Raw genomic sequence first — 112,857 nt, forward strand, 5'->3', positions numbered from 1 at the left:
AACACCCGCCCCTTGCGGCCTATGGCGCGATTCACCGCGTGCGCGAGCCGGATCGCCAGCGCGCGCAGGCCTCGCATCAGCACCTCCCGGTCCTTGGCCTCCGTCACGAGGTGCAGGTGATTCCTCTGGATCGAGTAGTGCGCGAGGTTCATGCCGAACCGCCCCGCCGATTTCACGAACGCGTGTTCGATCGCGCGCAGCTGCTTCTTGCTCCGCAGGTTCGGTAGCCCCTCCACCACCTTCATCGTGACGTGCACCGGAAACCGGCTGGCCAGGAGCGGTCGCGGGCGATGCGGCAGTCCGCTCCCGGGCCGTTTCTTGCGCCCCGCGCCCGTCCGCTTCCCACCCCACCCCGTCGCCTCCCGCATAGGCAACGGCAGCTGCTTCACAGAACCCGCCGGCCGACGCGTGCCCGAGAACCGCTCATCTCCCGAGGAGGATTTGCATTTGCGTGCCATTATGAATAGGGCTAATACTAGCAGCGCGCCGGTCTAACGTCAAGCGATGCCCTTGCACGAACACAACAACACCACGCTCACATCGGCCACCGTCCGGCGGCGAGGGCCTGTAGCACCTCCGTCGTGAGCGGCGCGTAGGTGCGGTGCTCCTTGTCCCACGCGTAGAGCGGATCTTCGACGCGGGCCGGGTCGAAGCCCTCCTGCTGCAGGCGCTGCTTGCGGTGCTTGAAGGTCTCCGTGAGGTCCAGCTCCTTGACGAGCCGCAAGAAGCGCGGCTGGGCGTAGGCGGGGAGCCGCTCCGAGAGCGCGGCGAAGAGGCCGCCGGGGTCGAACGGGCCGTCGAGGACGACCGCCGCCATGCCGGCCCGTCCCTCGGTCCCCGGCACGACGACGCCGTACACCGTGGCGTCCATCACGCCGGCCACGCCGCGCAAGGCCTCGGCGACCTCCTGCGTGGAGACGTTCTCCCCCTTCCAGCGGAAGGTGTCGCCGAGGCGATCCACGAAGTAGAGGCGATAGAGCCGGTCGCGGCGGAGCAGGTCCCCGGTGTCGTACCAGGCGTCGCCCGCGCGGAAGACGTCGCGCAGCACTTTGCGCTCGGTGGCGCCGCGGTCGGCGTAGCCGGCAAACTCGTTTCGCGGGCCGATGGCGCCGAGGAGCAGGCCCGGCTCCCCGGCGGGGCAGGGCTCGCAGAAGCCGCGTCGGTTCCGCAGGAGCTCAGCCCGCTCCACGTCGTAGCGTGCGAGGGCCATGCGTCCGGGGAGGAGCACGCCGCAGGAGCCCGAGGTGCCCAGGACGTTGGCCGTCTCGGCGTTTCCCTCGGTGGCGCCGTAGAACTCCACGACCTTCTCGATGCCGAAGCGGGAGCAGAAGGGGTCCCAGATGTCGGCGCGCAGCCCGTTGCCGACCATGCGCCGGACCGCGTGCGCGCGGTCGTGCGGACTCGGCGGGCTCTGGTAGAGGTAGCGGCAGATCTCGCCGATGTAGACGAAGAGCGTGGCCTGCGAGGCGGCGCAGTCGGCCCAGAACTGACGGGTCGAGAAGCGGCGCGCCAGCGCGAGGCGGGCCCGCTGCGTGACGGCCAGCGAGAGCCCCACCGCGTTGCCGCTCGCGTGATAGAGGGGCAGGCAATCGTAGATGCAGTCGGCCGAGGTGACGGGGACGAGGCCGCCGAGGAGCTTGCCGGCGCGGTAGAAGCGATGGTGCTTCACGACGGCCGCCTTGGGCAGGCCGGTGGTGCCGCTCGTGAAGATGTAGGCCATCACATGTCCGAGGCGTCGGCCGCGCGTCTCGTGGGGGTCGTGGTCCGGTTGGGTTTCGACCAACGAGGCCCAGTCGCGATAGGCGTGGGTGCCGGGCCGCTCCGCGTCGAGGGCGATACCGAGGGGGAGCGGGACCGCCGACCACGAGGTCGAGGTCTGGCCGAGTGCCTGAAGCTCCGAATCGCCGGCCACGAGGAGGCGCGCGCCGCTCGCCGTCAAGGTGTGCAAAAGATGAGGGCCTCCCGCGCGGGGATTGAGCAGCGCGGCCACCACCCCGAGCTTGGCCAGGCCGTAGAAGTGGTAGATGTACTCGGGTCGGTTTTCGAGCAGCAGCGCCACGACGTCTCCTGCGGCGAGACCGAGCGAGCGGTAGGCGTGGGCGTGCTGATTCACGCGGCGGTTCACCTCGCCCACGCTCAGCGTTCGGCCCTCGAACCAGAGGAAGGGGTCCGCGGGTCGCTCGGCGGCCCACGTCTCGAGCGCCAGCGGCACGGTCTGGTCGGAGTCGGGGCTCCAGGTGAGGTGCGTCCAGAGGCCGTCGAGGGTGGCCCGCACGCGCTGGGCGATTAGACGTGGCATGGTCCGTGAAGAATACCCGGGTGTGGGGGAAACGGCGCGCCCGCGCCGTCGTACTGGGAGGCGGGCGAGGTACGGGAGCGCGACGCATGAAGCTCGGAACGTTGAAGCAGGGCGGCCGGGACGGGACCCTGGTGGTCGTGGATCGCTCGCTCCAGCGCGCGGTGGCCGTGCCGGAGATCGCGCCCACCTTGCAGGCGGCTCTCGACGACTGGGAGCGCACGGCCCCGCGGCTCGAGGCGGTGGCGGTGCGCCTGCCGGAGCTGCCGGGGGTCTTCGCGCTGGAGCTCGACGCGCTCGCGGCCCCGGTGCCGCGAGCCTACCAGTGGGTGGACGGCAGCGCGTACGTCACGCACGTCGAGCTGGTGCGCAAGGCGCGCGGGGCCGAGCTGCCGCCCGATCTCTGGACCGACCCGCTGATGTACCAGGGCTGCTCCGACGGCTTTCTCGGCGCGCGGGACCCCATCTCGCTCGCTGACGAGGCCTGGGGGATCGACTTCGAGTCCGAGGTGGCGGTGATCACCGACGACGTCCCGATGGGCGTCTCGGCCGCCGCGGCGGCGTCGCACCTGCGCCTGGTCGTGCTCGTCAACGACGTGAGCCTGCGTCAGCTCATCCCGGCCGAGCTGGCCAAGGGCTTCGGCTTCCTCCAGAGCAAGCCCACGAGCGCTTTCTCGCCCGTGGCGGTCACTCCGGACGAGCTCGGCGCGGCGTGGGACGGGGCGAAGGTGCATCTGCCGCTCCGCACCTTCCTGAACGGCGAGCTCTTCGGCGCTCCCGAGGCGGGGGAGGACATGACCTTCGATTTCCCGAGGCTGGTGAGCCACGCCGCGCGCACGCGGCGCCTCGCGGCGGGGACCATCGTGGGGTCGGGGACGGTGGCCAATCGGGACCCGAGCCGCGGGTCGTCGTGCGTGGCCGAGCGGCGCATGCGAGAGACGCTTGCGCACGGCAGCCCCCGGACCCCCTTTCTGCGCTTCGGAGATCGCGTGCGGATCGAGATGCTCGACGGGGCGGGGCGATCGATCTTCGGGGCGATCGATCAGATCGTGGAGCGCTACGCCGGCGCCGAGGCCGCCTAACGGTCCAGGGCGCCCCGCACGGCCGAGGCGAGCTCGGCCGGCCCGAAAGGCTTGGGGAGCAAGTCGACCCCTTCGGCGAGGACCCCGTGATGCGTCAGGATCGCGTCCGGGTAGCCCGAGGCGAAGAGCACCCGCAGCTCGGGGCAGCGCACGGAGAGCTGCGACGCGAGCTCGCGTCCTCCGAGGCCGGGCATGACCACGTCGGTCAGGAGCAGGTGGATGTGCCCGGGGTGGTTCGCTGCCACGACCAGCGCCTCGGCCCCGCTCCCGGCCTGCAGGACCTGGTAGCCCAGTCGGACCAGGGTGCGCGTGGCGACGCTCCGCACGACCGGGTCGTCTTCGACGACGAGGACGGTCTCGTCGCCGCGGGCCGACGGCTGGGGAGGGGCGGGCGCGTCGTCACGCAGCTCGGGCGCTCGCTCGGCGCGCGGAAGACAGGCGTGGAAGGTGGTGCCTCCTCCCGGGGTGCTGGTAGCGCTGATGGTCCCGCCGTGCTGGGTCACGATGCCGTAAACGGTCGCGAGTCCGAGGCCGGTGCCGGCCCCCACGGGCTTGGTGGTGAAGAAGGGCTCGAAGATGCGCGCCCGGACTTCGTCCGTCATCCCCTCGCCCGAGTCGCTGACCGTGAGACGCACGTGCGGCACATCGGGGGCGACGGGCGGCACCTCGGCCGCTCCAGCTGCTCCATCGGCGGTGGACGGCACGTTGCGCGTGCCGATGCGCAGGCGCCCGCCGAGGGGCATCGCGTCGCGACCGTTCATCACCAGGTTGAGGAGCACCTGCTCCAGCCCCGCGGGATCGATGCGGACGGGCCAGAGCTCGGGGGACAGCTCGAGCTCCAGCTCGACGCCTTCGCCGAGCAAACGCCGCACGAGGGGCTCGAACTCGCGAATCGTGCGGTTGAGGTCCGTGTCGCGGGGGGAGATCGGTTGCCTTCGGGCGAAAGCCAGGAGCTGTCGCGTCAGGCTCGCGGCCCGCTTCGCCGCGTCGAGCGCGTCGTCGAGGGCCGGCGCCTGGGGCAGGGGGGCCTGCGGGCCGCCGCGGGCCAGCTCGATGCCGCCGATCACGACCGTCAGGAGGTTGTTGAAGTCGTGGGCCACACCACCTGCCAGCCGGCCGATGGCCTCGAGTCGCCGCGCCTCGTCGAGCTGCTGGCCGAGGCGCACCTGGGCGGTGATGTCCGTCGCGCCTCCGACCAGCCGGACCGGGCGCCCCTCGGCGTCGCGGCGCAGGACGGCCTGGCAGTGGATCCAGCGTACCGAGCCGTCGGGGCGCACCACGCGGCAGCGGAGGTCGTCGTAGGAACCGGTGGCGAGCGCTTGCTCGACGAGGAGCTGGGCCTTCTGTCGGTCGTCGGGGTGCACGGCGCGGAAGAAATCGGCGGCGGTGATGGGACGTCCGCGGGAAATCCCGTGGAGGTCGTAGAGCCGGTCGTCCCAATGGACCACGTCCGGCTCGATCTCCCAGCTCCAGACCCCCATCTCCGAGGCCTCGAGCACCATGCGCTGGATGGATTCGCTCTCGCGCACCGCCAGCTCGGCCAGCTTCCGGTCGGTCACGTCGGTGGCGATGATGGTGAACCCGACCAGCTCGCGGTCGCTCCGGATGGGCGCGGCCCGGCAAAGGTAGTAGTGCATCGTGCCGTGCGGGCCGATGCCCTCCGTCTCCCAGCTGCCGGGCCGGCCGGTGGCGGCGATGCGCTCGAGCACGGCGCGCACCGTGTCGGCGAAGCCGGGCTCGACGAAGTTGTAGATGCTGCTCCCGATGACCTGGGAGTGTTCGAGGCCTGGATAGAGGCGATTGACCCACAGGATCTCGTGGGCGCGGCTGACCACGAGGATGAAGTCGGGGGCGGCCTCGAGGACGGAGCGCAGAAACGCGCCCTCGCTGTGCCCTCCGAATAGGCGCTCCATGATGCCGAAGAATACCCGGGAACGTGCCCGTGGCCAGCGGCCCCTTGACCTTGGGTGGGCAGGAAGGCTAGAGCGCGTCTTTCCGCAGAAAGGATTCCCGTGAAGCTCTACACCTACTTTCGTAGCTCGGCGGCCTATCGCGTACGCCTGGGCCTGGCGCTCAAGGGCCTCGAGGTCCAGCTCGAACCCGTGCATCTTCTGCGCAACGGCGGCGAGCAACACAAGGTGGCCTACCGGGCCGTGAACCCGCTCGGGCTGATTCCGGCCCTCTCGGACGGGCCCCACCTCTTCACCGAATCCCTGGCCATCCTCGAATACCTGGACGAGACCCATCCCGAGCCGCCGCTTCTGCCGGCGGACGCGGCCGGTCGAGCGCGGGTGCGGGGTCTGGCCCTGACCGTGGCGTGCGACATCCACCCGCTGAACAACCTGCGGGTCCTCAAGTACCTGAAGGACGAGCTCGGCGCGAGCCAGGAGCAGCGCGACGCCTGGTATCACCACTGGGTGGCCGTGGGTTTCGAGGCCCTCGAGGCGGAGCTCGCGCGTAGTTCTGCCACGGGGCGTTTCTGCCACGGGGACGCGCCCACCCTGGCCGACGTGTGCCTCGTACCGCAGGTCTACAACGCGCGCCGCTTCGGCTGCCCGCTCGAGCCGTACCCCACGATCGGGCGCATCGACGAGCTGTGCCGCGCGCTGCCCGCCTTCCAGCAGGCCGCGCCCGAGGCCCAGCCCGACGCGGAGTAGGCCTACTCCACGCCGTGGGTCAGGCGCTTGAGCAGCGGCGTGAGCACTGCGAGCAAGAGCCCGATGCCGACCCCGGCCCACGTGATCTGTGTGAAGACGTGCGCGTACACGCCGAGGCTCTGCGCGGGGGAGAGGGCGGCGCCCGTTCCCGCGCCCCCCGCGCCGGCGGTGAGGCGCGCGATCCCGGCCCCGAGGTGCTCGGCGAAGGAGAAGGAGAGGAACCAGGCCCCCATCACGGTCCCCACGGCGCGCTCGGGGGCCAGCTTGGTCATGGCCGAGAGGCCGACGGGAGAGATGCAGAGCTCGCCGGTGGTGTGCACGAGATAGGTCAGGATGAGCCAGACCACCGCCGACCGCCCGTCGGGGCCGGCCAGCCGCGCGCCGACGACGAGGCATGCGAAGCCGAGGCCCACCTGGACGATCCCGAGGGAGAACTTCATCGGGATGGAGGGGTTTCGCCCCACGTGCTGAAGCCTCCGCCAGAGGCCGGCGAAGAGCGGGGCGAGAGCCACGATGAAGAGGGAGTTCACCGCGTTGAACTGCGAGGTCTTGAGCTCGTAGCCGAGGACCACGCGGTCCACGTTGCGCTCGGTGAAGAGGGTCAGCGAGCTGCCGGCCTGCTCGAAGAAGGACCAGAAGGCCACGTCGAAGGCGATGAGCACGATCACCAGCAGGAGCTGGTCGCGCTGCACGCGGTCGCTCGAGAAGGCCATGCGGAGGAGGGCGGTCAGCACGACCGCGCCGACGCCGTAGAGGACCCACCCCACGTAGTGGTTGTGCTTCAGCCCGAGGGCGACCACGGGGACTGTCGCCAGCACGCCGAGGAGCACGAGGTGCAGACGGCCCACGCCGAGCGCCACGCTGCGGGTCAGGCGCTCGGTGTCCGGGGGGAGCCCGTGCCCCTCGAGCTTGCGGCGCCCGAGGAGAAACCAGGCCAGGCCGCAGAGCATGCCTACCCCCGCCAGGCCGAAGCCGTAGTGCCACCCGAAGGTCTCGCCCAGGGTGCCGCACAGGATCGGCGCCAGGAACGCGCCGAGGTTTATCCCCATGTAGAAGATGGTGAAGCCTCCGTCGCGCCGCTCGTCCCCCGGCTCGTAGAGCGCGCCCACCAGGCTGGAGATGCTCGGCTTGAAGAAGCCGTTGCCGAGGCAGATCAGCGCCAGCGCGGCGAAGAAGGTCAGCTCCGAGGGAAAGGTGAGGACGAAGTGGCCGACGGCCATGAGCAGGCCGCCGAGCACGATGGCCAGCCGGTAGCCGAGCAGCCGGTCCGCGAGCAGGCCGCCCACGACCGGGAAGGCGTAGACGAGCGCGCCGTAGGCGCCGAAGACCGCGTACGCCGCCTCGTCGCTGTAGCCCATCTGCTTGGTGAGGTAGAGCGTGAGGAGGGCGCGCATGCCGTAGAAGCTGAAGCGCTCCCACATCTCGGCGAAGAAGAGGACGTAGAGCCCTGGGGGATGCCGGGTGGGGGCGTCGTCGGGAGGCTTCACGGTGGCGTGACGTTACCCCGAAGCGGCGCGCGAGGTGCGATCAAAGGGCAGAGTCGCTGCGGGTCACTCCGGGACGTTGGACTTGCGTGGCGCCGGGGGGGGCAGCAGCGGCGGCGTCAGCGACCAGTCGAGCGGCGGGCGCCAGCCCTGCTGGTCGCCGTACTTGCTGTAGAAGAGCCAGCTCTCGACGGTGTTCTCGACCGTGAGGCTCAGGTTGCCCTTCACCGCGACGGGCTTGGCCGCCTCCTTCCGGGTCACGGTGCGGCGCACTTCGTAGCGCCCCATGCCGCCGTTGCCGTTTCGCCCCTGCGCGTTGAACGAGAGGGGACCGACCTTCACCTCGCGGTCGGGAGCCGTCGTGCCGACCAGGCGCACGACGGTGCGCATCTCCGGGGTAGCGCCGTCCACGATCTGACTGAAGGACTGCACGACGAAGGTCGTGTCGGGCGTGTCGTTGCGGAACTGGAAGTCCTGGGTCGGGGACCACACCTCGGCGTCCACGCCGGGGAAGAGGTTGCTCCAGTAGAAGATGCCGTGGGTCCACTGCTCGAGGATCGGCAGCCCCGAGAGGAGCGACGCGCGGTAGACGGTGGTGGCCATGCCGCAGACGCCACCGGCGTAGACCCAGCGGCTGGTCGTGGACCACCCGTCGTTGAACAGGGCGCAGGAGCCGCTCGCGCAGACCTGGCTCGGGGGACAGGACTCGTGGCTCGTGCAGGCCCGGCCGTAGCGGGGGCGGTTCAGGCCGCTCGCCTCGTTGAACGAGAAGGTCTGTCCGGGGGCGAGGACCTTGCCGTCCAGCTCGCGCGCGGCGATGGCCACGGTGGATTCCTTCAGCGGGTACACCTTGTCGCGCGCCACGGCCCACACATACTCGGCCCAGACGTGCGAGGCCTTCTGCAGCTTGGCCTGCTCGCGCCCCCTCGGCCGGCACGCGGTGTCGACGGCCAGGAAGGCCGCGGCGGCGAAGCCCCTGGTCCCGTCGGGGTTCTCGACCGGGAGCCAGTCGGAGCGCGTCGCCCCGTTCGGTCCGACGTAGCTGCCCCCTTCGACGGCCTTGCCCGTCAGCCGCACCGCGGCTCCCGTGCGAAACTCCATCCGCAGCTCCCCGTCCACCTTCGGCTCGGAGCGCACGCGGAGGGTCGCGTCGTCGACGTTCCGCACGTAGGCGAGCTGCGCGAGGCCGGCGTCGCAGGCGAGCGGCTCACCCGGGGTCGGCGGCTTCTCCGCCACGCGGCAGCCGCGGTACTCGATCCACGCCGCGGCGGCCCAGCCCGGCTCTCCCCGGAACCAGACGTGGAGCCATTCGGTCGACGGCCCGGCGTTGGAGTTGTAGGTCCCGCCGGTCGGGCGGTAGCCGTCGATGAGCAGCTCCGAGCCGCGCGTGAGGTAGGTCTTTCGCGCCGCTTCGGTGCTCGGCTCGGCGCGGAAGCCGATGGTGTTCGTCGTGACGCCGTAGAGCTGCTCGCCCGCCGAACAGGGGGGCGGAGCGTCGGCCTTGCCGTCCTGAAACACGGTCGACCAGGGAGGGGCGTCCGGGCCCGCACACCCGGCGAAGGGAGCGAGCGCGAGCGCAACGAACAGGGGACGCAACCGGCGGCGCGTCGATGCACGGACCATACAGGGCTCCACGGCTGGGGAGTGGGACGTCTCTGGGACGCACCCCTGAGCAAGTGGCGGGCCCCGGCGTGCCGGTGCGTATCCCCGCCGGATCGCAGGGCCAGGGCACTGCTCAGGGGGGCGTGGGGTCTTCGAAAATCGTCGAGGGTGGTGGCGCCATGCGCCACGTGCCAGCGGTGCGGCCGCCACGGTCGCAGGACCAGGGATCAGATCGATTTCAGCTTCCCGGTGACGCGCTTGTTGCGGTCGGCGCCGTGGAGGCCGCATTCCTTCTGCTCGGGGGTCTCCCACCACCAGCGCCCGGCGCGAACGTCCTCGCCCGGCGCGACGGAGCGCGTGCACGGGGCACAGCCGATGGACGGAAAATTCCGGTCGTGGAGCGCGTTGTACGGTACGTGGTGGGCCTTGATGAAGTCCCAGACCTGATCCTGGGTCCAGTCGGCGATCGGGTTGACCTTCCAGATCCCCGTCGGGAGCGTCAGGTCCTGCTCGAGCTTGGCGAGCCTGCCGCGGGTGACGGCCTGCTCGCGCCGGAGGCCGGTGATCCAGGCGTCGAGCGGGCCCAGCGCGCGCCGCAGCGGCTCCACCTTGCGGATGCGGCAGCACTCCTTGCGCGCCTCGAGGCTCTGGCGGAAGGAGTAGAGCCCCTTGGTCCGCTCGAGCGTCTCCACCTCCGCCTGGTCGGGAAAGTAGATATCGATCGTCACGCCGTAGCGCGCGCGGATCCGCTCCATCACGTCGTAGGTCTCCTCGTGGAGGCGCCCGGTGTCGAGGGTGAAGATACGTACGTCCTGCCGGAGCTGGGCCAGCAGGTGGATCACCACCACGTCCTCGGCGCCGAAGCTCGAGGCGAAGCCGATGCGCGGGTGAAAGCGCTCGAGCGCCCACTTCAGCACCTCCTCGGCGCGGAGTTGGTCGATCTCGAGCGCCAGCTCGGCCAGGTCGTCGGCAACATCCAGGGTCATCTGTTCTCGTGTCCTCTCTGCGTGGTCTCGCGGTTCGTTCAACGGGTTCACCTTCATGGTCGCTAGCGCTTCGTCGTAGCTCCTCCGGACCACCTCCTAGGGCGGTCCCGCGCCGGCCAGGGCCCGCTGCCCGACGAGCCGGGGGAGCGCGGCGATGGCCTCCGCGAGCACCGCGTGCGTCTCGCGGGACAGGGCCTGCACCGCCTCGCGATCCGGGTGCCGGTGGCGAAGGAGGTCCGCCGTTGCGCTCTGCAGCGCGTTCCAGGCCTCGGAGAGCAGGCCGCGGTCGATGAGGTGCGCGCGGAGCTCGCACTCCGTCTCGTAGTCGGACTCGGGGCGGCGCCCCACCGCCTCGAGGAGCGTGCGCGCGAGGCTGTAGTGGGTTCGCCCCAGCGTGACCAGGCTGTCGGCGAGCTGGTCCCTCGCGAGGAGGCGCTCGGCCTGCGCGAGCTCGGCGCGCACGGCGTCGAGGAGGTTCGCGCTCGCGTCGAAGCCCCCGCTGGCACACTCGCCGGCGCCGAGGTCCTGCGTGCCGAATGGGGTCGCCTGTCCCCAGTCGAACTCGGCCCGCTCCCCCGCCGCGCGGAGGTCGGCAAACGGACGGAGCAGGTCGTCGAGGGTCCGCTCCGGCAGGCGCTCGGCGAACTCCGCGAAGGTCTCGTCGGGGCGCCGCTGCTGGAGGAAGAAGCGCAGCAGGGCCCCCACGGCCGGCGGAACGCGCTTCGCCGGGATGCGTAGCGAGCGACGCGCGAGGCGGGCGCGAGCACCGTCCGCGCGGCCGCCGAGGAGGAGCTGGTAGACCGGGAGCTGACGCTCGCCGAGCCGTCCGACGGCGCCGTGGAGCCCGATGCTGGCCACGTGGTGCTGCGAGCAGGCGTTCGGGCAGCCGCTCACCTTGATCGACACGCCGCGAAGCGACGCGAGGCCGCCCTCCCGGGCGAAGGCCTCGAGCTCCTCGCGAAGCGCGCGCGCCAGGCCCTTCGACGAAGTCAGGCCCAGGTTGCAGGTGTCGGCCCCCGGGCAGGCGGTCACGTCCAGCGCCGTCCCCGCGGCCGGCTCGCCGAGTCCGAGGCGAGTGAGGGCCTGATAGAGCGGGACGAGCTCCACGCGCGCGACGTGCGGGAGGACGAGGTTCTGGTCGATGGAGAGGCGCGCCTCGTCGGCGCTGAAGCGCGTCACGAGCTCGGCGATCGCCCGCAGCGTGGTGGCGGACAGGTCGCCCAGGGGGACCTGCACGGTGACGAGGGCGCGTTCCGGGTCGCGATGGGCGCGCACGGCCAGCCGCTGCCACGAGGGGAAGGGAGGGTCCTGACCCTCCGTCTCGGCGGGCTCCGGCGCCCAGTCCGCGCGAGGGGGCGGCAGGGTGACGAGCCCGTCCAGGTGTCGCCGCACGAGAGGAGCGCTCTCGCGAGGCACGTGGTCGAGGAGCTCGGCGTCCGCCAGCTCGGCGCGCGTGAGGGTCGCGCGGGCGTGGGCGACCGCTTCGCGGAAGGCCTCGATGCCGAGCTTGGCCACCACGAACTTCAGGCGGGAGCGGTTGCGGTTCCGGCGGTTGCCGTGCGCGGCGTAGACGCGGAGGACCGCCGCCACCGTCGGGAGGAGCTCCTCCACGGGGACGAAGTCCGTCAGTACCTGGGCCAGATAGGGGGCCGGGCCGAGGCCACCGCCCACCAGCACCTGAAAGCCGGGGCGGACCCCTCCATCGCGCTCGACGATCCGGCCGAGCAGGCCCAGGTCGTGGATCGGCGTCGCGGCGCAGTCCTCCGGGCAGCCCGAGAAGGCGAGCTTGAACTTGCGCGCGAGCTGCTGGTTCGCCGGGCGACGCAAGAGGAACTCGGCCGTGGCGACCGCGTAGGGCTCCACCGGGAAGGGCTCGTCGGCGAGCAGCCCCGAGAGCGGGCAGGCCGTGACGTTGCGGACCGAGTTGAAGCAGGCCTCGCGGGTGGTGATCCCCGCGGCGGCGAGCTCGCGCAGCAAGGCGGGCGCCCTGTCGAGCGGCACGTCGTAGAGCTGGACGTCCTGGCGGGTCGTCAGGTGCGCGGTGCCGTTGCCGTGCGCTTCGGCGGCGTCGGCCACCGCGCGGAGCTGGGCGCCGGTGACTCGCCCCGCTGGCAGCTTCAGCCGCACCATGTGTCGGCCCGGCTGCCTTTGCCCGTATACGCCGTAGATGAGCCGCAGGGCGCGAAAACGCTCTTCGGGGAGCTCCCCGCGCCGAAATAGCTCGAGCTCCGCCTCGAAGGCGTCGAGCTCTGCGGTGGCCGCGTCGACGCCGCGCCCCGCGGCTGCGACGGGATCGGGAATCGCCTGTCCCTCGTCTCGGTCCATCACGCCCTCCTCTCCTCGCGCGGGACCTGGTCCTCGGCGCGTCGCTGCGTTGTTTCTCCGAGCTGGCTCGCGAGCGCCACCGTGGGGCCCACGACGACGAGCGTCGGTCCGCCGCGCCGTCCGTCTCCCAGCCGCACGAGCTCGTCCACGGTGCCGAGGTGTGCCCGCGCCGACGGGAGCGACCCGCTCTCCAGCACAGCCGCCGGCGTGTCCGCCGCGAGCCCCGCCGCGAGCAGCGCTCGCCTCAGGCCCTCGAGCTCCGCGCCGGCCATGAAGACGACCAGGGTCTCGGCGTGCGCCGCGAGCCCGGCGAGCCGCGCCCGAGGTCGCGCGCTCTCGAGCTCGTGCGCCGTGACGAAGACCGCCGAGCTGGAGAGTCCCCGGTGCGTGAGCGGGATCCCCGCCAGCGAGGGGACCGCCAGGCCCGACGACACGCCGGGTACCACCTCGCACGCGATGCCGTGTCGCGCGAGCGCCAGCGCCTCTTCGCCACCGCGTCCGAAGACGAAGGGGTCGCCCCCCTTGAGCCGGACCACGCGACGACCGCGCCGCGCCTCCGCGACGAGCTGCGCCTCGATCGCCTCCTGCCCCACGGGGCACTGCCCTCGACGCTTTCCCACGTCCACGAGGCGCGTGCCGGGTGCGCAGAGCCGGAGCACCGCGGCCGAGACGAGCGCGTCGTGCAGCACGACCTCGGCCTGCTGCAGCCGCTCCACGGCGCGGAGGGTGAGAAGGTCCGGCGCTCCGGGGCCCGCGCCGACCAGGGAGACGCTGCCCGGCCCCGACCCCCGGCGACCGACGCCTCCACCCCGCCGAGACCTCTCGGTGCGGCGAAGGGCCGCCTCGAGCTCGACGAGGTGAGACGCCGCGTCGCCGGGAACCGGGGCGCTTCGGGCCACCTCCACCAGACCACGCAGAAGGCGTTCTCCCAGCGCCGCGGCGCCGGAATCGCCGCGACTCTGCCGGATGATCCATTCGTGCAGCCGAGCGGCGGCCGCCTCGAGGGAGAGCTCGCCCCCCCGCGGCGGGTGCAGGTCGCGCACCGGACCAGCTGCTCGTTTCACGTTGGCTGCGCTCATCGCCTCACTCCCACCGACTTCCGATCGCCAAAAAAAAGCCCGCGCCCTCGTCGTCGAGGGGCGGGCCGCGTTCTCGGGAACCTTCGAGGGCTGTCAGTCGCTAGGTACGATCCTGCTCCTTCGCGCGCTGACCGCTTCCGGTCCCCGGCGGACCCGCGCCGGGACACGGACAGCTACACCGGCAGACCTCCCCCGGACGCGCATCCGCGACGGGCGCGCCGAGCTGCCGGGTGTCGTGGGTCGAGCTGTTCACGCGTTCTCCGTCATCCGTTGCCGCGCCCCTTCGGGCGAAAAAAAAGCCCCTCACGCTGTCGTGGGGGGCCTCAGGGATTGCTCTTCGGTACCGGGCTTCGCGGGAGGCGCTGCTCGCCGTTACGCTGGGCGCCGGGCCGAGGGCAAAAGGCCCCCTCCCGGACAGCGACAGCTACAGTTGCGACGCATTTCGAAGCTCACCCTTTCACCATGATCGACGGGCCGCAGATCTGTCAAGACGGGCATGCGCGAAAAAGTGCGCGCGCGCTCGAAGCTCGCTACGCTGACGTGGGGCGATGAAACCGCAGGTGCGACAGATGGCGCACCTGGCCCGATGGAGGATGCGATGAACGTAGCGCGAGCCTTAATTCTGGGAATCGTCCTCGGTGCCGGGGTCGTCGGGGCCGGGTGCGGCAGCTCCGTCGGCGTGACGGGCCGCGAGGTGGGCGGCACGTGCAGCCCCGCCGAGCCGTGCGATACGGGCTCCATCTGTCTGCTCGAAGGAGATTTCCCCGGCGGCATGTGCTCGATCTATTGCGCTGCAGGCGACCAGGCCTGCCCCGCGGGGAGCGTGTGCGTGAACAAGTCCGGCGGTCTCTGCTTGCCCGCCTGCGCCTCCCCCGCCGACTGCCGGGGCGGCTACACCTGCAAGGGCAAGAAGCGCATGTTCGCCGGAGGCGAGGCGCTGGTCTGTATCAAGGACTGAGGCGAGCGCGCTTCCCGGTCTATCGCACGCGGGCCCCTTCCTCCCTCTTGGTTGACAGCGACACCTGGCGACGCATAGTAGCGGCGTCCACCCCATTAGAATGCGGGGTCGGGCAAGGCTCCGGCGATGGCGCGGAGCGGGAGGCGCCGCGTGAAGACCAGGATGAAGGCGACCGAGGGTAGGTACCGCGAAGGTAAGTGCCGCGCGAGGCACGCCCTGCACGGCTGGGCGGTGACCGTGATGGGCTCGCTTCTCGCCGCGGGGTGCGCTCCGAGCGCGAGCTCCCCGGCTCCGACGACGCCGACGACAACGCCGACGAGGCCGGCCGCGGCGGCGCCCGCCTCCCCGAAGGCCCGCGCCGGCTCGACTCCGCGACCGCAGCCGGCCACCAGCGCCCTGGCCCCCTTCGTCGGCGTGGACCTGCCGAACGCCGCCTGCGCGCAGCGGGACCGCGAGCTGGCCGAGGCCTACGCCCCCTATCCGGACGCCTTCGTCAACCGCGGCCTCGAGCTCTCGCCCGACGGCAAGCACCTCCTCTTTCTGTCGAACCGCGACGGCGGAAGCCTCCAGCTCCAGCTCGGCGCCGTGAAGGCCCCCGCGAAGGAGCCGGAGGGCGTCGCCGTGGAGGCCGATGCGGTGGGGGACGCGCGTTTCACCCCCGACGGCAAGCACCTCCTCTTCATCCGGGACCGCCGGCGCGACGAGAACTACGGGCTCTACCGGGCGAGCGGGGATGGTTCGCAGGTGGGGACCATCGCCACGAACCGGGCGCGCTTCCACCACCTGCCGCTCGTGAGCCCGGACAGCCAGACCGTCTACTACTTCACGGGCGAGCAGCGCACGGGACGCTTCGACCTCGTCTCTCAGCCCGTCGCGGGCGGGATCGAGCGGCGCCTCTTTCGCGGGCAGGGCTTTCACTTCCTCACCGACCTCAGCCCCGACGGCAAGCGCCTCCTCGTCACGAAGCTCAAGAGCCTCTCCGAGTCTGCGTTGCTGCTGATCGAGGTCGACAGCGGCAAGGTCACGCAGGTGGCCCCCTCCCCCGGGGTGAAGGCCCACGCGCGGCACGGGGTCTTCTCCGCCGACGGGAAGAGCATCTACCTCGTCACCGACGCGGGAACGCCCCGCCTCGGGCTGCGCAAGGTGGACGCCGCGACCTTCGCCCAGCAGGCCTCCTTCGTGGACCCCTTGGGCGAGGTCGCCGACGTGGAGGTCGCGCGCAAGGGGGACGGCCTCGCCGTGGTGCTGCACGCCGGCAGTCACCAGACCCTGCGGCTCCTCGATCCCGCGACCCTCGCGCCGCGGCGGCCGGTGAAGGTCCCCCTGGGGACGGTTGACCTCGGCCGCTTCACCGCCGACGGCAAGGGGCTCGTGGTGAACCTCTCTACGCCCTCGGCACCGGGGGACGTCTTTCTCTTGGAGGTGCGAAGCGGTCGACTCCGGCCCCTGCGCCGGGACGTGCGCCCGGGGCTCAAGGCGCTCCCCAAGGTGAAGGCCACCGTCGAGCGCGTGGCCTCCTTCGACAAGACCTCCGTGCCGATGAACGTCTACCTGCCACCGCGTCTCCCCGCCGGGCGCAAGCTCCCGGTGGTGGTGCTGGTGCACGGCGGACCCGCCTCGGCCTCCTCGATCCGCTGGAACCCCTGGGTGGCCTTCCTCGTCGGGCAGGGCCTCGCCGTGGTGGAGCCGAACGTGCGCGGCTCCACCGGCTTCGGCAAGGCCTACGAGCAGGCCGACAACGGCCGCAAGCGCATGGACGCGGTGAAGGACCTCGCGGCGGTCAACGCCTGGGTGCGCGAGCAGCCCTGGGCCGACGCGGAGCGTCTCGTGGTCGCCGGCGGAAGCTACGGCGGCTACATGACGTACATGGCGCTCGGGCATCAGCCGGCGCTCTGGCGGGCCGGCGTGGGCCTGGTGGGCGTGGTGAACCTCCGCACCTTCCTGGCCACGACCACCGGCGCGATCCGGCTCGCGTTTCGCGAGGAGTTCGGCGAGCTGCCGCAGGACGGCGCCTTTCTCGACGCCGTCTCGCCGATCCAGGCCACCGCGCGCGTGAAGGCCCCGCTCTTCGTCTACCAGGGGCAGAACGACCCCCGCGTGCCGCGCTCGGAGCAGGACCAGCTGGTCCGCGCGCTCCGAACGCGCGCCGTCCCCGTCGAATACATGGTCGCGGCCGACGAGGGGCACTCGCTCGACCAGCGCGCGAACAAGCTCGAGTTCGTGGCGCGCTCGCTCCGCTTCCTCGAGCAGCACCTCGGGCTCCCCGAGGCGCCTTCCGGGTGCAAGACCCTGCTCGAGCAGCCGGCCCACGCCAAGGAGCTCCGCGAAGCCCTGAAGCGCGCGCTCCGCCGGCCCGCCAAACCCAAGACCGTCCCCTAGCGCCTCCCAGAGAAGACAGCCCCCATGATCGAAGCGCTCCAGCTCAGCAAGAACTACGGCGCGACGCGCGCCCTCAAGGGCGTGAGCTTCACCGTTCGCGCGCACGAGGTCGTCGGCCTGCTCGGCCCGAACGGCGCCGGCAAGACCACGCTCATGAAGCTCCTCACCGGGTATCTCCAGCCGAGCGACGGCACGGCGCGCGTCAACGGCGTGGACGTGGTCGAGGAGCCGCACGCGGTCCAGGCCGCCATCGGGTACTTGCCCGAGAACGTGCCCCTCTACCCCGACATGCTGGTGCAGGAGTACCTGCAGATGATCGCCGCGCTCCGCCAGGTCCCCGAGGAGCACGCGCCGCGCCTCCTCTCCGAGGCGGTGCGCGCCACCGGCATCGCCGAGTACCTCGCCCGCCCCATCGGGCAGCTCTCCAAAGGCTACCGGCAGCGCGTGGGCCTGGCGCAGGCCATCCTGCACCGCCCGCAGGTCCTGATCCTCGACGAGCCCACGACCGGCCTCGACCCGAACCAGATCGTCGAGATCCGGCACCTCATCCGGCAGCTCGCAGCGCACAGCACTGTGCTCCTCTCCACGCACATCCTCTCCGAGGTGGAGCTGACCTGCGAGCGCGCCCTGATCATCATGGACGGTGAGCTGCGCACCGATGCGCGCCTCTCCGAGCTCAGGGAGAGCCGCGCCGCGGTCGTGCGGCTCGTGGGCGCCCCCGACGACGCGCCGGCGGCCTTGCGCGGCCTTACGGGGGTCACGGAGGTGGCCGTGGACGAGGCGCCCGAGGGGGTCACGGCCTTCCGCGTGGTGGGCGAGGGACGCGAGCTCTGTCCGGCGATCTACGACCTGGCACGCGAACGCGGCTGGAGACTCGCGGAGCTGCGCCCCGACGCGCAGACGCTCGAGGCCGTCTTCCGGGGCCTCGCCGACCGGCGCGACGCGGCGACCCCCACCGTGGGAGCGGACCGATGAAACAGATCCTCGCGCTCGCCCGAAAGGAGCTCCGGGGCTACTTCCTCTCCCCCGTGGCGCTCATCTTCCTCGGGACCTTCCTCTTCGTGGTCCTCTTCTCCTTCTTCTGGGTGGACACCTTCTTCCGGCGGAACCTGGCCGACGTGCGGCCCCTCTTCCACTGGCTCCCGGTGCTGCTCATCTTCCTCGTCTCGGCCCTCACCATGCGCCTCTGGAGCGAGGAGCAGCGCATGGGGACGCTCGAGCTCCTGCTCACCCTGCCGGTGAGGACGCACCGCCTCGTGCTCGGGAAGTTCCTCGCCGGCCTCGGCCTCGTGGCGGTGGCGCTCGCCCTGACCGTCACCCTCCCCATCACGGTGGCCTTCCTCGGCCCGCTCGACTGGGGGCCGGTCATCGGCGGCTACCTCGCGGCGCTGCTGCTCGCCGCGGCGTACCTGGCCATCGGCCTCTGTATCTCCTCCACCACCGACAACCCGATCGTGGCGCTCATCGGGACGGTCCTCGCGTGCGGCGCCTTCTACCTGCTCGGGACCGAGTCGGTGGCCTCCTTCGCGGGGAATCGCGGGGCCGAGGTCCTGCGCGCCGTCGGCACCGGGAGCCGCTTCGAGAGCATCCAGCGCGGGGTGATCGACCTGCGGGACCTCCTCTACTACGCGAGCCTCACGGGGGGCTTTCTCTTCCTCAACGTGGCGCTCCTCGAGGCCAAACGCTGGAGCGACGGGGAGCGGAGCCGCGTCCGTCGCCGGGCCACGCGCCTCGCGGTGCTGCTGCTCGCGGCGAACCTCGTGCTCCTGAACGTGCTGGCCTCGGGGGTCCGGGCCGCGCGGCTCGACCTCACGGAGCGCAAGGAGTACAGCATCTCGCCCGTCACGGCGAAGCTCCTGCACGAGCTGGACGCGCCGCTCCTCATTCGCGGCTACTTCTCCTCGAAGACCCACCCCTTGCTCGCGCCGCTCGTGCCGCGCATCCGCGACCTGATCAAGGAGTACGGCGCCGTGGGCGGCAGCCTGGTGCGCGCGGAGTTCCTCGACCCGCGGCAGGACGGCGCGACCGAGCGGGAGGCCAACGAGGACTACGGCATCAAGAGCGTGCCGCTCCCCTTCGCCGACCGCTACGAGTCGGCGCTCGTGAACTCCTACTTCAGCGTGCTGGTGAAGTACGGCGACAAGTACGAGAAGCTCGACTTCGACGACCTGATCGAGCTGAAGGTCACCGGCTACCGCGACATGGAGGTGCGGCTGCGGAACCTGGAGTACGACCTGACGCGCGCGGTGAAGAAGGTCGTGCACGGCTTCCAGCCGCTCGAGACGCTCTTCTCGCGCCTCGGGGCGCCGGTCACGCTCTCGGCCTACGTGACGCCGAAGAGCCTGCCGGAGAGCCTGAAGGACTTCCCCAAGCGGCTCGAGCGCGTGGCGGCCGAGCTTGCGCGGCGCGCCGGCGGCAGGTTCAAGCTCGCGCTCGTGGACCCGAGCGGGCCCGGTCGCGCGGAGCTGCGGGAGGAGCTCCAGCGCAAGTACGGCTTCAAGCCGCTCTCGGCCTCGCTCCTCGCCGAGGAGACCTTCTACCTGCACCTGCTGCTCACCGCGGGGGACAAGCACGAGCGGGTCTACCCGGCCATGGAGATGACCGAGGCCGACCTGCGAAACGAGGTGCAGGCGGCCCTCAAGCGCCTCGCCCCCGGCTTCCTGAAGACGGTGGGGCTCGTGGTGCCGTCGGAGGCCGAGCCGCCGGCGGGAAACCCGATGGCGCGCCGGCCCCCGCCGATGCGGCGCTTCGAGCTGCTGAAGGCCAAGCTGGGCGAGACCTACACCGTCAAGGAGCTGGAGCTGAAGAGCGGGCGCGTGCCGGGGGAGGTGGACACGCTGCTCGTGGTCGGCGCGCAGGACCTCGACGAGAAGTCGCGCTTCGCGCTCGACCAGTACCTCATGCGCGGGGGCGCGCTCATCGTGTGCGCGGGGCGCTTCGCCATGGACGCGAGCCCGCAAGGGGGCCTCGGGGTCAAGGGCGTCAAGACCGGCCTCGAGGAGCTCCTCGCCGGCTGGGGGGTCACGCTCCGCGAGGAGCTGGTGCTCGACCCGCAGAACGAGGCCTTCCCCGTGCCGGTGGACCGCGACGTGGGGGGCTACACGGTGCGCGAGCTGCAGCTCCTGCCGTACCCCTTCTTCGTGGACGTGCGGCAGAAGGGGATGGCCGAGGACCACCCGACGGTCGGGCGCCTCCCGTCGGTGACGCTGCAGTGGGTCTCGCCGCTCGAGGTGAAGGACCCCGCCGGCGCGAAGAGCGTGACGCTCCTGCGCTCGAGCGGCGGCTCGTGGACGCAGAAGCACGCCGGGATCCAGCCCGACTTCGCGAAGCACCCGGAGAAGGGGTTCGGGCCCGGCGAGGGCGGCACGAAGGCCCACGTGCTGGCCGCGCTCCTGACGGGGCGCTTCGAGAGCGGCTTCAAGGACAAACGGTCACCGCTCGAGGCGGCGCCGAAGGGCGGAGCCAAGGACCAGGGCGCGACGGGCGGCGAGGCGACGGGGCGGGTGCTCAAGAGCTCCCCCGAGGGCGCGCGGCTGGCGGTCGTGGGGAGCGGCGAGTTCCTGAACGACGCGGTGCTCGAGATCTCGCGGCAGACCGGCTCGGACCGCTTCACCTCGAACCTGCAGCTCGCGCAGAACCTGGTGGACTGGTCGGTGGCCGACGTGGACCTGCTCACGATCCGCTCGCGCGGGGCCTACGCGCGCACGCTCGCGCCGATGGACGACGCGGCCCGCTCGCGCTGGGAGCTCGGCAACTACCTGGCGGTGGTGGCGCTCCTCGGGCTGCTGGTGGCCTTCACGCTCCATCGGCGGCGGAGCGTCAAGCCGCTGCCCCTGGTCCCGGCCGACGGAGGTGCGCGATGACGCGGCTCAATCGTTTTCTCGTCGCGGCGCTGGTGCTCCAGGGTGGGGCGCTCGCGCTCGTGCGGCTCGTGGGGCGCGGGGGCGCGGCCGAACCCGCGGTGAAGCTCTTCGAGAAGCTGGACCCGAAGCAGGTCGCCTCGGTGCGCATCACCGACGCCGACAAGAAGGTCGTGGAGCTCCGGCGGCAGGGGGCTGAGTGGGTGCTCGCGAGCGCCGGCGACTACCCCGTGCGTCCCGGGAAGGTGGCCGAGTTTCTGGGCAAGCTGCCGGGCCTGCTCGCCGGGGCCCCCGTGGCGTCGAGCGAGGCGCACCACCGGGCCCTCGAGGTGGCGAAGGACACCTTCCAGCGCGAGGTCGCGCTCACCGGCGGGGGCGCCCCCGTGCGCTTCTACCTCGGGAGCTCGCCGGCGGTGCGGCGCGTGCACCTGCGGCGCGCGGGGGAGGACGCGGTCTACGCGGTGCGGGACCTCTCGGCGTGGGACGCGAGCGCGGTGGCCGCCGACTGGGTGGACGCGGACTACTTCAAGGTGGAGCGGGACAAGCTCGTCTCCGTCACGCTGCGGAATGCGCACGGGACGCTGACGCTGCGCCGCGAAGGGGCGCCCGGGGGAGAGGCCGAGGAAGGCGCCGCGGCCGCCAGCCGGTGGACCCTCGACGGCCTCGAGGAGGGGGCGCGCGTCAAGAGCTCCGAGGTGGACGCGCTCCTTGGGGCGCTCGCGCAGGTCACGCTCCAGGAGCCGGTGGGCAAGCACGTCCTGCCGGCCTACGGCCTCACGCCCCCGAAGGGCGAGGCGCTCCTCGTGGTGCGAGAGGGCGGGCGCGAGAAGACCCATCGCCTGCAGGTGGGAGCCAAGGAGGGCGAGGGCCACTACGCGAAGAGCGCGTCCTCTTCGTTCGTGGTCAAGGTCGGTACCTGGACCGCCGACGCCGTGCTGCAGAAGAAGGCGCAGGACTTCCAGACCAAGGAGCCGGAGAAGACTCCCGACAAGGGTCCCCCCGGAGGCGGGGCTCCCGCGATGCCGGAGCCCGACGACGAGCCGTAGGCGAGGCGCGTCGCAGCCCCCCCTATGTTTCTTGGCTTGATCTCCGCAAGAGCGTATTAGTCAAGTCACGTCACATCACGCTCCACGAAGCCCACGGGAACGGGAGGCCGGCGCGTTCGACGCTCGGCCTCGAGAGGAGGTCTCCATGCGAAAAGCGGTCTCTTCCGTCCAGCTCGTCAGCGCACTCGCCTTGCTCGCCGCGGGAGGGCTCTCCCTCTCGTCCTGCATCCTGGGGGGGAACGCCTGCGACGACGCCAAGGCGCACCTCTGCGCCAAGCTCCCCGAGATGGGCTGCTCGACGATGTACATGGACAACGCCGTGGCGAGCCTCAGGCAGAGCTGCGGGACCAGCGAGGCCCAGCGGTACATCGGGTACGCCGAGGGCGCGTGCCGCTCGAAGACGTTGGTCTGTGGGCAAGAGGGGCCCCGTCTCGACAGCGGCACCCCGCCCGGGGGCTGCGGCCCGTACGGCAAGGTCGTGGAGTACGCGGGTACGGCGGAGGCCGACGGCCGCTCCGCGCGCCTGAAGCTGACCTTCACCAACGCGAGAGTGGACGGCGAGCTGACCGCCGATCCGGTGTGCTCCGGGAGCGTGCGGCTCACCCGCACCCAGCTCTCCTTCACCGCCGCCACGCTCACGGGAAGCTGGGAGTCACCGACGGGGATGATCACCGGCCTCTGGCAGGGGGGCGACTACGACTGCGACGGCAAGCTGATGTCCGGCTATCCCACCTCGGGGTCCGTCACCATCACGATCTCGGGCGGCATGGTGTACCTGCAGCGCGTCGCGGGGGCCGGCAAGTACGCCTTCTCCGCGAAGAACGTCCTCTACGCCCCCGTGCCCTGCAAGGACGCCGGTGTTCCGGTGGGCGGCTGCACCATCGGTTCGGTCTCCCCCGCCACGGCGGACCAGTACGAGACGGTCACCATCTCGGGCTCGGGCTTCGGAAGCACGGCCGGGTCGGTCAGCTTCGGCGGCATCGCGGCCCAGCCGATCAACGCGTGGAGCGACACGAGCATCAGCGTGGCGGTCCCGGCGACGGTGAGCTACGGCCCGGTGGTGCTGAGCGTGACCACCTCCGCGGGCAAGACCTGCTCCCGCGCGAACTACGTGATCGAGTCGAAGGGCTGCGTCGCGGCGGGGACGCGGGTCCGGCTGGCCAGCGGCGAGACGAAGCCCATCGAGGAGCTCGACCGCCACGAGGAGCTCTTCGCCGGCGACGGGACCCGCTCCGGGGTGCGCACGGCGGTGATCCAGAAGACCCTCGTGCACCGCGAGCAGAGCTACTCCCTGCACCGCATCCGCCTCTCCAAGCGGCGTTCGCTCCTCGTGACGGGCAACCACCCGGTCCTGACCCGGCGCCGCGGGTGGGTGCCGGTCGACGAGCTGCGCGCGGGCGACTGGATCTACGTGCTCGGCGCTCGCTCGAGGCGTCTGACCGAGACGCGCATCCTTTCGATCGTGCGCGACGAGTCGCAGACCGACGTGGTCTACAACCTGAAGACCTCCGCCGGGAGCTACATCGCCAACGACATCCTGGTGCACAACAAGTGCCTGGCCGCGGGCTCGCCCATCGATACCCCCCGCGGGCCGGTGCCCATCGAGCGCCTGGCCGTCGGCCAGCTCGTCTACGGAAACCGCGACGGTCAGCGCGTCGTGACGCGCGTGACGCACCTCTACGCCAAGGCCACCGTCCTGCCGCGCCTGCCGGGCAAGCGGCTCACCCCTCGCGTGACGGCCACGCTGAACCACTGGGTGCGCGAGGGAGCGGCCTTCGTGCGCGTCCGCGAGACCGCGCATCCCCTGCGGAGCGTCACCGGGACGGTCTACGACCTCGAGACCGAGGCGGGGAACTACTACGCCGACGGCCTCCTCATGCGAGCGAGCGAGTAGCGCGCCGGGGAGGGCAGGGTTCTTCGTGCGGGGTCAGGCGCCCGGCACCGCGCTCGTGGGAATCAGTCCCCGTAGCCTCCACCCGGTCTTCAGGAGCCAGGTTCGCGGCTCCAGCACCGGCGGGTCTCCGTCGGGCGGAACCGGCACGAAATCCTTCCAGCCGGTGAAGTAGCGCGCAGAGCTGCACGCGTCCAGGTCGCGTCGCGGGACCCACTTGCCTCGCGCGACGCTGTGTTTTCGAGAATTCTGCAAAACGTACGCGAGCGCCGCCTTCACCTCGCTCGGCGTCTTCAGGATGTGCTGGTGGTAGCGGTCCCGAAAGACCCGCCCCTTGCGGCCTATGGCGCGATTCACCGCGTGCGCGAGCCGGATCGCCAGCGCGCGCAGGCCTCGCATCAGCACCTCCCGGTCCTTGGCCTCCGTCACGAGGTGCAGGTGATTCTTCTGGATCGAGTAGTGCGCCAGGTTCATCCCGAACCGCCCCGCCGACTTCACGAACGCGTCTTCGATCGCCCGTAGCTGCTTCTTGCTCCGCAGGTTCGGTAGCCCCTCCACCACCTTCATCGTGACGTGCACCGGAAACCGGCTCGCCAGGAGCGGTCGCGGCCGATGCGGCAGTCCGCTCCCCGGCCGTTTCTTTCTCCCCGCGCCCATCCGTTTCCCACCCCACCCCGTCGCCTCCCGCATAGGCAACGGAAGCTGTTTCGCAGGACCCGCCGGCCGACGCGTGCCCGAAGGACGGCCTTTTCCTGAGGAGGATTTGCACGTTTGTGCCAACATGAATAAGGCCAATACTAGCAGAACGCCGGTCTGACGTCAAGGGATGTCCTTGCACGAACAAACACAAGACAATGGAAGAACCAAGAACAAGTAGGCGCTCGCCGGCGCACCGATTCACCCCCACCGCCCGTGTGCGCTCACAGCCGCCGGCCGCCGCGCCCACCCCTCGTCGACAGCCATTCTCCCCGGCGCACCGATACGTCACCGCCGCTCGCATGCGCCCACCGCCGCTCGCCGCCGCGCCCACCCCTGGCGCCGGCGCCGGCGATCCGGTCCCCCTAGCGATTTCTTCGGCCTACCGCGGCGCTGCCCCGAGCCCGGCGCGCAGCACGTTCAGCAGGGACACGCAGTCGCGCATCCGCTCTGGCCTGATGTCCGTCCCGTTGTCGCCGCCCTCGAGAAACTGGGGAGAGACGACGAAGACGCGCACCTTGGCGTGCGTCAGGCTGCGCTGTAAGCGCGGGTCCCGCAGCAGCTTCTTGGTCAGGCGAAGCTGCGGCTCGGGGAGGAGGAGATCCATGTCCAGCGAGACGACATCCGGCAGGTGGTGGGCGATCTTTCGCAGCGCGGAACGCCACGACGCCCAGCGCTCCTGGCGCGCGCGGGAGTTCGCGTCGCCGCGCAGCGCGCCGAGGGGTAGCGTGTAGGCCGCACCACGGTTCGCGCTGCCGATCGGCCGCTTGCGGTAGTCGGAGGCCGGCGCCACGGCGGTCCCGTACACGACAGACCCTTGCTTGAGGAGGACCCGTCCATCGGGGCGCAGCAGGTTCCACAGGCCTCCCCACCAGGTGGCCGCCTGGTAGTCGCCCGCCCACGGGCGCCAGGCGAAGTCCGAGTGGCGGTCGAGGTGAAGCAGGCGTTCGGGCAGCTCTCCCGTCGTGTGATAGTGGTAGAGGAAGAGGTCCAGCATGTGGTGGTCCCGCAGGAAGTAGTCCACCTGGCCGGTCTTCGGGTGACGCATCACGAGCGCGACGCCCCCGAGAAGCGTCTCCAGGTCGGCGGTCGTGAGCCGGGGCGCGAAGGGGCGTTCCTCGAAGAGGGTCTGCTTCGCGCTGTACGGCTGCTCGCCCCGCCCGTGGAGCGACGGTCCGTCCCAGCGCAGAAAGTGCTCGTCGAAGCGGGCGGCCGCCTTCGGGCCCAGCACGGCCGTGGCGACGTCGTGGATGTCGGTGCGCGCGCCGATGGCCGGCACCACGGCCCTGGGCTGAGGCTTCAGCCGGTAGCGGCGCGTACGCGCTGGCCCCTCGGGCCGGTCCCAGCCTTCCGCGGCTGCACTCCCGGCCCAGCTTGTGGCCAGCGCGAGGGTCGCGGTCAGCGCGAGCGCGTGGAGGTGCAGGAGTCTAGTACCGGTCCTCGCCATCGCCACGTCGCCGCGCCGGCCGGGCGCGTCCAACGCTAGCTGTATCAACCCGCGTGCCAGGACCGAGCCCGGCCGATGCGAGGACGGGTGTGTGCACCTCGCGGTGCCCCAGGCCCCGAGGCCCGGCTTTCAGGTGGAAGATCGGTTCCGGCGCGACCCGGCGAGGTCACGCGTGCGTGAGGTCCCGTCTGTGCGCGTGGCGCCGCGGGGAGGCAGCGCTGGGGTCAGACGTCCCGAGCGCGCGCGGAGTGACTACGGCGCGAGCGCGGGCGGAGCGACTACGGCGCGAGCGGCGCGCGTGCGGGGACGCGCGCAGGGATGCGCGCCACGCGCTTCACTTCACCGAAGGGGCGGCGCCCGAGGACGACCATCTCGAGCTCCACGCCGGCGAAGCCCTCCTCGTCGAGGAGAGAGCGCGCGTCGTGGCTCCAGCGCCGGTCGGCTCCCGAGAAGACCTCCACGCTCTGCTCCCACCAGGGATGCACGTGGGTGAACCGAATGCGGGTCACCTCTCCGGGGTGGGTCGCGGCGAGCGCGAGCACCCGGCCGAGCGCGGGAGCCTGCGCCTTCCCGTCGATCTCGTCGGCGTCGTGGGAGGTCACGCGCAGCGGGGTGCCGAGCGTCGCTCCGCGCGCGTCGACCGCTTCGAAGTGGCCGACCTCTTCGTGCGTGGCTTCCGCGGCGGCGAGGAGCGCGAGGTCGCCGATGCCGAGGGGAGCCGAGCCCACCCGCGTACCGCGGGGCCAGACGCCGGCCCAGCGGAGAAGCTTGGGCTCGGTGCGGAGGGCCCACCGCTGCACGCGGCCGAGCTGCGCCTTGAGCTCCGCCCAGGGCGTCCGCGCCTCGACCGACTGCGGGAAGAGGGTCGCGAGCGCTACTCCGAAGAGCAGCGCGCGCTGCGTGGCGTTCACGGGCGAGCCCCCGCGACCCCCCACGCCCCGTAGCCGAGCAGGAAGAGCGCCGGCGTGGTGGCCCCCTCCGTGGCGAGGTACACGCCGCCCGCCAGCGCGGCCCCGGTGAGGACCCAGTGCGCCGCTACGCCGCGGAGGTCCCCCATCGGCCAGCCGAGCACGGGCAATGCGGCGAGCCGCATGATCCCCGAGGCCGCGGCGCCCGCGGTCGCGATACCCGGCTGGACCATGCCCTCTTTGAAGAGGAGGAAGCTCCCCACCGTCAGCAGGCCCGTCCCGATGAAGTAGCCGGCGCCGGCCTTCACCGACGGCAAGACGCGCGAGAGTCGCCGGCCCGCGGCAGACCCCTCGTAGCGCTCCTTGAGGTGGGTCATCCGCTGCCCCATCCCCTGCCGCAGGGTCCCCGCGCGCTCGCGGAGCCCCTCGAGGGGGCCCGCCAGCGCAGGGGCGGGGGCGATGGCGAGCAGCAACGTGACGGCTACGGCGTGTGCGGTGGTCCGACGAAGGTCTCGCATGGGCTTTCCTTGGGCTGAGCTGCGCCGCCGCGCTGAGCAAGCCCTGTGCCCCGCGGCTCGCGCGAGCACCCCGCGGTGATCGTTCAGGTCCTTGCGCGCCGGGGTACGGCCGGGCCTCCAGGAGCCGGAGCAGGCCGGGGGCTCCTGGTCGGTTTCGAGAGCCCGTCGGCGCGACGCCGTCAGCCTCGACGCTTGACCCGCGCCGGGCTGGCCGGAGAGGATCCCCGCATGCGCTTCACCTCCCTGGCCAAGGTTCGCTTCTCCGAGGTCGATCGCGCGGGGATCGTCTACTTCCCGCGCTTTCTGAACTATTTCCACGTAGCCTTCGAGGACTTCTTCGACCAGTACCTGGGCACCCCCTACGCGGACGTCATCACCCAGGAGGGCTTCGCCTTTCCGGCGGTGCGCACGGAGGTGGATTTCAAGAAGCCGCTGCGCTTCGGCGAGCTCATGGAGATCGAGGTCGCGATCGAGGAGATCGGCCGCAAGAGTTGCCGCTTCCGCTACACGCTGCGGGTCAAGGGCGACGAGGAGGTGAGGGCCGTCGGCCGCGTCACCTCCGTCGCGGTCGAGATGGCCGGGTTCACCTCCATCCCCATCCCCGACAAGTACCGGCGGCTTTTCGAGGCCTACCTCGCGCAACAAGGGGAGTAGGGGGCTGCCCGGTGCGGGGGGACAGGTGTACCCAGACGCCGGCCGGTCGATCCGCCGATCCGCCGGCGCTCCTTTCCGCCCGTGGGATCGTGACCATCGCAAGTCCCCGGAAACCTGACGCGCGGTAGGAGGCGCGCGCGGGCACGGCTCCTGCAAACGCTCGTGGGCATGACAAAAGGGCTGCCGTACCGCAGGTCGACGCCTTGGACGGCCCTCGTCCCCGCATGGGGCGCAGCCCTGGGCCTGAGCCTCGGTCTCAGCCTGGGACCGGCGCCCGCCCAGGCGATCCCGCGGCGGCAGTCGGTCGCTCCGCAGGGCTACCGTCCGGAGGTCTGGGAGCGGGCCACGCCCAAACAGCGCCTGAAGGTGCAGTACACCCTGCTGAAACAGGAACAGCGCCGGCTCACGCAGGCCGACCAGCGCTTCAGAGCGACCACGCTCAAGCAGGCCCGGGTCCGTCAGCTCGCCGAGACGGTGGGCAACCTGTCCCTCGCCCGGGAAGTGGACTTCTCGGGGGCCAGCCCGGAAGCGGGTCCCTGGGCAGGCGGCCTGCCTTTCCTCACGGGCGTGGCGCCGGGCGCGATGCGCCCCAAGATCCTGCTCAATGGGGTGGCGCACCATATCCAGGTGGCGGCGCAGGTCCTCTCTGACCTGGCGAGCGCTCCGCAGCGCACCGCCCGCGGGGAGTCCTACTTCGGCCTCTTCAACGGCACGCCGCTCGTCGCGCGCCCCGGCGACTCGGTGCGTACGATCCTCCGGCGCTACTGGCGCAGCCAGGACCGGGAGCCGAGCTTCGGGGGGAGCGAGCGGCTCTCCCACGTCTACAGCCAACTCCACACGGTCAAGATGGAGTTCGAGCGGCTCGTGCGCCCCTCGCTCCTCAGCTCGAAGCGCATGGGATCTCTCGCCGAGGTTCGGGCGCAGCTCGAGCCGCGGGCGCGCAAGGCGGGCTACCGGGATTGGCGTTACTACGGCTTCAACGAGCTGCGCGGGGGCGCGGAGATCAAGGCGTTCGTCGCGGTGCTGCATCGCGCCCACGGGGACGCGATGCTGCGGAGCCTGGCCTCCTTCGTGGGGCACGCGAACTTCGACGGCACGGACGCGCTCTGGCGCGCCGCCATCGCCGCCCGGCCCGGAGGCGAGAAGATCCTCGCCCGGGACCGGCTGGAACGTACCTTGGACAACGTGCGCTGGACGGCCAAGCGGGTCGTCGACACGGCGCGGTTTCGCCTCCAAAGGTGGTTCGGATACTGAGGGTCCGTTGCGCTCGGGACGGCGTGGCGTTCGTGACGCGGATCTCCGGGCTGGCACGTCGCGTGCTCCGTAGCCGGCCTCGGAGCGCGGAAGTCTCCGAGAAGTCGCCCTCACGTGCGTAGCTCGTCTCTCGTAATCGTCGTCTGGCTGGTCGCCGCGCCGCTCGCGCCGGCACACGGGTTTCCCGTCGTCGAGCGGGGGCCGCGCCCCGGGGTTCTCGGCCGCGTGACCGAGGGCTTGCGGCGCTTCGCGGACCGGCTCTTCGCGCGCGACGGGTATCTCCGGCTGAACGATGCGTCGGCTCGCCGCCCGGTGCGCCGCGAGCTCAGGCGACGCCTCGACGCGCTGGAGCAGGCGCGTCCCGAGGCGCGTCAGAACCCCGTCCTCTCCGCGCGATGGAAGGACCTCCGGCGCGTGGATGCGCTCCTTTTGGCCTTCGATGCGCTCGGGATGGACAAGCGCGTGACCGGAGGCACCGTGCGCGACACCCTTGGCGCGCGCCAGCGCCTCGCCGCCGGGACGTCGCAGGCGGGGCCGCGCCTCGACGACCTGGACCTCGGCCTCGACGTGAGCTCCGCGGTGGAGCGCACGCGTGCGGCGATGCGGCAGCGTCCGCCCCTCTTCGCGAGGCGCCGCTCCCCCGAGCAGATCGACCGGCTGGCCGTCGAGCGCGTGGTGGCCGAGGTGATCCGGACCGTGCGCGCGCACTTCCCGGAGGTGCGCGCGAGGGGCCGCATCACGCGCAAGCCCTCCTACCGGCCGGGAGTGGTCCACGTACAGTTCGAGACCCGCGGCGCCGACGGGCGGGCGATGCAGCTCGACTGCTCGCTCTACACCCAGCGAGGAGCCTACCGGCGCCCGCACCAATACATCTCCGTGGCCAAGCTGAAGCTGGCCGTCCCGCCCGGTGCGCGGCTGACCGATCTCCTGCACGAGCTCACCGACTTCGAGGCGGCGCGACGCATGCCCGAGCTGAAGGACCCCGCCGAGGGGACGCGAGACCTGATGGCCAACGTCCTGGCGGTGCGGCGCGAGCGAACGCAGAGTCCGCGGCTCACGACACCCGACCTGATGCACGGGGCGCTCCACGCCCTCTACCTGCTCAATCGGCGGGAGATGGAGATCGACCCGGAGTCGGTGCAGGCCATCCGGGAGCTCACGCCGCGCGGGGTGCGCGGCTTCTTCCAGGGCGGGACGGCGGATCAGCAGCGACGCCGCGCGCTCTACGTCTTCAGCCCCTTCCGGGTGGGCGAGGGGCGGCGCAGCTTCCGTGTCGTGGCGGAGATCGGCGCCGAGCTCGAGCTCTGGCCCAAGGTCTTTCGCGGCCTCGCGGTGGTGGTGCGCGATGGCGCGCGGTGGGAGCGTACCCTCGCGCGACTCGAGTTCGCGCACGCTCACGCCGAGCGCGTGCGTCTCGCGCAAGGCCAGGGGAGCGTGGGCTGGGCGCGCGTCTTCGCGGTGGCGGCGCTCCTCAGCGACCTCTCACCGTCGGAGCTCGAGCACGCCATGGCGGGACTGCCCGGTCTGCTCGAGGAGGTGCCGCGGGGGTCGACGACGCTCGTGAGCCGTCGCCTGCTGCGCGAGGGGTATCGCTACTTCCACGCGGCGCAGCCCGGGGAGCTGGCCGCGCGCCCTATCTCGGAGCTCCCCGCGTGGGCCAGGCCCGCAGCGCCTCCGCGGCGTCTCTCCCTCCCGGCGCGACCGGCCTTTCTGAGTCGTCGTTAAGAGGTCCCTAGCGGTCGCGGCTCGGGGCGCGGTTCCGTCGCGCGCGCCGAGGCCCGACGAGCGCCAGCGCGAGGCCGAGGGCGAGCAGGCCGAGGAGCCCATCTCGCGTCGACCCTCCGGCGGCGCTGCACCCGCCCATTACTGCCGTCGGGTTGTCGTGATCCTCCGGTGCAGCCTCGGGCAGCATGGCCGTCGTCCCGGCGTCGGGGCTGTTCCAGACGGGAGCCGGCGCCGACGGCACACCCGCGTCCGCGCGGGGGGCCACGGGGGCTCGGGCGTCGTGTCGAACTCCCTGGTCGGCCGACGGAGGTCGGGGCGGCGACGGTGGCGGAGGCGGCGTGTTCACGCATGCGGGGGACCAGGAACCGCCGCCGCTCAGGTTCTCGCGACCGCCGAGCGGCTCGGGGACGACCGCGGTGCCGCCGTAGGGCCCTCCGGCGATCTTGGCGTCCCGATGCACGGCGAAGTGGACGTGCGGAGCGGTGCTGTTCCCCGTCGATCCCATGTTGCCGATCGTCTCGCCGATCACCACCTTCTGGCCGACGGCGACCCCGATCTTGCTCATGTGCGCGTAGAGCGTGACGTAGCGATGCCCGTCGCCGAAGTCGTGCTCGATGAGCACCATCAGGCCGTAGCTGGACCACCCGCCGGTGGCCCAGCTGGCGTACCGCACCACGCCCGTGGCGGCCGCCACGAGCGGCTTCCCGTCGCCGCCGCCCGCCTCGTCACGCTGGATGTCGAGGGCGTAGTAGTCGTTCGACGAGCTGCCGTTGACGGTTCCGGTGTGGCCGCCGCAGCCGTAGCTGCAGGTGACGCGCGTGCGGACGCCGCAGGGGAGGGGGGTCTGCAGCTCGACGCCGGGGGGAAGCCCCACCGCGCCGCTGTTCGGGGTGGTTCGCGCCGCCGCCTCGGGCCCGCTCAGCGAGGCGACCAGCGCGACGCTCGCGGCCACGAGAGCTCCCTGCGCGCGATGGAGGTGACGAGAACGCTGCGCCATCGAGGAAGTGAGATGCAACCCGGGTGCCACGGCTCACCGTCGGTATTTCGACCACTTGCACCGTGCTGGGGCCTGCTGGCGACGGGGCCGTGGGGGTCTCTAGCCCCGAGCACGCGGGGCGGCGGGGACACGCGGGGACGGAGTCGCCTTTTCGCCCCGGCCGGTCTACGCTACCGCTCGCGCAACGAGCGCTGTGACCTTTCCCCGCCGAGGAGGACTCCATGACCGCCGCCCGGGTTCGCGCGTCCCACATTCTCTTGATGTACAAGGGCTCGGCCCGCTCCAGCGCCACGCGCTCGAAGGGCGAGGCCCTGCAGCAGATCACCTCGCTCAAGCAGCAGCTCGACGGCGGGGCCGAGTTCGGCGACCTGGCCCGCGCGAACTCGGACTGCCCCTCCTCCGACGAGGGCGGCGACCTCGGGGCCTTCAGCCGCGGGATGATGGTGCCTCCGTTCGAGGAGGCCGCCTTCGGCCTGGATGTCGGCGGAGTGAGCGGCGTGGTCGAGACCGACTTCGGCTACCACATCATCAAGCGCACCGCCTGACGGCCTGCGCGCCGACCCTACCGAAGCGTCACGTTGCCGAGGGGATAACTGCCGTCGCTGCGACGCCCCTCGATCGCGACGGCGAGCGGCGCGTAGTACCCGGCCGGGTCTCGAACGAGCAGCGCGACCTCGTAGTTCCCCGCCGGGAGGGCTCCGGCGGGCCACATCACTGTCGTGGTGTACGCGACGGGCGTGTCGACCCCGGCGGCGTTCGTCGTCGGCAGGAGCTTCTCGAGGTCCACGCCGAGCGGGAGGTCCCAGGCCACGGTGGTGCTCCCGGCGGGACGGAAGAGCAGCTCGACCTGCCAGCGCGTGTACGCGGGCGTGACGTTCACGTTGGACCACTCCGTCCGCACCTCGAAGGACTTCCCGGGCTGGAGCGCCGCGGGCAGGGTCAGCTTGCGGAGCACGAACCGGTAGCCTTCGGCCTTCAGGGCGCTCTGCAGCTCGGCCTGCTCCTTCGCCGAGTACGCGGTGTACGGTTCCGTGTCTCCCGAGACGATGGCCAGGTGATAGTCCTTCACCTGGGTCAGGCCATGCGCGAAGTAGCCGCGCCCCGCCGGGGCTCCGCACCACGCCGCGATCCCCGGAGCCGAGGTCCAGCGGCCCTGGATGGACGGTCGGTTCTTCCAGATGTCGTCGAGGCCGCTCTCCCCGGCGCAGTCGTTGCGCCACCCGATGCGCGGCGAGAGCGCCATGGCGTAGTCCAGCGCCTGCTTGTCTCCCGCGGACATGATGATGCGCGGTCCGGTGAAGGCGGCCACGGCGGCGTCGACGATGGCGTACTTGTTGGCCGTCGTCATCGTCGGGCCGGGCAGCGAGAAGAGGAACCAGCTCCCCCAGTTGCCGTAGAAGCCGGGCTCGATCCATCCGAGCCGTGCGTCGGTGTTGTAGCGGGCAGCCAGGGCCTGAATGAGCGCGAGCGCTCGCGCGAGGAAGTCCGGGTCGTTCCAGTCGGGAACGTACTGTCCGGCCCCGGTGGTCGTCCCGCCCGGCATGCGCGCCATCAGGTAGGCCGGCACGGCGGAGCTCGTGGCGCAGGTAGTGCACGCGGCCATCACGCGCAGACCGAGCTTCCCCTTACGGGCGGCGACCCGCTGCAGCGCGGACTCGATGGCGCTGAAGTCGTAGGCGTTCTCGGTCGGCTCGAGGCTGCGCCAGGTGACGCGCGCGTAGCTGTCGAGCACCGGCCAGCCCGACGGCAAGAGCGACGCGTCCTCGTACCAGGCCAGGGCCCCGCGAAATGGGTTGGCCAGCTCCGGGGCGGAGACCGGGATGACCCGTGGGTTGAACGTCACGAGCAGCCCGAGCGCGCCGCCGTCCCTCGCATCCGGGCGCGGACCGCCGCCGTCACGCCCGCCGTCGAGGACGCCGTCCGTCATCGCGCCGTCGCGTAGCGCGCCCCCCTCGGGCTGGCCGTCCAGCTCCGTGTGGCCGCCATCGGTCGCAGCGGGCACGGCGCGGTAGCCGAACAGGCCGTGACAGCCGGCCACCATCCCTGTCGCGACGAGGCAGGTCGCGAGCGCAGCGGGTCGAGCCCCCATCAGGACTTCGTTTGCTCCCCGGACAGTCGCGCGGCAGCCTCGCGCCGCTCCGCCTCTTCCAGGCGCGCTCGGATCCGTTCGAGCTCGGCTCGGGCGGCCCGTCCGCCGAGGGCGTAGCCCACGATCAATCCGACAGTAATCGCGAGAGGGATGTAGATGAAGTGTGCGGCCGTCATGCGAGCGCTCAGCCCTCCGTGCCGTCGTGCGGCAGGCTTCCGCGGTGCGACCGGATGAAGGCGAATGGGGTCTGAAAGACGAAGTTCGAGACGCGCGAGGTGTACACGTCCGCGTGCCGCTCGAGCTGCCGGGCCATGTAGCTCTTGTCGTTGCCGGCGCGCATCAGCAGCCCCCAGCGGTGGTTGCTCAGGTCCCCGGCGCGGATCGCGAGCGGCGCGATCTGGTCGTCGAGGGCTTCGACCTCGGCGCGCAGCGACTGGATCTCGGCGTGGAGCGCCTCGGGAGTGATGGTCGGCGGCGGTCCGTAGTGCCCCTGCGCGCGCTGCAAGAGGAGGCGCAGGTGACAGAGCAAGCCCTCGCGCTGTTCCTTCTCGGCCATCAGGGCGGTTAGCTGCCCTTCGTGGTCGCGGAAGTGCTCCATGGCCCGCACCTCCTGCTCGAGCTCGCGCACGACGAGCGCGGTGCGCCAGCGGAGCACGTTCTTGCTGATCTGCACGTCCACGAAGATGTGGTCGCCCACGTAGAGGATCTGGTCCCCCGAGAGGCCGAGGTACTCCTCGACCTGCGTGGCGTCGCCGCCGAGAAAGATCCCGCGGTCGGTCAGGCCCGGCATCGCAGGCCGGAGGAGTCCATCCTCGCTCACCACCTCGAACAGCGGCATGCGGCTCGAGAAGAAGGCCGGCTTGCGCGCCGAGACGATCAGCACGTCGAAGAGATCGCGCCAGGTCATCCCCCCGGGGAGGAAGCGGTCGAAGCAGTACCGCATCACCGCGCGCGTGTACTCCCACTCCGAGTTGGTGATGAGCAGGAGCTTCTTGCCCGCGTGCCGTTGATCGAGCAGGGCGAGCGGGGTGTCCGAGTCGAGCTGGATGAAGGTCTCCGGCTCGGCGAGGATGTCGGCCTTGAGCTGTCCCTCCATGTGCGCGAGGTCGAGCGACTTGCGGACGCGCTTGTAGAGGTCCGCGTAGCCCAGCACGCCGCTGATGTGCCCCTGGGCGATCTTCCCCTGGTCGAGCAGGTCCACCAGCTGCGCGTACATGCACGCTTCGGAGAGCGAGAAGAGCGTGTTCAGGAAGACCCATCGCGGCTCGGACAGATCCACGATGATGCGCGAGTAGACTTGGCGCTGCTCGTCGAAGTCGAGCGGCTGCGTGCCGTGGTAGGCCCGCTTGACGTAGCCGAAGCGGTTGGCCTTGAGCAGGTTGCCGTGCTCGATGTCCAGGATCAGCCCACGCTGGATGAGAGTCGGGTCGAACTCGAGGTCGCCGACGGGCCACCCGTAGGCCACGAGCTTGCGTCGCAGGTGCTCGTAGGCCCGTCGCTCCCACGCCTCGACGTGGTAGTCGATGAGCGTGTAGTCCATGTCGTAGCCGATGGCCTTGATCGACCGGAGGTTCAGGGTGCGGTTGCAGAAGACTCCGCGCTCCCTCGGGACGTGGGATAGCGCGCTCAGGTCTCGCGTCATGGCTGGTCCTCGAACGGGTGCCGCCGCTCGCTCAGCGCGGGGACATGCGGTGCAGGAAACGGTCGAGCTGGTCGCCGAGCGTGGGTCCTTCGAGGTCCGCCAGCTCGTAGCGCACGCGCACCGCAGGCTTGCGCAGCTTGAGCAGGCGGCCGAGGTCGATGGGGGTGGCGTAGAGCACGGCGTCGCAGTCGGCACCGTTGATGGTCTGCTCGAGGTCCTTGAGCTGCTCGTCCGAGTAGCCGACGGCCGGCACCGTGAGGCCGAGGTGCGGGTAGCTCTTGTAGGCCGCCAGGATCGACCCCACCGCGCTGCCGCGCGGCTCCATGATGCGCGCGCCCACCTTCTGCGCGGCGACGGTGGCCGCGCCGAAAGGCATCTCGCCGTGTGTCACCGTGGGCCCGTCCTCCACCACCAGCACGCGCTTGCCCCGGACCGCCTCCTCGTCGAAGACCAAGCGACTCTCGGCCTGCACGACGACCGCCTTCGGGTTGCGCGTCGCGATGTTGCCGAGCACCGTGGCGCGGTCCTCGGGCCGGGCCACCGTCGCCTTGTTCAGCAGCACGAGGTGCGCGCCGATGAGGTTCGTCTCCCCGGGGTGATAGGTCAGCTCGTGTCCGGGGCGCAGCGGGTCCACCACGGCGATCCATAGATCGGGGCGGAAGAAGGGCGTGTCGTTGTTGCCGCCGTCCCAGATGATCGCGTCGGCCTCGGTCTGCGCTCGCTCGAGCACCTGGGCGTAGTCCACGCCCGCGTAGACCACCGTGCCGCTCTCGAGGTGCGTCTCGTATTCCTCGCGCTCCTCGAGCGTGCAGTCGTGCGCCTCGAGGTCCTCGTAGCTGGCGAAGCGCTGCACCACCTGGCGCGTCAGGTCGCCGTAGGGCATCGGATGGCGGACGGCGACCACGCGCTTGCCGGCGGCCTTGAGGCGGGCCGCTACGTAGCGCGAGGTCTGGCTCTTGCCGCACCCCGTGCGCACGGCGCAGACGGCGACCACAGGCACGCTGGCCTGGAGCATCGTGTGCTCGACGCCGAGGAGGCGGAAGTCGGCCCCCGCGGCGAGGGTCTGCGACGCGAGGTGCATGACGTGTTCGTGCTTCACGTCGGAGTAGGCGAAGACCACCTGGGTGATCTTCCACTCGCGGATCAGCCGGGGGAGCTCGTCCTCGCGCTCGATGGGGATCCCCTGCGGGTAGCGCGACCCGGCGAGCTCGGGGGGATACCGCCGCCCGTCGATCCCCGGGATCTGGGTCGCGGTGAAGCCCATCACCCGGTAGCCCGGGTTGTCCCTGAAGTAGACGTTGAAATTGTGAAAGTCTCGTCCCGCCGCCCCGAGAATCAGCACCCGTGATTCGTTCATGTCACGCTCCGTGGAGGCCGAGCATACGCGGGGCGCCCCGATCCGACAAGCGTAGGGCCCGTCAGGGGTGTGATCGCGGACCGCCGCCCCTTCCCTCGACGGTAGGCTTGCCCCCGACGGCTCGGGTTCATATGCTTCGGTCAAGGAACGAGGCCGTTCATGCTCAAGAGAGTCCGACGCCGGGGCCAGCAGCTGCGCGATGCGCTGCGGCAGCGTGCCGGTGCCGTGGTGGTGAGCAACTTCTTCAAGGTCGGGGCGCGGGCCATGCGCGCGATGCCCCGCCGGAGACCCCATCCCTACGGCGTGGACGTGGTACGCGACGTGCCTTACCTCTCCACCGGGCGCGTGGAGCACCTCCTCGACATCTACCGCCCGGTCGGCGCGCCGCGACCCGCCCCGGTGGTCTTCTACGTGCACGGCGGCGGCTTCCGCATCCTGTCGAAGGACAGCCACTGGATGATGGCCGAGGCCTTCGCGCAGAAGGGGTACCTGGTCTTCAACGTCAACTACCGGCTGGCGCCGAAGCACCCCTACCCCGCGGCGATCGAGGACTGCGCGGCGGCGCTCGTCTGGGTGGCGAAGAACGCGGCGGCCTGCGAGGGGGACCTCGGCCGCCTGGTGCTCGCCGGCGAGTCGGCCGGGGCGAACCTCGTCACGGCGCTGGCAGTGATCCTCGCGTACCCGCGCCCCGAGCCGTGGGCGCAGGAGCTCTTCGCGACGGGGCTCCGTCCGCGCGCGGTGCTCCCCAACTGCGGCATGCTGCAGGTGAGCGACCCCGAGCGGTTCCGTCGGCGCAAACCGCGCATGCGAGCCTGGGTCTTCGACCGCCTGGCCGAGGTTCCGGAAGGGTATCTCCGTGGCGTCGACCCGAGCCGGCCGGGGGGCCACGACCTGGCCGACCCCCTCCTCGTCCTCGAGGGGAGCGACGCGCCGGCGCACCCGCTGCCCCCCTTCTTCGCGGCGGTCGGGACGCGAGACCCGCTGCTCGACGACACGCGCCGCCTCAAGGTCGCGCTCGACGCGCACGGGGTCCCCTGCGAGACCCGCTACTATCCGGGGGAGCTGCACGCCTTCCACGCGCTCGTGGTGACCGCCGCCGCCAAGCAGTGCTGGCAGGACCAGTTCGACTTCCTCGACCGCCACGTCGCCGAGGGCCCGGCGGGCGAGCGACGCGAGAGCGCCGAGGCGGCGATTCGTGCCGCGGCAGAGCGCCTCGCCGCCCGACCAACGCCGCCGACGAAGGCCTCCTTCGCCTCGCGCTGGCTCGGCCGCAAGTAGCGCGCTCCCCTTTTGCATGGCGGGGGGCGCTGTGTTACCTCAAACGGCAGCTTCGCGGAGCCTCTGCTCCGTCGGAGCCCGAGGGGTGCCCATGGATCTGATGGATTCGCTTCTCAAGGTGATGTTGAGCACCGGCGCTGGCTGGGTGCTCTGGTTGCTCATCGGGCTGTCGGTGCTGAGCGTCGGCATCATCATCGAGCGCGCCGTGGTCATCTCGCGCTCGGGCGGAGATCCGGCCCGGCTGGCGGAGAACCTGAAGTCGCACCTGGACAAGGGGGAGATCGACAAGGCGGTCTTCCGACTGCAGGTGGTGCGCGGCGTGGAGGCGCGCATCGCGCTCGAGGGACTTCGGGCCTACGACAAGGGACCGGACTCGGTGGCCGAGGCGATCACCTCGGCCAAGGCGATCCAGCGCAGTCTGCTCGAGCAGCGGCTGGGTTTCCTCGGGACGCTCGGCAACAACGCGCCGTTCATCGGTCTCTTCGGCACGGTGATCGGCATCATCAAGGCCTTCCACGACCTGTCGGTCGAGAGCGGCGGCGCGGCCAAGGCCGTGATGGCCGGCATCTCCGAAGCGCTCGTGGCCACCGCCATGGGGCTCTTCGTGGCCATCCCGGCGGTCATCGCCTTCAACTACTTCCAGCGCCGTATCCGCGCCCTGATCGCGAGCGTGGACGGGCTGAGCCACCTCATCCTCTCCGAGCTCCGCCGGCAACCTGGTCCCGCCGGGGCTGCGGCCATCGCCGTCGCCGCGGCCGAGGGAGCTCCGGCGGCCAAGGCCGAGGAGGCCTAGCCGATGGCCGGTGGCGCTGGCTCGCAGAACGACGACGACGGGGAGATGATCACCGAGATCAACGTCACCCCGATGGTCGACATCATGCTGGTGCTGCTGATCATCTTCATGGTGACGGCGAGCCTGATCGTCAGCCCGTCGATGAAGGTGGAGTTGCCGAAGGGGGCGGGCTCGGCCGCCGCGGGCAAGGAGCCCGACATCACCGTGGTCGTGACCCGCACCGGGGCCCTCGAATACAAGCAGAAGCCCGTCTCGGGGGACCAGCTCCTCGGCGAGCTGCGCAAGGAACGCCAGGCGCATCCGGGGGCGCGCATCCTCGTGCTCGCCGACACCAAGGCCTATCACGGCAGCGTGGTGAAGGTGATGTCCATCGCGCGCAGCGTGGGCTTCACGCGCCTCGGGGTGGCCACCGAGGGAGGGGGGAAGTAGCCCCGCTCAGTCCGGCACGAGCTCGGCCATCCAGTAGCAGTAGTCGCGCCAGGCGTCGGGGACCGATTGCCGCGAGATCTGCAGCGTGAAGATCGGCACCCACGAGGGGCGCGCCGGCTCCTGCAGGAGTCGCATCCGGGCCTGCTCCGGCGTGCGATCCGCCTTGCGCGCGTTGCACTCCACGCAGGCGGTGACGATGTTCTCCCAGCAGGTCTTGCCCCCCTTGGCCCGCGGAATGACGTGGTCGTAGGTCAGCTCCGCGCTGGTGCGCTTCTGGCCGCAGTACTGGCAGCGCCAGCGGTCGCGCGCGAGCACGTTCTGCCGCGAGAAGCGCACGGGGTGTTTGTGCCGCCGAAAGCTGTGCACCAGGCGCACCACCGACGGCAATTTCAGCACGAGCGAGACGGAGCGGATGTTCTGGTCGTAGGTCTCGACGACCTCCACCTTGCCGAGCGTCAGCAAGCTGATCGCTCGCCTCCAGCTGATCACGGTGATCGGCTCGTAGACCTGACTGAGCAGCAGCGTACGGTCCATGCTCGCCATCCTCGCGGCTCTCCTATCGGAGCCCTCCCTCTACCTATTATGTCGGCTGCCTCGGCGCGGGGCACGTTTTGGGTAATAATGCCCCCCATGCGTACGGCCTCGGTGACCACCTGGCACCTCGAGCTCACCTCCTTCCAGGCCCTCCGCGCGGCGCGGCATCCCCAGGAGCCGTGCGTCGTCGCGCGCCTCGAACCCTCGCAACCGGCCTTCAGTCGCTTCCTCTACGCGTCGGTGGGGGCCGACTGGTGGTGGATCGATCGGCTCCCCTGGACCCTGGCCGACTGGCGAGGGCACCTCGAGCGGCCCGAGGTGGCCACCTGGGTGCTCTACGTGGGAGGTGCCCCGGCCGGGTACGTGGAGCTCGAGCGCCAGAGCGGAGGGAACGTCGAGCTGCTCTACTTCGGCCTGCTGCCGGGGTTTTCGGGCCGAGGGTTCGGCGGGCACCTGCTCACCGTCGGGGTCGAGGAGGCCTTCGCCCTCGGGGCCCGGCGCGTGTGGGTGCACACCTGCTCGCTCGACGGACCCGGCGCGCTCCCCAACTACCAGGCGCGAGGCTTTTCGGTCTTCAAGGTCGTGACGCACGAGCAGGCGCTTCCCGAGGCGCCGCTCGAGCTCTGGCCGGGTGCCGGGCGATAGCGCCCGGGGCGCCCCCTACTCGCAGCAGGTCTGCACGATGGTGCGACAGGTCGTGCAGACCATCCGGCCGTGGATATGAACCGTCTCGCCCCCGCACGCGGGGCAGATGATCTCGGCCGTCGTCGTCGGCGTGGAGAGGCGACGTCCGTTCGAGGGGCGCTTCGGCTGGCTCTTGGTCATCGCGTAGCTCCTCATCGTGTGGGGTTATCGCTGCTCGGTGCGTTCGGAGCGGGCCAACGTGACGTGGAAGATCTCGTGGGTCCGCCCGTTGCCGTCTTTGGGCACGGCGATCGACTTGGTGGCGTAGCCTTCGCGCTGCACCGTGACCTCGCTCGGCTGCGCGGCCTCGGCGGGGAGCGGCACCGGCCGCCCCTTCGGGATCACCGAGCCGTTGAGGCGCACCGTGGCGTCCTCGGGCTCGGCCATCACGGTCACGGCCCGGCTCGCGGCGGGCGACGGCGGCTGCCGCTTCATGAAGGCCGCCGTCCCGAGGGCGGTGACCATCGCGAGCATCACCGCGGCGACCCCCCAGAGACCGGGGTTTCCCGTGAGCGCCCGTCGCGTCCGCACGGGGGCCGACGTCGTGGGGGCCTCGACCTCCTCTTCCTCGCGGGGGGGCGCGGAGAAGAGGTGCAGGGACCGCGCGCCGACCTTTCCCTGGCTGAAGAGCTCCATGTCGAAGAGAGCGACCACCTCGCTGCTGTAGCCGGCCTCCAGGTTGAAGACGAGCTTCGAGACCGAGTGCAGCACGGAGATGAGCCCGAGGCCCGCCCCCGTCGGCTTGTTCTCGATGCGGCCTCCGGAGCCGGCGCGGAGCAGGTACTCGAGCGCGCGCAGGCGCGTCAGCGTTCCGCCGCCGTCCTGCACGGAGATGCCGAAGTAGCGGCCGCTGCAGGCGTAGCGCACCTGGATCGGCGCCACCTTCGTCAGCTTGGCCAGCTCGGCGGTGGTCTTGCCGGCGTAGAGCTCGCGCCCGCTCTTGTCCACGGCGGAGTGATAGAGCCCGTTCATCATCAGCTCGTCGGCCACGAGCTGGATCCGGTCCCGGACCGGCACGCGACACCCCGCGGCCTCGGCGTAGGCCAGGAGCACCTCGACGGCCTTGCGCTTCTCCACGTAGCTCGTGACCATCATCGAGAAGCTGGTCACGCCCCACGGGAAGTACTTCTGTAGGCCGAAGATCTCGCTGCGCAGCGCCTTGGTGGCGCTCGAGATGAACTCGTCGTCGTCGAACTGCGCGCCGTAGCAGAAGAGGCTCGTCACCCGCTGGTCCCTGAGGAGCGGCATGCGGCTGATGAGCTGATCCTCCTCGATGATGTACATGATGCGGCAGCCCGTGGGGACGCGGCCGAGGAAGGTCTCGTCCGGCTCCTTGCCGCGAGCGTCGTAGATCGCGAGGTGGGGCGGCCGCTCGGTGCGGATCGTCGAGGCGTCGCCGCCGAAGTCCGCGGTGGAGCCGGTGGCGGCGGTCAGCCTCTGGACCGCGCGCTTGAGAACCTTGTCCTTCGTGATGACCGCCATGTGGTAGCGCAGCATGGTCGCTCCAGGCTAAGGGGAAAGGGCCCTACTCCTTCGGCTCCGGTACCGGGTCCGGCGACGCCTCCGCCGGGGTAGGCGGCGGCGTGGACGGCAGCGCCATCACGTGTCCGGAAGGACGATTCGCCCGCTCCACGTTCATGCGCTCCGCCATGGCCAGGCGGCCGCGCACCGTGGTGGTCTCGGCGTGGTCCGCCTCGTGCGCCGCGATCTCGTTCCGCCGCTTCGCGATCTCTTCCTCGTACTCGCGGATCTCTTGCTTGAGCACCTCGACCCGCTTCTCGAGGCGATCGAGCTTCCGCGTCGCGTCCTGGATGATGGCGGGGATCTTGACCTTCGTGGACTCGAGGGTCTTCTTCACCACCTGCACCACGAGCTCCACGTTGTCCACCGGGAGCAGGCGCATGAGCTCGATGGCCTGGTCGATGGTGTAGCGCGGCGCCTCGTCCTCCTGCTCGGCCAGCGCCAGAGGGGAGGGGGGCGCGGCTTCCAGCCGGCGCGGAGGAGGAGGGGGAGGCTGCGCGGCGACGGGTGCCGAGAGGTTCACCTGCTCCACCGGGGAGTCGAACTCGTCCTTCTCTTTCCGCTTCTTGTCGAAGAGCCCCATGTCGCCTCCTTGCTCCAACCTGAATCGCCGGGTCGCGCCGGTTGAAACGGTCCGGCCGAGATGTTTTTCACTATAGGTCGTTCATGTATTCTGCGTCACCAATAATGTTCACCCATGATCATATTATGATGTGAATGTAATGCGTTGGATCCGCAGGGCGTTCATTGCCGCACACGCAACCTGGGTGAGATAGGGGGCGGTTGACCGGGGGGCGGGCGGTTTGGGGGCGGGGTGCTACTCGGTCGGCGGCGGCGGAGATGGCGCGGGAATCCACGGGCAACTCGCCGTGGCCATGCAGGGATCGTCGCGGAGGTCGCGCCCGCGGCTGCGGTAGAACTGCGCCACCATGTGTATCAGGAAGGTGGAGGTGTCGAAGTCCGTTCCCGGGGGATCGAAGGCGAAGCCGTGCTGGCCGCGCGGGTCGAGCAGCGGGATGCGCAGCGCCTGGAGGCCGGCCGGCAGCACGCGCGTCATGCGCATCGGATGTCCCACGCGCGGCGAGCGCGGGGCGTGCTGGCCGCGAGAGAAGTCCTCCGGGTCGGCCAACACCTCGCGGCCGTCGAAGCGGGCGAGCCACGAGAGCCCCTCGGTGACGAAGGCGTCGATGAGCACCTGGTTGGCCGGCTTGCCGAAGCGCACGTCGGGGGTGAGGTATTCCACCGCTCCGGAGGCCCGGCCGAGCGCCACGGCCGAGGCCACGGGGACCAGCGTGTCTCCGGCGGTGGCGATGAGGCAGACGCTCGCACCGGGCTGCGCGCGGTCGTAGTCCGTGGAGGGCAGCGGGTCGAGCGCGTAGTGCGGGGCGTAGTTCACCGGGTCGCCGGCGTCGATCGCCATCTGGCCGATGGCGATCAGCTTGCGGAACTCGGGGGTGTTGCGCTGCAGGCCCAGGCCCGAGGCGAGCGCGACGAGGGGGCTGCCCCGCCGATAGGTCACTCCCTGGAAGAGGACCTCCTCGCCGAAGCGATTGTAGGTGCGGCGCAAGGGACCGCTCGGTCCGACGAAGACGCGCAGCTCGAGCCGGTCTCCGACGAGGGGCGTGTCGGCGAGGATGGCCCGGGCGGGCATGAAACCCGCCCCCACGCCGAGCCGCGCGTGCCGCTCGGCGGGCTCCATCGCGTCGGCCGGGACGTGCAGGCGCAGCATGCGATTCGCATCGGCGTACGCGGCGTAGGACTTGCCGTTCGTCAGGTTCCAGAGCTCCACGCGGTCGCCGGGCTGGACCTCGAAGTTCGTGATCAGGCGGTGCGTGACGGCCCGGTTGGCGGAAGGAACGATCGTCGCCAGGTCCACGGCCTCTTCGCGATCGCCCGGCTGGGTGACGAAGACCGGCCCCATGCTGCGGAGGATCGCCGCCTCGCGCACGCCCGAGACGACGGTGCGCACGGGAATGCTGGTGAGCCCGCCCCCGCCGGCCGACGGTGCTCCCGCCACGATGGCGGGCTCGATGCCGTCGAGCACGAGCGTCGTGATTCCGCCCATGCTGGTGCCCCAGCCGAAGTAGTCGTTGAGCGGCCCGCCGAGGTCCACGCGCCCATCTCCGTCGAGGTCTCCGGCGAGGCCCGGGCGGCCGAGGCCCTGCACGTCCTGCAGGTTCCGCCGATGTCCGTCGAAGCTGCGCAGCGTGCGGATGAGCACCATCAGGTCGAGCACCGTCTGGCGCACCATGTCGCGGGTGTGAAAGGCGTCGGCCGAGAAGAAGTCCGCACCCACGTCGGGGCGACCGTCCAGATCGAGGTCGCGCGCGCGGCCGGGCGCGAAGGCGCGCAGCGTCCCCTTCATGTCCAGCAGGCCGAAGAAGCCCTCTGCCATGTCCGCGATGCTGTTCGGCAGGATGAGGCCGTGGCCGTAGGCGTCGATGGTGCACGAGGCGATGCCGTAGCGGGCCAGGTGACCCGAGAAGAGCAGATTCTCGACGCGGTTGCTCATGTAGCCGTGCGCGTAGATCGCCACCGGGAATGGGGGGCCCGAGCCACGGTCCGCGCGCGGGATGGTGCACACGAAGGGGACGCGGTGCGGCCGGTAGAACGCGTGGCCCGTGACGCGGTCCAGGTCCCAGACCTCGTCCTCGTCCGCCGGATGACCGGGGCTGGCATGGCCGTCGCGATCGGCGAGCAGGTTGGGGCCGGTGAACTCGCCGACCACCGCGTATGCGACGTTGTCGAACGACTGCCCGAGGGCCTTCATGCCGGTCGCGTCTCCCCCGAGGTAGATGGGGCCCAGGATCTCGATGAGCTGCTTCAGTCGCGCCCCGGGGACGCGGTAGGGGTTTTGCCCCTCGCCCGAGAAGGACTTCACGAGCTCGAGGCCGGGCGGGAACTCCCGCGCCAGGTGGGCGAAGGGCCCGACGCCGTAGAGGCCGCGCCGCAGCGCCTCGAGGTCGCGCGTGGGTCCCTGGGTGGTGAAGGTCCAGGCGAAGGCCACGTCCTCGCGCGTGAGTCCGTAGCGCTCGAGCACCTCGGGCAGGCCGCGCAGCTCCTCGGTCTGCCGCAGGTGGTGGACGTAGGGGAAGGGGGAGCGGACGGGCTGGCCGTCCTCGCCCACGAGGCGCTTGGTGAGGACCACCGCGTAGCGCGCCTCCTGCTCGAGAGGCACCACGGGCCGCAGGAGCAGCGTGTCCGTGACCTTCTCGTAGAAGGTGAGGAGGTCGTCGATCGGGTGCCCGCCCTTCGGGTGCACGTTCGGCACGTCGAGCAGGCCGTCCCCGTCGGTGTCTTCGCCCGGGTCGAGGCGGCCGTTCCCGTTCAGGTCCTCGTTCGTGGTGTCGAAGAGCAGGTTCGCCACCGTCTCGCGCGGGTCGTTCGACCAGAGCGAGCCCATCTCGGGCACGGTGAGGGGGAAGTTCCCCTGGTCGAAGTCGAGCAGCACCGCGTCGCCGTAGCGTTTGCTGCCGGGCTGGAGGTTCACGAGCAACACCGCGTCGTCGTCGAAGTCGCGATTGCGTCGGTGCCTCTCCGTGAGGTTGTCGAGGTCGAGCGGGGCGTCGAAGCGCACGCTCACCGGCCCGAAGGTGGAGAAGCCCTCAAGGCGGCTGACGGTGCGGCGGAGCTTGCGCTCGAGCCGGGTGGGCGCGTCGAGCGAGACGTTCACCCGTCGGCCGGTGGGGGAATCCGGATCGGCGCGCGTGGCGAGGTCGTTGGGCAGCGGGATCTCCGGCAGCGGGCGGGCCTCGAGATCGAAGATCACGTGCGGGCCGGGTCCGGGGTCCGCAAAGGCGAGTCCGTCGGGGCGGGGACCTTCACAGGCGGCCAGCAGGCAGAGCAGGGCGGCCACCAGGGCCTGTCGCATACGAGCCTCGTCGATGACGAATGTCGAGGCAGAGTCTACACGGCGGCGCAAGGCGCGGTCGAGCGGGTTCGGCCGCGGTTTGGCGCGGCGGGCGCGCTTCACGCGGTATGATGGGCGCATGATGTGCCGTCGCATCCCACCTCTCGTCGTCACCCTCGCTCTCGCCGGTTGTTCGCAGGCCCCGTCGGTCGTGGTGGACGGGGGACCGCCACCGGGCGACGCCGCGCCGCGCGATAGGGCGCTGGCCGCGGATGCGCCACGTGCCGATGTGGCGTTGCCGCCGGTCGAGCCCCACCGACATTCGTGGGCCCGCGCGGGGGCGGGTTTCACGGGTGGTGCGACCATGGCCGTCGCCACCGATGCGGCGGGCAACGTCTATCTGGGCGGCTTCTTCGCGGGGACCGGGACGCTCGGCTCCTTCGTGCTCGAGGGGCCCGAGTTCGGCGGCGTGCTCTTCGTGGCGAAGCTCGACCCCCAGGGGCGGCCGCTCTGGGTGCGGCAGACCGGGGGGAACCCGCGAGCCCAGGTGCAGGGCCTGGCCGTGTCGCCCTCGGGCGAGGTGTACCTGGTGGGCGGCTTCAACGGCGAGATCACGCTCGGGGCGTTCACCCTCAAGAGCGCGGGGGAGCCCATTCCGAGCGGCCCCTTCACGATCGCAGTGGACGACATCCTCGTGGCGGCGCTGTCGCCCGAGGGGGAGGTGCGCTGGGCCAAGCGCTTCGGCGGCGTGCTGCAGGACTTCGGACAGGCGGCGGCGCTCTCGCCCGACGGAGATATCGTTATCGGGGGCGGGTGCGCGGGGGGCTTTCTCTTCGGCGACAAGCCCGTGGGTTCATCGGGCGGCAGCGACGACGCGTGTCTCGCGCGTCTCTCGCCGTCGGGGGAGGTGCGCTGGGCCACGACGGGCGGGGGCTACGGCACCGACGAGGTCCGGTCGCTGGCCGTGGACCGGCAGGGGCAGGTTTTCGCCGTGGGGCAGGTGCACGGACCGGCGAGCTTCGCCGGGCACGCGCTCCCCGGCGTCGACGATTACAACGGCTTCCTCGTGAAGCTCTCCCCCCAGGGTGGGGTGCAATGGGCCAAGCCCATCGGGGCCGACCCGACGCACGAGGGCGCCACCGCCGTGGCGCTCGAGCCCGAAGGGCGCGGCGTGATCGTGGCAGGCAGCTTCGAGACGACGCTCAAGCTCGCCGGCAAGCAGCTCAAGGCCCACGGCGGAGGAGACCTCTTCCTCGCGCGCTTCTCGACGGCCGACGGAGCGGCGGAGTGGGCGCGCGCCGTCGGCGGGGCCGGCGACGAATTCGCCGGTGCGCTGACCGTGGATGCGCGCGGAACGATCTATCTGGCGGCCAGCTTCGAGCAGATGCTGGTGCTGGACGCGTTCACGCTCGCGGCTGCGGGAGGGGAGGACGTGCTCCTCGCCGCCTTCTCACCGCAGGGGACGGCGCGCTGGGTCATCTCGGGGGGCGGCACTTCGTCCGACAGCGGGAGCGCGCTCGCGCTCGCGTCCGACCGGTCGCTGGTCGTGGGGGGCCAGACGCGGGGGCGGCCAATGTTCGGGGACACCGTGTTGACGACCCCCGGGCTCGATTTCTACGTCTGGAAGCTCGCGCCGCCGTGAGTGAGGGCGCGCGGCCGTGCGTCAGAGCCCCGCGCAGCACCTGAAGCCGACGTCCAGCCCCTCGCCGCTCGACCACTTGGGCACCTGGATGTTCGAGTACTCCGACTCCTCGGCCTTGCAGCTCAAGGAGGAGCCGCTGTCGAGGTAGCTCCCGCCGAGGGTCTTGCAGCTCGAGGTGGTGCAGGTCGAGACCCACTCCCGCACGTTGCCGCTCATGTCGAAGAGGCCCGGCACTCCCCCCTCGCACTGCTGGTAGCTGCCCGTCAGGAAGGGGCCGGTGCGCTTCGGCTCCGAGGCGAGCGCCGCGCCGAAGCACTTGTCGTAGACGTACTCCGGGCCGTACGGATACTGGGGCGTGCAGTAGAACTCGCAGGGCTGTGGGCCGACGCAGGCCGTGGTCCACTCCTCCCGCGTGCAGAGGCGCTTGCCGGCCAGCTCGCAGGCCGTCTTGGCCTCGATCCAGGTCACGCGGTTCCAGGGGGCGCGGCCCGCCATGGACTGCGCCCGGCCGCGCGGTCCCGGCGAGGCCTCGAAGCGATCGATGCACGCCTCCTGGTCCATGATGCGGACCATGTCCGCCGAGCAGGTCTTGCACTGTCCTTCGCGGCAGACGCCCGCGCACGCCCCGCACGAGCCCCCGTAGCCGTCGGGGCCGCAGCTCTTGCCCTTGCAGGGGTCCACGATGCACGCGCCGTCGATGCAGCGGTGGCCGTCGGGACAGGCCTCGTCGCAGAGGGGCCACGAGCAGCCGGACGCCAGCCCGCAAGCGAGGGCGACGAGCGCGGCACGCAGGACGAGGCGAGAGCGCGGCATCTTCAGAACGCCCCCTGGATCTGGATCTGCGGCACGGGCCCGGGGGCGGGGGTGATCTGCACGGGGGGGGGTGGCGCCTTCGGGCGCTCGGCGAGGCGCGGGCGGGTCGCGAGCTCGTAGATCGCGAGACCCAGGGCGGCGACCGAGACGCCGAGGAGCACGTGCCCGCCGATGAGCTTGCCCTGCGCGCCGGTGACCTCGTCGCCGTAGCGCTGGCGGTCGGCCTCGCGCGTGGCGGCCCGATAGTCGGCGTAGGCAGAGTCTCCGTCGTGCTTGCCGATGGCGTAGAGCACGGTCATCCCGGCGGCGGCGGCGGCCGAGGTGGCGAAGGCGAGCCCCGCCCAGAGGTTCTTGCGGCGGCGGCGCGCGACGAGGGCCGGGTCGGGGGGCCCGGCCGGAGCGAACGCGGAGTCCGTCGGCGCGCGGTCGAGCGAGCGACCGACGAGGCCCCCGAAGACTCTACGGGCCTTGGGGGACGGGGCCCCGGACGACGGAGGCGGCAGGGTGGGAGACGGGAGCGCGGAAGGCGGCGCCCCGTGCGGCGGAGGCGTCGCGAGCGGCGGGGCGGACGCGTGGGCCGGTCGGCTCGTGGGGCCGGTCGCCTTCGGGTTGCGCTCGAGGGACACGAGCTCGGAGCGAGCCTCGCCCGGGGCGAGCGTGACCACCAGCGTCTTCGCCAGCCAGCCGGGCTCCGCCACCTCGATCTTGTGCGTGCCGGGGTCGAGCACCAGCTCGAGCTCGGCCGGCCCGCCGGACTTCGGTGCGGGCGCGGGGGTGGGCGTGGGGGCCAGCGGCGCCTCGAGGGGCATGCCGTTCACCAGAACATGCGCGCCTGGGGGGAGAATCCTGAGCGCGACGCGGCCCACGCGGCGATGCAGGAGCTTCAGGCGGCGGGCGATGTGCGCCAGCGCCGCGGCGGGGGCGGAGGGCCCCGCTTCCTTCAAGAAGAGCTGGTAGTGGCGTACGGAGAGCGCGGCGAGGCCGAGCTTGTCCTCGGCAGAGGCCACGTTGAAGCGCAGCGCGGCGCTCGGCTTCAGCGCGTAGGCCTGCTCGAAGCGGGTGAGCGCGCAGCGGTAGTCCCGCTTGCGGTAGCACGCGGCGCCCTCGGTGCGCAGGCCGTTCACGCGCTCGTCGGTGGACGTCTCCGCGGCCGGCTCGTCGGCCCGGGCGGAGCGCACGCCGAGGAGCAGCGCCAGGGCGCACAGCCCCGCGGCGAGCAGCCGAGGTCGCGACGAGAGAGCGGTCATGCATCCCACCGAGGTTCTACAGCAGCGGATCCGTGTCCGGGTTCCTCTTGCGCCGCTCCTTGCGGGCGGGACGCGGGGCGGGGACGGGAGCTCCGGCGGCGCTGTCGGCGCGCGGTGCAGACCCGGCCTCTGCCCCGGCGTCGGCCGGCCGGGAAGCGGCATCCACGGACCGAGGGAGCGCCGCGGGGAGAGCGGCCGTGCGCGACGCCTCGCTCGGTCGGTCGCTTCGATACCACCACGCGGTGACGCCCACAAGCCCGGCCAGGGCGGCGAGCAGGGCCCAAAGGACGATCCGCCAGGGGGCGACCGACGTGGCGTGCGAGGTCGACGCGGGGGGACCGGGGCGCGGGACCGAGACAGGGCCGGGGCCCGTGACCGTGGCGGGTAGCGCGGCGGTGCGTCGTTCGTCGAGGAGCTGCGTGACGGTCCTCGCGTCCCGGGGGCGCTCCTCGGGGTTCTTCGCCAGGAGCTGCATCACGAGGTCGGAGAGCCAGGCCGGGATCTCGGGTCGCAGCGCCGCGGGAGGTGGCGGATGGTCGTGCACCACGCGGTAGAGGACCGAAGGGATGGACTCGGCGGCGAAGGCGCGCCGTCCGGTGAGCGCCTCGTAGGCGATGGCGCCGACGGAGAAGAGGTCCGCGCGGTGGTCGAGCTCCTGGTGCCGCGCGGTGGCCATCTCCGGGGACATGTAGAGCGGCGTGCCCAGGATCTCGCGCGAGCCGGTGAGCGAGGCGAGCTCGGTCCGGGCCTTCGAGATGCCGAAGTCCAGCACCTTCACGAACGGGACGTCGTCGTCGCCGTGGCAGAGAAAGACGTTCGAGGGCTTCAGGTCCCGGTGGATGATCTCGCGCGCGTGCGCGGCGGCGAGCGCCGAGCAGAGCTGCTTGAGGAGCGCGACGGCCACCTCGGGGGAGAGCGGTCCGCGGAGGGCCAGGCGTTCGGCCAGGTCCTCCCCGTCGAGGAGCTCCATCACCATGAACGGCGTGCCGTCGGGCATGCGGTTGAAGTCCAGCACGTCCACGATGTGCCGGCTCCCGAGGCCCGCGGAGATGAGCGCCTCGCGGCGAAAGCGGTCGAGTGCCTCCGGATGCTGCCGCAAGGGCTCGGAGAGGATCTTCACGGCCACGGTGCGGCCGAGGCGCACGTGCTCGGCGGCGAAGACCGTGCCCATGCCGCCGCTTCCGACGGGGACGCTCAGCCGGTAGGTGTCACCGAGGAGCTGCCCCGCGAGCGGGTGCGGCGCCGTCCCCGGGCCTCGCGTGTCGAGCGCGGAGACGAGCCGGCGGCAATCGTCGCACGCGGAGAGGTGCGCGCGCGCGCCGTCCGCGCGGTCCGCCGCGAGCCTGCCCTCGAGGAGGGCCTGGACGGTGTTGTCATCGAGGCAGGCCATGGTTGTATGATCGATGCCAGAGGCCGCGACCGATGGACGCACGTCAAACCCAGGCCACGGTCTTTCTCGACCGGCTGAATGAAGCACAGCGCCTGCGGCACCGCCAGCCCGATCTCGCGGAGCGCCTCGCCGCGCGGCTGGCCGAGGCGCGCGCGGCCTGGCCCGAGGTGCGGCACCCCGACGAGGCCTTCCTCGCGCACCTGGCCGAGGTGCTCTCGCGCCCGGAGAACGCGGAGGAGAGCCTCGAGACGCTCCTCGTCGACGACCTCTACGTCGCGGCGGCCTGCGCGGCGAGAGACGGAGTCGCGGTGGCGGCCTGCGAGGCGCGCTACGGGCCGGGGATCGACCGGGCGCTCGCGCGTCAGGGGCTCGAGCGCGCGGCGGCCGACGAGCTGCGACAGAAGCTCCGCGAGCAGCTCTACGTGGCGGACGCCTCGGGGCGGCCCTACCTGGCGGCCTACTCAGGGCGGGGCAAGCTCTCCGGGTGGCTGCGTGTGATCGCGGTGCGGCTCGCGCTCAAGTCCTTTCGCGGGCAGTACCGCGAACGACCGCTCGACACCGACCTCGCGGAGAAGCTCGCCGGCACCCCCGAGCTGGCCGTGCCGAGCGCCGAGCGCGCGCACCTCAAGCTCCTCTATCAGACGGAGTTCAAGACGGCGCTCAAGGCGGCCGTGGCCTCGCTCCCCGAGCGGGATCGCGAGCTCCTGCGGCGGCATTTCGTCGGCGGCGAGACCATCGACCAGCTCGGGGAGCTCTTCGGCGTGCACCGCGCCACCGCCGCGCGCTGGATCGAGCGCGCCCGCACCGCGCTGCTGCGCAGCCTGCGGCGGATCCTCATGCAGCAGCTCCGGCTGGACGCCGAGGGCTACGAGAGCGTGCTCAAGCTCGTGCGCAGCCAGCTCGACCTCTCGCTGCGGATCTTGTCGGAGTAGGGCGGCGGACCCTCAGCGGGCGGTGCGTTTCGCGCCGAGCTCTCCGGGCACGATGTCGAGCGCGTCCCAGTAGCCCTGGCCGTAGTCGAAGAGGAGCTGCTCGCCGGCCTTCACGGGCCTCGAGACGAAGAGGAAGGGCTGGACGAGGCCGTCCACGGGGATCGCTCCCATCTTCGCGTTGGGGTGCGCCGAGGAGTGGTTGACGAAGCGCGTCTCGTTGCCCTTGTGCCGGGCGTCGATCACCTCGCGCTCGTGGGTGCCGCCGAGCACGTAGGCCCGGTCTTGCCGGTTCTGGCCCCAGTCGAGCTCGCCGGCGTACGCGCCGATCAGGTCTCCGACGGCGAGGTCTCGCGCGGCGAAGAGGCCCCAGCCCCTCCTGCCCCCTTGGGTCAGCTCGGGGACCTCCTTGATGTAGACCGGCGCCACGTGGCCGGCCCGGAGCAGCTCGTGGTAGGCGGCGCGCGCTTCCCAGGGCTTCCAGGCCTCGTTGCGCCGGATGCGGCGCGCGACGATGCGCTGGGCCTGGGCGGGGGTCTTCTTGCCGAAGGCGACCTGCTCGAGGGAACTCGCCCGCGGCCAGCTCAGGTCCGACGCGCCCCCCGCCGAACGGCGATGCCGGGGGTCGGCGAACTCCCAGAGTCGCCCCTGGTGCACTCCGGGCGCGAGCACGGTGCCCGAGAGGTAGGTCACGCCGAAGAGCTTCTTGAAGGCGAGGGGCGAGAGTTCTTCGATGCCCGCGCCGCGGTCGACCTGGATGCGGCGCGAGGCCAGGTCCACCGCGCCCGGTGAGGGGGCAGCGGGTCGTTGCCGGCGGGTCCTGCGAGGGCGCTGATCTTCCTGCAGTCGCGCGAGCGGGGTGTTGAGGAGGTTGCGCCCGTCGCGATTCAGCCACTCGAGCGCCTCGGCCAGCGAAGTGCGGTCCTTGACGTTGCGCCAGGGACGCCCCGCGTAGGTGTAGAGGACGCTCCGGTCCCGTCGGTCCAGCGTCAGGCGCCCCCCCGCCAGGCGCTCTCCTCCGCCGAGAAAGAGGTCGAGGTCCGCGTCGGGCCCGCTGCTGACGGCGCGCGAGGTCTTGGCCTTCAGTATCTTCTCCAGCTCCGAGCGGCGCCGGGTGCTCCCCGAGTAGAACGCAACCCGCTCGGCTCCGACGGTCTTCACGCCGAGCACCTGGTCGTTCACGGCCGAGTAGTAGACGGTGACCTTGCTCGGGCTCCCGTGGAGCGGCAGCTCGTACTGGGCCACGCGGACGAGCTTGCCCCGTCGCACGCGCACCGAGCTGCCTCGGCGCTCGAGCACGAGGTCCACCGCGGCCGGATGCAACATCGCGGTGCCCGGAGGGAAGGCGAAGGCCGGCGCGACCAACACGAGGCAGGCGATGCTCGCCGCCAGGACGGTCGACACCGCGCCCCACCGAAGGCGTCCGAGGTCGTTCACGCCGGACGATGGAGCAAGAGTCATGCCAGGATCCGCTCCCCACAGGCGGCGGCCTCTGCCATCATCTCATTGGAAATTGCTGTGATTTACGGCAGGCCTCTTCCCCCCAGGCCCGCTGGCGTAGCCCCTTCGCTAGGGTCTGCCACGCCCACTGGCCAGTCCACCTCCAGGCCGCGTACGCTGGCCACGTCGGGGTGACCGCGGCCGCCACGCGGGCCGAATCTCGCGTCCGACACTCACGTCGGCCGGTGGCTCTGGGATAGAATCGCGCCGCTCCCTGACCTCGGGGAGGAAAGCCCACGGGGGCCCTCGTCACCCGGCGTGAGCAGGAACTCCGATGCTGCGCCCCGTCTACATCTACTCGGCCTACTCGACGCGCATCACCGGCCGCCCGCGCGCCGGCTACTTCGACCTCTGTCTCGAGGCGGTGCGCGGCGCGCTAGAGGGTATCTCGCCCCTCAAGATCGATTCGTTCTACCTGGCCTCGATGGACCCTGCCGTGGCGGGCGTCACGGGAGAGGTCTCGGCCGCGCTGAGTGCCGACCTGCACCTCCTGCCCAAGGAGACGCTCGCGGTGCGCGGGACCTCGTCGGCCGGCGGGGTCGCCGGCTTGCCGGCCTACAAGGATATCGCGCTCGGCATGTACGACTACTCGCTGCTCGTGTCGTGCGAGCAGATGAACCGCGTGTTGCCCGACGGTGCGCCCTATCCCGAGGAGCTCAGGGCCCAGGACCGGGCGGCGACGGCTCAGATGCTGGGCTCCGTGATCGACCCCGCGGAACGGCGGTACGGCCTGACCATGGTGCTCATCGGCGACCTCTACGAGCGCGCGCTGCTCCGCTACCTCGGGCTCTCCAAGGCCGCCTTTCGCGAGCTCGCCTCGGCCCTCACCCTCGCGATGCAGGCTCGCGCGGCGCGCTACCCGCTGGCGCACTTCTTCGGGCAGCCGCCGGACCCGGCGAGCTACGAGCGGAGCCCCTGGGTGAGTCCCCACTACCGTCGCGACGACGTGGTGCCCGTGAGCACGGCCGCCAGCGCGCTGGTGCTCTCCTCCCATCCGCCGCCGGATGGGCGAGCGGTGCGCATCGTGGGGGTAGGGCAGGGGATCCAGCATCCCGCGCTCAGCCGCCGCTTCGGTCCCGTGACCTGCTCGCCCTCGGTGCGGCGCGCGCTGTGCGGCATGGCCCGAGGCTGGGGCGTGAGCCCTGCGGCGCTGCGAGAGGTAGACCTGGCCTTCCCGCACGATGCCTTCCCCAGCATCTCGCGGATGATTCTCAAGGAGGCCGGATTCAGCCACGAGGAGAGCGTCGAGGGCCTCCTGGCGGGCCGCTTCAATCCGCTCGGAGGGCTGCTCAAGTGCGGGCACCCGGTCGGGTGTTCGGGGGAGCTGCAGCTCGTGCGCGCCTTCCAGATGATGACCCAGGACCGGAGCGTCGTGCCGGAGGAGCTGCTGCGCCAACCGGCGCAGAAGGCCTTCACGGTGACGGTGGGCTCGGCGCTGACCAACATCGTGGCCTTTGCTCTCGAGGCGGGGATGAACCACGCGCCGACGGGAACTGGAGCCGTCACCGACTCAGCCGCGCGCGAAGCCGAGTACGCCGCCTACCTCTCCGTCGACGGGGCGTACGACCGCTTCGAGGCCGCGATGCAGACGCTGGCGGAGGGGTGTGGCGTGGTCCTGGCCGGCACCCGCTCGGCGCTCGGGTGGGTCAGCCTGCTCCAGCTCCGAGACCAGAAGGCCATGGCTCTCGCCGCCGCCGACCTCGAGCCCGGGACCCTGGTGCGCGTGCGGACGAACGATCGCGGCGGCGCCGATGGCTTCAACGAGGTCGGAGAGACCGTCGAGGAGCAGGTCTCCCGCGAGCAGCTCGTGGCCTTCGGCGTCGAGCCGGGGTAGTCGCGGAGAGCCTGGACACCCGCGAGCGGTGAGCGCGCGCGCCTTTACTTCAACGAGGCCATGTCGATCACGAAGCGGTACTTCACGTCGGACCGGAGCATGCGGTCGTAGGCCTGGTTCACGTCCTGGATGCGGATCACCTCGACGTCGGAGGTGATGCCGTGCTCGGCGCAGAAGTCGAGCATCTCCTGAGTCTCGCGGATGCCGCCGATGGCGGAGCCGGCGAGGCTCTTACGTCCGAGGATGAGGAACGCGCCCACGACCGGCGCGGGCGTCGGCGGCGCACCGAGGAGCGTCATCGTGCCGTCGCGCTTGAGCAGGCCGAGGTACGCGTTGAGGTCGTGCTCGGCGGAGACCGTGTTCAAGATGAAGTCGAAGCTCCCGGCGTGCTTTTGCACCTCGGCCGCGTCCTTGGAGATCACGACCTCGTCGGCCCCGAGGCGCTTCGCGTCGGCCACTTTGCTCGCCGAGGTGGTGAAGACCACGGTCTCGGCGCCGAAGGCCTTGGCGAACTTCACGCCCATGTGACCGAGCCCGCCGAGCCCCACGATGCCCACCTTCTTGCCCTTCGTCACGTTCCAGTGGCGGAGCGGCGAGTAGGTGGTGATCCCGGCGCAGAGGAGCGGCGCCGCCCCCGCGAGGGCCAGCTTGGGAGAGAGGCGCAGCACGAAGGCCTCGTCCACCACGATGCTGTCGGAGTAGCCGCCGTAGGTCACGCCCCCGAGGTGCTTGTCGGGCCCGTTGTAGGTGAAGGTTGGGAAGGTGGCGCAGTACTGCTCTTCACCCTCGCGGCAGCTCGGGCAGGTGCCGCAGGAGCCGACCATGCAGCCGACCGCCGCGAGGTCCCCCTCCTTGAACATCTTCACGGCGCTACCGGTGCGCGTCACGCGCCCCACGATCTCGTGGCCGGGGACGCAGGGATACTGCGTGGGCAGAAACTCGCGCCACTCGTCGCGGGCCTGGTGGATGTCCGAATGGCAGACGCCGCAGTAGAGGATCTTGATCTCTACGTCGCCGGGTAGCGGGTCACGGCGCGGCACGGTGGTGGCGCCGAGCGGCGTGGTGGCGCTCGGCGCGGCGAAGGCCTTCACGGGATGGGATGACACGGACGGCTGGCTCATCTTGGACCTCCCCTGGGTAGTGACCGGGGAGGATAGGCGCTTCACGCGCGGTCGTGCAAAGCGAAATGCGTCGGCCCAGCCCTTCTTGCGCGCGCGGCGTGCGGCCCGACGCTCGCGCACCTCCTGGACCATCGACACGTAGGCGATGAACTCCGCGTCCTGCCAGTCCTCGTCCACCCTGACGACCTCGAGGGTGTAGCGCCCCGTCGGGTCAAGGTAGCGGCTGGTGGCGTTGGCCGTCCGCGCCCTACGAGCTGGAGTGCACGTAGAGCTCGGCGAGGCGCTTCGCGCGCCGGGCGTTCAGAGCCGTGTTCTTCGTGTCCCCAGCGAGCCGGGTCAGCACCTCGACCAGCTTTGCGGCGCCCCCGTTGAACTCTCCGCGCTCCATCTGCGAGACCGTCCCCTGTTTGCCGAGGTCCTTCTGGTTCAGCCCGGCCACGAGGCGCATGTGCCGGATGTAGCCGCCGATCACGGCGCGCACCACGGCACCCGCGTTCTCGATGGCTCGTTCGTGCGCCGCGGCCTCGTCCTTCTTGATCCGCTTGTCTGCCTTGCCCATGGCGTGCCCCTCCCCGAGGTAGGGCTGATATGTACGACGATAGGTCGTACCCGGGCAAGGAAAGGCTCTGCGACGGGCAGGAGACTTCGCCTCCCTGTCCTCGTCGGTAGCGCCTGCGGGACCCATGGCCGCGTTTGCTGGCGCCAGCGTCGTTGCTGGTTGACGTTGTAGCGCCCCCACTGTCTCCAGCGGGCTGCTGCGTCGCAGTGGTGGGTGGAGATCCTCGCCGTCTACGAGCCGGTGAGGCCGCGCGGCCTCGGCTGCGCTAGCGGTGCGCGACGCGGGTGCGGAGGGGCTTGACGGTGGCGTAGGCGTACTTGCGGCCGGGGCGCGCTACGTCGTAGGTCACGGTGGAGATCGTGATGCGCCCGCGCGGCGTGGCCGAGTTGGGCGCGATGACCTGGACGGTGGTCTCCTTCTGCAGCGTCCGCCCGGGACGATCGAAGAGGGTCATGGTGATGCCGCCGCCGTCGGGTGAGCCGAAGCGGTACACGTTGCTGCGGTCGGCGCTCGCGCTCCGCCAACGCGTCATCACGGAGGTCGTCAGGCGCTTCGAGATCGGCATGGCGCCGAGCCATCGCGCAAGGTCGGCTTGCATGCCTACGACCTGATCGGGCGTGGGTGGATCGGCCTGGTGGTTGTCGAGACTCTTGGCCCAGGCGCCGCCGGCAGCGGACAGGACCGCGACCAGGGCGCACGCGGAGAGGACGCGTCGCATGGCTTCACACCTCGTGGAGTTTGTCGCCGGTGTAGCAACCGGCGGGCCAGGACGGGCCGCGCGAGTCGGGCGGTCACGGTGCTCCGCCGCCAGCAGTTTCCGTTGCGATGCTCGGGCCGTGGACGGCCGAGGCGAAGGAGCGCCGCGTGCCGAGCAGGTCGGGGGACCGTCGCGGGAGCCGGCTCGAAGCCACGCAGCGCGCGCGAAATCGGAGGGGGCGGCCCCCCGGCACGGCTGCCTCGCGGCTGCGGGCCGGGCCCTGACGTCTAATTGCAGAAGCTCGATGACGCCTGCTGGTTGGGGCCGAGGAACGACCCCGTCACGGTCAGGTAGTGATACTGGAGGCCCGTGTACCACTTCTGGCCCTTGATCTCGAGCTGCAGGGTCCCGGTGTCGAAGTTGCCCGGCTTGAGCTTGAGGCTGATCGGCAGGGGCGTGTGATTGGAAACGGCGTCGGCCGGGACTGAGTTGCTCGCGGTCGAGGTCTTCAGGTACGCGCCGCCGAACTCGTAGGAGTCCTCGGTGGCGGACAGCTCGCCGGTGACGGTGACCTCTTCGGCGCAGACCCGTCCCTTCAGCTCGAGGGAGCCGTCGCCGGGCGTCTGCTTGCACAGCTCGACGCCGGAGAGCGTGAAGGTGACCTTCATTCCCTGGAAGGGCCCGACGGTGAAGGGATGGGAGAGCGAGCCGCCCGTGCACTTGCTGGGCGGGGGGGGCGGGGGCGGCGCGGTCCCGCCGAGATTCACGGCCGCCAGGTGATACTCCATGATGCTGTCGGGGGTGACCATGCGGTAGGCCCGGTTGAGCAGCGCACAGCCCTTTCCGGCCTTGCCCGGCAGAGCGACCACCGTCTTGAACAGGGTCTTGGCGCCGAACTTGATGCCGCGAAGAGCTCGCTTGGCGAACGCCTTGTAGCCGGGCTCGAGATACTGGCCGGCGACAGCCGCGGCGGCCTCCTCGGTGATCTTCTCGGCGATCGACTTCGCCACGTTGAAGAAGAGCTCGTAGAGATCCTCGGCCGTGATACCTCCCGGTCCCTTCTGGACCAGGATGGTCTCGATGCCCGCGACCAGCTGGTAGACCCCGGCGATGACCACCTTGCGGACCGACGCTTCTCCGAGCAGCCCCTCGGTCGCGGGGAAGAGCGAGAGCGCCTCGAGCACGGCGGTGGTGACGTTCTGGACGAAGGCGATCCGCGCCTCCTCCTTGAAATTGCCGTTCACGAAATCGGGGACGCCGCCGGAGAAGATGCCGCCGCTGAAGAAGCGGATCTCGTAGAGCTTGCCCGCCTCGAGGGTGACCGCGCTCTTCGGTTTGAGGCCAGCCCCGGCCGAGAGCTGTTCGATGTACTTGCCGATCACGGTGCCGAAGTCGAGGAAGCCGAGGTACGGCCGGCCGCCGAACACCCCCACCCCGACCTCGGCCACGGTGGGGTTGACCACCAGCATGTCCGGGTTCTCGAAGATGGGGCTTTGAAGCCCTTTGGTCACCAGCGACGGGTCGACCTGCCTGGCGGTGTAGTAGTAGTCCATGGCCGTTCCGAGGCTGGTCTCGGGACGGACGGTGATGCTGGTCTCGGTGGCAGCCTGGAGCTTGAGCAGGCTCACCACCTTCCCTTTGCTCTTCAGCTCGTAGGGGACCTGCGTCAGCGCCCGGCCCGCGGGGGCCGGGGGCGCAACGGGCTTGGTCTCGGGGAGGGCGGCGAGGGTAGCGAGGCAGTCGCCGAGGTACCGGGCTAGCTCGGGGGCCATGGTGGGGTCCCGCCCGGCCGCCAGCGCTCCGTCGTAGCTGCTCGCCCCGGAGCTCAGGCACGCCCAACCGCTACGGAGTCGGTCGAGCATCCACTCGACCTGGGCCTGGGTCACCTCGGCGGCCGGATGTCCTACCGCCGGGTGCATCAGGAGCAGAGCGATCATCGTGGTGGTGCTGTCCAGGGCGGCGGGCCCCTCCTCGGCGATGGCGTAGCCCGCGCCCGCGCGGACGATGCGCTTCTTGCCGAAGCTCGGAGCGAAGTAGATGCCGCTCTCCTTGGCGAGCTTGGCGGCGGTCCCCGAGCCCTCCTTCGGCGTGGCGAAGACGAAGGTCGTCCGACTCTCCGCGACCCCGACCCGAAACCCGCCGCCTTCGTCCACAAGGACCGGCTCGCCGTCCTGGCTGCCGTAGATCTCGTAGTCGGCCGCGGCCAGCCCGGCGGCGGGCGTCAAGCTCCCCGCGAAGGCGTTGCCCGCGGCGGGCGGACCGCTGCCGTTCGAGGGCGAGCAGCCGGCTGCTGCCAGGAGTGCGAGCACCGGCAGGCATCCGGCGAAGACCCGCCGCTCCGAGGAAAGCTGGTGATGCGATTGACGCATGGACGTCCTCCGGAGCTTTGCCGTCGTACAGCGCGTGGGGGGGGAGATGGGGCGGACTGTGGCACGGAACGCGACGGCGAACCAGAGGAGGCCGGGCGAGCGGAGCTCGAGCAGGAGCTTGGCCCCATCAGGCCGCAACCGGGCATGCGCACCGCTGTGCGGGTTGCGAACGCCCGGCTGCACGCGAGCGGCCGGGTGGGGTCCGCACTCCCGCTCTCCCGCGCCGGCTACTGCGAGTTCGCGAAGAATTGCCGCGCGTCCACCGTGGTCGAAGGCCGGCACGCGCCATGCTAAGTAGGCGCGCGAGGAGACCTGCACGATGAGGAGCGCTCGATGGCTATGGCCGATCGCCTGCGCCGCGTTGGCTGCGTGTGCCGGTCGCGCGGGAGGCGGAGACGGAGGGGCGGTGACGGAACAGGGGGGCCCGCTCGTCGACGGCGCGGTGGGCTCCGGCGAGCAGCTCGGACCGGGGCGCGGTGACGCCGCCTCGAACGAGGGCGGGGGATCGCGGGCTGACAGTGGGTCGGTGCGTGGTGGCGACGGCGCGGCGCCGCCTCGGGCGGACGGCTCCGCCACGACCGCGGTTCCGGCCGTCGCGATCCACGCGGGCCACTACGTGACCTACCGGAGCCAGCTCCAGGGGCTCGGCCCCTTCATCGTCTACGGCTGGGCCGCAGATCCGGCGCTCAACCAGTATGCGCGGGAGCTGGCGACCCTCGCGAGCATTCAGGACCCCGGAGTGAGCAAGATGGTGATCTTCTCCTCGGCCAAGACCGTGCAGAGCAAGCTGAGCTCGAGCGCCGGGGTGGCCGAGCTGAAGAACGCGGGCGTGACCTGGCTCGACTACAACAGCGAGGGGGACAAGACCCCGGCGAGCGAGATGCAGAACCTGCCGCAGGCCGTACAGGCCTTCGCGCAGGCGGCGACCCGCGCGGGCTTCGCCGCCGGCTGGGGCCCCATTCGCTCCACGGCCGACGCAATCTCCGATGCGCAGTACGCGGCCCTCGTGCAGGCGGGGCTCTCGGGGCTGGCCTTGCAGGAGCAGAAGCCGATCGAGTCCTCTTGCGCCGCGGACCGCACGAGCGCGGTGAAGTCGCTCGTGGCGAGACTGCGTCGCGCCGCCTCAGGCAAACCCTTTCGCGTCACGGTGCAGCTCATGCCGACGCGCTGCCAGGCGGGCGACACCTTCGCGCTCACGAACTGCGCCGGTGAGGGGAAGGGGCCGACGTACTTCCATTGTCAGAAGCTCGCCGACGGGCTCGGCTCGAGCGTGGAGGCCTTCGCCATCTGGGCTTCGTCGCCGCCTGACAACAGCGGCCTCGTGCCGCTCCTGCGGGCGCTTCGCCACAGGTAAGGAGGCTCAGGTCGCGCGGCGCGCTACTTGGAGCACGGGCAGTACTGCCCCATCGGATTGCACGCCAGGTCGTCGTAGGTGCAGTCGACGCCGTTGGTGATGGTGTAGCGCGTGAACTTGGCGCACTCCCCACCTCCGGTCGGCACTTCGCTGGTTCCACCCGCGACGGCGACCATGTTGCACTCGGAGAGACCTTCGGCGTGCTTCGAGCAGTTCGTGCCATTGCAGCTGAAATCGATGCTACACGTCGACGAGAAGAGGCCGTCCCGGGACATGAACCAGTACGACGTGGGGCCTCTCTTGACGTAGCACTTGAGAGGCATGGCTTGCGCCGTGCGTTCCTGGCTGCTCTCCTCGGCCTCGGTAGGCTCGCCAGGCTCGCCGGGCTCGGTGCCGCAGCTGAAGAGCCCGAGTGGAAGCGTCATCACGCCCAGAAGGATCACCATCTGTCGGGTGGTCATGTTGCCCTCTTTGGTTTTCAAAGCCGCAAGTGCAAAGATGATGCCCGGCGAGGCAGCCGACGGCATCGCGCGAAGTCGTCGAGATCACGAAGTAGCCGCGCTGAAGCTCCGCGGTGCATCTGGCCAGAGCGTCAGCCAGTCCGGGGCGGAACCCGATCCGTAGCGCCCTGTCCCGCGTCAGCGCGCGGAGGCCGAGGGGCGAGCATACGGATCGAGGCCAAAGGCGCGGGCGTTGTTACGCCACCAGTAGTCCCACCACTCGGGCGCCTTCGGCGTGTCGGAGAAGACGGCCTGCAGCGGTCTGTCCCCGCTCGTGAAGAGCAGCGCCGTGGACGACCGCTGGAGCGCGTCGCGAACGCTCGGCGAGGCCACCTCGCGAATCATCTGCCGCGTCGTCGCGTCTACCACGATCACGCCATCCTCCCGGGCGGCGGAGAGCAGGTTCGAGAGCGCCGCGTCGAAGCTCTGCCGGCCGTTTCCCTGGTTGTAGGTCTGTAGCCAGGGCAGGACATCGGTGCAGACCACGGCGTCGAAGCGGCCGTCGGGTCGCCGGGCCGTGATGTCCTGCTTGACGATCCGGAGCTGGCTGCGCGCTGCTCGGCGCGGACGCGAGCTCTTCGTGAGCGTGTCGACCACGGTAAGTCCTTGACGGTCGACGCGATAGGGCCAGCCTCCGAAGTGCTCGAGGGTCATGCTCTCGGAAGCGCCGGAGAGGCGATCGCCGAACGGGCTGCCGAAGCCGCTGTACGACGGGCGCAGGGCCACCTCCGCCGTGAGCTTCAGGTGGCGCCCGAAGAGCTGGCGGACCTTCCCCGCGGAGGCGAGGGCGAGGAGCGCCTTCTGATAGCCGCGGTCCTCGGGCTCGCCGGCGGCGAGGGTGGTCGCGTGACGCTTCTCCAGCGATTGGATCGTGCGCCGCGAGCCGCGCGCGTGCTGCTGACTGACCTCTTCCAGGAGCAGGCCGCCCCCGATGCTCAGACGATCTCCGCTCAGCGCGTAGTGTGGCGCAACGTCGCTGGTCACGACCTCGATCTGGAGCTCATCGCGGAGAAAGCGCGCGAGGGCGGGCGGGACGGTCGGGTCCTTGGCCAGTCGCTCGGCCGCGTCCTCGGCCATGGAGAGCAGCGCCAGAGGCAGCGAGAGGTCGTCGGCTCCCACGCTGAACAGCCGCAGGCTTCGTCGTCCGGAGGCGTGCGCCTGTCGGAGCAGCACCGGGAGCTTGCGATACATGAGGTCCAGGTAGCCGGCCTGAGACGAGCCCCACCAGTACCGCGCGTTGCCTCCGACGTCGCGATAGCCGTTGGCCCGTCGGTCCCGCCAGGGCGCCACGCTCTTTCTGGGCGGTCGCGCGGGGCCCTGCAGCCGGACGATGGGATTCCATCGGTCGTCGGGGCGGTGTAGGACAGTCACCGGCGCGTCGAGCGCCCGTTCGAGCTCCGTCAGCGTGCCCGCGCCGAGGCAGAGCGACCTGACCTGGCGCGTGAGCCGTCCGGCGAGCTGCGGGTGCCCCCCGTCGAGGAGGAACCGACGCGCGTCGAGGAGGTTCATTACTTTGCCGGTCGTCGGGTCCACGACGCTTGGATCGGGACGCGCGCCCGTTCGGGCGTACTCCTCGAGGACGCGGCGCAGGCGAGCCGGCGTCCCCTCCTGCATGGCCTGGCGCTCGACCTCGAAGAGCAGCTCGCAGCACCCGTCCTTGGGGCTCAGGAATCTGTGCCTCGTCAGCGCGTCGATGATCGGGTCGCGGCGGAGCGTGGCCAGCGGCGCCCCGTCCCGCATGGACTGGATCCGGGACAGCACCGCCTTGGCGGCGAGCGCGCGCGGGTCGCTGCCGGTCGACGCCTTCTCCAGCCTCTTCACCAGCAGCGTCGCGGCGTGGGCCACGTCGCGCCCGGTTCTCCCCCAGGCGGGGCGACCGCCGGCGGAGAGCACCGTGGCGACCACGAGCGCCTGGGCCAGCACGACCGCGTGAAGAGAGCGGGGCATCCGGCTACGTGGTGCAACCCGCATTCCATGTCGCGATGGGGCCCACGCGGGGGTCACCGGGGGTGGCGAGAAGGGAGCTCTCCCGTCGGAGATCGGGGCCGCGACCGCGTCCCGCGCCGCAAGACCCGAGGTCGACCGACCTCGCCTGGGCGCAGGCTGCGGGACGTGTGCGGCTCTCGCGGTGGGGTCTCCTGACCCCTCGTGGCGGAGGGGCCAGCAGTTTCCAGCGACACGGATCTATCGGACCTGTCGCGCGAAGCGTTCTGCGTCGCACGCGGGCGGACCGCGGCGCGTCTCCGTCGGTGAGCTCGAGGAAGGATGAGGCCATCACCGCCAGATCGGGCCCGCCTCCGAGGCGCGTTAGCGCTGGCAGGCCCCTTGCTTCTATTCGGTCCGGCCAATGAAAGCACTCTACCCAGCCAAGGAGGTCTTCGTGACGCGATGGGCAGCAGCGATGCTGGTGGCGTGTACCGCGGCAGCCGGATGCGAGGCCGTCGTCTCGAGTCCCCACCAGGTGGTGGCGAGCCTGCACCTGATCGCCGACGGTGACCAGCTCGGCGGGCTCGTGGCCACCGAGTGCGTCGCGCTGCACGGCGCGGCGAGCTGCGGCGCGAACGCCTATCCGAACGCCCTCGGCTGCGACACGATGACCGTCCAGATCCGGGCCTCGGGGGAGACCCACATCCGCTGCGAGGCCGCAGGGAAGGTGATTCGCGAGGGGCTGGCCACCGTCGCGGACTCCGTCCCGGTGATCTGCAAGGCCTCGCAGGACCTCTCCTGCCAGCTCTGCGCCGACATCTACGGGCATACGGTGGTGGATACGTGCAACGATCGCGGCTCGCAGCTCTTTCGCACGGCGGGCGGCGCCTGGGGTGGAGAGGCGCAGAGCGGCATCCCCGGGGTGGGCCTCGGAAGCGAGCCGCTGCTGCCCGCCGGAGCGGTGCAAACGCCGAGTCAGACCGTCGAGGAGCCTTCCACTCCGGTGTCACCGGGGTGCGAGCCTGCAGCCGCCGGGGTCCTCTTCGCGAAGAAGCTGAACGCCGTGCTGAAGTCCGAGGAGCTTCAGTTCTCGTGGTCCGTTCCGGGTGGGCAGGCCGCGGCGAGCAGTAAGTGGGGGCTCGAGGGGAGCGGCGGCAAGGATGCCTGCACCGCCTGGCAGGAGTCGCACGGCGAATACACCCAGTGCTGGAGCAACGAGCCCGGCCATTGTCACTGCACGGACCAGGGGGCGATGGTTCCCGCGGGGCAGGGCAAGCAGACCTGGTTTCCTGCCGGCAAGACCGTCTGCAAGTGCGCCCGCATCAACATCCAGGCCTTCCGCGAGGCGTGCGCGGAGATCCCGCCCGCCTGCACCAACCGCGCGGACTGGGTCGCCAAGCTCGTCACCGCCTACGGTCAAGGGACCGCGTGGCTCTTCGCGAAGGCCAAGAGCGACGGCGGGGCGAAGTGCGTGGGCTCGCCGCTCGTGCTCGACCTCGGCAACGACGGGGTGGCGCCGACGTCGATCGAGCAGGGCGTGCGCTTCGACCTCGAAGGGCTGGGTGCGCAACGCACGGCCTGGATCAAGGGGGACGACGCGTTGCTCGTGATGGACCGTAACGGCAACGGCCGCATCGACGGTGGCGCGGAGCTCTTCGGCTCGGGGACGCTGGTGCACGGGGTGCCCGCGGCCGACGGCTTCCAGGCCCTCGCGGTGCTGGACCTGCCGGCGCACGGCGGCAACGGCAACGGGCTCGTCGAGGCGGGGGACCTGCTCTTCTCCGAGCTCGCGCTCTGGAGCGATCGCAACGGGGATGGCCAGGCTCAGCCGGGCGAGCTCCGCGGGCTCGAGACTGCCGGCGTACGGGCGCTCGAGATCGCGCCCCAGAGCCGCGCGCACCGCTTCGACGCCCACGGCAACGACCTTGGCCTCGCCGCGCGCTTCCACTTCGCCGACGGACGCTCCGCGGTCCTCGTGGACGTCATGTTTCGCACCGACCGGTGACGCGCTCGCCCTCGAGGCGCTGAGCCCCGTCTGCCGATCTCATCACTGATAGAAGAGCGCCACGGAGGCGTAGCGCACGAGCACCTCGGGGGCGCCGGCGCCGACCTCGAAGTCCAGCCGGAACGAGCGCTCGAAGTCGATGGCGTCGGTGAGGATATGCCAGCGCAGGAGGGAGGCCTGGCCCCGGGCCTCGCGCGCGTCCTTCGGGTCGTACTGCACGAAGTTCGCGGCGCTCAGGGCGTGCGCGTAGCGACCGTTCCAGAAATACCAGCCGCCGTTGAAGTAGTCCTCCGTGCCGTCCCCTCGGATGCGGACCTCCCCGTCGATGGTGCCCCGCTCGTCGCCCTCGAGGCAGTTCAAGGGGTGCGGGAAGATCTCGTTCGCCGGGTCGGGCCGGCAGTCGATGGAGAGGAGCGTCCCGACGTAGGTGCCGCGGCCGGAGATCTCCGCCACGAGGTGACGTGCGCCGGGGACGAGCGGTGGGATTTGCTCTCGCACCTGCGCGCGCAGTCGGCCCGCGCTGGCTGCCGGGGCCGTGCGGTCGCCGGCCGCCCGGACCGCGAGGGAGACGGGCGCGTCTCCCCGGTTGCGCAGGGCGAGCCGCGCCCCGCGGACGAAGGGCATGGGGAGGCGGAGCGAGAGCCGCCACCCGGACCGCGTGCGCGTCACGCGCAGGGGCAGCGTACGGAGCTCGCCGAGGGCACGGTCGCTGGCGAAGAGCGCGCCGAGCGAGACCTCGAGCGCGGGCGTCGGCTCCGTGTCCCACGAGGCCTGCAGGTCGAGCGCACCGAGGGACGCGAGGGCACCGTCTCCGTCGAGCTCGAGTTCGAGGAGCTCGATCGTTCCGGGTCCGGCGATCTCGAACAGCGGGGTCGTCCTGGCCGGGGGCGCGACCAGCCGGCGGTCGATCCAGGTGAGCTCCTGTCCCTCTCCGGGGTCCTCGAGGCCCCCGCCCGCAAGGAGGGCGCGGGCGAGGCCGGAGCGGGCCGCAACCTGGCTCGGGTCGAAGGGGAGGGTGGTCTGGCCCGCGGGCAGGTGCTGCACGCCTACGTGGTAGTAGTGCAGCTTGCTCGGAACCAGTCGATCGAGCACCACGCGCACCTTGCTCTGGAAGCTGATGGGGAGGTAGCTCACCGTGGTGCCGGAGCGCCACCCCGCGAAGGGTTCGCCGAAGAGGGGATCGCGCCCCTCGGCCCAGTCGCGGAGCCGGCCGCGATAGACCGGTCTCGTGAGGTCGTCGACGTAGATCGCGATCGTCTCGTCGGCGAGGCCGACGATCGCCGATCCGGGCTTTTCGCTTTCCAGCAGCGTGCCGATGGAAACCTTGATGCGCGAGATGTAGCCGGGCCCCTCGTCGTCGGCGAAGATCAGGTAGCCCGGGATACCTTCGGTGCACCGTTCGGGCTGCGCGACCTCTTGATAGAGCAGCGGCGCTCGCCCGCCGCACACGGCGACGAGGTTGTTGAAGTCCTTGTTGCCGCTGGCCACGAAGGGATAGTCACGGCGTTCGGCGTCGGCGCCGGAGCCTTGGGCGTAGCGTCGTGCTCCTGGCACGGGAAGCTCCCGCCAGGCGCCGAGCGCCGCCCAGCCGACGTCGATGGGGCCGGGCGGGGGTTCGCAGCCGTCGAGCCCTACGAGGAGGCCGAGCGCGAGCAGACCCAGGCTGCCGCACGTAGCGCGCGCGGCAGATCGGGGCCGTGCTCGCCGCGCCAAGGTCCTACGCCTTGGGGTGGCGGTGCCGCCGCCGAAGCTGCCGAGCATGAGCAGCGCGCTCCCGAGCCTGCTACGGCGCGCGTAGGTGGTCCGCGCGCGGGAGCTCGCGCGCGAGCCGTTGGTCGGGGTTGTTGCCCCGGAGGCGCTGCACCGCGATGCGGTGGTTCGTCTGCTGGTCCGCCCGCTCGTAGAGCCACTTGGCCACGTTATGGAGCAACCGTCCCCTGGGACGGAGGACAGGCCCTCCGGCCGCGCCGAGGTAGATGCTGTAGGTCGCGGGGCCTTCTTCGCCGCCGTCGAGCACGGCGTTCTGCTTGTGCATCGTCACGAGCGCCTGGCCGCGTCGACCCATGAGCAGCGCGCGCCGGTGGATCGCCGTCGTGGCGACGCCGTCACCGATCACCCGACCGATCGTGAGCGAGAGGGAGCCGGCGTGCGGGTGGACGACGATACCGAGGCCTGCGAGGGCCTGGAACATGGACACACGCGTGCTGTGGGCCAGGGTGGCCGGGACGGGGTTCAGGTTGAGGAGGTACTCGATGGGACCTGCGCCGTCTCCCGCCGCCAGCAAGGCCGCCTCCCCATCCCTCCGGAGCTTGTAGCCCGTTCCCGCCTCGTAGGGCCTGCCATAGAGTTCGGCGAACCGCCCTTTGCCTCGCTCGAACCAGGGGCCGCTCGCGCGCCCTTCCATCCAATTCGGGGCGTAAGGGGCCAGGAGCCCTTGCACCTCAGTCCACAGGGAGCCCTGGCCGGCCTGCTCGAGCGCCGCTTTCACGGCCTCGGTCGCCGCGTGGTGCCATGGCTCCGCGCTCGCAGCGGTGGTCCACAGGGCCGCTACGCACACCACAAGTCCTCTCGCCGAGCGAGTCATGCCTGTGTCTCCTGCGATGACCCCGAGCCGAGCAAAATACGTGCCAGGGTTGCGCAGCGCCATTGGCTGTGATCTTCGCGTGTTGGCTGACGCCGGATGTCGGGTAAGGTGGGGTCGCCCGTCCCCGAAGGTGGCTACCCCTACGATGAGCCCCGCGGCCGCTGCGGGGCCGGGGCCCAGAACATCGAACGGGTTGGAAGTCGTACGGTGTTCTAGTTGGACTCGCGGTTCGTCGTGCCCTGGATGGTGAGGCGGCTGAACAACCAACCGAAGAAGCCGGGCTTGCGCTGCAGCGTGATCTTCGCGCTGGCGAGGTCGACCGACATGGAGGCGACCGGCTGACCCGGCAGGAAGCGCACGTCGATGCGGTCACCGCGCCTCGAGACGCGCGTGCTCGCGACGTGCTCCTGGCCGAGGCGCAGGGTGGCGGTTGTCATCTCCCGCGTCGACCGAGCGTAAAAGCTGGACCTGTCGATGCACGGGGCGTGGTCTTCGATCACGAGCTCGATCCCCGTGGCGGTGGGACGTTCGCCGCGCTGCGCGAGGTACCCCACGCGCGCCTCGTAGCTCCGCTGGAAGGCCCACCGCGTGAAGGTGCCGTAGGCCGTGTAGTACTGATCCGACCATCCGGTGTTCTTGCGGACGTTGCCCTTCACGCTGAAAGCCCCCGTCAGCGGCTCCGCCGTGGCCACGGCGGAGATTCCGAGGGTGGTCAAGGCGACGGCCAGTGCGAGCGGACGAATCATGGGACGCTCCTTCCTGCGAGTTCGAGGCCCAGTGGCCCAGCGGCCGAGCTCCGCAACCGGGGGCGCAGCGTCGGCCACGGGTTCGGTCCGGTCTCCATCGGGCGCTGTAGCAGCTTCCATGCCGGGACCGTTTGTGGGCCCCGGCACGGGCGAGGTCCTTCCAGCGCCTGGACAACTCGTTGAGATCCATCGCGCCCCGCGAAACGATGCGGGGGCAGGAGCGCGGTTGCCGAACGCGCGGTCGCAGAGACTGCGTGGCGAGCTCTGGCAGGAGTGGCTGCGGCGCCCGCAATCTGCTGTGGGCAGGTCCTCGGCGGAGGAGCACCGATCGCTCAGAGCGAGAGGAAGGCGCCGAAGAGGAGATCCTTGGCTGCAGCGTCGGGCGAGTCCTCGCGCAGGCGCACCTTGCCGGTGCGGCGCGGGTCGCGCTTGGGGAGCGCAGCGCGCGCGGCGCGCTCGGCCTGCTTCAAACCGTAGGCGCGTACGCCGGTGCGGAGCGCGGCCCCGGCCAGGCCCGCCGGGATGTCCGCGAGGACCGGGTCGTTCAGCACGGCATGCGTCTCGAAGAAGACGATCCCGAGGCAGGAGAGGAGCCCCGCCGCGAGGTTGAGCTGGTGCGGGTGCTCGGCGATCCAGGTCAGGGCGCGGCTCACGACGTGCCGTGGCCCGAGTCGCCGATGCGCGGGTCCTTCGAACCTCGCGGCGACGAGGCGCGCACCTCCGTCGGCCATCAGCGCCATCAGGTAGCCCTCGTCGAGGTCGCCGCCGCTGCCGATCCAGAAGGCGTACGGGGTGCCGGCCTTGGGCGCAGGAAGGGCCCAGCGGAAGAGCTCCTTGAGCCCCGTGATGACCGTCTGCTGGGCGAAGGTCACGCCCCCCGCGAGGTGCTCGAGTCGTCGGGAAGGCGAGAGGACCAGCGTGTCCGGCGGGAGCGATTTGCGGAGGCGGCTGGGACCGGACGGGGGGCGCGGCTTCTTCTCGTGGGCCTCGGAGCTGGCGCCGGCGAGGGCGAGCGCGAACAGCGCCACGAGGCAGCAGCGGTACGGGGCGTGACCCGGGCGCGGAGACATGGTCGAAGCGGCGATGAGCAAGCCGCGGGCCAGGTTCCCCGCGACGGACGGAAGTGATTCTGGTGTGTTGAATCGTCGACCCGGGTCGGACGCGGCTAGGGGACTTGCCAGCGCACCGGCCGCGGAGAGCCCGCGCCGCACTTCCCGCGCACGAGGCCGCATGTGTCAGGCCCGTGGCACGCGCAGCGACAGATATCTGAGGCGCGGGGCTCGGCCGCTCCGTCGAGGAACGTTCGGATCGCGGCCACTTGGCCTGCCCGCGGCGGCTCTGGCACATCGGGTGCTACGCGTTTTCGGCGCACGGAGGATGACGATGATGCGACGACGGATGTTCTGGCCCGCGCTGGCTCTCTTCGCGGGCTGCACCTCCCAGGCGGTCCCCGCGAGCGATGCGTCGGTGGCGGTCGACGCGCGCGGTGTAGACGGCGCGACCGCGGACGCCCGCACTCCCGATGGGGCGGGGCGGGACCTGCGAGCCGACGCGGGGCCGCGGGTCGATGCGCTGGTGCCCACGGCCTGTCAGGCCACGAGCTGCGGCACACCGACGGCGATCCAGTCGGGGCTCGACCTCTTGGCGACGCTCGCGCAGCTCCCGTGGGAATTCGTCGGACCCTACACGAGCCGCTGCTTGAAGATCTCGGAGGACTTCGCCATCACCGGCGAGCTCACCGTGGACGCGCAGGACCTGAAACCTCCCGCGAGCTGCGCCAGCCGCTCCGACTGCAAGCCGGCCATCGGCTTTCGCGTGAAGAAGCTGGCGGGGGTCTCGTGCGCCGAGGCCGACACGACCGACGGGTATCTCGGCCTCTGTCGCAAGCTCACCCTCAAGAACGCGCGCGTTCGGTTTCGCGCCATCCTCGAGGACTGGCACCCCTCGAAGTACAACTTCGTCCCGCTCATCGAGGTCGTGGAATCCTGCGCCGAGCCGTGTCCGGCAGACGCGCTCCGCTGCGCGCCGAACCACACCTGCTTCAGCACCTTCGAGGGCTACTGTCGCCTCTGTCTGGCCAAGGACAAGCAGGCTTGCCCGTGCCTCTCGGCGGCGGGAGCGAAGGCCAACGACACCGAATGCCACTTCATGGTCTCGGGGGACGTGATGTGCGAGGGGAAGTGCCAGAGCGGCACGTGCAAGTACACCGGCAAGCCGGGCTGGGCGGGCTGCCCGTAAGCGCGGTTTCGCGCGGCCAGGACGGCGCGCCACCCACCGAATCTCCCCCGACCGAGCTGCGCGCCCCTCCGACTCCCGGAGCTTGCCTGCGTGCCGAGGGGCGCGTCCCGGCTGCCGCAGTTCCTTCATAAGACCATATTTATATTGATGTATTCTTGCCGCCAGTAGTTGGCCAACACTAGTTGGCCGCGGGCTTGCTAGGCCGCGCGGCGAGCGGTCGGTTGAACGCGGAACGGTGACGAACGATCGACGCGTGACGCGGGCGGCCCGGGCGCCGGCGTCGGCGGTGTCGGAGCAGCAGGAGGAGAGCCATGCGCGTGATGGGGTTTGTCGCAGGGTGGGTGGTGGTCGTCTGCGTCGCCGCGTGCGGCGACGAGCCGTCGATGGGCGAGCGACGGCCGAGCATCCTTCGGCTGGGCGCCAAGGAAGACCGCTCCGATGGGTTGCGCTGGATGGAGGCGCGGCTGAGCTGCACCGAGAGCGTGAGCGGCCATTTCGAGCCCGGTAGTGACGCTCACGTGTACACGCTCGAGGCGCGTGCGGGCGTTACGGTGAACCTGTCCTACGTGGCCGACTACGCGCCTTGGTACGGGTCGACCATCGGCGTCTACGACGCGTCCGGGGCCCGGGTGGCGCACGGCGGGACCCTCTTCGGCGAGCGCGCCGCCCTCGGCTTCGCGCCGACCAAGGATGGGGTGTATCAGGTGGCCGTGTATCCGTCGTGGCGCGCGGCCCGAGGCAGCTACACGCTCACGGCGCGCTGCGAAACGGTGGCGTGCACGGGAGACCGGGAGTGCCCGAGTGGGCAGTTCTGCGGCAAGCCCGACGGATGCGGGTTCACCCAAGGGGTCTGCACTCCGCTGGGCCAGGAGTGCAACGACCGGGACGCACCCGTCTGCGCCTGCAACGGTCTGACGTACAAGAATCGCTGTCGCTCGAGGGCCGTGGCGCTGTCGGTAGCCTACGAGGGCGGGTGCGTGGCCTTGGCCACGAACAAGGCGATCTACGACCGGCCCGACCTGATCACGGCCACCCTCTCGAATCCCACGTCCGAGACGCTGTATCTGGATGGGTGTGGCTTCGGCTGGCACGAGGACACGCGTGCGGGCTGGGTTGATCGCGGTTACACCGCCACCTGTCCTTCGCCGCGCGCGGTGTACGCCCTTCCCGCCGGGAAGACAGCTCACAGCGCGGTCTTTCCAAAGACCGGGGGCGTGCTGCGTTTGGCGACGGCCTACGGCTTCGGCTGTACGCCGGGCAAGTCGCTCCTGGAGGCCGGTTGCCGCGCGGTCTTCAATACCGTGTCGGCCTCCTTCTCGGTGCGCATGGAGGGCTGCAACTACGCTCCTACCGCCGAGCGTAGCTACCAGGGACAGAGCCGCGCGGCCTGCGACAAGCTCGTGGTGAAGTGCAGTGCCGGCTTTCAGCCCTTCGACGACAGCTGCGGGTGCGGCTGCGTGGCGACGCGGTAGGTCTGCCTCGGCGGTGCGCGGCCGCGTGTCCGCTCCGTGGCCTACTTCCAGTGCGGCGGATACGTGCGCTCGTAACCGGGGAGCGCGCGCACCGCATCCATCAGGCGCCCGAGGCGCGGAAAGCGCGCGGCCACCGGCGCGAAGGTGATCGCGAAGGGACGGGCCGCCTCCTTGCTGGCCGCGCGCTCGAGCGAGGCCAGCGCGGGGTAGAGCACGAGGTCCGCGGCGGAGGGTTTTCCCCCGACGGCCCACGGACTGTCCGCGCCGAAGGCGGCCTCGAAGCGGGGGAGCTCCTCGTCGATCACGGCCATGGCCTTGCGCACCTCGTCGGCCTGCTCCGTCGCGCGCCCGAAGTAGAGCGGCAGGATGAAGCTCTCCAGCGCGGGGTCCAGGTAGGCCGTGTACTCGGAGACGAGCCGGTTCACGAGGCCCGCCTCCTCGGGCGTGCGGCCGAAGAGCGGCGGCTCGGGGTGCTTGCGATCCAGGTAGGCCAGGATGGCCAGCGACTCGTAGAGCGTGTAGTCCCCGTCCCGGAGCGCCGGCACCCGGCCTCGCGGGTTGAGCCGCCGGTACTCCTCGGAACGGAGCACGCCGCTCGAGAAATCTACCCGGGTGGACTGATAGGGCACCCCCTTCAGCTCGAGCGCGAGGAGCACTCGCCAGGCGTAGGGACTTCCGCTTCCCCAATAGATCTCCAGGGCCATCTGCGTCTCCTTAAGGTGCGCGCCGCCGTCGCGCGGTGGCGAGAGGCTCGGGTGCGTTGTCCCCGCTGCGGCTGGCGGCCTAGCCGGTCGGCGCCGGGGACACCCAGCTCAAGTACGTCGCGCGCCGGAGACGCGCTTCGGGGCACGAGCCAGATTTCAACGAGATGGCGCGCCGCGGGGGGCGGCCGCAGGTTGGCCCGGCTCTTTCATAAGGATCCCCCCGGAGGTCGGATTATGCGTGTCGCCCACTCTCCATTGGCGCGGCTCTTCTTGCGGCCGGCGCTCGTCGTGGCGCTGGCGCTCGTCCCGCTGGCCGCTGCCGCGCGGACGCCCACGCCGCTGCGCACGGAGGTGCCCGCCGGGTATCGCCCCGCCGAGCGCGCGACCGAGGCCATGGTGGGAAAGCTCGTCGGGCTCGACCAGCGCTGCTTCCCGCAGGCCGACTGGTACGGCGCGCGAACCTGGCAGAGCCTGGTGCCGGTCACGCACGTTCTGCTCACCGCCGACGGACGAGGCTTCGCCGCCGCGATCGCCGCCTGCGCCATAGGGACCGCCCCGAGCTGGCTGCGCGACTCCCTCGCCGGGGGGGGCCTGAGGGACTCGCGAGCCACCTACATCGCCAGCATCGCAGTGGATCCGGCCCATCAGCGCAAGGGGCTCGCGGCCTGCCTGATGCAGATGCAGCAGATCGTGCCCTCCAACCGCGATGCCTACCTGCACGTGCGCAAGGGGAACGACCCCGCGATTGCCCTCTACCGGCGCCTCGGCTTCGAGATCGTAGAGGAGCTCGGTGCGGGGGCCGTCTACCACGACGAGGCGGCCCTCCTGATGCGACGCCTCGCGCTCCCCGGGAAACAGAACTAGCGAGAATTCCATCTCTCACCGCCCGCGCGCGCCAAACTCTTGCCAATTGGCCGGACCTGGCTTACCAGCGAGGAGAGGCCCCGCCGTGACGGGGGTCACATTGGAGGTTCCGATGCCCATGACCACGCCCGGGTCTTCACTCGTGGGGATGCTCCGCGCCCGCGCCGAGCAGGCCCCCGAAAAGCTCAGCTACACCTATCTCGCGAGCAGCGGCGCCGTGGAGCGCGAGCTGACCTGCGGGGGGCTCGACCGCGAGGCCCGGGCCATCGCCGTCGCGCTACAGGCCTTCGCGGCCCCCGGCGACCGCGCGCTCATGATCTATCCCCCGGGGATGGAGTTCATCAGCGGCTTCTTCGGCTGTCTCTACGGCGGGCTGATTGCCGTGCCGGCCTATCCGCCGGACCCCACGCGCCTGCAGCGCAGCCTGCCGAGGCTGCTGGCGATCATCAAGGACGCGCGCCCCACGGTGGTGCTCACCACGCGGGCCATCGCCGCCATGGCCGAGGGGCTCTTCCCGATGGCCCCGCAGCTGCGCGCGCTGCACTGGATCGCGACCGACGCGGTGGAGCTCGAGCAGTCCTCGGCCTGGCGCGACCCGGAGGCCGACGCCGCGACGCTGGCCTTCTTCCAGTACACCTCGGGTTCCACCGGCGTGCCGAAGGGCGTGATGATCACGCACGGCAACCTCCTGCACAACCAGGGGCTCATCCGGCGCTTCTTCCGGCAGGATGAGAGCACGGTGGTCGTCGGCTGGCTGCCCCTCTATCACGACATGGGGCTCATCGGCAGCGTGCTGCAGCCGCTCTACGTGGGCGGCAGCTGCGTGCTCATGTCGCCGCTGGCCTTTCTGAAGCACCCGCTGCGCTGGCTCGAGGCGATCACGCGCTATCGCGGCACGACGAGCACCGCGCCGAACTTCGGCTACGACCTCTGCGTGCGCAAGGTGCGCCCCGAGAACCTGGCCAGCCTCGATCTGTCGAGCTGGAAGCAGGCGCTGAACGGGGCCGAGCCGGTGCGCGCGGATACGCTCGCGCGCTTCGCCGAGACCTTCGCGCCCTGCGGCTTCGACCGGCGGGCCTTCTTCCCCTGCTACGGGCTGGCCGAGGCCACGCTGGTCGTGACCGGCCAGCGCGCGGGTGACGAGCTGACCGTGCGGCGCGTGGAGGCCTCCGCGCTCGAACGGCACGAGCTCTGCGATGCGGCGAACGACGCTCCGACGGTGCGCGCCCTCGTGGCCTGCGGCGACGTGGACCCCGAACAGGAGGTGCGGATCGTCGAGCCTGAGAGCCGCGTCCCCTGCGCACCCGATCAGATCGGCGAGATCTGGGTGCGCGGCCCGAGCGTGGCGCAGGGCTACTGGAACCGCCCCGAGGAGACGGAGGAGACCTTCGGCGGGCGCCTGGCCGGCAGCGGCGAGGGCCCGTACCTGCGCACCGGGGACCTCGGCTTTCTGCACGACGGCGCGCTCTACGTCACCGGGCGCGTGAAGGACCTCATCATCGTGCGCGGGCAGAACTACTACCCGAGCGACGTGGAGTGGGCTGCCGAGGGGGCGCACGCCGCGCTCCGCCCGGGGTCGTCGGCGGCCTTCGCGCTCGACACCGGCGCCGAGGAGCAGGTCGTGCTCGTGGCCGAGGTGGACCGCCGGTTCGATCCCTCCGAGGGGGGGACCCTGGCCACCGACGACGTGGCCGAGGCGGTGCGTCAGGCGGTGTCGGCGCGCTGCGGGCTGCACCTCGCCACGGTGGTCCTGATCAAGGCCGGCGCGCTCCCCAAGACCTCGAGCGGCAAGCTCCAGCGGCGGGCCTGCCGCGCGGCGCTCCTCGCCGGAGAGCTCGAGCCGCTCGGCACGAGCAGCGCGGCCGCCAAGGGCTCGGCTCCAGACCTGTCGAGCTTCGTCCCCGCGCCCGCGGCGGGGGCCGTGTCCTCCGACGACCGGGCCAGCTCGTAGCCGGACCTCCGCTCGCCGGCCCCGCGCGGCCTCGGCGGTCACCTCTACCAGTTTCGGAGGGACGGTTGACCCCAGGCCTCGGGGGCAGGGCCGGCCTTTCCGCAAGTATCCTGGCGGCGTAGCGCCCGCGGGCTCCCGTGCGGCGTGCGCCGACGGGCGGCACGGATCCTGCTCATTACCTGGGCTCACCTGTGCAATTCGCGGGGGGGGCCTGTTCGGCCGTCACCTCGGGTGGAGGGGTTCCGTGAGGCGTCGACTCAGCATGATTTCCGCCGCCGTCCTGGCCGCGCTCCTCGCGCCGCCGGCTCGCGCGCAGGTCTGCGAACGCAGCCTCGCCTTGCGCGTGAACACGCGGGGGCTCGCGTTCGTCGCCGAGCAGGTCAAGGCCCGCGTGCCGACCGAGCTCGCGCTCCCGGCCGTGAAGAAGACCGTCGTGGACTGGCCGCTCACCGACAAGGACGCAGAGGTCCAGATCGACGGGCTGACCGTGAAGCTCGCGCTCGACGAGCTGACCCTGAAGCCCGACGGCGAGGCGCTGGGCGTGCACGTCAAGGCGCGCGTGACGAGCGGCGGACCGGTGATCGTGAACAACCCCTACCTCGGGGCCGGGCGCGCCAACTGCCAGCTCGACCTGGACCTGCAGGCGCTCGAGATCGACCTGGGTCTGCAGCTCTCGAGCCCCGGCGGGCAGCTCCAGCTCACGGTGACGAAGGCGCTGGTCAAGCTGGACAACGAGCGCAGCAAGACGGCGCTCACCGGCTGCGCTCTCGGGGACGGCCTCACGGCCATCCTGGGCTTCGTCCGGCAGCACCTGATGGGGACCGTGCAGAGCAAGATCGAGGCGCTGGCGAAGGAGAAGATCCCCGAGCTCGTGAAGAGCAAGCTCGGCGAGACGCTCCAGCGGTCGGGCGAGCTGAAGGGGATCGGCTACACCGTGCAGCTCGGCGGGCTGGCCACCGACGAGGGGGGCCTCGAGGCGCTCGTCGGGGCGGGGGTGACGCTCGCGCCGGTCGAGCCCGCTCCCGCCTGCGCGGCGTCGGGGCCGAAGGGGCCGGCAGTCTGCCTGAGCTCGCGTCCCGCGCTCGGGGCGCGCTCGGAGGCGATGTTCGGCGTGGCGGTGGCCGAAGGGATGCTGAACCACGTGATCGAGGCGGCCTGGCGCGCGGGGAAGCTCTGCCTGGATAGCCGCACGATCACCAACCCGCTCGTCGCGGCCGGGCTCTTCAGCCTCGGCCCCAAGCTCGGCCAGCCCGAGGGGACGAAGGTCTCCTTCGTGCTGCGGCTCTCCGAGGCGCCGAGGCTGCACATCGGCGCGCAGAGCGGAATCACCCTCGGGCTCACCGGGGTGGACCTGCGCGTCACGCTCGCTCCGCCGGGGGGCCCCGAGGGAGGGCTCGCCCTCTCCGCCGACCTCGCCGTGGGGGTCTCTCCCGCGGTGGACCCGCAGACCGGCTCGGTCAGCCTCGAGCTCACGAACGTGACCGTGGGGCGTCTCGCTCTCGCGGGGAAGGACGGCAGCGCGAGCGGCCTGGCTTTCGACGCCGCGCGCCTCGAGCAGTTCCTGACCCAGGTGGCGCTGCCGACGCTGCAGCAGAAGGTCGCGAACCTGAAGCTGACGCCCGCGGTGCTGCAGGTGCAGGGTTTCCTCCTCGAGCTGAAGCACTTCTCCACGGTGGACGGCTCTCTCGCGCTCTACGTCGACCTCTACCAGCCGAAGCCGAGCGGGGAGCGCGTGCCCCCCGAGACGACGCTGCTCGACCGGCCCGCCGGGATCCTCTCGCCGCGCGTGCTGTCGCTGACCGCGGCCGGTCAGGACAACGAGACGCCGGCGAACCTGCTGCGCTACGCCTTCCGCGTGGACGGCAACAAGTGGAGCGAGCCGAGCTTCGGTCGCCGCCTCGACGTGACGATCCACGGCGGCAAGCACCTGATCGAGGTGTCGGCGGTGGACCTCGCCGGGAACGTGGACCCCACGCCGGCCTCGTTCGCGGTAGAGGTGGACCACCTCCCGCCGACGGTGGACCTGATGGCGCGCCCCGACGCGCTGGTGTCGAGCCGCAAGATTGCGGTCGCCTTCTCGGCCGCCGACGACCGCACGCCGGCGATGGAGCTCGCGGCGACCGCCGAGCTGCTGCGCCTGCCCGAAGGAGGCGGTATGCCGGCGGTGGTGAAGGTCTCGCCGCTCGAGAAGGGCGCCACGGTGGCCAGCTTCGATGGGCTCGAGGGCGGGGTCTACAAGGTGCGCCTCACGGTGCGTGACGCGGCCGGGAACGTGACCTCGATGGACGTGGGCTTCACCGTCGAGCCGCAGACCGGCTGCAGCGTCGGTACCCCCGCGGGCGCCGGGTCGACGCTCGCCTTCATCCTGCTCGGTCTCGTGCTGCTCGGTCGCCGCCGATGGAGATCCTAGTCCGTCGCCGAGCCTTGGCCCTCCTCGCGTTCGTCGCCTGCGCCGGCTTCGCGAGCAGCGCTCGCGCGGCCCCCATCGGCTCGCTCTTCTCGGGAGCCACCGCGGACGATCCCGCCGCGACCTACTACAACCCGGCGGCGATGACGCAGATCGCGGGGACGCAGGGTCTCCTCTGGAGCGGGCTCGCCTTCGTGCGCGGGCACTACCAGCGGGACACGCGCGACGCCTATAGCGGGCAGAGCTTCCCGCAGGCCGACCTGAACGTGCTCAAGCCCGGACCGAACGGGGGCGTCGTGACTTCTGCGGGCCTGCGTCGCTGGCGCTTCGGGCTGGGCTTCTCCGTCCCCATCCTGGACGGCGCGCAGTGGCCGGCGGAGACGGAGGGACGCCCCTCCTCGACGCGCTACCACGCCTTGAGCGCGCGCCTCCTGGAGCTGGCGATCCAGCCCTCGGTGGCCTTCCGGGTGACCCGCTTCCTCTCGCTCGGCCTCGGCGTGGACGTGGTCGGGGTGCAGCTCGCCCACGAGGTGCAGACGGACTTCGGCGCCAAGATCAACCAGCTCGCCTGCGAGGGAGTCGGGGCGGGGAGGCCTTGCGCGGTAGACACGCCGCTCGCCCGCGAGAACCCCGCCTACGCTGCGCTCACGACCGTCAAGGGCTTCGGCTGGAGCGCGGGAGTGGGGGCGGGCGTGCTCGTCACGCCCCGTCGCTGGTTGCGCCTCGGACTCGGGGTGCGGAGCGGCGGCTTTCGCGTCCGCATCCCGGTGAACATGCGCGTGGAGCTCCCCGGCGCGGTCACGCAGTACGTGCGCAACAACCTTCCGTCGGTGAAGCTCCCGGAGCTCGAGGCCGAAGGAGAGGTGGAGGTGACCTCGCCGATGCGGGTCACGGCGGGGATCGCCCTCTTCCCCATTCGCCCTCTCGAGCTGGCGGTCGACTTCCAGTGGATCGACAAGTCCGCCATGTCGATCCTCGTGGGCAACATCCATCGCTCGAGCTCCTCGCTGATCAGCGATCAGGTGCTGATCAAGACCTCGCTCGACGTCTTCCACCTGGCGCTGCGCGCGGCCTATCGGGTACACCGCACCCTGCGCCTCGCCCTGCGGGTGGAGTGGGAGCCCAACACGCGCCCCGAGCGCTTCACCAGCCCCGGCAGCGTGGACTTCGACCGCGTGGCGCTCCTCGCCGGCCTGGCCTACTCCCCCTTCCGGTGGCTGACCGTGCTCGCCGAGTACGGGCGCTACTTCGCCTTCTCCCGCACCGTGGGGGCGTCCAACTACGCCCCGAACGCGAGTCCCACCACCCCCGAAGAGGAGGGGCTCGACAAGACCAGCCCCACGGGGCGCTACTCGGCCGAGATCGACCGGGTGGGTCTCGGCGTGCTGCTCAGCTTCTGACCGGGACGGAATCGCGCCCCTCAAGGTTTGTGCGCCCCGGCCGTTGTGGGGACAAGATGGACCCCAGGGCCCCCAAACGCGATCGCCCCACCGTCGAGCTGAACGTGATCGAGCACGTTCAGGACAATCTGGTGGCGCTCGCGTTCCTGCTGCACGAGGACCCCGCGGGGGTGGCCGAGGCGATGCGCCGTCAGCTCGAGCTGCTGGACGCGCTGCGCGGCGGTGGGCGGTCGGGGGAGTCGGTGGAGGTCGTGGAGGCGGCCGCCGTGGCGGCGTGAGGCCGCGTGCCTGCGGGGATGGATCGCGGCCAGGGGCCCAGGTTCAGTCGCCGTGCTCCATGAAGACCTCTAGCCGCTTGCCCCGGTTGCTCGGCGTCTTCAGGCAGAAGAAGACCTGGTGCGGGATGCTGAAGTACGTGTCGCCGACGGCCGGGCCCCCCACGAGACCGCGATATACCACGTCCTGAAGCACACCCAGCCGCTGGAAGCCGTCGATCGCGCCCAGCATGGTGGCCAGGTCGTTGCCGAAGGTGTTGGCGTTCTTCGCGAGCTCGGCCTTCACGCGGTCGATACCGGCGACGGTCTTGAAGGTCACGCCCTTGCGCTCGAAGTTGCGCATGTCGGAGCGGATCTGCGCCCGCGTCGCGCGCCGGCTATAGGTGGCCGGATCGTACGCGCGGAAGGCGTAGGCGCCGTTCCCGAGCTCCATCGAGCAGAGGCGGCCGATGTACTTGTTCATCTGCGCCGAGGTCGACGCGGGACCGGCGGGCGTGGCGTGCGCCGCAGAAGCGACGGCGAGCACGCAGCCCACGAGGGCGAGCTTCAAGCCAGTGGGTTTCATCACGGAGTCTCCTTGGGTTCGAGGCACGTAGACGTAGATGGCGCGAGGCCGGGCCGGGTGCATCGCAGGAAGCGTGCCCGTGGAGGAACGCCGTAGTTACGGGGCCTGCGGACTCACGCGAGCGTGTCGAAACCGGAGCGGGTCTTCGGATTCGCGCGGCAGGTTCGGGGAGTGGCGGAGAGCGAGGAGGCTCTTCGCGGGCGGACGCGCCGCGCGGGGGCGAGAAGCTACGTCATGCCGCAGGCGAGGAGCTTCTTTCCCTCGCGGAAGTGGACCTCCATCTTGGTCGCGGCTGGTATCGCCGTGACCAGCCCCGTGCCGAAGGTGGGATGCTGGATGACCTCGTCCACGACGAAGCGGTCCCTCGGCGTGTAGGTCCGCGCGAGCGACGCCCCCGCCGAGAGGCGCTCGTCGAGCTGTGACGGGCGAGGGTCGGTCTTCGGGCCCGCCGCCGCCTTGCGAGAGCCTCCCGCGGCGCGCGGCTTCGGCTCCCCCGGCGGACCGGCGCGGAAGGCGTGCTGCTTGTGGCAGCGGTGGCATTCCACCTTGGCGGGTTTCTGGCCGACCATCGCCACGACGACGTGCCAGGTCATCAGGCGGCAGGCGGTGCAGTAGGATTCGATATCGGCGCAGACTTTGGGAGTGGAGGACATCGACAGAAGGTAGCACAAAGCGCCGCGCGTGACCGGCTCATCGCAGGAGTTTCGTGCGCGAGCCGCGCGACGCGCTAGGCTACTCTACTCCACGACGATCGCCTCCGCGTGGGCGAGCGACCGTCCGCTGTAGACGTCGGTGATCGCGAACTCCAGCTTGAAGGTGCCCGGACGCGGAATCTTCAGGTCTCCGGTGACGGTGGACACGCGGAGCGCGACGTCGGGACGCATCACCTTGTCGAGGAAGTTCGGGAAGTCCGCGAGCACGTCGCCCGCGGCGCCCTTGATCGTGAGCCGCAGCTTGAGGTGCGTGGCCTTGTCCTTGAAGGTCACGCCGTGCACCTCCATGCGGAAGTGCACGCGCTCGCCGACCTTGTAGATGTTGCTGTGGGCCTTCTTCGCCTCGTCCTCGAAGCGGAAGCTCGCCACGCGATAGGTCGCATAGGCTTCGTTGGCCGCGGCGCGCTGGGCCTTGGTCACCGCCTCGCCCGACAGGTTGAAGGCCGTCAGCTTCCCCTCGGTGAGGGTCAGCCCGAGCTTCACCTCGCCCCCCGCGAACTGCAGCGCGTAGCTCGCCTGCTGGCCGCCGCCGAGCTGGACGCTGAGCCCCGTCATGCTGCGCCCGCCGAGCGCGCCGAGCTGCTTCACGACCTGCGAGAAGGCGGCGAACTTGGCCTCGGGGATCTGCTCCACGAGGGCCGGGTGTGCCATGGCCTTGAAGCGCGCGTAGCTCCCCTCGCCGAGCGCGCCGAGGAGCTCGTCGGTCGCTCCCTCCAGCGCCTTCTTGGTGCTGCAGCCGAGGAGCAACGTGACCGCGAGGCCGATCAGGTGTCCCGATCTCACGCGCATGAGGCGATCCTTTCGTGGTGATGGTCAGCGACTCGCGCCGAGGGTCAGCTCGTCTCGAATCAGGTGGAGCTCTTCGGCGGTGGGGGGCTCCGTCCGGGCGAGAGTCGGGGCGACCTTGACCTCCCAGCCGAGGTTCTGCCGCACCTGCTCGACGGTGCAGCCCGGGTGGAGCGACGCGAGCATCATCTCGTCGTTCTCGAACGTGTAGCAGCCGAGGTCGGTGATCACCATCGCCGGGCCGCCTCCGGGGAGGCCGAGCTCCTGGCGCCGCCCCGGCCCGTCGAGAAAGCCCGGGGAGGTGATGAAGTCCACGCGCTCGGGAAAGGTGCGCTTGGTCTGCGTGGCCACGATCAGCACCTTGCCCGCCAGGATCGAGATCTCGCAGGCGCCGCCGCTCCCCGGCAGCCGCACCTTGGGCCGGGCGTAGTCGCCCACCACGGTGGTGTTCAGGTTGCCGAAGCGGTCGATCTGCGCCCCTTGCAGGAAACCCACGTCGATCCGGCCGCCCTGCAGGTAGTAGTTGAAGACCTCGAACATCGAGCAGACGGAGAGCGAGTTGGTGACGAGGGACGGGTCGCCGATCGAGACCGGCAGGCGCTCCGGCGTGGCCCCCACGGCCCCCGATTCGTAGAGCAGCACGAGGTCCGGCGCGTGGAGCCGTCGCGCCAGGTTGCAGGCCAGGTTCGGCAGGCCGATCCCCACGAAGACGACCTGGCCGTCCTCGAGCTGCCGCGCGGCCTGGCAGATCATCATCTCGTTGGCGGTGTACTCAGTAGCCATAGTTCACCGGCTGGCAGAGCTGGGGTCGGGCCCGCAGGCGCGTGAGCTCCGCGCCCATCTTGGCCACGTATTCGGCGCGATGCGCCACGCCGTAGACCCATTCGTCGAGGTAGCGCTCGAGGCCCGCGGCGTCCTTCGACAGCTCGCCCCACCGCAGGTAGAAGTCGTTGTCCCGGTCGTAGAAGCCCTGGGCGAAGGAGGGGTGGCAGCCCCACGGCTCGTGGACCACCGCGCTGACGATCGTCCCCGGGATGAGCGTGCGGTTGGGGTCCGCGCGAATCACCGCCTGCTCGACGATCTCCTCGGCCACCACGATCACGTGGCGCGCGGCGAAGGCCGCCTCGCGCTGCACGCCGAGGAGCCCCCAGACCTGCGCGTTCCCCTCGGCGTCGGCGCGTTGCACGTGCACGATCGTCACGTCGGGGCGGAGCGCCGGTACCGTGGCCAGCTCCTCGCCGGTGTAGGGGCAGCGCACGGATTTGATCGATGGGTTCACTTTGGGCAGGTCGCTCCCCCGGTAGTCGCGCAGCGGGAAGAAGGGGAGGTGCGCGGCCCCGGCGGTGAAGCGCGCCACCATGCCGAAGTGCGAGTACTCCTCGAGCTCGAGCGAGGGCGTGGCGCCCGCCCCCTCGACGGCCCGACGGAGGGCGTAGAGCGAGCCGGCCCCCGGATTCCCGGCCCAGGAGAAGACGAGCTTCCGCACGCAGCCGGCGCCGATCAGCTGGTCGTAGACCAGGTCGGGGGTCAGACGACAGGCCACGAGGTTCCGCTTCTTCTGCCGGATGATCTCGTGCCCCGCGGCGAAGCAGATGAGGTGCGTGAAGCCCTCGATCACCAGCGTGCAGCCGTCCTCGACGTAGCGGCCGACGGCCTCGGCCATTGAAACGAGCTTTCTAGAGCGCACGTTCGTTTTCCACCTCGGCAAGCACCTCGTCGAAGATCGCGAGCGCGCGATCGGCGTCTTCCTGGTCGATGGTCAGGGGGGGCGAGAAGCGCACCACGTTCTCGCCGCAGTCGAGCAGGAGCAGCCCCTTGCGGAAGGCCCGCAGGATCACCTCCTGGGTCTCGTTCGAGGCGCGCTCCTTGGTGTCGCGGTCCCGCACGAGCTCGATGCCGATCATCAGCCCGAGCCCTCGCACGTCGCCGACCAGTCGGCGGCGCTGCTTGATGCGGTGCAGCTCGATCATCAGATAGTGGCCGAGGCGGGCGGCGTTGCCCATCAGCTCGTGCTCGACGAGCTCGAGGGTGGCGAGCGCGGCCTCGCAGGCCACCGGGTTGCCGCCGAAGGTGCTGCCGTGGCTCCCCTTGCTCCAGGTGGAGACGTCGGCCCTGGCCACGATGGCGCCGAGCGGCAGCCCCGAGGCCAGGCCCTTGGCGGTGGTGACCACGTCGGGCTCGAGCCCGACGTGGTCGGAGGCGAACCAGCGGCCGGTGCGCCCGATGCCGCTCTGCACCTCGTCGGCCACGCAGAGGATGCCGTACTTCTGGCAGATGGTCTTGAGCTCGGAGAGGTAGTCGGGGGGGGGCACGACGTAGCCCCCTTCCCCCTGGATCGGCTCGACCACGATTGCCGCGACCTCCTCGGCCGGAACGCGCCGCTTGAAGATCTCGTCCTCGAGCACCTGCAGGCACGCCAGCCCGCAGCTCGGGTAGGTCAGGTTGTAGGGGCAGCGGTAGCAGTGGGCGTACGGGATGTGCGTCACCCCCGGCAGGAGCGGGCCGAAGCCCGTCCGCTGCTTGGCCTTGCTCGCGGTGAGGCTGAGCGCGCCGAGCGTGCGCCCGTGGAAGGCGCCGGCGAAGGCGATGAGCTGGGGCCGCTTGGTGTGGTAGCGGGCCAGCTTGATCGCGGCCTCCACCGCCTCGGTGCCGGTGTTGCCGAGGAAGGCCCGCTTCGGCGACTTGCCGGGGGCGATCTCGCAGAGCTTGCGCAGGACCCCGGTGAGCGAGGCGTAGAAGAAGTCCGTGCCGCAGATGTGCAGGAACTTGGCCGCCGCGCGCTGGATCGCCTCGACGACCTTCGGGTGGCTGTGCCCCGTGGTGGCCACGCCGATCCCCGACATGAAGTCGAGGTAGCGGTTGCCGTCCACGTCCTCGATCATCGCGCCGTCCCCGCGCTCGACGGCCAGGGGGTAGGCCTTGATGTAGCAGTTCGAGGCGTACTTCTTGTCCTCGGCGATGAGGGCCTGCGCCTTGGGTCCCGGGGGAGGGGTGTGGATCGCCGGGTAGCTCTTCGCTTGGGTCGTCACGTGGGTCTCCGTTCAGTAGGCGTGGCGGGTCCGGCTCTGCTCGCGCAGGAACCGGAGGAGGTAGTTCGGGCCGAGGCCCGCGGGCCCGGTCGAGCCCGAGGCCTTCCAGCCGCCGAAGGGGTTGACTCCCGGCCAGGCGCCGGTGGTGGCGCCGCTGCGCCGGTTCACGTAGGTCACCCCCGCCTCGATGTTTGCGAGGAAGTATTCTATTTCGGCCGGGACGCGGCTGAAGAGCCCCGCGGTCAGGCCGTAGGGGGCGGCGTTGGCGAGGGTCAGGGCCTCGTCGAGGTCCGCGACCGGCGCGACGAGCAGCAGCGGCGCGAAGAGCTCCTCGTGAAAGAGCGCGCTCGAACCGTCCCGGCAGCGCACGACGGTCGGGGGGACGTAGTGGCCGTGGGCCAGCCGCTCGTCGGAGAGGGCGTCTCCGCCGACCAGTAGCTGGTGTCCCTCCGCCCGGGCGCGCGCCACGTGGTGCGCGAAACCGACCTTGGCCTGCGCGCTGATGAGCGGCCCGAGGAAGGTCTCGCGCGCCGTCGGCGGGCCGACCGTGAGGCCGCGGACCCGCGCGACGAGCCGGTCGAGGAACGGCTCGAGCACCTCGCGGGCCACGTAGGCGCGCGAGCAGGCGCTGCACTTCTGGCCCCCGTAGCCCATGGAGGAGCGCATCACCCCCTCGGCCGCCGCGTCGAGGTCGGCGCTGGCGAGCACGATCGCCGGGTTCTTGCCGCCCATCTCGATCACCATCGGCTTCGGGTAGTCGCTGCCGAAGGACCGGTAGAGCTGCATGCCGACGGCGTACGAGCCGGTGAAGGCCACGCCCGCGCAGAGCGGGTGCGAGACGAGGGCTTGCCCGGCCTCCTCGCCGTCGCCGCAGACGAGCTGCAGGACGTCGGGTGGCAGACCCGCGCCGGCCAGCACCTCGAAGAGCAGGTGCCCGGTCAACGGCGCCTGCTCGGCGGGCTTGTAGACCACGGTGTTCCCGGCGAGGAGCGCGGCCGAGATCATGCCGACCGAGAGGGCCGCCGGAAAATTGAAGGGCGCGATCACGGTCCAGGCCCCGTAGGGGCGGTAGACGCTCTCGTTCTCCTCGTCGGCGCCGAGGCGGTTCATCGGCTCGCGGTAGCCGTCGTGGCGCTCGAGGAGCGAGCAGTAGTACTCGATGAGGTCCACCGATTCCTCGGCCTCGCCCATCGCCTCGAAGCGGTTCTTGCCCACCTCGAAGGACATCAGCGCGGCGAGCTCGGTGCGGCGGGCGCGCAGGCGCTCGGCGGCCTGGCGCAGCAGCGCCGCGCGAGCGCGCCAGGGGGTGTCCCTCCAGGCGGGGAAGGCGGCGTGCGCGGCCGAGAGGGCCAGGCTGGCCTCCTTGGCGGAGGCGCGCTGCACGCGCCCGAGGAGCAGGCGCGTATCGTGCGGCGCGTGCACCTCGGCGACTCGCGACGACTCGGAGGGGGCGGAGGCGATCACGTTGCGGTGGAGCGCGCCGAAGCGCCCTTCGAGCGCGCGGCAGGCCTGCTCGTAGTCGGCGTGGAAGCTCTCCGAGGAGAGGAGGGTGGTGTAGGTGATCTTGGGCTCGTTCGCCATGGGCTCTCCTCCCGCGGAGCGGGGCGTCGCGTTCACAGCTCGGTCAGCGCCTCGTCGAGGAGTCCGACGAGCTCGTCGAGCTGGGCCTTCGAGATGACGAGCGGCGGGGCCACGAGCAGGAGGTCCCCCCGCTGGCCGTCCACGTTGCCCACGTTGGGCCAGACGATGAGGCCGCGTTCGAGGGCCCGCGCCGTCAGCCGCTCCGCCACCCGCTCGGAGCGCGCGAAGGGCTCCTTCGTCGTGCGATCGGCGACGAGCTCGATCCCCGCGAGGAGCCCCTTGCCGCGGATGCTGCCCACGATCGCGTGGCGGTCGAGCCGCCTCAGGGCGTCGAAGAAGGGGGCCTCGAGCGTCGCCGCCCGCTCGACCAGCCGGTGCTGCTTGAGGTAGCGCAGGGTGGCGAGTCCCGCGGCGCAGGCCGCCGGCGCGTGCGAGAAGGTCTGCGCGTGGTTGAAGTAGCCCTGGTTCGCCGCGAGGAGCTCGACGAGCTCGGGGCGCGCGACCACCGCCGAGAGCGGGGCCGTGCCGCCGGTGAGGCCCTTGCCGAGCGTCACGATGTCGGCGGCCACCTCCCAGTGCTCGAGGCTCAGCCACCGCCCCGTGCGCCCCATCCCGGCCAGGATCTCGTCGGCGATGAAGAGCACGTCGTAGCGGTCGCAGATCTCGCGGATCCGCCGGTAGTAGCCCTCGCCCGGGACGAGCGCGCCCCCCGAGGAGCCCACGATCGGCTCGGCCAGAAAGGCCGCCACGCTCTCGGGTCCCTCGGTCAGGATCGCCGCCTCGAGCGCGTCCCCCGTGCAGGCCGGACACCCCGGATGCCGGTAGTCGTCGGGGCACGCGATGCGCGGAAAGGTGCCGAGGTAGGGCTGGTAGCTCTTGCGGTAATGCTCCCGCGCCGAGAGCGAGAGGGCGAGCATGGTGTTGCCGTGGTAGGCCGGGGTGCGGGTGATGACCTTCCACTTGCCCGGCCTCCCGCGCTCGAGGCAGACCTGCCGCGCGAGCTTCACCGCGGCCTCGATCGCCTCGGAGCCGCTCGAGAGGAAGTAGCTGTAGCGGAGCGGCGGCGGCAGCACCTCGAGGAGCTCGCGCGCGAGCGCCTCCACCGGCGCATTCGTGAACTGCGTGCCGTTCACGTAGGCCACTTGGCGCAGCTGCGCCGCGACGGCGTCGGCGATCTCGGGCACGCCGTGACCGACGTTCACCACCATCGCTCCGCTCGAGCCGTCGAGGTAGCGCTTCCCCTGTTCGTCGAAGAGGTAGATCCCTTCGCCCCGCACGATGAGCGGGAAGGTGCGCTGCAGGTTCCGATAGAAGACCGGACTGTCGGGGAAGCGGTGGTTCGAGCTCATGCTGGATGGATCCGATCGCCTGAGGCCCGCCGGTATCGTTTTGGCGCGCCCAATGGTACATCTGCGCGGTTCGGCATTCAAACGTCGGCTCTCTCTTCCCTGGCCGAGGCGGGCGATGGACAACGCGCACGAGCACGGAGCCTTTTCCGAGGACTCGGAGCTCGCACGGCAGCTCGGGCTCTTCGACTCGGTGATGGTGGTCGTCGGGCTGGTGATCGGGTCGGGGATCTTCCTCACCACCGGAAGCATCGCCAAGGCCCTGCCGCACCCGAGCTGGGTGCTCGCCGTCTGGGGCGCCGGCGGCCTGATCTGCCTCGCCGGAGCGCTGACGCTGGCCGAGCTCGGCGCGATGATGCCCAAGGCCGGGGGGCAGTACGTCTTTCTGCGCGAGGCGTTCGGCGACCTGCCCGCCTTCCTCTTCGGGTGGGCCTACCTGTCGGTCGTGCACTCGGGGTCCATCGCCGCCGTCTCCGCCGGCTTCGCCGAGTACCTGAGCTTCTTCTTCCCCAAGGTGCCCCGCGGCGTCGCCTCGGTGGCCGCGGTGCTCCTCCTCACCTGGCTCAACGTCTACGGGGTCAAGGACAGCAGCCGGCTACAGAACGTCTTCACGCTGGCCAAGGTGGGGGCGATCCTGGCCATCGGCCTCGTCGGGAGCGTGCTCGTGCACAGCGGCGGCACGGAGGCCGTGCGGGCTCCCTTCGCCGGCACGCCCCCCTGGCCCGGCGCGGCGGCCTTCGGCGTGGGACTCATCGCGGTGCTCTGGACCTTCGACGGCTGGAACTGCATCACCTTCAGCGCCGGCGAGGTGAAGAACCCGCGCCGGAACCTCCCGCTCGCGCTGCTCCTCGGCACGCTGCTCGTGACGGCGCTCTACGTGGCGATCAACTACGTCTACCTGGCGGTGATCCCGATCGACCGGCTCAAGGAGACGGTGCGCGTGGCCGAGGTGGCGACGACCTCGCTCTTCGGGGCCAAGGGGACCGTCCTGCTCGTGGCCGTGGTGCTCGCCTCCACCTTCAGCAGCATGAACGCGATGATCCTCACCGGGCCGCGCATCTACTTCGCCATGGCGCGGGACGGGCTCTTTCTGCCGGCGCTCGGCAAGGTGGACGCGAAGCACGGGACGCCGGCCGCGGCGGTGATGGCGCAGGGAATCTGGGCCGCCGCGCTCGTCATCTTCGGCACCTACGACCAGCTCTTCACCATGGCCATGTGCGCGGCGATGGCCTTCTACGCCGCGACGGGGGCGGCGGTCTTCGTGCTGCGCCGCAAGGTCCCCGAGGCGCCGCGTCCGTACCGCACCTGGGGCTACCCGGTCACGCCGCTCGTCTACATCGCGGGGACGGCCTTCGTGATGCTGAACGGCTTCGTCGAGCGGCCGTGGGCCAGTCTGGCGGGCTTCGGGCTGGTGGCGACGGGGGTCCCCGTCTACCTCTACTGGCGCAGGCGACGGCGCGCCGACGCCGCGGGGCGATAGGGACCCGCGAGGTCGAGCGCCGCCGACAGCGCGGCCCGCGTGACGTTCGCCGCGTAGTCGAAGGACATCAGCTCGGGGATGTCGAACTCGTCGTGGTAGCCCACGCGGAAGCGGTCGTGGCGGTAGTTCACGTGCTCGTTGAGGAGCACCACCGGGATACCGGCCTTCGAGAAGATGATGCCGTCGGTCTGGTCGAGGTACGAGGTCTGGGCGCCGTAGGTGCGCACCACCGGCCGGAGGTCGAGGCCGAGCTCGCCCACCTTGCGCTCGATGCGGCCGGCCAGCTCGCGCGAGGCGGCGCTCCGCCCGGGGCAGAGCTGAAGCTTCTTTCGCCCCTCGCGATCCACGCCGATCATGTCCATCACGAAGACGCCGGCGATCTTCTCGCGGCGGGCCACCGCGCGCTTCACGTAGGCGCGCGCGCCGAGGCAGTCGGCCGGCATCTCCTCGCCCACCAGGTGCACGAGCTTGACCGTCTTCTTCAGGCGCACGCCGTTCGTGCGGCAGGCCGAGAGGAGCTCTCCCATCTCGAGCAGCGCGGCGGTGGCGCTCGCGTTGTCGTCGGCGCCGGGGACCGCCTGACCGAGCTCGAGCTTCCCCAGGTGCCGCGCGATCTGCCGGCGCGTGAGCCCGTAGTCGCGCGTGAGCTGCGGCAGCGTGTACTTGCGGATCTGTTCCTTGTCGGCGGTGTCGTAGTGGTCGCAGAGGAGGACAGCCTCCTTCGAGTCTCCGGGGAAGGTGACGATCACGTTCTCCAGGACCTGGCCCTCGTAGCGGATCCGCTGCCGCTCCACCGAGAGGCCCCGCGCGCGGTAGTGGGCCTCGAGCCAGTTCGCGGCCTCGGCGAGCTGGTGGCGCGGGCTCGCCACGTAGCGGTCGGTGAAGCGCACGCGGCGGCGCTGGCCGTTCGCGTTCGTCACGGTGGTCACGTGCCGGCCGGCGAAGAGCTCCACGTGGCGGCGATAGCGGCCGACCTGCACGTCGAAGGGGACGGGGGCGAGGGCGGGACGCGCGCGCTCGACCTCGCGCGCCGCGGGCTGCGACGCGCGTCGGGCCTCGGCGGGGGCGAGCCCGAGGACGAGCGCGAGGGCGACGGCGAGGGGGGCGAGAGCACGGAGACGGGCGGTGGTAGGGGTCGTCATGGGCTTCCTAGAGCATCCGTACGAGGTTCTTCAGGGGCGCCTCGACGGGGCGCTTGCCCTGAATCACGGTCCCGAGGGGCAGACCCGCGGGGCGGTCTCCCTTGATCAGCACGCCGGGCTGGAAGAAGTGCTTCAGCCGCTTGCCGTCCTCGTCCCACTCGTGCCAGCGCTCCTTGAACTCCTTGATCGGGATGTACGCGTAGGCGGCGGTCCCCACCGGGCGCGTGCTGTCCCCCGACGACGGGTCCATGAAGTAGACGTAGTGCCGGTCCACGCCCACGACCGCGGTCCAGTGCCCGTCGTCCCAGCGCTCGGCCCAGGGGATCTTCGGCCCGCTCCGGTCGATCCAGGCCTGGAGCTCGACCAGCACGGAGTAGCCCTCCTTGAGGGCCTTGCGGAGCGCGGGGACGGTCATCCGCTCCTTGAGCTCCGCCTTCAGGCCCAGCCGCCGCACCCCGCGCAGGAGGTCCCGCGGGGAGGTGCCGTAGCTCGACCGGGTGTTGAGGATCGGGTAGAGGCTGCGCTGCGAGCCCTGATACGCGCCCCAGTAATAGAGGACGGCACGGGCGGCGGCGGCCCCGCAATCGAAGCCGTAGGGCTGGATGACGAGGGGCACGGCCTGGGCGCTCGGCGGCAGCTTCGGGGGGGGAGCCTTCGGTTTCGGCGCCCGTTCGGCGGACGCGAGGCACACGAGGAGCGAGGGCAGGACGCAGCCTGCCAGCGCGCGACGCCAGGTCAGCATGATCACCTCAGGGAGTGCTTGGGGCTCAACGCATGGAGCTGTGCGGAGTTGAGCAAGCCGAGTGCCAACCTGGGCGTCCCCGAAAACGAGAGGAGGCCTGGCTCCTATAGCCACTTGCGGCCGCGCTCGCGGATGCCGCGCTGCGGCTGGCTCCCGAATTTTGGAGCGCGTGCTCGGAAATCGGGGTCTCGGCCCGCAAGGGCAGCGTCTCGGGTAGCGGTGGTTCGGCTCGGGTCGGGTACGGGCTATACTGCGTGAAACCCAGGGGTCGCAGGATCGCACCGTGACGCACGCCAGCGCTGTGGGGGGAAGGCCTCCGGCTTCGTTGATCGAGGAGCTGTGCCCGCTCGGAGGCTCTGCCCGCGCGGTGCAGGCCGACGGGGCGGGCGTGCGAGCCGCCTGCTGGGCCGGCGAGCGGTTCCTCTGCGCGCTTCCCGACGGCGACCGTTCGACGCTCTGGCTCTGGGCCGCGCTCGACGAGCCGCCCGTGTGCTGCGGCAGGATCGACGGGACGGTGGGGGCGCTCGTGGCGGCCCCCGACGGGCAACAGGTGGTGGCGGTGGCGCGTCTTCGCGACGGGGTAGGGGCCATCGATCTACTGGACGTGGAGTCGGGGGACCTGCGGCGCTGGGTCGAAGGGCGGGAGCGGTGGCAGCTCGCCGTCGAGGAGGCAGGGCCCGTCTGGTCTCCCGACGGGCGGGCGCTGGCTCTGGGCGCGCGCCGCCGCGAGGAGCAGGGCGGGTGGACCACGCTCGTGCGGCGGGTGCCGTCGGCCGAGCGGGACGCGGAGCTTTGTCCCGACGGGGGGGCCCTTCCTTATCAATGGCGGCCGGAGGGGCTCTGGCTGCGTCAGGCCGTGGAGACGCCGACGCCCCGTTATCGCTACTTCGGGTGGGCGCCGCGTTCCGGCGAGGTCGTGACCGTCGAGCCGGCGGGGATCCTCTCGCCCGACGGTCGTTACTGGTTGGAGCTCGAGGGCGCGCGCCTGACGGTCACCGACCACCTCGGCACTCGGACCATTCCCGCGGCGTCGACGGAGCTCGCGCGCGAGCTCGACCGACTCGGGAACCTCCCGCCCGCGTGCCCGGGGTCGCGCGAGCCGGAGTGGCTCGGAGGACACGTGCTCGTGGTGGGGGACGGCGCGGGACTGGCGCTCGACCTCGGCCGCCTGGCCGTGCAGCCCTTCCTTCCCGAGGAGGCGGGGATCCTCGCGCGCTGGCCAAGCCCCGGCGGTCGGCACGCGGTGGTGGCGCTCGGAGGGGCCGCGCCGCGCTTGTTGTGGGGGGAGCGACAGGCGCCTGGGGTCGATTGACCCGACCGGTCCGCGGCGTGGCTTCTGCGGCCACCGGCGCGCGGATCAAGGATCTCCGGCGCTTGGGCCAGGCCCTCGGTGGCACACGCCGTGCTTCGTCCAAGAGAACCATGGACCGACCCCCGGAGGCGCTGTTTGCCTAGATGGTTCACTTCGCTGTGTGCTCTCGCTGCCTGCATCGGAGCCCTCACCGCGGGACCTCGCGTCGACGCGATGCCGACCCAGCGCAAGGTGCAGGTGAAGAGCGGTGTGTCCCCGCAGGAGCGGCTGGTCGAGCGGATGGTCGGCTACGCGCGCTACTACCGGACGCAGAACAAGAACCCCACGCTGGGGCTCCAGGCCATCGGGAGGTTGCAGCAGAAGCACTGGAATCGCATGACCGTCGGTCAGCGGCAGAGGGCGCATCACGAGGCGGCCGAGTGTTTCGAGACGCTGCTCGACGGGACGATGGCCTCCACGTTGAAGGCTCTTTCCGGGGGGGGGACCGGCGCGTTGCCGGGCGAGGCGAAGGGGCAGGTGGAGCAGCTCGAGGCGCTCACGAGCTCGGCCATTCGGCTGCGCGACGCGGGGGCGCTGCCCAAGCACGACTCGGCGCATATCTCGCTGACCGACGCGCTCCACGAGGCGCAGTGGCTATCGCGGGTCCTCAGGACGAGGGCGTCCGGGGGGAGGCTGGAGATCGCGGACCGGCGGCTCTTCGAGGCGGAGCAGGCGCTCGCTGCCGGAGATCACGATGGGGCGGTGGCCGCCGTGAAACCGCTGCGCAGCCGCCTCACGGCGCCCCCCCTGACCCAGCAGCAGGGGATCGTGCTGGTCCAGCTCGAGGCCCGAGCCTACACGGGTCTGCTCGAGGCGTATAACCGGCGAGCGCACGAGCTGCTCCGCGGGCAGACCCCGATGTCTCGCGAGAGCTGGATCGTCGTGCACCAGCTCTCGATGCTCGCCTCGACCGCGGCGGGAGTGGGGCGCACCATGCTGATAGGCAACCCGGAGCTCACGCGACTGGTCGATCAAGTGGACCGCGCCCGAAGCTCTGTGGCGGGATTGGGCCACGCGCTCAACGTGGCCGGGATCTTCCGCGTCGCCCCGCAGCCCAAGGCGAAACCGCAGCCGCTCATGAAACGCCTGCTGAAGCGCCTCCTCGACGCCCTGTAGTCCACGCCCTGTAGCCGACGCCCTGTAGTCGCCTCCGTCTTTCGCCACTCCTCGTCGTCATCCGGTGACGCTCCTCGCGGGTCCTATGATTGACCCATTCGCGGGGGGCGGCCCATACTCGCCGGCGCGAGACCGAGGAGAACGATGAAAGCGCGCGCCGTCTGGATCACCCTCGTGGCGGGGCTCGCCCTGGCGGCCGGGGGGTGGTTCCTCTACGGCCGGACCAAGCGGCCGGCCGGGCCGAAGCTGGAGACGGCGCGGGTGGATCGCGGGTCGGTGGTGGCCCGGGTGGTGGCGGCCGGTGCGCTGCAGCCCCGGGTCACGGTGCAGGTGGGGAGCCAGGTCTCGGGGCGCATCCGGAACCTGAATGTCGACTTCAACGACCGCGTCAAGAAGGGGCAGGTCATCGCGCGCATCGATCCCCAGCTCTTCGAGGCCGCGGTGGAGCAGGCCCGGGCCAATCACGCGGCGGCCGAGGCCTCGCTGGCCCGCTCGCGCGTGCAGGCGGCCGAGGCGCAGCGCCAGCTCCGTCGCACGCGGGCGCTGGCGGAGCGTCGGCTCGTCGCACCGGCGGACCTGGACACGGCGCGGGCCACCGCGGAGGCGGCCGAGGCGCAGGAGAAGGCCTCGGCGGCCTCGCTGGCCCAGGCCCGAGCGGCCCACAACCAGTCCCGCGTGAACCTGGCCTACACCACGATCGTCTCTCCCATCGACGGGATCGTCATCTCGCGCAACGTGGACGTGGGCCAGACCGTGGCGGCGTCGCTCCAGGCGCCGACGCTCTTCACCATCGCCGAGGACCTGCGCAAGATGGAGGTGCACACCAACGTGGCCGAGGCCGACATCGGGCGCATCGTGTCGGGGATGCCCGTGACCTTCACCGTGGACGCGTATCCGCAGCAGCCGTTCAAGGGGGCGGTGCGGCAGGTGCGCAACGCCCCCCAGACGGTGCAGAACGTCGTGACCTACGACGTGGTGGTGGAGGTCGAGAACGCCGAGCTCAAGCTCAAGCCGGGCATGACCGCGAACGTGACCTTCGTCTACGCCGAGGCCGAGGACACCCTCCGGGTGCCGAACGCCGCGCTGCGTTTTCGCGCGCCGGCGGAGTGGCGCGCGCGGAGCGGAGACCGGGCAGGGTCCGCAGGTGACGCGCGTGGCGAGGCGCGTAAGAAGGTTGGCGGCCGGGACGCCGGGCGCGGGAAGGGGCGCGGCACCGACGACGCGGCGACCGACGCCGAGGGAGCCGTGGCGACGAAGGTGCGCGGAGATCGTCGCGTGCTCTGGGTCCTGCGCGACGGGGTGCCGACGCCGTGCGTGGTGCGCGTCGGCATCTCCGACGGCAGCCGGACCGCGATCCGCGAGGGGGAGCTGCGCGAAGGGGACGAGGTGGTGACCGACGCGGGCGGCGAACGCGGCGCGGCGGCGCCACCGGGCGGCGGCCCCGGCGGCGGCCGCGGCTTCATGCGGCGGCTGTGAGCGGCGTCCATGTCGTCGTCGGCCGAGGCTCGCCTGATTACGCTCGACGCGGTGGAGAAGACCTACCGTATGGGCGAGGTGGAGGTCCGCGCGCTGCGGGGGATCACCCTCGGCATCGGGGCGGGGGAGTTCGTGGCCATCATGGGGGCCTCGGGCTCGGGGAAGTCGACGCTGATGAACATCATCGGCTGCCTCGACCGGCCGACCGCCGGCCGCTACCTGCTCGCCGGCGGTGAGGTGAGCGCGCTGAACCGGAATCAGCTCGCCGAGACGCGGAACCGGTCGCTCGGCTTCGTCTTCCAGGGGTTCAACCTGCTGCGTCGGACCACCGCGCTCGAGAACGTGGAGCTCCCGCTGATCTACGCCGGGGTAGGGACGCGCGAGCGGCGGCGTCGAGCCCTCGAGGCGCTGGCGCGCGTGGGGCTCGGGGACCGCGCGCGCCACCAGCCGAGCCAGCTCTCGGGGGGCCAGCAGCAGCGGGTGGCCATCGCCCGGGCGATCGTGACCCGGCCGCAGATCATCCTGGCCGACGAGCCCACGGGGAACCTCGACTCGGCGACGCAGGTGGAGGTCATGGCGCTGCTCCGCGAGCTCGGCCGCAGCGGCATCACCGTGGTGCTCGTGACGCACGAGCGGGACGTGGCGAGCTACGCCTCGCGCCTGGTGGTGATCAAGGACGGGCTCCTCGCCTCCGACGAGCTGCAGGTCCCGCACGAACCGGAGGAGGCCCGGGCGTGAACCCCTTCGTGACCTTCCAGGTGGCCGTGCGGGCGCTGCTGCGCAACAAGACGCGGTCGCTCTTGACGATGCTCGGGGTGATCATCGGCGTGGCAGCCGTCATCGCGATGGTGGCTATCGGCGAAGGAGCCAAGGCCCGGGTCGAGCAGGCCTTCACCTCGCTCGGCACGAACCTGGTGGTCGTGATGCCGGGGACCACCACCGCCGGCGGCGCCCACGGGGGCTTCGGCTCGCAGCCGTCGCTCACCTGGGAGGACCTGCGGGCCATTCGCGCGGAGCTCTCGAGCGTCCGTTACGCGGCGCCGCTCCTGCGCAGCGCCGGGCAGGTGATCTCCGAGGAGCAGAACTGGGGGACCGGGATCATCGGGACCACGCCCGAGTACTTCGCCATCCGGAGCTGGAAGGCCAGCCTCGGCCGGCTCTTCGACCAGGCCGAGGTGGAGGCGGGGACCAAGGTGGTGGTCCTCGGCCAGGTGGTGGCCGAGAAGCTCTTCGGCCCCGAGGTGAATCCGGTCGGTCGCTTCGTGCGCCTGAAGAACGTCCCCTTCGAGGTCGTGGGCGTGCTCGTGCCCAAGGGACAGTCGGGCATGGGGCAGAACGCCGACGACGCGGTCTACGTGCCGGCCGCGGCCTTCGAGAGCCGCATCGAGGGGGGGATGCGGCAGTTCATCAACGGCATGATCATGCTCGGCGCGAGCACGCAAGGGGACACCGAGCGGGCGGTGCGCGACGTGACGCGGCTGCTGCGCGAGAGGCACCGCATCCCGCCGGGCGGGGACAACGACTTCTCGGTCCACAACGTGACCGAGATGGCGTCGGCCTTTCAGCAGAGCACGGAGACGCTCACCACGCTCCTCGCCAGCATCGCGATCGTCTCGCTCATCGTGGGAGGGATCGGGATCATGAACATCATGCTCGTGAGCGTCACCGAGCGGACGCGGGAGATCGGGGTGCGTATGGCCGTGGGCGCCAAGCCGCGGCACATCCGCGCGCAGTTTCTCGTCGAGGCGCTGGTCCTCTCCATGATCGGCGGAGTGATCGGCATGGCGCTCGGGATCGGCGCGGCGAGTCGCATCGGCTCGCAGTTCGGCTGGCCGGTGCTCGTCCGGCCGGACATCGTGATGGTGGCCGTGGGGTTCAGCGCGCTCGTGGGCGTGGTCTTCGGCCTCTATCCCGCGCACAAGGCGTCGCGCCTCGATCCGATCGAGGCCCTGAGGTACGAGTGATGATCGCCACCTGGCTCGTCTCCCTGCTGGTGCCCGTTCGCGTGCTCACCCTGGCCGAGGCGGTGCAGACCGCCGAACGCCACCAGCCGCAGCTGGTCCAGGTGCGCGAGAGCGCCCTCGCCACGGCGGCCCGCGTGGGACAGGCGCGCGCGGCCTTCCTGCCGCAGGTCACCGGCACGCTGCTCTATCAGCGGGCCACGGCGAACTTTGCGCCGCGACCGGGGAGCCTGCCGAGCCAGCTCTCGGTGGCGGGGCAGAGCGCGAGCTTCGAGGGCTTCAACTATTTCAGCGCGAGCCTCGCCCTCACGCAGCCGATCTACGACTTCGGGCAGACCCTCGGTCGCTATCGTGCGGCGCAGGCGAGCGCGCGCGGCGCCGAGGAGGCGGCGCGGGCGACGCGGGGGCAGGTGCTCCAGCGCGTGCGGGCGGCCTTCCTGCAGGCTCGCGCGCAGAAGGCGCTGATCGTCGTCACGCGGGAGGCGCTGGCGAACCAGGAGCGGCACCTCCGGCAGGTGGAGGGCTTCGTGGAGGTGGGTACGCGGCCGGCTATCGACCTGGCGCAGAGCCGGACGGACGTGGCGAACGCGCGACTGCAGGCCATCAACGCGGAGAACGCGTACCGACTGGCGAAGGCCCAGCTCGGCCAGGCCATGGGGGCCCCCGCGGGGGGAGACTTCGAGGTCGCGGACGAGAGCTTGCCCCCGCTCGTCGAGGAGACCTGGGAGGCTCAGGGGCTACTCGTGCGGGCGGTCGCGGCGCGGCCCGAGCTGGCGAGTCTGAGGGCGCAGCTCGAGGCGCAGCGGCAGAGCCTGCGGGCGACGCGCGGCGCGTACGGGCCGTCGCTGGCGCTCTCGGCGGGCTTCACCGAGGCGGGGAGCCAGCTCGACGCCATGGCCTGGAACTTCAGCCTGGGGGTGTCGCTCTCGTGGGCCATCTTTCAGGGGGGGATCACGCGGGCGCAGGTGCGAGAGGCCGAGCACTCCCTCTCGAGTCTCGGGGCGCAGGAGGAGAGCCTGCGCCAGCAGGTGCTCTTCGAGCTCGTGCAGGCGCAGCTCGGCGTGCGTGGGGCGCAGGCGGCGCTCGGCGCGGCCGGCCAGGCGGTGGTGAACGCGCGCGAGCGTCTGCGGCTGGCCGAGGCGCGCTACCAGACGGGGGCCGGGAGCGGGATCGAGCTCGGCGACGCCCAGACCAAGGTCACGGACGCGGGGGGGCAGCGGGTGCTCGCGGAATACAACCTGGGGCTCGCTCGGGCGCAGCTCCTCTACGCGCTCGGGCGGTGAGGCGCGTTCGCGGCCGGGAGCGTTCGCGGCGCAGCGCAGGGAGGGGCACGGCGGACCATCGGGCGTGGTATCGTGGGGATCACGAAGCCGGGGTCATGCGTCGGACCTGCACGCGAGAGCGAGCAACCTCCTTCTATGCCGCCGCCTGCGCGGCGCTGTCGCTGTGCGCCTGCAGCCAGCGGGCGACCAGCGTGCTGCTCGAGGTCCGCGGGCCGACGGTCCCGCCCCCCGAGCGGCTGCTCCTCAAGATCTACGAGGAGCGCGGGCTTGCGGTCACCCAGTACCTATCGCCAACCACCGGCTCCACCATTCGCTTGCCCGAGACCGTGGTGCTCTATCCCCCCGGCGAGCGGGGGAGCCTCCGCATCGTGGTCACCGCCGAGGTGCAGCAGGCCCCGGTCGGGCAGGGCGCCGTGCGGGTCGCCGTGCAGGCCGGGCGCCAGGAATCGGCCAGCGTCACGCTGCAGGCCGGGCTCCTGCCGGATGGCGATCGCGACGGCTTGCCCGACGCCGTCGATCAATGTCCCGGATCTTCGAGCAGCCAGGAAGCGCCGTGCGGTTCCTCGGGCGCCGACGGCGGTGGCGTGGTGGAAGCGGGAGCCGCGCGAGATGGAGCTCCGCGTGATGCGGCGCCGCGCCCGGACCTCTCGGGAGACAGCGTCGTGCCGCGCCCCGACGTGCGATTGCCCGACGCGCGCCCCCCCGATACGCGCCCGGCGGATCGCGGCGTCGACGCACCCAAGCCGATCATCTTGAACTTCACGGCCGTGGCCGACGCGGTGGTGGACGAGGCCACCCCGACGACCAATTACGGCAGCGCGGTCTTCCTGGACGTGGACGGCAGCGCCCCTCGCACGAAGAGCTTCCTGCGCTTCAGTCTTTCCGGCCTGCCCAAGGTGCAGGCCGCGCGGCTCTTTCTCTACGCCACGCAGGCCGTCGCCGACGGACCCGCGGTCCACCCCACCTCCGGCGCGTGGACCGAGAGCGGCGTGACCTGGGCCAACGCCCCGGGTGCCACCGGCCCGGCGAGCGACGACAAGGGGGCCGTCACCGCGAGCACCTGGGTCGAGTTCGACGTCACGCCCCTCGTGACCGGCAACGGCACGGTGAACCTCGTGCTCCAGACCACCACGAAGACGGGCGTCGAGTTCTCGTCCCGGGAATCCAGCCGGCCCCCGAGGTTGATGGTGGTGGGGACGCCGCCGTAGGCGCTCTGGCGCGGCAGCCGGTCCTCGGCGGGCCCTACGTGCCCGGCACCGCGCTTGTCGGAATCAACCCTCGCAGCTTCCAGCCCGTCTTGAGCAGCCAGGTCCGCGGTTCGAGCACCGGCGGCTTCCCATCGGGGGGAAGCGGCGTGAGGTCCTTCCATCCATCGAAGTAGCGCGCCGAGCTGCACGCGTCGAGGTCGCGCTTCGGCACCCACTTGCCCCGTGCGACGCTGTGTTTTCGCGAATTCTGAAGCACGTACGCCAGCGCGGCCTTCACCTCGCTCGGCGTCTTCAGGATGTGCTGGTGGTAGCGGTCCCGAAATACGCGCCCCTTGCGGCTCACCGTGCGGTTCAGCGCGTGCGCGAGCCGGATCGCCAGCGCGCGCAGCCCTCGCATCAGCACGCCGCGGTCCTTGGCCTCCGTCACGAGGTGCAGGTGGTTCTTCTGAATCGAGTAGTGCGCGAGGTTCATCCCGAACCGCCCCGCCGACTTCACGAAGGCCTTCTCGATCGCGCGGAGCTGCTTCTTGCTCCGCAGGTTGGGCAGCCCCTCCACCACCTTCATCGTCACGTGCACCGGAAACCGGCTGGCGAGAAGCGGTCGCGCCCGGTGCGGCAGTCCGCTCCCCGGCCGCTTCTTGCGCCCCGCACCTTCGCGCTTCCCGCCCCAACGCGTCGCCTCCCGCATAGCTAACGGAAGCTGCTTCGCAAAACCCGCCGGCAGACGCGTGTCCGAACACCGGTCATCGCCCGAGGAGGATTTGTGTTTGCGTGCCAACATGAATGAGGCCCATACTAGCAGAATGCGGGTTTGACGTCAAGGCCGTGTCCTCGCACGAACAACCCCCCCCGCGCTACTGCAACAGCCCGTAGATGCGGTTCAGCTTGCGGTTGGCCTCGGCGAAGTGGCCGTCGCCGTAGCTTCCGGTGGCCTGCTGGAAGAGCGCGTCTACCTTCGGACGCTGGCCCCGGGGCGGTGGGCGCTGCCGGATGGCCGCCGCGAGCCGACCGATCTTCGCCCCGATGAAGGAGCGATCGATCTGGACCGCGCGGACGGCGGCGAGGAGCTGGTCGGCGGCGTACTTGCCCCGTCCGAAGTCCCCCTTGGCCACCGCGTGCCGCACCTCGCCCATCAGACGGTCCGCCCCGGCGGGAAGGTCCACCGCCAGGATCCCCTTGGCGCGCATTCCCTTCATCGCGCCGTTGTAGATCGCCTCCACCTCCTTGCGCGTGTACTTCTCGCCCGTGGCGGGCCGCGGCGAGGGGACCGATTGCACGACGGTGGTCACGCGTCCCGGGCAGACCTTGGCCTGCCGCACGGCGAAGGCCTGCTCCCGCTCGGCGATGAGCTTCTCGCGCCGGGCGATGTCGGTCTCGCGGCGCGCGGTCTCCTTCTCGCGCAAGGCGATGCTGTGCTCCCGCCGCGCGAGGAGCCAGTGCTTGCTCTGGTCCTGGCCCACCTTGTCGGCGAGGTTCGTCTTCTCGTCGAGCAGCGTCTGCAGGCGGCGGTTCAGCGCCACCTCCTGGTCGGCCAGCCGCGCCTCGAGGTTCACCAGCTTCGACTCCTCCTGCTCGAGGGCGGCCTTGCCGGGGGCGTCGGTGTCCTCGAGGGAGAGCTTCTTGGTGATCAGCTCCGAGCGCCGGTCGCGAATGGTGGCGCGTTCGCGCTGGAGCGTGCCGCGCCTGGCCAGGAGGTCCTCCTCGCGCTGGGCGAGCTTCCGGTCCTCGGCGACGACGACCTTCAGGCTCTCGTCGTCGCGCAGCTCTCGGTCCTTCTTGCACCCGGGGCCGAGGGCTCCGAGGGCCAGCACCACGAGCGGCGTCCAGCGCGGCATTGCCCGCGAGTATATCATGGTGGGCTCGACCGACGCCCTGTGCTACGGTCCCCGGCCGCATGAGCGACGCAGCCGTGCAGGCCGCTCCCCAGGGCCTGCAATCCCTCGTGAAGACCAAGCGCGTGCTGGTTACGGTGGGGGCGGGGGGCGTTGGGAAGACCACCACCGCCGCCACGCTCGGGCTCCTGGCAGCCCGCCTCGGGCGCCGGACGCTCGTGATGACCATCGACCCGGCGCGCCGCCTCGCGACCTCTCTCGGTCTCGGAGCGCTCGACCACCAGGAGCGCGTGGTCCCCGACGAGAAGATGGTCGCCGCGGGGCTGCCCACCGGCCTTCTGTCGGCGATGATGCTGGACCAGAAGCACACCTTCGACGACCTGATCCTGCGCTACGCCGCCGACCCCGCCGCCGCGCGACGCGTGCTCGACAACCGCATCTACCGGGAGCTCTCGACCCGCCTCGCCGGGGGCCAGGAGTACGCCGCGATGGAGAAGCTCTACGAGCTCTCCGAGACGGGGCGCTACGACCTCCTGGTGCTGGACACGCCCCCCACGGCCAACGCGCTCGACTTCCTCGACGCTCCGCGCAAGATGATCGACCTCGTGGAGAGTCCGGCGGTCAGCCTGCTCGTCAGCTCCTACCGGCGGGCGGGACGCATGAGCTTCAAGCTGCTGAGCCTCGGAGCGAGCTACGTCTTCAAGCGCATCGCGCGCTTCATCGGAGGGGATTTCCTCGACGACATCGCCGGCTTCTTCAGCGACGTCCACGAGCTTCTCGAGGGCTTCCGCGACCGGGCGGCCAAGGTGATCCAGCTGATGGAGCGCCCCGACGTGGGGTTCATCCTCGTGGCGAGCCCCGACCCGCGGGCCATCGACGAAGCCGAGGCCCTCTACGGACGGTTGAAGAACAGCGGCATGTCGCCCGAGGCCTTCGTGATCAATCGCGTGCACCCCCTCGCGCCGATCCGCGCGACGGTGGAGGAGGTGGCGGCGCGTTGCGCGGCGCGGGGGCTGCCGCCCGAGGTCGCGGCGCGGCTCGCCTCCGAGCTCGTCGAGTGCCATCGACGGCTACAGGTGCTGGCCGCGGCCGACGACGAAGAGATCCGGCGCTTGCTGCGCGGCACCGGGGCGCGTGCGCCGTGCATCCGCGTCCCCTTCTTCAACGAGGACGTGCACGACGTGGCCGGGCTGATGCGCCTCAGCGAGCACTTGATCTAGCGCGCTCAGGGCGCGGCGCGCCTACCGCGGCGCCTTGAGCTTCTTTCCACCGAGGCGCCATTCCTTCCAGACCTGCGTCTGCAGGAGCTCGCGCGTCTCGGCCGGCGCGCCCAGGATCGTGAGCACGTAGCGGTCGAAGAGCTGCACCGAGTGCTCCTGCCCCTCGGCGTCTACGAAGAGCCAGACGCCGGCGGTGCCGCTCTCCTTGACGGTCTTGTGGCGCTTGGCCAGGACGCGCCGCTGCGCGTTGACGAACTCGAGCGCGTCGGCGTCGCTCTCCCAGCTCGCGAAGTGCACCACGAGCGGAGGCGACAGCGCGGCTCCGTTGTCCGGCTTCTGGCGCGGTACGAAGGCCACCAGGCGGTCCGTTTCCCAGCCGGCCGCGGCCCGCGTGGCGATGCTCTCCTCGACCGCCTGCTCGAGGTAGACCCGGAGCTGGAACTCCCCGAGCGTGTCCTGCTTCACCTCGCGGTAGTCGCGCAGGGCCGGCAGCGGGCGCACCGTCAGGCGCACCGGTCGGTCCGGCGTGTAGTACTTGTCGAAGTGCATCATCTGTTCGGTGGAGGTGGGCGGCCGTCGGAAGAGCTGGTTCACGGCGCTCCAGGGCTGCAGGCTGCGCAGCTTCTGCAGGAAGCGGAGTCCATAGACGTACGGGAAGGTCAGCGTCTCCCGCAGGTAACGCGGCGCCTTCTTGAAGGCCCCGGTCCCCATGGTCTGGGTGGCCTTCGCGATCTGGTCGATCATGCCGCCGATGCTCCCGAGGTCGCGCCCCGACGGGGCCAGCATGTGCTCGATCATCACGCCCATGCAGTCCCCCTCGACGAGCGCGCTGCGGGCGAGCTGCTGGTCGCTCTGCTGCTTGAGGGGCTTCACGAAGGGGCGCAGGTCGAAGTGCTGGTCCTGCAGGGCGTGACAGATCTCGTGCACCAGGGCCGGCGTCTGCATCGCGGCGGGGAGCCAGTCCGCGATGTGGAGCTGGCGGTCTCGCGGGTCGTAGAAGCCCGCGACCTGGTCGGTGAGGAGGTCGAGCACGGCCTGCTTGTAGCTCACGTCCTTGGGGAGGAGGCCGAGGCGCTTGAGGACCGCCTCGTCGACGGCGATCTCGTCGTCTTTGTACTCCTCGGCGATCCGCTGGCGCAGGCGCGCGAGCACCTGCGCGCGAGAGACGACCCCCATCGTGATGCGGCGCTTCACCTTCAAGCCGCGGATCTGCGAGGCGACCTCGGCCAGCTTGAGGGCCTCCGCCTCGAGAGCTGCGGTGGGCTGCGAGGCGGCCGGCTGGGACGCGGGAGTCTTGCGTCGCCGCTTGGCGGCGAGCTCGTCGGGGAGCAGCGCGAGCAGTGCGAACAGGACGAGGAGAGCGACGGGGCGGCGCATGGCGGCAGCATACCATGGTGCGCGCACGCGCCGCCGAGGCAGCCCTTGCCCGAGCCCTCGCGTGTGCTAGGTTCCCCGCGGCCGACGCCAACCGGCCGGGCCGCACCAACCGAACCGTCGTCGATGAGCTCTTCCGAGCCGATGTCTCAGCTTCTCACGCACCTCGGGGCCGGGGCGCAGGCGGTCGCGCTGCGCGGGGCGGGACGCAGCCAGCTCGCCCTGCTCATCGCGCAGCTCTCGGCGGCGGGGGAGCTGCCGCGGCCGCTCCTCGTGCTCACCCCCGACGAGGACGGCGCGCGCGAGACGGTTCGCGACCTGACCTTCTTCCTGGGCGCGGACCTCGACGACCCGGCGATGGAGCTGCCGCGGGTCCTGCACCTCCCCGACATCGAGACCTCGCCCTACGCCGAGATTTCCCCCGACCGTGCGGCCACCATGGCGCGCCTCGGCGTGCTCTTCCGGCTGACCCAGGGGCGCCCACCGGAGGTCGTCGTGGCCTCGGCGGCCGCGCTGCGCCGGCGGGTCCTGCCCCGGCGGGGCTTCGTCGAGCTCTGCGACCTGGTGGTGGCCGAGGAGGAGTTCGACCGCGAGTCGCTCGCCGCGCGCCTGGTGGCCGCGGGCTACCTTCCGGCGCGCGTGGTCGAGGACCCGGGGACCTTCGCCGTGCGCGGCGGCATCCTGGACCTCTTCCCGCCGCTCCATCGCTATCCGGCGCGCCTCGAGTTCTACGGCGACCTGGTGGAATCGATCCGCCTCTTCGAGCCCGCCACGCAGCGCACCCTGCGGAGCGTGAAGGAGGTGATGCTTCACCCGGTGCGCGAGACCGTTCGCTCCGGCGAGACGGATGTCAAGGCCCGCATCCTGGCGGCGGCCGACGCGGCCAGCTTTCCGAGCCGGGCCACGCGCACGATCCTCGAGGAGGTGGAGAGCGGCCGGGAGTTCTTCGGCATCGACGCCCTCACGCCGGCGTTCCACGAGCGGCTCGACGCGCTCTCCGCCTACCTGCCGGCCGAGGCGCTCTGGGTGGTGCACGAGCCCGAGCGCATCGTCGCGCAGCTCGAGGCCGAGGAGGAGCGCGCCCGGGCGGCCTACGAGGCGCGGCTGGCCGACGGTCGCCTGGCCTTTCCCCCCGAGGACTTCTTCGTGCGGGCCGAGGAGCTCGCGGCGGAGCTCGGTCGCGTGCGCCGCGTGGTGGTGCAGGTGGCCGACGAACCGGGGCTTCCGACGGTGGAGGTCTTTGCGGCCAGCAACGCGGACGTGGTGGCCGAGCTGCAGCGCACGCGGGCCGACCGCGGCGAGGAGATCTTGAAGTCGCTCGCCTCCCGCGTGCGCGCCTGGCTCGAAGAGGGGCTGCCGGTGGTGATCGGCGCCGGTCCGCCGGCCCACGTGGAGCGGCTCGAGACGCTGCTCCGCGGCTACAACCTCGGGGCGCGCACGCGCCTCGAGCCGGGGACCCCTGAGCTCCTCGGGACGGGCTCGCCTCCCCCGGGCCTCACGCTGCAGGTGGGCGAGCTGGGCAGCGGGTTCCGCCTGCCGAACGGCCTCGTGCTCCTCTCCGAGGAGGAGATCTTCGGCCCCCGCGCGCCGCGGCGCCCCGCTCGTCGCGTCTCGGCCGCGGGCCTCGGCGATCTGCGCGAGCTGAAGCTCGGGGACCACGTGGTCCACGCCGTGCACGGGATCGGCTGCTACCGCGGCCTGATGAAGCTCCAGGTGGAGGGTGTGCCGTCGGACTTCCTGCTCCTCGAGTACGCGGGAGGAGACAAGCTGTACCTGCCGGTCTACCGCATGGACCAGGTCCAGCGCTTCATCGGCGCCGAAGGGGAGGTGCGGCTCGACAAGCTGGGCGGGCAGACCTGGCTCAAGAAGAAGAGCAAGGTGGCGGCCGAGGTGCGCAAGCTCGGCGAGGAGCTCCTGCAGCTCTACGCCCAGCGGCAGGCGCTGACCGGCTTCGCCTTCCCGACCCCCGACGCGAGCTACGCCGAGTTCGAGGCCACGTTTCCGTACACCGAGACGCCGGACCAGCTCGAGGCGATCCACGACGTGCTCAAGGACCTGGCCGCCGAGCGGCCGATGGACCGGCTGGTCTGCGGCGACGTGGGCTTCGGCAAGACCGAGGTCGCGCTGCGCGCGGCGTTCTGGGCCGCCTCCGAGGGGAAGCAGGTGGCCGTCCTCGCGCCGACCACCGTCCTCGTCGAGCAGCACCACCGCACCTTCGCCGAGCGCATGGCCAGCTACCCGTTCCGCGTCGAGAGAGTGAGCCGCTTCCGCAAGGCCGACGAGCTCCGCCAGGTCCTCGCCGACCTGGCCGCGGGGAAGGTGGACATCGTGATCGGCACGCACCGGCTGCTCTCCACCGACGTGCGCTTCAAGGACCTCGGGCTGCTGGTCGTGGACGAGGAGCAGCGCTTCGGCGTGACGCACAAGGAGCGGATCAAGAAGCTGCGCTCGCAGGTGGACGTGCTCACGCTCACGGCGACGCCGATCCCGCGCACCCTGCAGATGAGCATGGTCGGCCTGCGCGAGATCTCGCTCATCGCCACGCCGCCGGTGGACCGGCTGGCGATCCGCACCTTCGTCTGCCGCTACGACGACGCGCTGGTGCGCGAGGCGATGCAGCGCGAGCTGGACCGTGGCGGCCAGATCTTCTTCGTCCACAACCGCGTCGAGGACATCGGGGACTGGGCGGGGCGCGTGGGGAGCCTGCTTCCCGACGCGCGGGTCTGCATCGGGCACGGACAGATGGAGGCGGGGCGCCTCGAGCAGGTCATGCTCGACTTCGTCGAGGGGCGCTACGACGTGCTGGTCTGCACGACGATCATCGAGTCGGGTCTCGACATCCCGCGGGCCAACACGATGTTCGTCAACCACGCTGACCGCTTCGGGCTGGCGCAGCTCTATCAGATCCGGGGGCGCATCGGGCGCGGCAAGCAGCGCGCGTTCTGCTACCTCCTCGTGCCGGGGATCGAGAAGCTCACCGACGAGGCGCGCAAGCGGCTGGAGGTGCTGCAGCAGTTCACCCAGCTCGGCAGCGGCTTCTCGATCGCGAGTCACGACCTCGAGATCCGCGGCGCGGGGGACCTCCTCGGCGCGCGCCAGTCGGGACAGATCGGGCTCGTGGGCTTCGAGACCTACGCGCGCATCCTCGAGGAGGCGGTGGCCGAGCTGAAGGGCGAGCCGATTCACCGCGAGAGCGACCCGGAGATCAACGCGCGGGTGGCGGCCTTCATCCCCGATGACTACGTGGAGGATACGGGGCAGCGCCTCGAGCTCTACCAGCGCCTCTCCTCGAGCGCCCGGGACGAGCAGGAGGTGGCCGAGATCCTGGTCGAGATCCAGGACCGCTACGGTCCGCGCCCCGACGAGGTGGACGCGCTCGGGGACCTGATGGTGGTCAAGGGGATGGCCGCGCGGCTCAAGGCCACGGTGGTCGACCTGACCGCGACGCGGCTCACGCTCTCGCTCGACGAGGCAACCCCGCTCGACCCGCAGGCGGTCATGAAGCTGGTGAGCAACAAGCAGAGCGGCTTCCGCCTGACCCCGCAGATGAAGCTGATTCGCGAGCTCGGGCCCGAGGAGCAGGGGCAGCCGCTGCACGCCGGCAAGAAGGTGTTGCGCGAGCTTCTGGCGCATGCTAAGCAACTTCACCAAACTTAAGGAGTTTTTGGTGCCATCGCGCAGCCTTCCCTTCCGCGTTCTCTGTCTCGGCTCGCTGTGCGTCGCCGTCGGCTGCGGGGGCCGAGGAGAAAAAGCTCCCGAGTCGTCGAAGTCGGCCGCCCAGGAGAAGGACCCGCTGCGCAAGCAGGTCGTGGCCACCGTCGGTGCGAGCACCATCACGGCCGGCGAGATGATCGACCTGCTCAACACGCAGAACCCGTACATGCGGGTGCGCTTCACCTCCCCCGAGCGCAAGAAGGAGTTCCTGAAGAACCTGATTCGCGTCGAGCTCCTCGTGCAGGAGGCGAAGCGCCGGAAGCTCGAGCAAGACCCCGAGGTGCTGCGACGGGTGAAGCGCGCGCTCGTGGAGCGCCTGATGGAGCAGCTCCCGGGCGAGCTCGTGAAGTACCAGGACGTGACCGAGGCCGACGTGAAGGCCTTCTACGAGAAGAACCGGACCCTCTTCCAGCAGCCGGCGATGGTGCGGGCGAGCCAGCTCGTCGTGGCCACCGAGGCCGAGGCGCAGAGGCTGGTCGCGACGGCGAAGAGCAAGCCCGGCGACCTGCGCTTCTTCACTGAGCTCGTAGCGAAGCACAGCCTCGATACGGCGTCCAAGGCGCGGGGCGGCGACCTGGAGTTCTTCACGGCGGACGACAAGAAGCTCCCCCCCGCGCTGGTCAAGGCGGTCTTCGCGCTCGAGGGGCTCTGGCGCGTCGGCGGGCCGATCAAAGTCCCCGGCGGCTTCGCGGTGGTGGTCAAGACCGGCAGCCGTCCGCCGGTGGACAGGTCGCTGGTCGGAGAGGCGGGGCAGATCCGCAACCGGCTCTTCGAGGAGCGGCGCATCAAGGCCGTCGAGGGGTTTGTGGAGCAGCTCCACACCAAGGCCAAGATCGAGATCAACGAGGAGCTCCTCAAGAAGGTGGAGCCGGAGCTGAAGGGTGGGCCTCTGCCCCCCCACGGTCATCCTCATTAGGAGCGAGCGCTGATGCGTCGGACGGCGAAGATCTGGGTCGGGCTCTTGGTGTGGCTCGCGAGCGTCGGCCTGGCCGAGGCGCGGGTCGTGGAGCGCGTGCTGGCGGTGGTCAACGACGACATCGTGCTCCTCTCGGAGCTAGAGGAGAGGCTCGCGCCGGTGATGGCGCAGCTCCAGCAGATCCCCGACCCGGCGGCGCGGCGGGCCCGGCTGGCCGAGTTTCGCCGGCAGGCGCTCGAGCAGCTCATCGACGAGCTCTTGATCCAGCAGGAGGCGGTGAAGCTGAAGATCAGTGTCACCGACCAGGACCTGCAGCGCGCCATCCAGGACGTGATGCGCAAGAACAACCTGACCGAGCAGCAGCTCGAGGCGGCGTTGGCCCAGGAGGGCAAGTCGCTCTCCGCCTACCGCGACCAGATCCTCAAGCCGCAGCTCCTCCGGTTGAAGGTGCTGAACGTCCAGGTGCGCAGCCGCGTCGCGGTGTCCGACGAGGAGCTCAAGGCCCTCTACCAGAAGAACATGAAGGAGCTCGGCGTCGAGACGAAGGTGCGGGCGCGTCACATCTTCGTGGTGATCCCCGAGGGGGCCACGGCGGAGCGCGAGGCCGAGCGGCGCCGCTACGCGCAGTCGCTCCTCGAGAAGGTGCGCGGGGGGCAGGCCTTCGAAGAGGTGGCGAAGAAGTTCTCCGAGGACTCCGTCACGCGCGAGGAGGGGGGCGACCTCGGCTCCTTCAGCCGCGGGACCTTGCCCGCCAACGTCGAGGAGGTCGTGTTCGCCATGAAGAAGGGGGAGGTTCGCGGGCCGCTGCGGACCGAGCGCGGCTTCCACGTGATCCAGGTGCTCGGGCGGGAGGAATCCTCGGCGCGACCCTTCAAGGACGTGCAGGAGGAGCTGCGCCACCAGCTCTACGGGCAGAAGCTGGAGAAGGCCACCGGCGCCTGGCTCAAGGAAGTCCGGAAGCGCTCCTTCATCGACAAGAAGCTTTAGAGGGATTCCCTACCAGCCGAGGAGGTCGGCGAGACCCGCGCGCTGGGCGTACTGGCGCGCGAAGAACTCGTTGCCCCAGGGCGTTCCGTCCAGGCGCACGTTGTGGTGGTCGAAGTAGGCGTGGAGCGCCTGCACGGCGGACTCCTGCGCGGCGATCACGTTGCCCGCGGCGGAGTAGGCCTTGATGGTCTTGACCGTCTCGGCCCAGGTGGCGTCGAACGAGGCCGTGAAGCGCGCGCTGCGGGCGGCGCTCACCGAGGCGGAAACCGTCGCGGACGTGATGACCGGCGCGGGGGCCTGCCGGATGACCGGCGCCGGGGTGGACTGCACCGGCTTCACCAGCGGGGCCGCGGGGGTGAGCGTGGCGGTGGGCGGCTGGACGCCGATCCGGCTCGGTGTCACGGTCGGGGTCACCGACTTGCGCCCGAAGGTCTGCTTGCGCCAGGTGGTGAAGCGCTGCCAGAGGTTGGCGGCCTGCGAGGGCTCGGCGTGGCCGACACAGAGGGTGCCGAGCAGGAGCGCGAGGGCCAGCTTTCGAGTCTTCATGGGTGTCTCTCCCGAAGGATGTGAGGGGTTCCGACGTTCACGACGTGACCACTGAGCAAGCCGCGTTCCGACGGGATACAGCTCGCGATTTCAGTCACTTGGTACGTCAACGGGAGTGTCGTGCGCGGCCCTCGGACCGGCCGACCCTCTCGATTTCGGCGAGTGCTCACCGCTTGAGGGCGAGCTCCACCAGGACCGGGTCGTGGTCCATGATGTTGATGCGGCGCTCGAGCAGCACGGTGTGGCGGTGCCGGAGGACCTGGGAGCTGCGGAAGAAGACGTAGTCCAGGCGGCGCGAGATGATCGTCGTGGCCCCCTGGTCGCGGCCGGCGTCGACCAGATCCTTCGTGAGCAGGTTGTAGAGGTGCAGGTCGGCGTCGTCGCGGCGCGCGTCGGCCGGGTCGAAGTTGAAGTCCCCCATCACCACCAGGTCCGGGTGTCCGAATCGCCGCGCGGCGGTGAGGATCTCCTCGCCCTGGCGCAGGCGCCGGCGCGAATCGAAGGCGTCGAGGTGGAGCGATACGACTGTCACCGGGACGTGGCTCGGCAGCGTGATGACGCCTCCCTGCGCGACGCGGCCGGTGGTGGTCGGCACGTCCACGAACTGCACCGGGAGCTGGGTCAGGAGCGCGGCGCGGCGATCGTAGAGGTCCTCGGGGACCTTGCCGTGCCAGGCCGGCCCGAGGAGGCTGAGGAGTCGGCCGAGCTGGGTCGGGTCCCGGATCTCCTGCAGCGCCACGACCTCGGGGTCCACCTCCTTGATCACGCGCGCCACGTGCGCCAGGTCGTGGTCCGCGGCGCGCGAATCCCAGGGTAGGTAGATCTTGCCGATGTTCCAGGTGAGCAGGCGCAAGCTCTGCTCGGCCGGTCGCTGCATGCCTTCATCTCCGAGGAGCCACCGACTGAGCAGGTGGATGGTCACCATGGAGAGCGCGGCGGTCGCCGCGACGGCGAGCAGCCACAGCGGTGCAGCGATCTGACGCCTTGCCGGGCGCGCCGTCGAGCTGGCCTCCATGCAGCTCGAGTGTGGCGGCTGCCCGAGACGAGGACAAGGGTTGCTCCGGGGGCGCGATACCGTACAATCCGCGCGAGGAGGGGACCCTGCCCATGGCTGACTGCCTGTTCTGCCGCATCGCGAAGGGAGAGATCCCGGCCCAGCGCCTCTACGAGGACGAGCGCGCGGTGGCCTTCCAGGACCTCCACCCCCAGGCGCCGCTCCACGCCCTGGTGGTGCCGCGAAAGCACCTGGCTAGCCTCGGAGCGGCGTCCGCCGAGGACGAGGCGCTCGTCGGGCACCTGCTGCGGGTCGCGGCGCAGGTGGCGCACGAGGCGGGGTTCGAGGAGACCGGGTATCGCACGGTGGTGAACACCGGCCGGGATGGCGGGCAGACCGTCTTTCACCTCCACGTCCACGTCCTCGCGGGGCGGCCGCTCGGCTGGCCGCCCGGATAGACGCATGCTGCGTTCCTCGTTCGGTCGCCGGTGCGCTGCGCTCGTCTCGCTGGCGTGCGCTGCGAGCGGGCTCTTCCCGGCGGGCGTGTCGTACGCGGCCGGCCCCGAGCGTCGCGGCACGCTGGCGGTGCTGAACCTGGGTCAGGGGGGCCACCTCGTCGTGCAGCGCGCGCAGAAGAGCCTCGGTGAGCTCCTCGGTGGCTGGGCGCGCCAGCCCGGTATCGCCGAGTTCCTCGCCGCGCAACCGAACCCCGGGTCGCTTCCGACGGGGGACACGGGGCGGGACCTGCAGCTGCTCGTGGAGCGCGTGCGGGCGACGCGACAGCCCGCGAGCCACGACCTGTTCCGCCTCGGGCAGCTCCTCGCGGTGGACTACCTGCTCTTGCTCGTGGTGCGCAAGCACACGCTCTCCGCGCGCCTCTTCTCGGTGCATCGCCAGAGCTACGCGCCCCAGGGCTTCGAAGGGGCCGACCAGCGCGTGGAGCCTCT

95 protein-coding genes (1 of these 95 only partly in view) are annotated in these 112,857 nt (G+C 71.0%); 42 read left to right on the forward strand and 53 right to left on the reverse strand.

The window, feature by feature from the left end; all coding sequences use genetic code 11:
* On the reverse strand, window positions 1-368 hold a 368-nt coding region (locus IT371_04405; protein MCC6746875.1), incomplete at its 3' end, for a hypothetical protein.
* A 167-nt stretch (window positions 369-535) separates the two neighbouring features.
* A complete protein-coding gene (locus IT371_04410; protein MCC6746876.1) occupies window positions 536-2,299 on the reverse strand; it encodes a long-chain-acyl-CoA synthetase in 1,764 nt (587 codons plus the stop codon).
* A gap of 86 nt (window positions 2,300-2,385) precedes the next feature.
* Between IT371_04410 and IT371_04415 the strand changes: the two genes are divergently transcribed.
* The gene (locus IT371_04415) at window positions 2,386-3,378 is read left to right on the forward strand and encodes a fumarylacetoacetate hydrolase family protein (GenBank protein MCC6746877.1); all 993 of its coding nucleotides are present in this window, start codon (window positions 2,386-2,388) and stop codon (window positions 3,376-3,378) included.
* Here IT371_04415 and IT371_04420 read toward each other — a convergent pair.
* Entirely contained in the window at window positions 3,375-5,291 is a 1,917-nt protein-coding gene (locus IT371_04420; protein ID MCC6746878.1) for a PAS domain S-box protein, read from the reverse strand. The two genes, IT371_04415 and IT371_04420, sit on opposite strands and share 4 nt — an antisense overlap.
* A 99-nt stretch (window positions 5,292-5,390) precedes the next feature.
* Between IT371_04420 and maiA the strand changes: the two genes are divergently transcribed.
* Window positions 5,391-6,035 carry a maleylacetoacetate isomerase gene (gene maiA, locus IT371_04425; GenBank protein ID MCC6746879.1) on the forward strand — a complete coding sequence of 215 codons (645 nt, stop codon included), beginning with the start codon at window positions 5,391-5,393 and terminating at the stop codon, window positions 6,033-6,035.
* A gap of 2 nt (window positions 6,036-6,037) precedes the next feature.
* On the opposite strand, the gene IT371_04430 is transcribed toward maiA, so the two are convergent.
* The 6 genes from IT371_04430 to IT371_04455 form a co-directional block, all read right to left on the reverse strand.
* Window positions 6,038-7,456 (reverse strand): peptide MFS transporter, encoded by a 1,419-nt coding sequence (locus tag IT371_04430; GenBank protein MCC6746880.1) that lies wholly within the window; start codon window positions 7,454-7,456, stop codon window positions 6,038-6,040.
* A 129-nt stretch (window positions 7,457-7,585) separates the two neighbouring features.
* A complete protein-coding gene (locus tag IT371_04435; protein ID MCC6746881.1) occupies window positions 7,586-9,142 on the reverse strand; it encodes a VanW family protein in 1,557 nt (518 codons plus the stop codon).
* Window positions 9,143-9,348: 206 nt separating this feature from the next.
* Window positions 9,349-10,107, reverse strand: coding sequence for a phosphoadenylyl-sulfate reductase (locus tag IT371_04440; protein ID MCC6746882.1), 759 nt, complete (start codon window positions 10,105-10,107; stop codon window positions 9,349-9,351).
* Window positions 10,108-10,203: 96 nt separating this feature from the next.
* Complete coding sequence (locus tag IT371_04445; protein ID MCC6746883.1) at window positions 10,204-12,432, reverse strand: nitrite/sulfite reductase; 2,229 nt, start codon at window positions 12,430-12,432, stop codon at window positions 10,204-10,206.
* Window positions 12,432-13,496, reverse strand: a complete 1,065-nt coding sequence (gene cobA / locus IT371_04450) for a uroporphyrinogen-III C-methyltransferase (protein ID MCC6746884.1) — start codon at window positions 13,494-13,496, stop codon at window positions 12,432-12,434. The genes IT371_04445 and cobA overlap by 1 nt, the downstream gene beginning before the upstream one ends.
* 115 nt (window positions 13,497-13,611) lie before the next feature.
* Complete coding sequence (locus tag IT371_04455; GenBank protein MCC6746885.1) at window positions 13,612-13,764, reverse strand: hypothetical protein; 153 nt, start codon at window positions 13,762-13,764, stop codon at window positions 13,612-13,614.
* Between the two features lie 345 nt (window positions 13,765-14,109).
* Here IT371_04455 and IT371_04460 point away from each other — a divergent pair, with 345 nt between their 5' ends.
* The 6 genes from IT371_04460 to IT371_04485 all read left to right on the forward strand — a co-directional run bounded on the left by IT371_04460 (window position 14,110) and on the right by IT371_04485 (window position 23,648).
* Window positions 14,110-14,469 carry a hypothetical protein gene (locus tag IT371_04460; protein ID MCC6746886.1) on the forward strand — a complete coding sequence of 120 codons (360 nt, stop codon included), beginning with the start codon at window positions 14,110-14,112 and terminating at the stop codon, window positions 14,467-14,469.
* 150 nt (window positions 14,470-14,619) lie between these two features.
* On the forward strand, window positions 14,620-16,848 hold the full coding sequence (locus IT371_04465; protein MCC6746887.1) for a S9 family peptidase: 2,229 nt from the start codon (window positions 14,620-14,622) through the stop codon (window positions 16,846-16,848).
* Between the two features lie 24 nt (window positions 16,849-16,872).
* Window positions 16,873-17,823, forward strand: coding sequence for an ATP-binding cassette domain-containing protein (locus IT371_04470; protein MCC6746888.1), 951 nt, complete (start codon window positions 16,873-16,875; stop codon window positions 17,821-17,823).
* A complete protein-coding gene (locus IT371_04475) occupies window positions 17,820-20,711 on the forward strand; it encodes a Gldg family protein (protein ID MCC6746889.1) in 2,892 nt (963 codons plus the stop codon). The genes IT371_04470 and IT371_04475 overlap by 4 nt, the downstream gene beginning before the upstream one ends.
* Complete coding sequence (locus IT371_04480; protein ID MCC6746890.1) at window positions 20,708-21,754, forward strand: DUF4340 domain-containing protein; 1,047 nt, start codon at window positions 20,708-20,710, stop codon at window positions 21,752-21,754. The genes IT371_04475 and IT371_04480 overlap by 4 nt, the downstream gene beginning before the upstream one ends.
* Before the next feature lie 145 nt (window positions 21,755-21,899).
* Window positions 21,900-23,648: an IPT/TIG domain-containing protein gene (locus tag IT371_04485; protein ID MCC6746891.1), complete on the forward strand. Its 1,749-nt coding sequence runs from the start codon at window positions 21,900-21,902 to the stop codon at window positions 23,646-23,648.
* 33 nt (window positions 23,649-23,681) lie between these two features.
* Here the strand turns inward: IT371_04485 and IT371_04490 are convergent, their stop codons facing one another.
* From IT371_04490 to IT371_04505, 4 genes are all read right to left on the reverse strand, one after another.
* Window positions 23,682-24,302: a hypothetical protein gene (locus tag IT371_04490; GenBank protein ID MCC6746892.1), complete on the reverse strand. Its 621-nt coding sequence runs from the start codon at window positions 24,300-24,302 to the stop codon at window positions 23,682-23,684.
* Window positions 24,303-24,723: 421 nt separating this feature from the next.
* Window positions 24,724-25,788: a hypothetical protein gene (locus IT371_04495; GenBank protein MCC6746893.1), complete on the reverse strand. Its 1,065-nt coding sequence runs from the start codon at window positions 25,786-25,788 to the stop codon at window positions 24,724-24,726.
* Window positions 25,789-26,066: 278 nt separating this feature from the next.
* Entirely contained in the window at window positions 26,067-26,699 is a 633-nt protein-coding gene (locus IT371_04500; protein MCC6746894.1) for a hypothetical protein, read from the reverse strand.
* Window positions 26,696-27,214, reverse strand: a complete 519-nt coding sequence (locus tag IT371_04505; protein ID MCC6746895.1) for a hypothetical protein — start codon at window positions 27,212-27,214, stop codon at window positions 26,696-26,698. Before IT371_04505 ends, IT371_04500 begins: the two co-directional genes overlap by 4 nt.
* A 228-nt stretch (window positions 27,215-27,442) precedes the next feature.
* Here IT371_04505 and IT371_04510 point away from each other — a divergent pair, with 228 nt between their 5' ends.
* The 3 genes from IT371_04510 (at window position 27,443) to IT371_04520 (ending at window position 30,847) form a co-directional block, all read left to right on the forward strand.
* Entirely contained in the window at window positions 27,443-27,868 is a 426-nt protein-coding gene (locus IT371_04510; GenBank protein ID MCC6746896.1) for an acyl-CoA thioesterase, read from the forward strand.
* Window positions 27,869-28,036: 168 nt separating this feature from the next.
* Entirely contained in the window at window positions 28,037-29,122 is a 1,086-nt protein-coding gene (locus IT371_04515; protein ID MCC6746897.1) for a hypothetical protein, read from the forward strand.
* A gap of 114 nt (window positions 29,123-29,236) precedes the next feature.
* Window positions 29,237-30,847 (forward strand): hypothetical protein, encoded by a 1,611-nt coding sequence (locus IT371_04520; GenBank protein MCC6746898.1) that lies wholly within the window; start codon window positions 29,237-29,239, stop codon window positions 30,845-30,847.
* 7 nt (window positions 30,848-30,854) lie between these two features.
* Here the strand turns inward: IT371_04520 and IT371_04525 are convergent, their stop codons facing one another.
* Window positions 30,855-31,844 carry a M23 family metallopeptidase gene (locus IT371_04525; GenBank protein MCC6746899.1) on the reverse strand — a complete coding sequence of 330 codons (990 nt, stop codon included), beginning with the start codon at window positions 31,842-31,844 and terminating at the stop codon, window positions 30,855-30,857.
* 221 nt (window positions 31,845-32,065) lie between these two features.
* On the opposite strand from IT371_04525, the gene IT371_04530 reads away from it, so the two are divergent.
* Window positions 32,066-32,389 (forward strand): peptidyl-prolyl cis-trans isomerase, encoded by a 324-nt coding sequence (locus IT371_04530; GenBank protein ID MCC6746900.1) that lies wholly within the window; start codon window positions 32,066-32,068, stop codon window positions 32,387-32,389.
* Window positions 32,390-32,406: 17 nt separating this feature from the next.
* On the opposite strand, the gene IT371_04535 is transcribed toward IT371_04530, so the two are convergent.
* The 4 genes from IT371_04535 to IT371_04550 are packed head-to-tail and all read right to left on the reverse strand — an operon-like array spanning window position 32,407 to window position 36,932.
* Window positions 32,407-33,933 carry a DUF4832 domain-containing protein gene (locus tag IT371_04535; protein ID MCC6746901.1) on the reverse strand — a complete coding sequence of 509 codons (1,527 nt, stop codon included), beginning with the start codon at window positions 33,931-33,933 and terminating at the stop codon, window positions 32,407-32,409.
* The gene (locus IT371_04540) at window positions 33,933-34,109 is read right to left on the reverse strand and encodes a hypothetical protein (protein ID MCC6746902.1); all 177 of its coding nucleotides are present in this window, start codon (window positions 34,107-34,109) and stop codon (window positions 33,933-33,935) included. The genes IT371_04535 and IT371_04540 overlap by 1 nt, the downstream gene beginning before the upstream one ends.
* A gap of 8 nt (window positions 34,110-34,117) precedes the next feature.
* Complete coding sequence (locus tag IT371_04545) at window positions 34,118-35,575, reverse strand: HAD-IG family 5'-nucleotidase (protein MCC6746903.1); 1,458 nt, start codon at window positions 35,573-35,575, stop codon at window positions 34,118-34,120.
* 31 nt (window positions 35,576-35,606) lie between these two features.
* Complete coding sequence (locus tag IT371_04550; GenBank protein MCC6746904.1) at window positions 35,607-36,932, reverse strand: GTPase; 1,326 nt, start codon at window positions 36,930-36,932, stop codon at window positions 35,607-35,609.
* A gap of 159 nt (window positions 36,933-37,091) precedes the next feature.
* Here IT371_04550 and IT371_04555 point away from each other — a divergent pair, with 159 nt between their 5' ends.
* From IT371_04555 to IT371_04565, 3 genes are all read left to right on the forward strand, one after another.
* Entirely contained in the window at window positions 37,092-38,210 is a 1,119-nt protein-coding gene (locus tag IT371_04555) for an alpha/beta hydrolase (GenBank protein ID MCC6746905.1), read from the forward strand.
* Between the two features lie 100 nt (window positions 38,211-38,310).
* Window positions 38,311-39,003 carry a MotA/TolQ/ExbB proton channel family protein gene (locus IT371_04560; protein ID MCC6746906.1) on the forward strand — a complete coding sequence of 231 codons (693 nt, stop codon included), beginning with the start codon at window positions 38,311-38,313 and terminating at the stop codon, window positions 39,001-39,003.
* Window positions 39,004-39,006: 3 nt separating this feature from the next.
* Entirely contained in the window at window positions 39,007-39,432 is a 426-nt protein-coding gene (locus tag IT371_04565) for a biopolymer transporter ExbD (GenBank protein MCC6746907.1), read from the forward strand.
* A 6-nt stretch (window positions 39,433-39,438) separates the two neighbouring features.
* Here the strand turns inward: IT371_04565 and IT371_04570 are convergent, their stop codons facing one another.
* Window positions 39,439-39,966, reverse strand: coding sequence for an HNH endonuclease (locus IT371_04570; protein ID MCC6746908.1), 528 nt, complete (start codon window positions 39,964-39,966; stop codon window positions 39,439-39,441).
* An 87-nt stretch (window positions 39,967-40,053) separates the two neighbouring features.
* On the opposite strand from IT371_04570, the gene IT371_04575 reads away from it, so the two are divergent.
* Window positions 40,054-40,611 carry a GNAT family N-acetyltransferase gene (locus IT371_04575; GenBank protein ID MCC6746909.1) on the forward strand — a complete coding sequence of 186 codons (558 nt, stop codon included), beginning with the start codon at window positions 40,054-40,056 and terminating at the stop codon, window positions 40,609-40,611.
* A gap of 15 nt (window positions 40,612-40,626) precedes the next feature.
* Here the strand turns inward: IT371_04575 and IT371_04580 are convergent, their stop codons facing one another.
* From IT371_04580 to IT371_04595, 4 genes are all read right to left on the reverse strand, one after another.
* Complete coding sequence (locus tag IT371_04580; GenBank protein MCC6746910.1) at window positions 40,627-40,791, reverse strand: hypothetical protein; 165 nt, start codon at window positions 40,789-40,791, stop codon at window positions 40,627-40,629.
* Window positions 40,792-40,815: 24 nt separating this feature from the next.
* A complete protein-coding gene (locus IT371_04585; protein MCC6746911.1) occupies window positions 40,816-42,147 on the reverse strand; it encodes a hypothetical protein in 1,332 nt (443 codons plus the stop codon).
* A gap of 28 nt (window positions 42,148-42,175) precedes the next feature.
* Window positions 42,176-42,754, reverse strand: coding sequence for a hypothetical protein (locus IT371_04590; GenBank protein ID MCC6746912.1), 579 nt, complete (start codon window positions 42,752-42,754; stop codon window positions 42,176-42,178).
* Window positions 42,755-42,988: 234 nt separating this feature from the next.
* Window positions 42,989-46,042, reverse strand: coding sequence for a hypothetical protein (locus IT371_04595; GenBank protein MCC6746913.1), 3,054 nt, complete (start codon window positions 46,040-46,042; stop codon window positions 42,989-42,991).
* 118 nt (window positions 46,043-46,160) lie between these two features.
* Between IT371_04595 and IT371_04600 the strand changes: the two genes are divergently transcribed.
* Window positions 46,161-47,663 carry a hypothetical protein gene (locus IT371_04600; protein ID MCC6746914.1) on the forward strand — a complete coding sequence of 501 codons (1,503 nt, stop codon included), beginning with the start codon at window positions 46,161-46,163 and terminating at the stop codon, window positions 47,661-47,663.
* Window positions 47,664-47,684: 21 nt separating this feature from the next.
* On the opposite strand, the gene IT371_04605 is transcribed toward IT371_04600, so the two are convergent.
* The 3 genes from IT371_04605 to IT371_04615 are packed head-to-tail and all read right to left on the reverse strand — an operon-like array spanning window position 47,685 to window position 51,113.
* Window positions 47,685-48,476 carry an SUMF1/EgtB/PvdO family nonheme iron enzyme gene (locus tag IT371_04605; GenBank protein ID MCC6746915.1) on the reverse strand — a complete coding sequence of 264 codons (792 nt, stop codon included), beginning with the start codon at window positions 48,474-48,476 and terminating at the stop codon, window positions 47,685-47,687.
* 2 nt (window positions 48,477-48,478) lie between these two features.
* Window positions 48,479-49,723: a hypothetical protein gene (locus IT371_04610; protein ID MCC6746916.1), complete on the reverse strand. Its 1,245-nt coding sequence runs from the start codon at window positions 49,721-49,723 to the stop codon at window positions 48,479-48,481.
* A 16-nt stretch (window positions 49,724-49,739) separates the two neighbouring features.
* Window positions 49,740-51,113 (reverse strand): protein kinase, encoded by a 1,374-nt coding sequence (locus tag IT371_04615; protein MCC6746917.1) that lies wholly within the window; start codon window positions 51,111-51,113, stop codon window positions 49,740-49,742.
* Window positions 51,114-51,145: 32 nt separating this feature from the next.
* Between IT371_04615 and IT371_04620 the strand changes: the two genes are divergently transcribed.
* Window positions 51,146-52,045, forward strand: coding sequence for a hypothetical protein (locus IT371_04620; protein ID MCC6746918.1), 900 nt, complete (start codon window positions 51,146-51,148; stop codon window positions 52,043-52,045).
* A gap of 12 nt (window positions 52,046-52,057) precedes the next feature.
* Here IT371_04620 and IT371_04625 read toward each other — a convergent pair whose 3' ends face one another.
* Entirely contained in the window at window positions 52,058-53,503 is a 1,446-nt protein-coding gene (locus IT371_04625) for an SET domain-containing protein-lysine N-methyltransferase (protein ID MCC6746919.1), read from the reverse strand.
* A gap of 313 nt (window positions 53,504-53,816) precedes the next feature.
* Here IT371_04625 and IT371_04630 point away from each other — a divergent pair, with 313 nt between their 5' ends.
* The gene (locus IT371_04630) at window positions 53,817-55,376 is read left to right on the forward strand and encodes a hypothetical protein (protein MCC6746920.1); all 1,560 of its coding nucleotides are present in this window, start codon (window positions 53,817-53,819) and stop codon (window positions 55,374-55,376) included.
* A gap of 44 nt (window positions 55,377-55,420) precedes the next feature.
* Here IT371_04630 and IT371_04635 read toward each other — a convergent pair whose 3' ends face one another.
* The 4 genes from IT371_04635 to IT371_04650 all read right to left on the reverse strand — a co-directional run bounded on the left by IT371_04635 (window position 55,421) and on the right by IT371_04650 (window position 60,122).
* On the reverse strand, window positions 55,421-56,497 hold the full coding sequence (locus tag IT371_04635) for an NAD(P)-dependent alcohol dehydrogenase (GenBank protein ID MCC6746921.1): 1,077 nt from the start codon (window positions 56,495-56,497) through the stop codon (window positions 55,421-55,423).
* Window positions 56,498-56,744: 247 nt separating this feature from the next.
* On the reverse strand, window positions 56,745-57,056 hold the full coding sequence (locus IT371_04640; GenBank protein ID MCC6746922.1) for a hypothetical protein: 312 nt from the start codon (window positions 57,054-57,056) through the stop codon (window positions 56,745-56,747).
* Between the two features lie 265 nt (window positions 57,057-57,321).
* On the reverse strand, window positions 57,322-57,774 hold the full coding sequence (locus IT371_04645) for a hypothetical protein (GenBank protein MCC6746923.1): 453 nt from the start codon (window positions 57,772-57,774) through the stop codon (window positions 57,322-57,324).
* A 266-nt stretch (window positions 57,775-58,040) separates the two neighbouring features.
* Window positions 58,041-60,122: a hypothetical protein gene (locus IT371_04650; protein MCC6746924.1), complete on the reverse strand. Its 2,082-nt coding sequence runs from the start codon at window positions 60,120-60,122 to the stop codon at window positions 58,041-58,043.
* A gap of 319 nt (window positions 60,123-60,441) precedes the next feature.
* On the opposite strand from IT371_04650, the gene IT371_04655 reads away from it, so the two are divergent.
* Window positions 60,442-61,476, forward strand: a complete 1,035-nt coding sequence (locus IT371_04655) for a hypothetical protein (protein ID MCC6746925.1) — start codon at window positions 60,442-60,444, stop codon at window positions 61,474-61,476.
* A 23-nt stretch (window positions 61,477-61,499) separates the two neighbouring features.
* Here the strand turns inward: IT371_04655 and IT371_04660 are convergent, their stop codons facing one another.
* Window positions 61,500-61,937, reverse strand: coding sequence for a hypothetical protein (locus IT371_04660; protein MCC6746926.1), 438 nt, complete (start codon window positions 61,935-61,937; stop codon window positions 61,500-61,502).
* Window positions 61,938-62,114: 177 nt separating this feature from the next.
* Complete coding sequence (locus IT371_04665; protein ID MCC6746927.1) at window positions 62,115-63,923, reverse strand: hypothetical protein; 1,809 nt, start codon at window positions 63,921-63,923, stop codon at window positions 62,115-62,117.
* Between the two features lie 433 nt (window positions 63,924-64,356).
* On the opposite strand from IT371_04665, the gene IT371_04670 reads away from it, so the two are divergent.
* The gene (locus tag IT371_04670; GenBank protein ID MCC6746928.1) at window positions 64,357-65,907 is read left to right on the forward strand and encodes a hypothetical protein; all 1,551 of its coding nucleotides are present in this window, start codon (window positions 64,357-64,359) and stop codon (window positions 65,905-65,907) included.
* 42 nt (window positions 65,908-65,949) lie between these two features.
* Here the strand turns inward: IT371_04670 and IT371_04675 are convergent, their stop codons facing one another.
* The 4 genes from IT371_04675 to IT371_04690 form a co-directional block, all read right to left on the reverse strand.
* Window positions 65,950-67,620: a DUF2961 domain-containing protein gene (locus tag IT371_04675; protein ID MCC6746929.1), complete on the reverse strand. Its 1,671-nt coding sequence runs from the start codon at window positions 67,618-67,620 to the stop codon at window positions 65,950-65,952.
* A 70-nt stretch (window positions 67,621-67,690) separates the two neighbouring features.
* Window positions 67,691-68,491 carry a hypothetical protein gene (locus tag IT371_04680; protein ID MCC6746930.1) on the reverse strand — a complete coding sequence of 267 codons (801 nt, stop codon included), beginning with the start codon at window positions 68,489-68,491 and terminating at the stop codon, window positions 67,691-67,693.
* A 212-nt stretch (window positions 68,492-68,703) separates the two neighbouring features.
* On the reverse strand, window positions 68,704-69,237 hold the full coding sequence (locus tag IT371_04685) for a hypothetical protein (GenBank protein MCC6746931.1): 534 nt from the start codon (window positions 69,235-69,237) through the stop codon (window positions 68,704-68,706).
* A 332-nt stretch (window positions 69,238-69,569) separates the two neighbouring features.
* The gene (locus tag IT371_04690; GenBank protein ID MCC6746932.1) at window positions 69,570-70,307 is read right to left on the reverse strand and encodes a hypothetical protein; all 738 of its coding nucleotides are present in this window, start codon (window positions 70,305-70,307) and stop codon (window positions 69,570-69,572) included.
* Between the two features lie 313 nt (window positions 70,308-70,620).
* Between IT371_04690 and IT371_04695 the strand changes: the two genes are divergently transcribed.
* Both IT371_04695 and IT371_04700 read left to right on the forward strand, forming a co-directional pair.
* Window positions 70,621-71,475, forward strand: a complete 855-nt coding sequence (locus tag IT371_04695) for a hypothetical protein (protein MCC6746933.1) — start codon at window positions 70,621-70,623, stop codon at window positions 71,473-71,475.
* A gap of 311 nt (window positions 71,476-71,786) precedes the next feature.
* Window positions 71,787-72,947 (forward strand): hypothetical protein, encoded by a 1,161-nt coding sequence (locus tag IT371_04700; GenBank protein ID MCC6746934.1) that lies wholly within the window; start codon window positions 71,787-71,789, stop codon window positions 72,945-72,947.
* A gap of 41 nt (window positions 72,948-72,988) precedes the next feature.
* Here IT371_04700 and IT371_04705 read toward each other — a convergent pair whose 3' ends face one another.
* A complete protein-coding gene (locus IT371_04705) occupies window positions 72,989-73,651 on the reverse strand; it encodes a glutathione S-transferase family protein (protein MCC6746935.1) in 663 nt (220 codons plus the stop codon).
* Between the two features lie 234 nt (window positions 73,652-73,885).
* Between IT371_04705 and IT371_04710 the strand changes: the two genes are divergently transcribed.
* From IT371_04710 to IT371_04730, 5 genes are all read left to right on the forward strand, one after another.
* Window positions 73,886-74,515, forward strand: coding sequence for a GNAT family N-acetyltransferase (locus tag IT371_04710; GenBank protein ID MCC6746936.1), 630 nt, complete (start codon window positions 73,886-73,888; stop codon window positions 74,513-74,515).
* Between the two features lie 118 nt (window positions 74,516-74,633).
* Window positions 74,634-76,466, forward strand: coding sequence for a fatty acyl-AMP ligase (locus IT371_04715; GenBank protein ID MCC6746937.1), 1,833 nt, complete (start codon window positions 74,634-74,636; stop codon window positions 76,464-76,466).
* Between the two features lie 244 nt (window positions 76,467-76,710).
* The gene (locus tag IT371_04720) at window positions 76,711-78,876 is read left to right on the forward strand and encodes a hypothetical protein (GenBank protein ID MCC6746938.1); all 2,166 of its coding nucleotides are present in this window, start codon (window positions 76,711-76,713) and stop codon (window positions 78,874-78,876) included.
* Entirely contained in the window at window positions 78,864-80,273 is a 1,410-nt protein-coding gene (locus tag IT371_04725; GenBank protein MCC6746939.1) for an outer membrane protein transport protein, read from the forward strand. The genes IT371_04720 and IT371_04725 overlap by 13 nt, the downstream gene beginning before the upstream one ends.
* A 56-nt stretch (window positions 80,274-80,329) precedes the next feature.
* Window positions 80,330-80,551: a hypothetical protein gene (locus IT371_04730; protein ID MCC6746940.1), complete on the forward strand. Its 222-nt coding sequence runs from the start codon at window positions 80,330-80,332 to the stop codon at window positions 80,549-80,551.
* A gap of 43 nt (window positions 80,552-80,594) precedes the next feature.
* Here the strand turns inward: IT371_04730 and IT371_04735 are convergent, their stop codons facing one another.
* The 8 genes from IT371_04735 to IT371_04770 all read right to left on the reverse strand — a co-directional run bounded on the left by IT371_04735 (window position 80,595) and on the right by IT371_04770 (window position 88,571).
* Window positions 80,595-81,113 (reverse strand): hypothetical protein, encoded by a 519-nt coding sequence (locus tag IT371_04735; protein MCC6746941.1) that lies wholly within the window; start codon window positions 81,111-81,113, stop codon window positions 80,595-80,597.
* 227 nt (window positions 81,114-81,340) lie between these two features.
* On the reverse strand, window positions 81,341-81,766 hold the full coding sequence (locus IT371_04740) for a hypothetical protein (GenBank protein MCC6746942.1): 426 nt from the start codon (window positions 81,764-81,766) through the stop codon (window positions 81,341-81,343).
* Window positions 81,767-81,850: 84 nt separating this feature from the next.
* Window positions 81,851-82,615: a hypothetical protein gene (locus tag IT371_04745; GenBank protein ID MCC6746943.1), complete on the reverse strand. Its 765-nt coding sequence runs from the start codon at window positions 82,613-82,615 to the stop codon at window positions 81,851-81,853.
* A 24-nt stretch (window positions 82,616-82,639) separates the two neighbouring features.
* On the reverse strand, window positions 82,640-83,365 hold the full coding sequence (locus IT371_04750; protein ID MCC6746944.1) for a CoA-transferase subunit beta: 726 nt from the start codon (window positions 83,363-83,365) through the stop codon (window positions 82,640-82,642).
* Window positions 83,366-83,384: 19 nt separating this feature from the next.
* The gene (locus tag IT371_04755; GenBank protein MCC6746945.1) at window positions 83,385-84,275 is read right to left on the reverse strand and encodes a CoA transferase subunit A; all 891 of its coding nucleotides are present in this window, start codon (window positions 84,273-84,275) and stop codon (window positions 83,385-83,387) included.
* Window positions 84,276-84,288: 13 nt separating this feature from the next.
* On the reverse strand, window positions 84,289-85,641 hold the full coding sequence (locus tag IT371_04760) for an acetyl ornithine aminotransferase family protein (GenBank protein MCC6746946.1): 1,353 nt from the start codon (window positions 85,639-85,641) through the stop codon (window positions 84,289-84,291).
* A gap of 12 nt (window positions 85,642-85,653) precedes the next feature.
* Window positions 85,654-87,222, reverse strand: a complete 1,569-nt coding sequence (locus tag IT371_04765) for an aldehyde dehydrogenase family protein (protein ID MCC6746947.1) — start codon at window positions 87,220-87,222, stop codon at window positions 85,654-85,656.
* A 32-nt stretch (window positions 87,223-87,254) separates the two neighbouring features.
* A complete protein-coding gene (locus IT371_04770) occupies window positions 87,255-88,571 on the reverse strand; it encodes an aminotransferase class III-fold pyridoxal phosphate-dependent enzyme (GenBank protein MCC6746948.1) in 1,317 nt (438 codons plus the stop codon).
* Window positions 88,572-88,686: 115 nt separating this feature from the next.
* On the opposite strand from IT371_04770, the gene IT371_04775 reads away from it, so the two are divergent.
* The gene (locus tag IT371_04775) at window positions 88,687-90,048 is read left to right on the forward strand and encodes an amino acid permease (protein ID MCC6746949.1); all 1,362 of its coding nucleotides are present in this window, start codon (window positions 88,687-88,689) and stop codon (window positions 90,046-90,048) included.
* Here IT371_04775 and IT371_04780 read toward each other — a convergent pair.
* Both IT371_04780 and IT371_04785 read right to left on the reverse strand, forming a co-directional pair.
* Entirely contained in the window at window positions 90,006-91,190 is a 1,185-nt protein-coding gene (locus IT371_04780) for a M28 family peptidase (GenBank protein ID MCC6746950.1), read from the reverse strand. The two genes, IT371_04775 and IT371_04780, sit on opposite strands and share 43 nt — an antisense overlap.
* Window positions 91,191-91,197: 7 nt before the next feature.
* Window positions 91,198-91,932 carry a C39 family peptidase gene (locus IT371_04785; protein MCC6746951.1) on the reverse strand — a complete coding sequence of 245 codons (735 nt, stop codon included), beginning with the start codon at window positions 91,930-91,932 and terminating at the stop codon, window positions 91,198-91,200.
* Window positions 91,933-92,215: 283 nt separating this feature from the next.
* Here IT371_04785 and IT371_04790 point away from each other — a divergent pair, with 283 nt between their 5' ends.
* From IT371_04790 to IT371_04820, 7 genes are all read left to right on the forward strand, one after another.
* Entirely contained in the window at window positions 92,216-93,244 is a 1,029-nt protein-coding gene (locus tag IT371_04790) for a hypothetical protein (GenBank protein ID MCC6746952.1), read from the forward strand.
* A gap of 213 nt (window positions 93,245-93,457) precedes the next feature.
* Window positions 93,458-94,399 carry a hypothetical protein gene (locus tag IT371_04795; protein ID MCC6746953.1) on the forward strand — a complete coding sequence of 314 codons (942 nt, stop codon included), beginning with the start codon at window positions 93,458-93,460 and terminating at the stop codon, window positions 94,397-94,399.
* Window positions 94,400-94,543: 144 nt separating this feature from the next.
* Entirely contained in the window at window positions 94,544-95,875 is a 1,332-nt protein-coding gene (locus IT371_04800; GenBank protein MCC6746954.1) for an efflux RND transporter periplasmic adaptor subunit, read from the forward strand.
* A gap of 33 nt (window positions 95,876-95,908) precedes the next feature.
* Window positions 95,909-96,613 (forward strand): ABC transporter ATP-binding protein, encoded by a 705-nt coding sequence (locus IT371_04805; GenBank protein MCC6746955.1) that lies wholly within the window; start codon window positions 95,909-95,911, stop codon window positions 96,611-96,613.
* Window positions 96,610-97,839, forward strand: coding sequence for an ABC transporter permease (locus tag IT371_04810; GenBank protein MCC6746956.1), 1,230 nt, complete (start codon window positions 96,610-96,612; stop codon window positions 97,837-97,839). The genes IT371_04805 and IT371_04810 overlap by 4 nt, the downstream gene beginning before the upstream one ends.
* Window positions 97,839-99,119: a TolC family protein gene (locus tag IT371_04815; GenBank protein MCC6746957.1), complete on the forward strand. Its 1,281-nt coding sequence runs from the start codon at window positions 97,839-97,841 to the stop codon at window positions 99,117-99,119. Before IT371_04810 ends, IT371_04815 begins: the two co-directional genes overlap by 1 nt.
* A gap of 95 nt (window positions 99,120-99,214) precedes the next feature.
* On the forward strand, window positions 99,215-100,327 hold the full coding sequence (locus IT371_04820; GenBank protein ID MCC6746958.1) for a DNRLRE domain-containing protein: 1,113 nt from the start codon (window positions 99,215-99,217) through the stop codon (window positions 100,325-100,327).
* A gap of 34 nt (window positions 100,328-100,361) precedes the next feature.
* On the opposite strand, the gene IT371_04825 is transcribed toward IT371_04820, so the two are convergent.
* A complete protein-coding gene (locus IT371_04825) occupies window positions 100,362-101,015 on the reverse strand; it encodes a hypothetical protein (GenBank protein MCC6746959.1) in 654 nt (217 codons plus the stop codon).
* A 166-nt stretch (window positions 101,016-101,181) separates the two neighbouring features.
* Entirely contained in the window at window positions 101,182-102,162 is a 981-nt protein-coding gene (locus IT371_04830; GenBank protein ID MCC6746960.1) for a hypothetical protein, read from the reverse strand.
* Window positions 102,163-102,221: 59 nt separating this feature from the next.
* On the opposite strand from IT371_04830, the gene IT371_04835 reads away from it, so the two are divergent.
* Window positions 102,222-103,379, forward strand: coding sequence for an ArsA family ATPase (locus IT371_04835; protein MCC6746961.1), 1,158 nt, complete (start codon window positions 102,222-102,224; stop codon window positions 103,377-103,379).
* 21 nt (window positions 103,380-103,400) lie between these two features.
* Here the strand turns inward: IT371_04835 and IT371_04840 are convergent, their stop codons facing one another.
* The gene (locus IT371_04840; GenBank protein ID MCC6746962.1) at window positions 103,401-104,756 is read right to left on the reverse strand and encodes a hypothetical protein; all 1,356 of its coding nucleotides are present in this window, start codon (window positions 104,754-104,756) and stop codon (window positions 103,401-103,403) included.
* Window positions 104,757-104,897: 141 nt separating this feature from the next.
* Between IT371_04840 and mfd the strand changes: the two genes are divergently transcribed.
* Genes mfd through IT371_04855 form a run of 3 tightly spaced genes read left to right on the forward strand, consistent with a single transcriptional unit; the run spans window position 104,898 to window position 110,370 of the window.
* The gene (mfd, locus tag IT371_04845; protein ID MCC6746963.1) at window positions 104,898-108,410 is read left to right on the forward strand and encodes a transcription-repair coupling factor; all 3,513 of its coding nucleotides are present in this window, start codon (window positions 104,898-104,900) and stop codon (window positions 108,408-108,410) included.
* 10 nt (window positions 108,411-108,420) lie between these two features.
* Window positions 108,421-109,383, forward strand: a complete 963-nt coding sequence (locus IT371_04850; protein MCC6746964.1) for a peptidyl-prolyl cis-trans isomerase — start codon at window positions 108,421-108,423, stop codon at window positions 109,381-109,383.
* A 12-nt stretch (window positions 109,384-109,395) separates the two neighbouring features.
* The gene (locus IT371_04855) at window positions 109,396-110,370 is read left to right on the forward strand and encodes a peptidylprolyl isomerase (GenBank protein MCC6746965.1); all 975 of its coding nucleotides are present in this window, start codon (window positions 109,396-109,398) and stop codon (window positions 110,368-110,370) included.
* Between the two features lie 9 nt (window positions 110,371-110,379).
* On the opposite strand, the gene IT371_04860 is transcribed toward IT371_04855, so the two are convergent.
* Together IT371_04860 and IT371_04865 are read right to left on the reverse strand one after the other, a co-directional pair.
* The gene (locus IT371_04860; protein ID MCC6746966.1) at window positions 110,380-110,916 is read right to left on the reverse strand and encodes a hypothetical protein; all 537 of its coding nucleotides are present in this window, start codon (window positions 110,914-110,916) and stop codon (window positions 110,380-110,382) included.
* Window positions 110,917-111,082: 166 nt separating this feature from the next.
* Window positions 111,083-111,931: an endonuclease/exonuclease/phosphatase family protein gene (locus tag IT371_04865; protein MCC6746967.1), complete on the reverse strand. Its 849-nt coding sequence runs from the start codon at window positions 111,929-111,931 to the stop codon at window positions 111,083-111,085.
* 92 nt (window positions 111,932-112,023) lie between these two features.
* Here IT371_04865 and IT371_04870 point away from each other — a divergent pair, with 92 nt between their 5' ends.
* A complete protein-coding gene (locus IT371_04870; protein ID MCC6746968.1) occupies window positions 112,024-112,368 on the forward strand; it encodes a histidine triad nucleotide-binding protein in 345 nt (114 codons plus the stop codon).
* A 4-nt stretch (window positions 112,369-112,372) separates the two neighbouring features.
* On the forward strand, window positions 112,373-112,857 hold the 5' portion of the coding sequence (locus IT371_04875; GenBank protein ID MCC6746969.1) for a hypothetical protein. Its footprint extends 172 nt past the window's final position; 485 of the gene's 657 nt are visible here — the first part of the coding sequence; it begins with the start codon at window positions 112,373-112,375; its stop codon lies off the right edge, out of view.

The sequence above is a fragment of the Deltaproteobacteria bacterium genome (assembly GCA_020848905.1).
Classification (GTDB): domain Bacteria; phylum Myxococcota_A; class Polyangia.

What these genes read in the sequence shown, in the direction of transcription:
- IT371_04475 (MCC6746889.1), top strand. Translation starts at nt 17,820, where the DNA reads ATGAAACAGATCCTCGCGCTCGCCCGAAAGGAGCTCCGGGGCTACTTC.
- IT371_04750 (MCC6746944.1), bottom strand. Translation starts at nt 83,365, where the DNA reads ATGATCTGCCAGGCCGCGCGGCAGCTCGAGGACGGCCAGGTCGTCTTC.
- IT371_04605 (MCC6746915.1), bottom strand. Translation starts at nt 48,476, where the DNA reads ATGCCGCGCTCTCGCCTCGTCCTGCGTGCCGCGCTCGTCGCCCTCGCT.
- IT371_04530 (MCC6746900.1), top strand. Translation starts at nt 32,066, where the DNA reads ATGACCGCCGCCCGGGTTCGCGCGTCCCACATTCTCTTGATGTACAAG.
- IT371_04580 (MCC6746910.1), bottom strand. Translation starts at nt 40,791, where the DNA reads ATGACCAAGAGCCAGCCGAAGCGCCCCTCGAACGGACGTCGCCTCTCC.
- IT371_04795 (MCC6746953.1), top strand. Translation starts at nt 93,458, where the DNA reads ATGCCGACCCAGCGCAAGGTGCAGGTGAAGAGCGGTGTGTCCCCGCAG.
- IT371_04695 (MCC6746933.1), top strand. Translation starts at nt 70,621, where the DNA reads ATGATGCGACGACGGATGTTCTGGCCCGCGCTGGCTCTCTTCGCGGGC.
- IT371_04505 (MCC6746895.1), bottom strand. Translation starts at nt 27,214, where the DNA reads ATGCGAGACCTTCGTCGGACCACCGCACACGCCGTAGCCGTCACGTTG.
- IT371_04700 (MCC6746934.1), top strand. Translation starts at nt 71,787, where the DNA reads ATGCGCGTGATGGGGTTTGTCGCAGGGTGGGTGGTGGTCGTCTGCGTC.
- IT371_04460 (MCC6746886.1), top strand. Translation starts at nt 14,110, where the DNA reads ATGAACGTAGCGCGAGCCTTAATTCTGGGAATCGTCCTCGGTGCCGGG.
- IT371_04490 (MCC6746892.1), bottom strand. Translation starts at nt 24,302, where the DNA reads ATGGGCGCGGGGAGAAAGAAACGGCCGGGGAGCGGACTGCCGCATCGG.
- IT371_04815 (MCC6746957.1), top strand. Translation starts at nt 97,839, where the DNA reads ATGATCGCCACCTGGCTCGTCTCCCTGCTGGTGCCCGTTCGCGTGCTC.
- IT371_04575 (MCC6746909.1), top strand. Translation starts at nt 40,054, where the DNA reads ATGCCCCCCATGCGTACGGCCTCGGTGACCACCTGGCACCTCGAGCTC.
- IT371_04765 (MCC6746947.1), bottom strand. Translation starts at nt 87,222, where the DNA reads ATGGCGAACGAGCCCAAGATCACCTACACCACCCTCCTCTCCTCGGAG.
- IT371_04745 (MCC6746943.1), bottom strand. Translation starts at nt 82,615, where the DNA reads ATGCGCGTGAGATCGGGACACCTGATCGGCCTCGCGGTCACGTTGCTC.
- IT371_04545 (MCC6746903.1), bottom strand. Translation starts at nt 35,575, where the DNA reads ATGACGCGAGACCTGAGCGCGCTATCCCACGTCCCGAGGGAGCGCGGA.
- IT371_04440 (MCC6746882.1), bottom strand. Translation starts at nt 10,107, where the DNA reads ATGACCCTGGATGTTGCCGACGACCTGGCCGAGCTGGCGCTCGAGATC.
- IT371_04485 (MCC6746891.1), top strand. Translation starts at nt 21,900, where the DNA reads ATGCGAAAAGCGGTCTCTTCCGTCCAGCTCGTCAGCGCACTCGCCTTG.
- IT371_04625 (MCC6746919.1), bottom strand. Translation starts at nt 53,503, where the DNA reads ATGACTCTTGCTCCATCGTCCGGCGTGAACGACCTCGGACGCCTTCGG.
- IT371_04620 (MCC6746918.1), top strand. Translation starts at nt 51,146, where the DNA reads ATGGACGCACGTCAAACCCAGGCCACGGTCTTTCTCGACCGGCTGAAT.
- IT371_04870 (MCC6746968.1), top strand. Translation starts at nt 112,024, where the DNA reads ATGGCTGACTGCCTGTTCTGCCGCATCGCGAAGGGAGAGATCCCGGCC.
- IT371_04410 (MCC6746876.1), bottom strand. Translation starts at nt 2,299, where the DNA reads ATGCCACGTCTAATCGCCCAGCGCGTGCGGGCCACCCTCGACGGCCTC.
- IT371_04480 (MCC6746890.1), top strand. Translation starts at nt 20,708, where the DNA reads ATGACGCGGCTCAATCGTTTTCTCGTCGCGGCGCTGGTGCTCCAGGGT.
- IT371_04800 (MCC6746954.1), top strand. Translation starts at nt 94,544, where the DNA reads ATGAAAGCGCGCGCCGTCTGGATCACCCTCGTGGCGGGGCTCGCCCTG.
- IT371_04655 (MCC6746925.1), top strand. Translation starts at nt 60,442, where the DNA reads ATGAGGAGCGCTCGATGGCTATGGCCGATCGCCTGCGCCGCGTTGGCT.
- IT371_04435 (MCC6746881.1), bottom strand. Translation starts at nt 9,142, where the DNA reads ATGGTCCGTGCATCGACGCGCCGCCGGTTGCGTCCCCTGTTCGTTGCG.
- IT371_04785 (MCC6746951.1), bottom strand. Translation starts at nt 91,932, where the DNA reads ATGCTGACCTGGCGTCGCGCGCTGGCAGGCTGCGTCCTGCCCTCGCTC.
- IT371_04630 (MCC6746920.1), top strand. Translation starts at nt 53,817, where the DNA reads ATGCTGCGCCCCGTCTACATCTACTCGGCCTACTCGACGCGCATCACC.
- IT371_04840 (MCC6746962.1), bottom strand. Translation starts at nt 104,756, where the DNA reads ATGCGCCGCCCCGTCGCTCTCCTCGTCCTGTTCGCACTGCTCGCGCTG.
- IT371_04865 (MCC6746967.1), bottom strand. Translation starts at nt 111,931, where the DNA reads ATGGAGGCCAGCTCGACGGCGCGCCCGGCAAGGCGTCAGATCGCTGCA.
- IT371_04740 (MCC6746942.1), bottom strand. Translation starts at nt 81,766, where the DNA reads ATGTCCTCCACTCCCAAAGTCTGCGCCGATATCGAATCCTACTGCACC.
- IT371_04470 (MCC6746888.1), top strand. Translation starts at nt 16,873, where the DNA reads ATGATCGAAGCGCTCCAGCTCAGCAAGAACTACGGCGCGACGCGCGCC.
- IT371_04725 (MCC6746939.1), top strand. Translation starts at nt 78,864, where the DNA reads ATGGAGATCCTAGTCCGTCGCCGAGCCTTGGCCCTCCTCGCGTTCGTC.
- IT371_04535 (MCC6746901.1), bottom strand. Translation starts at nt 33,933, where the DNA reads ATGGGGGCTCGACCCGCTGCGCTCGCGACCTGCCTCGTCGCGACAGGG.
- IT371_04780 (MCC6746950.1), bottom strand. Translation starts at nt 91,190, where the DNA reads ATGACGACCCCTACCACCGCCCGTCTCCGTGCTCTCGCCCCCCTCGCC.
- mfd (MCC6746963.1), top strand. Translation starts at nt 104,898, where the DNA reads ATGTCTCAGCTTCTCACGCACCTCGGGGCCGGGGCGCAGGCGGTCGCG.
- IT371_04705 (MCC6746935.1), bottom strand. Translation starts at nt 73,651, where the DNA reads ATGGCCCTGGAGATCTATTGGGGAAGCGGAAGTCCCTACGCCTGGCGA.
- IT371_04595 (MCC6746913.1), bottom strand. Translation starts at nt 46,042, where the DNA reads ATGCGACAGGCCCTGGTGGCCGCCCTGCTCTGCCTGCTGGCCGCCTGT.
- IT371_04860 (MCC6746966.1), bottom strand. Translation starts at nt 110,916, where the DNA reads ATGAAGACTCGAAAGCTGGCCCTCGCGCTCCTGCTCGGCACCCTCTGT.
- IT371_04680 (MCC6746930.1), bottom strand. Translation starts at nt 68,491, where the DNA reads ATGACTCGCTCGGCGAGAGGACTTGTGGTGTGCGTAGCGGCCCTGTGG.
- IT371_04495 (MCC6746893.1), bottom strand. Translation starts at nt 25,788, where the DNA reads ATGGCGAGGACCGGTACTAGACTCCTGCACCTCCACGCGCTCGCGCTG.
- IT371_04420 (MCC6746878.1), bottom strand. Translation starts at nt 5,291, where the DNA reads ATGGAGCGCCTATTCGGAGGGCACAGCGAGGGCGCGTTTCTGCGCTCC.
- IT371_04510 (MCC6746896.1), top strand. Translation starts at nt 27,443, where the DNA reads ATGCGCTTCACCTCCCTGGCCAAGGTTCGCTTCTCCGAGGTCGATCGC.
- IT371_04770 (MCC6746948.1), bottom strand. Translation starts at nt 88,571, where the DNA reads ATGAGCTCGAACCACCGCTTCCCCGACAGTCCGGTCTTCTATCGGAAC.
- IT371_04565 (MCC6746907.1), top strand. Translation starts at nt 39,007, where the DNA reads ATGGCCGGTGGCGCTGGCTCGCAGAACGACGACGACGGGGAGATGATC.
- IT371_04515 (MCC6746897.1), top strand. Translation starts at nt 28,037, where the DNA reads ATGACAAAAGGGCTGCCGTACCGCAGGTCGACGCCTTGGACGGCCCTC.
- IT371_04650 (MCC6746924.1), bottom strand. Translation starts at nt 60,122, where the DNA reads ATGCGTCAATCGCATCACCAGCTTTCCTCGGAGCGGCGGGTCTTCGCC.
- IT371_04590 (MCC6746912.1), bottom strand. Translation starts at nt 42,754, where the DNA reads ATGGGGCTCTTCGACAAGAAGCGGAAAGAGAAGGACGAGTTCGACTCC.
- IT371_04825 (MCC6746959.1), bottom strand. Translation starts at nt 101,015, where the DNA reads ATGCGGGAGGCGACGCGTTGGGGCGGGAAGCGCGAAGGTGCGGGGCGC.
- IT371_04730 (MCC6746940.1), top strand. Translation starts at nt 80,330, where the DNA reads ATGGACCCCAGGGCCCCCAAACGCGATCGCCCCACCGTCGAGCTGAAC.
- IT371_04610 (MCC6746916.1), bottom strand. Translation starts at nt 49,723, where the DNA reads ATGACCGCTCTCTCGTCGCGACCTCGGCTGCTCGCCGCGGGGCTGTGC.
- IT371_04560 (MCC6746906.1), top strand. Translation starts at nt 38,311, where the DNA reads ATGGATTCGCTTCTCAAGGTGATGTTGAGCACCGGCGCTGGCTGGGTG.
- IT371_04600 (MCC6746914.1), top strand. Translation starts at nt 46,161, where the DNA reads ATGATGTGCCGTCGCATCCCACCTCTCGTCGTCACCCTCGCTCTCGCC.
- IT371_04685 (MCC6746931.1), bottom strand. Translation starts at nt 69,237, where the DNA reads ATGATTCGTCCGCTCGCACTGGCCGTCGCCTTGACCACCCTCGGAATC.
- IT371_04585 (MCC6746911.1), bottom strand. Translation starts at nt 42,147, where the DNA reads ATGCTGCGCTACCACATGGCGGTCATCACGAAGGACAAGGTTCTCAAG.
- IT371_04835 (MCC6746961.1), top strand. Translation starts at nt 102,222, where the DNA reads ATGAGCGACGCAGCCGTGCAGGCCGCTCCCCAGGGCCTGCAATCCCTC.
- IT371_04660 (MCC6746926.1), bottom strand. Translation starts at nt 61,937, where the DNA reads ATGACCACCCGACAGATGGTGATCCTTCTGGGCGTGATGACGCTTCCA.
- IT371_04665 (MCC6746927.1), bottom strand. Translation starts at nt 63,923, where the DNA reads ATGCCCCGCTCTCTTCACGCGGTCGTGCTGGCCCAGGCGCTCGTGGTC.
- IT371_04830 (MCC6746960.1), bottom strand. Translation starts at nt 102,162, where the DNA reads ATGCCGCGCTGGACGCCGCTCGTGGTGCTGGCCCTCGGAGCCCTCGGC.
- IT371_04430 (MCC6746880.1), bottom strand. Translation starts at nt 7,456, where the DNA reads ATGTGGGAGCGCTTCAGCTTCTACGGCATGCGCGCCCTCCTCACGCTC.
- IT371_04735 (MCC6746941.1), bottom strand. Translation starts at nt 81,113, where the DNA reads ATGAAACCCACTGGCTTGAAGCTCGCCCTCGTGGGCTGCGTGCTCGCC.
- IT371_04615 (MCC6746917.1), bottom strand. Translation starts at nt 51,113, where the DNA reads ATGGCCTGCCTCGATGACAACACCGTCCAGGCCCTCCTCGAGGGCAGG.
- IT371_04570 (MCC6746908.1), bottom strand. Translation starts at nt 39,966, where the DNA reads ATGGACCGTACGCTGCTGCTCAGTCAGGTCTACGAGCCGATCACCGTG.
- IT371_04640 (MCC6746922.1), bottom strand. Translation starts at nt 57,056, where the DNA reads ATGGGCAAGGCAGACAAGCGGATCAAGAAGGACGAGGCCGCGGCGCAC.
- IT371_04555 (MCC6746905.1), top strand. Translation starts at nt 37,092, where the DNA reads ATGCTCAAGAGAGTCCGACGCCGGGGCCAGCAGCTGCGCGATGCGCTG.
- IT371_04635 (MCC6746921.1), bottom strand. Translation starts at nt 56,497, where the DNA reads ATGAGCCAGCCGTCCGTGTCATCCCATCCCGTGAAGGCCTTCGCCGCG.
- IT371_04690 (MCC6746932.1), bottom strand. Translation starts at nt 70,307, where the DNA reads ATGTCTCCGCGCCCGGGTCACGCCCCGTACCGCTGCTGCCTCGTGGCG.
- IT371_04820 (MCC6746958.1), top strand. Translation starts at nt 99,215, where the DNA reads ATGCGTCGGACCTGCACGCGAGAGCGAGCAACCTCCTTCTATGCCGCC.
- IT371_04855 (MCC6746965.1), top strand. Translation starts at nt 109,396, where the DNA reads ATGCGTCGGACGGCGAAGATCTGGGTCGGGCTCTTGGTGTGGCTCGCG.
- IT371_04755 (MCC6746945.1), bottom strand. Translation starts at nt 84,275, where the DNA reads ATGGCCGAGGCCGTCGGCCGCTACGTCGAGGACGGCTGCACGCTGGTG.
- IT371_04715 (MCC6746937.1), top strand. Translation starts at nt 74,634, where the DNA reads ATGACCACGCCCGGGTCTTCACTCGTGGGGATGCTCCGCGCCCGCGCC.
- IT371_04550 (MCC6746904.1), bottom strand. Translation starts at nt 36,932, where the DNA reads ATGAACGAATCACGGGTGCTGATTCTCGGGGCGGCGGGACGAGACTTT.
- IT371_04775 (MCC6746949.1), top strand. Translation starts at nt 88,687, where the DNA reads ATGGACAACGCGCACGAGCACGGAGCCTTTTCCGAGGACTCGGAGCTC.
- IT371_04645 (MCC6746923.1), bottom strand. Translation starts at nt 57,774, where the DNA reads ATGCGACGCGTCCTCTCCGCGTGCGCCCTGGTCGCGGTCCTGTCCGCT.
- IT371_04445 (MCC6746883.1), bottom strand. Translation starts at nt 12,432, where the DNA reads ATGGACCGAGACGAGGGACAGGCGATTCCCGATCCCGTCGCAGCCGCG.
- IT371_04540 (MCC6746902.1), bottom strand. Translation starts at nt 34,109, where the DNA reads ATGACGGCCGCACACTTCATCTACATCCCTCTCGCGATTACTGTCGGA.
- IT371_04525 (MCC6746899.1), bottom strand. Translation starts at nt 31,844, where the DNA reads ATGGCGCAGCGTTCTCGTCACCTCCATCGCGCGCAGGGAGCTCTCGTG.
- IT371_04415 (MCC6746877.1), top strand. Translation starts at nt 2,386, where the DNA reads ATGAAGCTCGGAACGTTGAAGCAGGGCGGCCGGGACGGGACCCTGGTG.
- IT371_04710 (MCC6746936.1), top strand. Translation starts at nt 73,886, where the DNA reads ATGCGTGTCGCCCACTCTCCATTGGCGCGGCTCTTCTTGCGGCCGGCG.